General features: G+C 70.4%; 118 protein-coding genes and 2 pseudogenes (2 of these 120 only partly in view). 41 read left to right on the top strand and 79 right to left on the bottom strand.

What is annotated here, in order from left to right; genetic code table 11:
* Positions 1–1205, bottom strand: partial view of a class I SAM-dependent methyltransferase gene (locus P3X83_RS20595; protein ID WP_277306759.1) — the 5' portion only. 10 nt of this gene lie to the left of the window's left edge; the window shows 1205 of its 1215 coding nt (coding positions 1–1205); its start codon is at positions 1203–1205; its stop codon lies beyond the left edge, outside the window.
* Positions 1206–1321: 116 nt separating this feature from the next.
* Between P3X83_RS20595 and rfbC the strand changes: the two genes are divergently transcribed.
* Complete coding sequence (rfbC, locus tag P3X83_RS20590) at positions 1322–1918, top strand: dTDP-4-dehydrorhamnose 3,5-epimerase (RefSeq protein WP_277306758.1); 597 nt, start codon at positions 1322–1324, stop codon at positions 1916–1918.
* Here rfbC and rfbD read toward each other — a convergent pair.
* The 8 genes from rfbD to P3X83_RS20550 form a co-directional block, all read right to left on the bottom strand.
* On the bottom strand, positions 1912–2799 hold the full coding sequence (gene rfbD, locus P3X83_RS20585) for a dTDP-4-dehydrorhamnose reductase (protein ID WP_277306757.1): 888 nt from the start codon (positions 2797–2799) through the stop codon (positions 1912–1914). The genes rfbC and rfbD overlap by 7 nt on opposite strands.
* Positions 2796–3767, bottom strand: coding sequence for a dTDP-glucose 4,6-dehydratase (gene rfbB, locus P3X83_RS20580; RefSeq protein WP_277306756.1), 972 nt, complete (start codon positions 3765–3767; stop codon positions 2796–2798). The genes rfbD and rfbB overlap by 4 nt, the downstream gene beginning before the upstream one ends.
* Positions 3761–4828 carry a glucose-1-phosphate thymidylyltransferase gene (locus tag P3X83_RS20575; protein ID WP_277306755.1) on the bottom strand — a complete coding sequence of 356 codons (1068 nt, stop codon included), beginning with the start codon at positions 4826–4828 and terminating at the stop codon, positions 3761–3763. The genes rfbB and P3X83_RS20575 overlap by 7 nt, the downstream gene beginning before the upstream one ends.
* A 3-nt stretch (positions 4829–4831) precedes the next feature.
* Entirely contained in the window at positions 4832–6292 is a 1461-nt protein-coding gene (locus tag P3X83_RS20570) for a sugar transferase (RefSeq protein WP_277306754.1), read from the bottom strand.
* 348 nt (positions 6293–6640) lie between these two features.
* Positions 6641–6940: a hypothetical protein gene (locus P3X83_RS20565; protein ID WP_277306753.1), complete on the bottom strand. Its 300-nt coding sequence runs from the start codon at positions 6938–6940 to the stop codon at positions 6641–6643.
* A 198-nt stretch (positions 6941–7138) separates the two neighbouring features.
* Positions 7139–7768, bottom strand: coding sequence for a GntR family transcriptional regulator (locus tag P3X83_RS20560; protein ID WP_277306752.1), 630 nt, complete (start codon positions 7766–7768; stop codon positions 7139–7141).
* A complete protein-coding gene (locus tag P3X83_RS20555; RefSeq protein ID WP_277306751.1) occupies positions 7765–8703 on the bottom strand; it encodes a DMT family transporter in 939 nt (312 codons plus the stop codon). Before P3X83_RS20555 ends, P3X83_RS20560 begins: the two co-directional genes overlap by 4 nt.
* 45 nt (positions 8704–8748) lie before the next feature.
* Positions 8749–9066, bottom strand: a complete 318-nt coding sequence (locus P3X83_RS20550) for a hypothetical protein (RefSeq protein WP_277306750.1) — start codon at positions 9064–9066, stop codon at positions 8749–8751.
* Between the two features lie 107 nt (positions 9067–9173).
* Between P3X83_RS20550 and P3X83_RS20545 the strand changes: the two genes are divergently transcribed.
* The 3 genes from P3X83_RS20545 to P3X83_RS20535 all read left to right on the top strand — a co-directional run bounded on the left by P3X83_RS20545 (position 9174) and on the right by P3X83_RS20535 (position 13126).
* A complete protein-coding gene (locus tag P3X83_RS20545) occupies positions 9174–9509 on the top strand; it encodes an MmcQ/YjbR family DNA-binding protein (RefSeq protein WP_277306749.1) in 336 nt (111 codons plus the stop codon).
* Positions 9510–9677: 168 nt separating this feature from the next.
* Positions 9678–12500 carry a nitrate- and nitrite sensing domain-containing protein gene (locus P3X83_RS20540; RefSeq protein ID WP_277306748.1) on the top strand — a complete coding sequence of 941 codons (2823 nt, stop codon included), beginning with the start codon at positions 9678–9680 and terminating at the stop codon, positions 12498–12500.
* A 44-nt stretch (positions 12501–12544) separates the two neighbouring features.
* Positions 12545–13126: a DUF742 domain-containing protein gene (locus P3X83_RS20535; RefSeq protein ID WP_277306747.1), complete on the top strand. Its 582-nt coding sequence runs from the start codon at positions 12545–12547 to the stop codon at positions 13124–13126.
* Positions 13127–13480: 354 nt separating this feature from the next.
* On the opposite strand, the gene P3X83_RS20530 is transcribed toward P3X83_RS20535, so the two are convergent.
* Together P3X83_RS20530 and P3X83_RS20525 are read right to left on the bottom strand one after the other, a co-directional pair.
* Complete coding sequence (locus tag P3X83_RS20530) at positions 13481–14131, bottom strand: GntR family transcriptional regulator (RefSeq protein ID WP_277306746.1); 651 nt, start codon at positions 14129–14131, stop codon at positions 13481–13483.
* A 245-nt stretch (positions 14132–14376) separates the two neighbouring features.
* Complete coding sequence (locus P3X83_RS20525) at positions 14377–15024, bottom strand: response regulator transcription factor (RefSeq protein WP_346742726.1); 648 nt, start codon at positions 15022–15024, stop codon at positions 14377–14379.
* Here P3X83_RS20525 and P3X83_RS20520 point away from each other — a divergent pair.
* The gene (locus P3X83_RS20520) at positions 15007–15282 is read left to right on the top strand and encodes a hypothetical protein (RefSeq protein ID WP_277306821.1); all 276 of its coding nucleotides are present in this window, start codon (positions 15007–15009) and stop codon (positions 15280–15282) included. The genes P3X83_RS20525 and P3X83_RS20520 overlap by 18 nt on opposite strands.
* A 10-nt stretch (positions 15283–15292) precedes the next feature.
* On the opposite strand, the gene P3X83_RS20515 is transcribed toward P3X83_RS20520, so the two are convergent.
* The gene (locus P3X83_RS20515) at positions 15293–15949 is read right to left on the bottom strand and encodes a response regulator transcription factor (protein ID WP_277306745.1); all 657 of its coding nucleotides are present in this window, start codon (positions 15947–15949) and stop codon (positions 15293–15295) included.
* On the bottom strand, positions 15946–16839 hold the full coding sequence (locus tag P3X83_RS20510) for a histidine kinase (RefSeq protein ID WP_277306744.1): 894 nt from the start codon (positions 16837–16839) through the stop codon (positions 15946–15948). Before P3X83_RS20510 ends, P3X83_RS20515 begins: the two co-directional genes overlap by 4 nt.
* A gap of 515 nt (positions 16840–17354) precedes the next feature.
* Here P3X83_RS20510 and P3X83_RS20505 point away from each other — a divergent pair.
* Positions 17355–18038 (top strand): hypothetical protein, encoded by a 684-nt coding sequence (locus P3X83_RS20505; RefSeq protein ID WP_277306743.1) that lies wholly within the window; start codon positions 17355–17357, stop codon positions 18036–18038.
* Between the two features lie 61 nt (positions 18039–18099).
* Here P3X83_RS20505 and P3X83_RS20500 read toward each other — a convergent pair whose 3' ends face one another.
* The gene (locus P3X83_RS20500) at positions 18100–18441 is read right to left on the bottom strand and encodes a hypothetical protein (RefSeq protein WP_277306742.1); all 342 of its coding nucleotides are present in this window, start codon (positions 18439–18441) and stop codon (positions 18100–18102) included.
* A gap of 317 nt (positions 18442–18758) precedes the next feature.
* Here P3X83_RS20500 and P3X83_RS20495 point away from each other — a divergent pair, with 317 nt between their 5' ends.
* On the top strand, positions 18759–19529 hold the full coding sequence (locus P3X83_RS20495) for an NBR1-Ig-like domain-containing protein (protein ID WP_277306741.1): 771 nt from the start codon (positions 18759–18761) through the stop codon (positions 19527–19529).
* A gap of 123 nt (positions 19530–19652) precedes the next feature.
* Here the strand turns inward: P3X83_RS20495 and P3X83_RS20490 are convergent, their stop codons facing one another.
* From P3X83_RS20490 to P3X83_RS20480, 3 genes are read right to left on the bottom strand one after another with little or no spacing between them, the layout of a single operon-like run.
* On the bottom strand, positions 19653–20069 hold the full coding sequence (locus P3X83_RS20490; protein ID WP_277306740.1) for a DNA-binding protein: 417 nt from the start codon (positions 20067–20069) through the stop codon (positions 19653–19655).
* On the bottom strand, positions 20066–20356 hold the full coding sequence (locus tag P3X83_RS20485; RefSeq protein ID WP_277306739.1) for a hypothetical protein: 291 nt from the start codon (positions 20354–20356) through the stop codon (positions 20066–20068). Before P3X83_RS20485 ends, P3X83_RS20490 begins: the two co-directional genes overlap by 4 nt.
* 50 nt (positions 20357–20406) lie before the next feature.
* Positions 20407–21030 carry a hypothetical protein gene (locus tag P3X83_RS20480; protein ID WP_277306737.1) on the bottom strand — a complete coding sequence of 208 codons (624 nt, stop codon included), beginning with the start codon at positions 21028–21030 and terminating at the stop codon, positions 20407–20409.
* A gap of 62 nt (positions 21031–21092) precedes the next feature.
* Here P3X83_RS20480 and P3X83_RS20475 point away from each other — a divergent pair, with 62 nt between their 5' ends.
* Positions 21093–21863 carry a MerR family transcriptional regulator gene (locus P3X83_RS20475; RefSeq protein WP_277306736.1) on the top strand — a complete coding sequence of 257 codons (771 nt, stop codon included), beginning with the start codon at positions 21093–21095 and terminating at the stop codon, positions 21861–21863.
* On the opposite strand, the gene msrA is transcribed toward P3X83_RS20475, so the two are convergent.
* Complete coding sequence (gene msrA / locus P3X83_RS20470) at positions 21794–22462, bottom strand: peptide-methionine (S)-S-oxide reductase MsrA (RefSeq protein ID WP_277306818.1); 669 nt, start codon at positions 22460–22462, stop codon at positions 21794–21796. The two genes, P3X83_RS20475 and msrA, sit on opposite strands and share 70 nt — an antisense overlap.
* 133 nt (positions 22463–22595) lie before the next feature.
* Between msrA and rarD the strand changes: the two genes are divergently transcribed.
* A complete protein-coding gene (gene rarD / locus P3X83_RS20465) occupies positions 22596–23537 on the top strand; it encodes an EamA family transporter RarD (RefSeq protein ID WP_277306735.1) in 942 nt (313 codons plus the stop codon).
* Here the strand turns inward: rarD and P3X83_RS20460 are convergent.
* The 17 genes from P3X83_RS20460 to P3X83_RS20380 all read right to left on the bottom strand — a co-directional run bounded on the left by P3X83_RS20460 (position 23513) and on the right by P3X83_RS20380 (position 42077).
* Positions 23513–24508, bottom strand: a complete 996-nt coding sequence (locus P3X83_RS20460; protein ID WP_277306734.1) for a polyprenyl synthetase family protein — start codon at positions 24506–24508, stop codon at positions 23513–23515. The genes rarD and P3X83_RS20460 overlap by 25 nt on opposite strands.
* Positions 24509–24517: 9 nt before the next feature.
* Positions 24518–26065 (bottom strand): NADH-quinone oxidoreductase subunit NuoN, encoded by a 1548-nt coding sequence (gene nuoN / locus P3X83_RS20455; RefSeq protein ID WP_277306733.1) that lies wholly within the window; start codon positions 26063–26065, stop codon positions 24518–24520.
* Complete coding sequence (locus tag P3X83_RS20450) at positions 26062–27609, bottom strand: NADH-quinone oxidoreductase subunit M (RefSeq protein WP_277306732.1); 1548 nt, start codon at positions 27607–27609, stop codon at positions 26062–26064. Before P3X83_RS20450 ends, nuoN begins: the two co-directional genes overlap by 4 nt.
* Complete coding sequence (nuoL, locus tag P3X83_RS20445; RefSeq protein WP_277306817.1) at positions 27609–29453, bottom strand: NADH-quinone oxidoreductase subunit L; 1845 nt, start codon at positions 29451–29453, stop codon at positions 27609–27611. The genes P3X83_RS20450 and nuoL overlap by 1 nt, the downstream gene beginning before the upstream one ends.
* A 67-nt stretch (positions 29454–29520) precedes the next feature.
* Entirely contained in the window at positions 29521–29817 is a 297-nt protein-coding gene (gene nuoK, locus P3X83_RS20440; protein ID WP_277306731.1) for an NADH-quinone oxidoreductase subunit NuoK, read from the bottom strand.
* A complete protein-coding gene (locus P3X83_RS20435) occupies positions 29814–30581 on the bottom strand; it encodes an NADH-quinone oxidoreductase subunit J (RefSeq protein WP_277306730.1) in 768 nt (255 codons plus the stop codon). The genes nuoK and P3X83_RS20435 overlap by 4 nt, the downstream gene beginning before the upstream one ends.
* A complete protein-coding gene (gene nuoI, locus P3X83_RS20430; RefSeq protein ID WP_277306729.1) occupies positions 30574–31089 on the bottom strand; it encodes an NADH-quinone oxidoreductase subunit NuoI in 516 nt (171 codons plus the stop codon). The genes P3X83_RS20435 and nuoI overlap by 8 nt, the downstream gene beginning before the upstream one ends.
* On the bottom strand, positions 31076–32440 hold the full coding sequence (gene nuoH, locus P3X83_RS20425; RefSeq protein ID WP_277306728.1) for an NADH-quinone oxidoreductase subunit NuoH: 1365 nt from the start codon (positions 32438–32440) through the stop codon (positions 31076–31078). The genes nuoI and nuoH overlap by 14 nt, the downstream gene beginning before the upstream one ends.
* Before the next feature lie 61 nt (positions 32441–32501).
* Entirely contained in the window at positions 32502–34904 is a 2403-nt protein-coding gene (locus P3X83_RS20420; RefSeq protein WP_277306727.1) for an NADH-quinone oxidoreductase subunit G, read from the bottom strand.
* Positions 34901–36187, bottom strand: coding sequence for an NADH-quinone oxidoreductase subunit NuoF (gene nuoF, locus P3X83_RS20415; RefSeq protein WP_277306726.1), 1287 nt, complete (start codon positions 36185–36187; stop codon positions 34901–34903). Before nuoF ends, P3X83_RS20420 begins: the two co-directional genes overlap by 4 nt.
* Positions 36184–36855, bottom strand: coding sequence for an NADH-quinone oxidoreductase subunit NuoE (gene nuoE / locus P3X83_RS20410; RefSeq protein WP_277306725.1), 672 nt, complete (start codon positions 36853–36855; stop codon positions 36184–36186). The genes nuoF and nuoE overlap by 4 nt, the downstream gene beginning before the upstream one ends.
* Positions 36852–38171, bottom strand: coding sequence for an NADH-quinone oxidoreductase subunit D (locus P3X83_RS20405; RefSeq protein WP_277306816.1), 1320 nt, complete (start codon positions 38169–38171; stop codon positions 36852–36854). Before P3X83_RS20405 ends, nuoE begins: the two co-directional genes overlap by 4 nt.
* Before the next feature lie 17 nt (positions 38172–38188).
* Positions 38189–38902 (bottom strand): NADH-quinone oxidoreductase subunit C, encoded by a 714-nt coding sequence (locus P3X83_RS20400; protein ID WP_277306724.1) that lies wholly within the window; start codon positions 38900–38902, stop codon positions 38189–38191.
* Positions 38899–39447 carry an NADH-quinone oxidoreductase subunit B gene (locus P3X83_RS20395; protein WP_277306723.1) on the bottom strand — a complete coding sequence of 183 codons (549 nt, stop codon included), beginning with the start codon at positions 39445–39447 and terminating at the stop codon, positions 38899–38901. The genes P3X83_RS20400 and P3X83_RS20395 overlap by 4 nt, the downstream gene beginning before the upstream one ends.
* A 1-nt stretch (position 39448) precedes the next feature.
* A complete protein-coding gene (locus P3X83_RS20390; RefSeq protein ID WP_277306722.1) occupies positions 39449–39808 on the bottom strand; it encodes an NADH-quinone oxidoreductase subunit A in 360 nt (119 codons plus the stop codon).
* A 133-nt stretch (positions 39809–39941) separates the two neighbouring features.
* Positions 39942–41219, bottom strand: a complete 1278-nt coding sequence (locus P3X83_RS20385; protein WP_277306721.1) for a geranylgeranyl reductase family protein — start codon at positions 41217–41219, stop codon at positions 39942–39944.
* A 123-nt stretch (positions 41220–41342) separates the two neighbouring features.
* The gene (locus tag P3X83_RS20380; protein WP_277306720.1) at positions 41343–42077 is read right to left on the bottom strand and encodes a demethylmenaquinone methyltransferase; all 735 of its coding nucleotides are present in this window, start codon (positions 42075–42077) and stop codon (positions 41343–41345) included.
* A gap of 98 nt (positions 42078–42175) precedes the next feature.
* On the opposite strand from P3X83_RS20380, the gene P3X83_RS20375 reads away from it, so the two are divergent.
* Positions 42176–43462, top strand: a complete 1287-nt coding sequence (locus tag P3X83_RS20375) for a hypothetical protein (protein WP_277306719.1) — start codon at positions 42176–42178, stop codon at positions 43460–43462.
* Here P3X83_RS20375 and P3X83_RS20370 read toward each other — a convergent pair.
* Positions 43359–43580: a hypothetical protein gene (locus P3X83_RS20370; RefSeq protein WP_277306815.1), complete on the bottom strand. Its 222-nt coding sequence runs from the start codon at positions 43578–43580 to the stop codon at positions 43359–43361. The two genes, P3X83_RS20375 and P3X83_RS20370, sit on opposite strands and share 104 nt — an antisense overlap.
* 303 nt (positions 43581–43883) lie before the next feature.
* Here P3X83_RS20370 and P3X83_RS20365 point away from each other — a divergent pair, with 303 nt between their 5' ends.
* A complete protein-coding gene (locus P3X83_RS20365) occupies positions 43884–44123 on the top strand; it encodes a BldC family transcriptional regulator (RefSeq protein WP_111165463.1) in 240 nt (79 codons plus the stop codon).
* Positions 44124–44263: 140 nt separating this feature from the next.
* Here the strand turns inward: P3X83_RS20365 and P3X83_RS20360 are convergent, their stop codons facing one another.
* Positions 44264–44503, bottom strand: coding sequence for a hypothetical protein (locus P3X83_RS20360; RefSeq protein ID WP_277306718.1), 240 nt, complete (start codon positions 44501–44503; stop codon positions 44264–44266).
* A 200-nt stretch (positions 44504–44703) separates the two neighbouring features.
* Here P3X83_RS20360 and P3X83_RS20355 point away from each other — a divergent pair.
* Positions 44704–45186: pseudogene (locus P3X83_RS20355) on the top strand (transposase); the annotation flags it as partial.
* Here the strand turns inward: P3X83_RS20355 and P3X83_RS20350 are convergent.
* Positions 45183–46172 (bottom strand): hypothetical protein, encoded by a 990-nt coding sequence (locus P3X83_RS20350; protein ID WP_277306717.1) that lies wholly within the window; start codon positions 46170–46172, stop codon positions 45183–45185. The pseudogene P3X83_RS20355 and the gene P3X83_RS20350 overlap by 4 nt on opposite strands.
* Positions 46173–46323: 151 nt before the next feature.
* Between P3X83_RS20350 and P3X83_RS20345 the strand changes: the two genes are divergently transcribed.
* Entirely contained in the window at positions 46324–46623 is a 300-nt protein-coding gene (locus P3X83_RS20345; protein ID WP_277306716.1) for a PLD nuclease N-terminal domain-containing protein, read from the top strand.
* A gap of 39 nt (positions 46624–46662) precedes the next feature.
* Here the strand turns inward: P3X83_RS20345 and ccsB are convergent, their stop codons facing one another.
* From ccsB to P3X83_RS20315, 6 genes are all read right to left on the bottom strand, one after another.
* Positions 46663–47631, bottom strand: a complete 969-nt coding sequence (gene ccsB, locus P3X83_RS20340; protein WP_277306715.1) for a c-type cytochrome biogenesis protein CcsB — start codon at positions 47629–47631, stop codon at positions 46663–46665.
* 44 nt (positions 47632–47675) lie between these two features.
* Positions 47676–49319, bottom strand: coding sequence for a cytochrome c biogenesis protein ResB (locus P3X83_RS20335; protein WP_277306714.1), 1644 nt, complete (start codon positions 49317–49319; stop codon positions 47676–47678).
* 13 nt (positions 49320–49332) lie between these two features.
* Positions 49333–50070 carry a cytochrome c biogenesis protein CcdA gene (locus tag P3X83_RS20330; protein WP_277306713.1) on the bottom strand — a complete coding sequence of 246 codons (738 nt, stop codon included), beginning with the start codon at positions 50068–50070 and terminating at the stop codon, positions 49333–49335.
* Entirely contained in the window at positions 50051–50644 is a 594-nt protein-coding gene (locus P3X83_RS20325) for a TlpA disulfide reductase family protein (protein WP_277306712.1), read from the bottom strand. The genes P3X83_RS20330 and P3X83_RS20325 overlap by 20 nt, the downstream gene beginning before the upstream one ends.
* Before the next feature lie 126 nt (positions 50645–50770).
* Positions 50771–51466, bottom strand: a complete 696-nt coding sequence (locus tag P3X83_RS20320) for a histidine phosphatase family protein (RefSeq protein WP_277306711.1) — start codon at positions 51464–51466, stop codon at positions 50771–50773.
* Between the two features lie 99 nt (positions 51467–51565).
* Positions 51566–52507, bottom strand: coding sequence for a LysR family transcriptional regulator (locus P3X83_RS20315; RefSeq protein WP_277306710.1), 942 nt, complete (start codon positions 52505–52507; stop codon positions 51566–51568).
* 73 nt (positions 52508–52580) lie between these two features.
* On the opposite strand from P3X83_RS20315, the gene P3X83_RS20310 reads away from it, so the two are divergent.
* Positions 52581–52724: a hypothetical protein gene (locus P3X83_RS20310; RefSeq protein WP_277306709.1), complete on the top strand. Its 144-nt coding sequence runs from the start codon at positions 52581–52583 to the stop codon at positions 52722–52724.
* Between the two features lie 13 nt (positions 52725–52737).
* Here P3X83_RS20310 and hemL read toward each other — a convergent pair whose 3' ends face one another.
* The 7 genes from hemL to P3X83_RS20275 form a co-directional block, all read right to left on the bottom strand.
* A complete protein-coding gene (gene hemL / locus P3X83_RS20305; RefSeq protein WP_277306708.1) occupies positions 52738–54030 on the bottom strand; it encodes a glutamate-1-semialdehyde 2,1-aminomutase in 1293 nt (430 codons plus the stop codon).
* A gap of 50 nt (positions 54031–54080) precedes the next feature.
* Positions 54081–54722, bottom strand: a complete 642-nt coding sequence (locus tag P3X83_RS20300; RefSeq protein ID WP_277306707.1) for a bifunctional DNA primase/polymerase — start codon at positions 54720–54722, stop codon at positions 54081–54083.
* Positions 54723–54915: 193 nt separating this feature from the next.
* Positions 54916–55905: a porphobilinogen synthase gene (gene hemB, locus P3X83_RS20295; RefSeq protein WP_277306706.1), complete on the bottom strand. Its 990-nt coding sequence runs from the start codon at positions 55903–55905 to the stop codon at positions 54916–54918.
* 63 nt (positions 55906–55968) lie between these two features.
* Complete coding sequence (locus tag P3X83_RS20290) at positions 55969–57567, bottom strand: bifunctional uroporphyrinogen-III C-methyltransferase/uroporphyrinogen-III synthase (protein ID WP_277306705.1); 1599 nt, start codon at positions 57565–57567, stop codon at positions 55969–55971.
* Positions 57564–58484 (bottom strand): hydroxymethylbilane synthase, encoded by a 921-nt coding sequence (gene hemC / locus P3X83_RS20285; protein WP_277306704.1) that lies wholly within the window; start codon positions 58482–58484, stop codon positions 57564–57566. The genes P3X83_RS20290 and hemC overlap by 4 nt, the downstream gene beginning before the upstream one ends.
* Positions 58481–59791 (bottom strand): glutamyl-tRNA reductase, encoded by a 1311-nt coding sequence (locus P3X83_RS20280; RefSeq protein WP_277306703.1) that lies wholly within the window; start codon positions 59789–59791, stop codon positions 58481–58483. Before P3X83_RS20280 ends, hemC begins: the two co-directional genes overlap by 4 nt.
* A complete protein-coding gene (locus tag P3X83_RS20275; protein ID WP_277306814.1) occupies positions 59788–60495 on the bottom strand; it encodes a redox-sensing transcriptional repressor Rex in 708 nt (235 codons plus the stop codon). Before P3X83_RS20275 ends, P3X83_RS20280 begins: the two co-directional genes overlap by 4 nt.
* A 183-nt stretch (positions 60496–60678) precedes the next feature.
* Between P3X83_RS20275 and P3X83_RS20270 the strand changes: the two genes are divergently transcribed.
* Both P3X83_RS20270 and P3X83_RS20265 read left to right on the top strand, forming a co-directional pair.
* Positions 60679–60918, top strand: coding sequence for a glutaredoxin family protein (locus P3X83_RS20270; RefSeq protein WP_277306702.1), 240 nt, complete (start codon positions 60679–60681; stop codon positions 60916–60918).
* Between the two features lie 67 nt (positions 60919–60985).
* Positions 60986–61567: an RDD family protein gene (locus P3X83_RS20265; RefSeq protein WP_277306701.1), complete on the top strand. Its 582-nt coding sequence runs from the start codon at positions 60986–60988 to the stop codon at positions 61565–61567.
* Here the strand turns inward: P3X83_RS20265 and P3X83_RS20260 are convergent.
* Together P3X83_RS20260 and P3X83_RS20255 are read right to left on the bottom strand one after the other, a co-directional pair.
* Positions 61505–62785 carry a hypothetical protein gene (locus tag P3X83_RS20260; RefSeq protein ID WP_277306700.1) on the bottom strand — a complete coding sequence of 427 codons (1281 nt, stop codon included), beginning with the start codon at positions 62783–62785 and terminating at the stop codon, positions 61505–61507. The two genes, P3X83_RS20265 and P3X83_RS20260, sit on opposite strands and share 63 nt — an antisense overlap.
* Positions 62782–63768: a hypothetical protein gene (locus tag P3X83_RS20255; protein ID WP_277306699.1), complete on the bottom strand. Its 987-nt coding sequence runs from the start codon at positions 63766–63768 to the stop codon at positions 62782–62784. Before P3X83_RS20255 ends, P3X83_RS20260 begins: the two co-directional genes overlap by 4 nt.
* Before the next feature lie 478 nt (positions 63769–64246).
* On the opposite strand from P3X83_RS20255, the gene P3X83_RS20250 reads away from it, so the two are divergent.
* Entirely contained in the window at positions 64247–64408 is a 162-nt protein-coding gene (locus tag P3X83_RS20250) for a hypothetical protein (RefSeq protein ID WP_277306698.1), read from the top strand.
* A gap of 113 nt (positions 64409–64521) precedes the next feature.
* Here the strand turns inward: P3X83_RS20250 and P3X83_RS20245 are convergent, their stop codons facing one another.
* From P3X83_RS20245 to P3X83_RS20235, 3 genes are read right to left on the bottom strand one after another with little or no spacing between them, the layout of a single operon-like run.
* A complete protein-coding gene (locus P3X83_RS20245) occupies positions 64522–64905 on the bottom strand; it encodes a VOC family protein (RefSeq protein ID WP_277306697.1) in 384 nt (127 codons plus the stop codon).
* A 19-nt stretch (positions 64906–64924) separates the two neighbouring features.
* Positions 64925–65275 carry a metalloregulator ArsR/SmtB family transcription factor gene (locus P3X83_RS20240; RefSeq protein ID WP_277306696.1) on the bottom strand — a complete coding sequence of 117 codons (351 nt, stop codon included), beginning with the start codon at positions 65273–65275 and terminating at the stop codon, positions 64925–64927.
* Entirely contained in the window at positions 65262–65696 is a 435-nt protein-coding gene (locus P3X83_RS20235; RefSeq protein ID WP_277306695.1) for an SRPBCC domain-containing protein, read from the bottom strand. Before P3X83_RS20235 ends, P3X83_RS20240 begins: the two co-directional genes overlap by 14 nt.
* A 109-nt stretch (positions 65697–65805) precedes the next feature.
* Here P3X83_RS20235 and P3X83_RS20230 point away from each other — a divergent pair, with 109 nt between their 5' ends.
* Entirely contained in the window at positions 65806–66204 is a 399-nt protein-coding gene (locus tag P3X83_RS20230) for a RidA family protein (protein WP_277306694.1), read from the top strand.
* A gap of 228 nt (positions 66205–66432) precedes the next feature.
* On the opposite strand, the gene P3X83_RS20225 is transcribed toward P3X83_RS20230, so the two are convergent.
* Both P3X83_RS20225 and P3X83_RS20220 read right to left on the bottom strand, forming a co-directional pair.
* Positions 66433–67311, bottom strand: a complete 879-nt coding sequence (locus P3X83_RS20225; RefSeq protein ID WP_277306693.1) for a methyltransferase domain-containing protein — start codon at positions 67309–67311, stop codon at positions 66433–66435.
* A 596-nt stretch (positions 67312–67907) separates the two neighbouring features.
* On the bottom strand, positions 67908–69617 hold the full coding sequence (locus tag P3X83_RS20220) for an antibiotic biosynthesis monooxygenase (protein ID WP_277306692.1): 1710 nt from the start codon (positions 69615–69617) through the stop codon (positions 67908–67910).
* A gap of 329 nt (positions 69618–69946) precedes the next feature.
* Here P3X83_RS20220 and P3X83_RS20215 point away from each other — a divergent pair, with 329 nt between their 5' ends.
* The 3 genes from P3X83_RS20215 (at position 69947) to P3X83_RS20205 (ending at position 72544) form a co-directional block, all read left to right on the top strand.
* Complete coding sequence (locus tag P3X83_RS20215) at positions 69947–70555, top strand: sigma-70 family RNA polymerase sigma factor (RefSeq protein ID WP_277306691.1); 609 nt, start codon at positions 69947–69949, stop codon at positions 70553–70555.
* A gap of 250 nt (positions 70556–70805) precedes the next feature.
* Entirely contained in the window at positions 70806–71582 is a 777-nt protein-coding gene (locus P3X83_RS20210) for a DUF5667 domain-containing protein (protein ID WP_277306690.1), read from the top strand.
* A 98-nt stretch (positions 71583–71680) separates the two neighbouring features.
* Positions 71681–72544, top strand: coding sequence for an HAD-IB family hydrolase (locus tag P3X83_RS20205; RefSeq protein WP_277306689.1), 864 nt, complete (start codon positions 71681–71683; stop codon positions 72542–72544).
* Between the two features lie 11 nt (positions 72545–72555).
* Here P3X83_RS20205 and P3X83_RS20200 read toward each other — a convergent pair whose 3' ends face one another.
* The 7 genes from P3X83_RS20200 to P3X83_RS20170 all read right to left on the bottom strand — a co-directional run bounded on the left by P3X83_RS20200 (position 72556) and on the right by P3X83_RS20170 (position 77513).
* Positions 72556–72738 carry a hypothetical protein gene (locus P3X83_RS20200; protein ID WP_277306688.1) on the bottom strand — a complete coding sequence of 61 codons (183 nt, stop codon included), beginning with the start codon at positions 72736–72738 and terminating at the stop codon, positions 72556–72558.
* Between the two features lie 30 nt (positions 72739–72768).
* A complete protein-coding gene (locus tag P3X83_RS20195) occupies positions 72769–73641 on the bottom strand; it encodes a lysophospholipid acyltransferase family protein (protein WP_277306813.1) in 873 nt (290 codons plus the stop codon).
* A 29-nt stretch (positions 73642–73670) separates the two neighbouring features.
* Positions 73671–74708: an NAD-dependent epimerase/dehydratase family protein gene (locus tag P3X83_RS20190; protein ID WP_277306687.1), complete on the bottom strand. Its 1038-nt coding sequence runs from the start codon at positions 74706–74708 to the stop codon at positions 73671–73673.
* Positions 74709–74729: 21 nt separating this feature from the next.
* On the bottom strand, positions 74730–74828 hold the full coding sequence (locus tag P3X83_RS20185; RefSeq protein WP_018654693.1) for an AURKAIP1/COX24 domain-containing protein: 99 nt from the start codon (positions 74826–74828) through the stop codon (positions 74730–74732).
* Positions 74829–75013: 185 nt separating this feature from the next.
* Positions 75014–75217, bottom strand: a complete 204-nt coding sequence (locus P3X83_RS20180; RefSeq protein WP_012887307.1) for a helix-turn-helix domain-containing protein — start codon at positions 75215–75217, stop codon at positions 75014–75016.
* Positions 75218–75539: 322 nt separating this feature from the next.
* Positions 75540–76343 (bottom strand): phosphatase, encoded by an 804-nt coding sequence (locus P3X83_RS20175; RefSeq protein WP_346742725.1) that lies wholly within the window; start codon positions 76341–76343, stop codon positions 75540–75542.
* A 6-nt stretch (positions 76344–76349) separates the two neighbouring features.
* Entirely contained in the window at positions 76350–77513 is a 1164-nt protein-coding gene (locus P3X83_RS20170) for an acetoin utilization protein AcuC (RefSeq protein ID WP_277306686.1), read from the bottom strand.
* Between the two features lie 231 nt (positions 77514–77744).
* Between P3X83_RS20170 and P3X83_RS20165 the strand changes: the two genes are divergently transcribed.
* Both P3X83_RS20165 and P3X83_RS20160 read left to right on the top strand, forming a co-directional pair.
* On the top strand, positions 77745–78890 hold the full coding sequence (locus tag P3X83_RS20165) for a histidine kinase (protein WP_277306685.1): 1146 nt from the start codon (positions 77745–77747) through the stop codon (positions 78888–78890).
* Positions 78887–79546 carry a response regulator transcription factor gene (locus P3X83_RS20160; protein WP_277306684.1) on the top strand — a complete coding sequence of 220 codons (660 nt, stop codon included), beginning with the start codon at positions 78887–78889 and terminating at the stop codon, positions 79544–79546. Before P3X83_RS20165 ends, P3X83_RS20160 begins: the two co-directional genes overlap by 4 nt.
* A gap of 462 nt (positions 79547–80008) precedes the next feature.
* Here the strand turns inward: P3X83_RS20160 and P3X83_RS20155 are convergent, their stop codons facing one another.
* From P3X83_RS20155 to P3X83_RS20130, 6 genes are all read right to left on the bottom strand, one after another.
* On the bottom strand, positions 80009–81688 hold the full coding sequence (locus P3X83_RS20155) for a LuxR C-terminal-related transcriptional regulator (RefSeq protein WP_277306683.1): 1680 nt from the start codon (positions 81686–81688) through the stop codon (positions 80009–80011).
* A gap of 13 nt (positions 81689–81701) precedes the next feature.
* The gene (locus P3X83_RS20150) at positions 81702–82886 is read right to left on the bottom strand and encodes an ABC transporter permease (RefSeq protein WP_277306682.1); all 1185 of its coding nucleotides are present in this window, start codon (positions 82884–82886) and stop codon (positions 81702–81704) included.
* On the bottom strand, positions 82883–83578 hold the full coding sequence (locus P3X83_RS20145; RefSeq protein WP_277306681.1) for an ABC transporter ATP-binding protein: 696 nt from the start codon (positions 83576–83578) through the stop codon (positions 82883–82885). The genes P3X83_RS20150 and P3X83_RS20145 overlap by 4 nt, the downstream gene beginning before the upstream one ends.
* Positions 83575–84990 carry an efflux RND transporter periplasmic adaptor subunit gene (locus P3X83_RS20140; protein WP_277306680.1) on the bottom strand — a complete coding sequence of 472 codons (1416 nt, stop codon included), beginning with the start codon at positions 84988–84990 and terminating at the stop codon, positions 83575–83577. The genes P3X83_RS20145 and P3X83_RS20140 overlap by 4 nt, the downstream gene beginning before the upstream one ends.
* 83 nt (positions 84991–85073) lie before the next feature.
* Positions 85074–85868, bottom strand: coding sequence for a pyrroline-5-carboxylate reductase (gene proC / locus P3X83_RS20135; protein ID WP_277306679.1), 795 nt, complete (start codon positions 85866–85868; stop codon positions 85074–85076).
* Positions 85869–85927: 59 nt separating this feature from the next.
* Complete coding sequence (locus tag P3X83_RS20130) at positions 85928–86848, bottom strand: proline dehydrogenase family protein (protein ID WP_277306678.1); 921 nt, start codon at positions 86846–86848, stop codon at positions 85928–85930.
* Between the two features lie 127 nt (positions 86849–86975).
* On the opposite strand from P3X83_RS20130, the gene P3X83_RS20125 reads away from it, so the two are divergent.
* From P3X83_RS20125 to P3X83_RS20095, 7 genes and pseudogenes are all read left to right on the top strand, one after another.
* Positions 86976–87410, top strand: a complete 435-nt coding sequence (locus P3X83_RS20125) for a hypothetical protein (RefSeq protein WP_277306677.1) — start codon at positions 86976–86978, stop codon at positions 87408–87410.
* A 125-nt stretch (positions 87411–87535) separates the two neighbouring features.
* Positions 87536–89425: a molecular chaperone DnaK gene (gene dnaK / locus P3X83_RS20120; RefSeq protein ID WP_277306676.1), complete on the top strand. Its 1890-nt coding sequence runs from the start codon at positions 87536–87538 to the stop codon at positions 89423–89425.
* 26 nt (positions 89426–89451) lie between these two features.
* Positions 89452–90138 (top strand): nucleotide exchange factor GrpE, encoded by a 687-nt coding sequence (gene grpE / locus P3X83_RS20115; protein ID WP_277306675.1) that lies wholly within the window; start codon positions 89452–89454, stop codon positions 90136–90138.
* A gap of 38 nt (positions 90139–90176) precedes the next feature.
* Positions 90177–91361 (top strand): molecular chaperone DnaJ, encoded by a 1185-nt coding sequence (gene dnaJ, locus P3X83_RS20110; protein WP_277306674.1) that lies wholly within the window; start codon positions 90177–90179, stop codon positions 91359–91361.
* Between the two features lie 4 nt (positions 91362–91365).
* A pseudogene (locus tag P3X83_RS20105) lies at positions 91366–91662 on the top strand (helix-turn-helix transcriptional regulator); the annotation flags it as partial.
* An 80-nt stretch (positions 91663–91742) separates the two neighbouring features.
* On the top strand, positions 91743–94337 hold the full coding sequence (gene clpB / locus P3X83_RS20100; protein ID WP_277306672.1) for an ATP-dependent chaperone ClpB: 2595 nt from the start codon (positions 91743–91745) through the stop codon (positions 94335–94337).
* A gap of 131 nt (positions 94338–94468) precedes the next feature.
* A complete protein-coding gene (locus tag P3X83_RS20095) occupies positions 94469–95206 on the top strand; it encodes a hypothetical protein (protein WP_277306671.1) in 738 nt (245 codons plus the stop codon).
* A 72-nt stretch (positions 95207–95278) separates the two neighbouring features.
* On the opposite strand, the gene P3X83_RS20090 is transcribed toward P3X83_RS20095, so the two are convergent.
* Entirely contained in the window at positions 95279–95809 is a 531-nt protein-coding gene (locus tag P3X83_RS20090; RefSeq protein ID WP_277306670.1) for a hypothetical protein, read from the bottom strand.
* Positions 95810–95980: 171 nt separating this feature from the next.
* Between P3X83_RS20090 and P3X83_RS20085 the strand changes: the two genes are divergently transcribed.
* Complete coding sequence (locus tag P3X83_RS20085; protein ID WP_277306669.1) at positions 95981–96328, top strand: hypothetical protein; 348 nt, start codon at positions 95981–95983, stop codon at positions 96326–96328.
* On the opposite strand, the gene P3X83_RS20080 is transcribed toward P3X83_RS20085, so the two are convergent.
* Both P3X83_RS20080 and P3X83_RS20075 read right to left on the bottom strand, forming a co-directional pair.
* Positions 96285–96845: a TetR family transcriptional regulator gene (locus tag P3X83_RS20080; RefSeq protein WP_277306811.1), complete on the bottom strand. Its 561-nt coding sequence runs from the start codon at positions 96843–96845 to the stop codon at positions 96285–96287. The two genes, P3X83_RS20085 and P3X83_RS20080, sit on opposite strands and share 44 nt — an antisense overlap.
* A 231-nt stretch (positions 96846–97076) precedes the next feature.
* Complete coding sequence (locus P3X83_RS20075; RefSeq protein WP_277306668.1) at positions 97077–98192, bottom strand: CapA family protein; 1116 nt, start codon at positions 98190–98192, stop codon at positions 97077–97079.
* 139 nt (positions 98193–98331) lie between these two features.
* On the opposite strand from P3X83_RS20075, the gene P3X83_RS20070 reads away from it, so the two are divergent.
* From P3X83_RS20070 to P3X83_RS20060, 3 genes are all read left to right on the top strand, one after another.
* On the top strand, positions 98332–98745 hold the full coding sequence (locus P3X83_RS20070) for a Fur family transcriptional regulator (protein WP_277306667.1): 414 nt from the start codon (positions 98332–98334) through the stop codon (positions 98743–98745).
* 55 nt (positions 98746–98800) lie between these two features.
* Positions 98801–100249, top strand: coding sequence for a catalase (locus P3X83_RS20065; protein ID WP_277306666.1), 1449 nt, complete (start codon positions 98801–98803; stop codon positions 100247–100249).
* A gap of 101 nt (positions 100250–100350) precedes the next feature.
* Positions 100351–101010 carry a DUF6082 family protein gene (locus P3X83_RS20060; protein WP_277306665.1) on the top strand — a complete coding sequence of 220 codons (660 nt, stop codon included), beginning with the start codon at positions 100351–100353 and terminating at the stop codon, positions 101008–101010.
* Positions 101011–101091: 81 nt separating this feature from the next.
* Here the strand turns inward: P3X83_RS20060 and P3X83_RS20055 are convergent, their stop codons facing one another.
* Together P3X83_RS20055 and P3X83_RS20050 are read right to left on the bottom strand one after the other, a co-directional pair.
* The gene (locus P3X83_RS20055) at positions 101092–101298 is read right to left on the bottom strand and encodes a DUF397 domain-containing protein (protein WP_277306664.1); all 207 of its coding nucleotides are present in this window, start codon (positions 101296–101298) and stop codon (positions 101092–101094) included.
* A gap of 67 nt (positions 101299–101365) precedes the next feature.
* The gene (locus tag P3X83_RS20050; RefSeq protein WP_277306663.1) at positions 101366–102223 is read right to left on the bottom strand and encodes a helix-turn-helix transcriptional regulator; all 858 of its coding nucleotides are present in this window, start codon (positions 102221–102223) and stop codon (positions 101366–101368) included.
* Positions 102224–102822: 599 nt separating this feature from the next.
* On the opposite strand from P3X83_RS20050, the gene P3X83_RS20045 reads away from it, so the two are divergent.
* The 6 genes from P3X83_RS20045 (at position 102823) to P3X83_RS20020 (ending at position 108481) form a co-directional block, all read left to right on the top strand.
* Positions 102823–103020, top strand: a complete 198-nt coding sequence (locus P3X83_RS20045; RefSeq protein WP_277306662.1) for a hypothetical protein — start codon at positions 102823–102825, stop codon at positions 103018–103020.
* Positions 103021–103081: 61 nt separating this feature from the next.
* Complete coding sequence (locus P3X83_RS20040) at positions 103082–103663, top strand: hypothetical protein (protein WP_277306661.1); 582 nt, start codon at positions 103082–103084, stop codon at positions 103661–103663.
* Between the two features lie 139 nt (positions 103664–103802).
* Complete coding sequence (locus tag P3X83_RS20035) at positions 103803–104396, top strand: HD domain-containing protein (protein ID WP_277306660.1); 594 nt, start codon at positions 103803–103805, stop codon at positions 104394–104396.
* A gap of 55 nt (positions 104397–104451) precedes the next feature.
* Entirely contained in the window at positions 104452–105366 is a 915-nt protein-coding gene (locus tag P3X83_RS20030) for a Rieske (2Fe-2S) protein (RefSeq protein WP_277306659.1), read from the top strand.
* A gap of 26 nt (positions 105367–105392) precedes the next feature.
* On the top strand, positions 105393–107051 hold the full coding sequence (locus tag P3X83_RS20025) for an FAD-dependent oxidoreductase (RefSeq protein ID WP_277306658.1): 1659 nt from the start codon (positions 105393–105395) through the stop codon (positions 107049–107051).
* Positions 107048–108481 carry an ATP-binding protein gene (locus P3X83_RS20020; protein ID WP_277306657.1) on the top strand — a complete coding sequence of 478 codons (1434 nt, stop codon included), beginning with the start codon at positions 107048–107050 and terminating at the stop codon, positions 108479–108481. The genes P3X83_RS20025 and P3X83_RS20020 overlap by 4 nt, the downstream gene beginning before the upstream one ends.
* A 12-nt stretch (positions 108482–108493) precedes the next feature.
* Here P3X83_RS20020 and P3X83_RS20015 read toward each other — a convergent pair whose 3' ends face one another.
* The 3 genes from P3X83_RS20015 to P3X83_RS20005 form a co-directional block, all read right to left on the bottom strand.
* Positions 108494–109249 (bottom strand): sulfite exporter TauE/SafE family protein, encoded by a 756-nt coding sequence (locus P3X83_RS20015; protein WP_277306656.1) that lies wholly within the window; start codon positions 109247–109249, stop codon positions 108494–108496.
* 84 nt (positions 109250–109333) lie between these two features.
* Positions 109334–110326 carry an SPFH domain-containing protein gene (locus P3X83_RS20010; protein WP_277306655.1) on the bottom strand — a complete coding sequence of 331 codons (993 nt, stop codon included), beginning with the start codon at positions 110324–110326 and terminating at the stop codon, positions 109334–109336.
* 115 nt (positions 110327–110441) lie between these two features.
* Complete coding sequence (locus tag P3X83_RS20005) at positions 110442–111239, bottom strand: ABC transporter ATP-binding protein (protein ID WP_277306654.1); 798 nt, start codon at positions 111237–111239, stop codon at positions 110442–110444.
* Between the two features lie 69 nt (positions 111240–111308).
* Here P3X83_RS20005 and P3X83_RS20000 point away from each other — a divergent pair, with 69 nt between their 5' ends.
* Positions 111309–111409: the 5' end (the start) of a hypothetical protein gene (locus P3X83_RS20000; protein ID WP_277306653.1), read on the top strand. 721 nt of this gene lie beyond the right edge of the window; only the first 101 of its 822 coding nucleotides appear in the window; the start codon lies at positions 111309–111311; its stop codon lies off the right edge, out of view.

Genomic DNA, 111409 nt, shown 5'->3' with positions numbered 1-111409 from the left:
ATCTCCAGGTTCGGGATCGGGAAGACCAGCCGGCCGCCCCACTCGTGAACGTAGGAAAGCTGGCGGCTCAGCTCCTCGCGCAGGTTCCACGGGAGGATCAGCACGTAGTCGGGACGGTCCTCGGCGATCTGCTCAGGCGACAGGATCGGGATCCTGGTGCCGGGCGTGAACTTGCCGTGCTTGTAGGGGTTGATGTCCACCGTGTAGGCGAGCAGGTCGGGGCGTATGCCGCAGTGGTTCAGCAGCGTGTTGCCCTTGCCGGGGGCGCCGTAGCCGACGACCTTCTCACCGCGCTCGGCGGCGTCGATGAGGAAGCGCAGCAGGTCACGCCGTACCTTGCCGACCCGCGCCGCGAACTCCGCGTAGCCCGACAGCTCGGTCAGCCCGGCCGCCTTCTCCCTGTCCAGCACGTCCAGTACGGCCTGCGACGGCTCGCCCGCCGCCTCCTCGGGAACCGCGGTCAGCCGGATCGAGCCGCCATGCGTCGGCAGCAGCTCGACGTCCACCAGCGCCAGCCCGCCGCTCGCCAGCGCCCGCTGCGCCGAGGCGACCGTGTAGTACTGGAAGTGCTCGTGGTAGATCGTGTCGTACTGGTTCAGCTCGATCAGCGTGAGCAGGTGCTGCACCTCGATGGACACGATGCCGTCGTCGGCCACCAGCGCGCGCAGGCCCTTGGTGAACCCGACGACGTCGGGGATGTGCGCGTAGACGTTGTTGGCCACGACCACCGAGGCCGGGCCGTGCTCGGCGCGCACCGTCTGGCCCGTCTCCGGGGTCAGGAACGCCGTCCGCGTCGGCACCCCGCGCTCCCTGGCGGCCTGGCCGACGTTCGCCGACGGCTCGATGCCCAGGCAGCGCACCCCGCGCTGGACGACGTGCTGCAGCAGGTAGCCGTCGTTGCTGGCCACCTCCACCACGAACGCGTCGTCGGGCAGGGTCAGGCCGTCCACGAACTTCTTGGCGTGCTCCACCCACGAGGTCGAGTACGAGGAGAAGTACGCGTACTCGGTGAAGGTGTCCTCCGGCGTGATCAGCGGCGGGATCTGCGCCAGCCAGCACTCGGTGCACACCCGGAGGTGGAGCGGGTAGGTCGCCTCCGGACCGTCCAGCTCAGCCGCGGTGAGGATCCGCTCGCATGGCGGCGTCGCACCCAGATCGACGACGGAGGCGAGGCTCACGGAGCCGCACAGTCGGCAGCTTGTCATTGAATATCTCCCTTGTGGCCCTGATGGCCGACAGCTAATTCGCTCGATCCAACGCGGGCGTTACAGCGTCCGTCACCGGACGCGCCGGGCCCGCCCGCCGTGGCATGCTCTGGCCCATGGAACCCCTCACCATCGACGGCGCCTGGTGCCATACGCCGCGCGTCCACGCCGATGATCGCGGCATGTTCATGGAGACCTACTCGGCGTCCGTGCTGCGCGAGGCGGCCGGGCACGGGATGGAACTCGCCCAGGCCAACTGCTCGGTCTCGCGGCGCGGCGTGCTGCGCGGCGTGCACTTCGCCGACGTGCCGCCGGGGCAGGCGAAGTACGTCACCTGCGCCTCGGGGGCCGTTATGGACGTCGTGATCGACCTGCGCACCGGTTCGCCCGGCTTCGGCCGGTGGGAGGCGGTCCGTCTGGACGAGGAGTCCCGGCGGTGCCTCTACATCGGCGAGGGCCTGGGCCACGCGTTCATGGCCCTCTCGGAACGGGCCACCGTGGTCTATCTCTGCTCGCAGGGCTACGCCCCCCAGCGTGAGCACGGCGTCCACCCGCTCGACCCGGATCTCGGGATCGAGTGGCCGGACGGCATCACGCCGCTGCTCTCCGAGAAGGACGCCGCCGCCCCCTCCCTGCGGGAGGCGCTCGACGGTGGCCTGCTTCCCGACTACCAGACCTGCCTCGCCTACTACGACAAGCTGAGGAGTCACTGACCGGACCCACCGACCATCGAGGGCCAGGCGTCACGGAACGCGGCACGCCAGTCGCGCATCGGCGACAGCCCGGCCCTCGCCCACCCCTCGTGCCCGAGCACGCCGAAGGCGGGGCGTCTGGCGGGCAGCGGGAACCGCTCGCTGCCGATCGGCCTGACCCGGTCGGGGTCGGCTCCGAGCGCGGCGAAGATCTCCCTGGCGAAGCCGTGCCAGGTCGTACGGCCCGCGTTGGTGCCGTGGTAGACGCCAGGAGGGGCGTCGGCGCGGGCCAGGCGCACCAGTTGCGCGACCAGGTCGCCGGTCCAGGTGGGCTGGCCGATCTGGTCGTCCACCACCGTCACGTGGTCGCGTTCGGCGGCGAGCCGCATCATGGTGCGCACGAAGTTGCGGCCGTGCGCGCCGTACAGCCAGGCGGTGCGGACCACGTGGTGGCCCTGCGCGAGCGCGGCGCGCTCCCCGGCGAGCTTGCCGCGCCCGTAGGCGTTGACCGGGCTCACCGGGTGCCCCTCCGGGTACGGCTCGCTCGCGGTGCCGTCGAAGACGTAGTCGGTGGAGATCTGGATCAGCCGCGCGCCGTAGTGCGCGCAGACCGCCGCCAGCGACGCCACCGCGTCGCCGTTGACGGCCCGCGCCTCGGCCTCGTGGCCTTCGGCGGCGTCCACCGCGGTCCACCCGGCGCAGTTGACCACCACGTCGGGCTTGTGCTCCTCCACCGCCGCGGCCACGGCCCTGGGGTCGCACACGTCGAGTTCGTCGCGGGCGGGCGCGGCCACCGTCTCGGGCACCGTTTCATACCCTGTTTCATTCATTGGGCCGCCGCGCAGCAGCTCGACCAGGTCGGTGCCGAGCATGCCGTGCCCACCGGTGACCAGCCATCTCATCGTGGGGCCTCCTTCAGCGGCTTCCACCAGGACGGGTTGTCGGCGTACCAGCGCACGGTGGCGGCCAGGCCCTCTTCGAAGCCCACGCGCGGGGCGTAGCCGAGCGCGCGCAGTTTGGCGTCGTCGAGGGAGTAGCGCCGGTCGTGGCCCTTGCGGTCGGGCACCCGTTCCACCATGTCCCACCCGGCGTCGCAGGCGGCCAGCAGGCGTCCGGTCAGCTCGACGTTGGTCAGCTCGGCCGTGCCCGCGATGTGGTAGATCTCACCCGGCTCGCCGCGTTCGGCGACCAGCCGGATGCCGGCGCAGTGGTCCTCGACGTGGATCCAGTCGCGGACGTTGCCGCCGTCGCCGTACAGCGGGACCTTGCGGCCCCGCAGCAGATTGGTGACGAACAGCGGGATGACCTTCTCCGGGTACTGGTTGGGTCCGTAGTTGTTGCCACAGCGGGTGATCGACACCGGCAGCCCGTGCGTGACCGCGTAGGCCCGCGCGATCAGGTCGCCGCCCGCCTTGGCCGCCGAGTACGGCGAGCGCGGCGCGAGCGGCGCGTCCTCGGCCCACGAGCCGGTCTCCACCGACCCGTAGACCTCGTCCGTGGACACCTGGACGACGCGCGGCGTACCGGCGTCCAGGCACGCCTGCATGAGCGTCTGGGTGCCGAGCACGTTGGTCCGCACGAAGTCGGCCGCGCCGTCGATCGAACGGTCCACGTGCGACTCGGCGGCGAAGTTGACCACCACGTCGTGGCCCGGGACGACCTCGGCTAGCAGACCCGCGTCGCAGATATCGCCCAGCACGAACGCGTGCGGGACTCCGTCGAGATTGGCGGGGTTGCCCGCGTAGGTGAGCTTGTCCAGGACCGTGACCGTCACACCGGCGGCGGCGAGCGCCCGCACGTAGTGCGAGCCGATGAACCCGGCGCCGCCGGTGACGAGAACACGCCCTGGAGTACCAGGGACGTTCAGCAACTGATCTGCACCTTGCTGTGGTCGCCGAGCACCAGCCGGTGGGCTCGGGGGGTGGCCGGCGCGCGCGTGACCTCGACGTCGTGACCGATCAGCGACGCCTCGATCCGGCCCACGCCGGAGATGGACGCACGGGGCAGCACGATGGAGTACTCGATCTCGCTGTGACTGATCGAGCAGCCGCCGGCGATCGACGTGAACGGCCCGATGTAGCTGCCGCAGACCCTGGCGCCCGCGCCGACGATCGCGGGGCCGACGATGCGGGATCGCTCCACCACCGCCCCCTCCTCGACGACGACCCGGCCGATCAGTTCGCTCTCGGCGTCCACCGTGCCCTCGACGCGGGTGTCCAGCGACTCCAGGACGAGCCGGTTGACCTCCAGCATGTCGGTGACGTTGCCGGTGTCCTTCCAGTAGCCGGTGACCAGGGTGGACTCGACCCGCTGTCCCGCGTCGATCAGCCACTGGATCGCGTCGGTGATCTCCAGCTCACCCCGCCCGGACGGCTTCAGCTCGGCCACCGCCTCGTGGATCGCGGCGGTGAACAGGTAGACGCCGACCAGCGCCAGATCGCTCTTCGGCTGCCGGGGCTTCTCCTCAAGGCCGATCACCCGGCCCGTGGAGTCCAGTTCGGCCACACCGAACTGGCGCGGGTCGGCGACCGGCGTCAGCATGATCTGCGCGGCGGGCCGATCATGGGCGAACCGGTCCACCAGGCCGTTGATCCCGCCGACGATGAAGTTGTCGCCGAGATACATGACGAAGTCGTCCTCCCCCAGGAAGTCCCGGGCGATCGCGACGGCGTGCGCCAGCCCCAGCGGAGCGCTCTGCCGCAGGTAGGTGACCTGGAGCCCGAAGGCGGAGCCGTCGCCGACCGCCGCCTCGATCTCCGCCTGCGTGTCGCCGACGACGATCCCGGTCTCCCGGATGCCCGCCGCGGCGACCGCTTCGAGCCCGTAGAACAGCACCGGCTTGTTGGCGACCGGCACGAGTTGCTTGGCCGAGGTGTGGGTGATCGGCCGCAGCCGCGTTCCCGCTCCTCCGGCCAGCACCAGAGCTTTCACGGTTCAGTAGGCCCCTTCTCCGCTTATCACCGCGGCCCAGGTCTTCCAGAGGATCTGGAGGTCGAGCACCAGTGACCAGTTCTCGACGTAGCGCAGGTCGAGCCGGACCGATTCCTCCCAGGTGAGGTCGGATCGGCCGCTGACCTGCCACAGGCCGGTCATGCCGGGCTTGACGACCAGGCGACGGCGCACGTCCTCGCCGTACTTCCTGACCTCGTCCGGCAGCGGCGGCCGTGGCCCCACCAGGGACATCTCGCCACGGATCACATTGAGGAGCTGGGGCAGCTCGTCCAGCGAGTAGCGGCGCAGGAACCCTCCCACGCGGGTGATCCGCGGGTCCTTGCGCATCTTGAACAGCACGCCGTCGAACTCGTTGTCGCCGAGCAGGTCGAGCTTGCGGGCCTCGGCGTTGACGACCATGGTGCGGAACTTGAAGACCATGAACTCCTGGCCGTCCTTGCCCACCCTGCCCTGTCGGAACAGTGCGGGTCCGTTGCTGGTGGCGCGGATGATCACCGCGATGGCCAGCATCGGCAGGGCCAGCAGGGTCAGCACCGTGCCGGCGACGACCCGGTCGAAGACGGTCTTCACGATGCGGCGCGCGCCGTCGAACTCCGGATGTTCCAAGTGCAACAGCGGCATCCCGGCCATCGGCCGGATGCTGATCCGCGGTCCCGCGACGTCCATGAGCGCCGGGGCGACGTACAGCTCTGTGCGGGCGTCCTCCAGGCTCCAGGCAAGCCGCCGCAGGGCGGCGCCGTCGAGCTCTGGGCACGCCAGGATGGCCACCGAATCGGCTTCGGCACGTGCCACGGCCTCTGCCACGTTCCCGAAGTCACCCAGCACCCGGACGCCGTCCACGTCCATACCGGTCTCTGCCTGCCCCTCCGGCAAGCAGGCGGCGACGATCTGCATCCCATGGTGCGGTTGCCTGCGGAACTGCATGACCAGGTCGAGCACTGCCTCGCGATGGCCGACGGCCACCATCTGTCGTACGTAATCACCTTGCTTTCGTAAGCGATGTAAGCGCTTGCGCATTCGGTACCGGAAGAACAGCGTCAATACCAACGCGAGCGGGAACATCGCCATCACGAAGCTTCTGGCGATGTTCGTCTGGGTCGCGTAGGCGCCGATCGCCACGGCGGCGGTGAGCGCCAAGCCGCCGTTGAACACAACGCGGAACTCCTCGCTGCCCTCGCCGTGCAAGCGCTTGCGGTAGGCGCCCCCCAGCGCCATCGCCGCAGGCCATGCCAGCGCGAGAGTCAGCCCGAGGAGAGCCTCGGTGCCCGGTACGTAGGCGCCCAGCCAAAGCCGGGTGCCGATCACGATCTCACAGGCGATCACCGCGCACGCCAGATCACCCGCGAGTAGGATCCGGACATAGGATCTCGTCCATATGCTCGGAGCCGTGCGGACAACGTCATCGAGGAGCGCGACACTGCGCTCCTCAACCCCCACCCTCATTCCACCCCACCCTGCTGCCTCTGTCTAAGCAGAAACGAGACGTGCGGCCCGTCCCTCTGGTTGACACATTTCCCTTGATGTATCAGGAGCGGTGGGTACCCAGGGAAATCCTAAAGATCGACCACCTTGAGGGAAATAGGGGTGACTGTCCACATTCGGACGAAAGACAAAGTGGTGTTCTACTTGACGGAACGGTCCAAATAGTGTGGACCGATGACCGAATCGCGGGGACGTCACCGTTGAACGTATCCCGCTTGGATCCAGGGTAAGTCTCGGGTGGATCCAGCCCGGGGCCGGTCCGGGGTTGATTCGGGGTTGATTCGGGGCCGGCTTGGGGCCGGACCGGGGCTAGTCGTATTCGAGATCGGGTAGCGGCGCGGGCGGGTCGGGGCTGCGCCAGACGACGGTGTATCCCTCGCGGGCGGTGGCCACCGCCGATGCGAGACGGTCGAGGTCGAAGTCGGGAAGGTATCGCAGGCGCGTCAGGAACGACGCGTCGGTGGCGGACCTGGGCACGACGCAGCCCTGGCCGTCGCGGTCGAGAAGGGTATAGAGAACGTCGGCGTCGGCGTCGCCCTCGACGCGGACCTCGACGACGTCTTCCCATGCGAGTGCTTCAACGCTGCCGTCAGCGTAGTGACGGGTCACGCCTTCTTCTGTGACGTACACGTAAGAGTCCGGCACTGGGTTGCCGTGCATGGGCGCGATTCTTACGACTCCAGGGGTCCGCGTGCAAGGGAACCGGGCAATAGCAGGGGGCTCGGGCGCGAAGAGCCGGTCAAACAGGCAGTGATCGGGAGTTGGAACGCCCTAAATCGATGGGGAATATGGGGGATTGTTAGGGAATCACGCTTGTTCGGCCCACGAGTGGTCCAGGTGATGCCGCACGGCGGCACGCGCGGCCTCCGGCGGCCCCTCGGCGATGGCGTCGAGCAGATCGCGGTGCTGGGCGACGAGGCCCTCACGGTCGTCGTCGTAGACCCGGCGCAGGCGGACCAGGGCGAGGCGGGTCTCGGCGGCGAGCGTGCCGTACATGCGCTCCAGGCGCGGGCTGCCCACCGCCACGATCAGCGCCTGGTGCAGCGCGATGTGCTCCCCCACGACCAGGCTCCACGACGACCCGGCGGGCAGCCCCGCCATCCGCTCCAGCGCGGCCTCCGCCTCCGCCGCCCGGCGCCCGGCCATGGCCGTGGCCATCAGCTCCTCCAGCGGCCGGCGCACGAACATCAGGTCGGTCAGGTCGTCCGTGGTCACCTCAGGCACGTAGGCGCTGCGGTTGCGCTCGCGGCGGAGCAGGCCCTCGTGTACGAGCAGCGCCAGCGCCTCGCGGACGGTGGGCCGGGCCACGCCGTACACCAGGGCGATCTCCTGCTCGGGCAGCGCGGTGCCCGGCTCGATCTCGCCGGAAAGCACCCGCGCCCGCAGCGCCTCGGCGAGCGCGCTGACGGCTGAGATGGGTCGCAGTGGGATGCTCACACCGACGATTCTGCCCGTTCCCGGATCGGGACGGCTTCCCGGCCGGGTCGTGAGCGGCGTTCCGGCAGGCCGACGATGACCAACGCGACGGCGAGCAGCCCCAGCCCCGCCAGGGACAGGCCCGCCAGCCGTTCGCCGAGCACCAGCACGCCGAGCAGCGCCGCGACGGCGGGCTCGGTGAGGGTCAGCGTGGCGGCGGTGGCCACGGGGGTCGAGCGCAGGCCGATGCCGTATACGAAGCAGGCCAGCGTGGTCGTAGCGCAGCCCAGGTAGACCGCGGTGGCCAGGCCGCCGGACGTGCCGAGCCAGGAGAAGTCGGAGGTCAGCAGCACCGGCAGCAGCACCACGCCGGCGCCGCCGAACATCGCGCCCATCACCACGCCCGAGCGGACGCCGGAGTCGATGGTGCGGGCCGCGATGATCGCGTAGAAGGCGTAGAGCAGGCCGCCGAGCAGGGCGAACAGGATACCGGAGACGACCTGGCCGCCGGCCTCGACGTTGCCGCCGACGATCAGCACCGCGCTGCCCGCCACCGCCGCCGCCGTGGCCGCCGTCCAGCGGGCGGTCGGGCGCGTGCCGTTGATCAGCCAGGACAGGACGCCGGTGAAGACCGGGCCGCTGCCGATCGTCACCACGGTGCCGATGGCCACCCCCGTGCGGGTGACGGCGGCGAAGAACGCGAGCTGGTAGCCCGCCGCCGCGAGGGCGGCGAGCAGCATGGGCACGCGCGCGGGGCCGCGCCTGGTCAGCAGTGTGATCGCGGCCGGGGCGCCGGTGAAGATGGCCAGCAGCACCCCGCCCATCAGCAGGCGGGCGGCGGCGAGAGAGACGGGCTCGACGTCGACGCCGCCGAGCACCGCCAGAGCGCCTGCGGTCCCGGCCGTGCCCCAGAGCACGGACGCGGCGACCACGGCGAGCGGTCCGTTGAGTTTCACCCAACGATTGTCTGACAACCAGACACCGCTCGTCCAATTGATATTTCACCTAGTCAATTCGGGTGCTCCCGATGTCTGGGACCTGACGGGGCTCCGGCGGCACGCGGCGATCGCCGTCGCCCCGCAGTGCACGCAGAACGCGCCGCCACGGCCCACCGCGCAGGTGCAGAACCAGCGCAGCGAGCCCTCGACGACCGTCAGCTCGACGTGGGCCGCGTCGTCGTCCACCTCGGCGCTCACCACCAGTGGCGCGTAACGCACCAACTGCACCGCACCGCCCTGCTCCAGCTCCGCCGCCCCGGCGCGCACCGTCTGCGCCGCCCGGGCGATCTCCGCCTCGACCAAATCCGCGACCGATGGCATGTACGCCCTCCCCCTGCCGCTGCTCACCAACAACAGACGTGCCCCGACTTCGGATGGTTCCGCCCTCACCTGGAAGCCACAAAAGAGAGCTGGTTGAGTATGGATTCATGACAACTGTGGATGATGTCCGGGCCATCGCGCTGTCGCTGCCCGAGACCATGGAGAAGCTCGCCTGGGGCCTGCCGACGTTCCGGGTGCGGAACAAGATCTTCGCCTCGATCGGGGACGACGACGAGGTCATCGGGATCGCGGTGCCGCGCGCCGAACGGGCGCACCTGACCGCCGCCGAACCGGCGAAGTTCTTCATCCGCGCCGGCCACGACGACAACTACGACTGGATGCGGGTGCGGCTCGCGGCGGTGGAGGTGGAGGAATTGCGGGAGTTGCTGACGGAGGCGTGGCGGCTCAAGGCTCCCAAGCGTCTCAGTAGCACTATTGAGTGATTTATCGGCAGATCCGCCTCTAGTGGCACGTGCCATACCGTTGCTAGGGTTTCGCCACTATCAACCCGCATGTCCCGGGGATGCGAGGTCCGCATGGGTGGTCGAAAACGTTCCATCCGGACAAAGATCGCCATACTCCTCGTACTCCCCCTTCTCTCCCTGACCGCCGTGTGGACCTTCGCCGCCGCGTCCACCATGCGCGAAGGGCTCGAACTGCTGCGGATCGGCGACCTGCACGACGAGATCGTCGCCCCCACGCGAGCCCTGATGACCGCCCTGCAGAACGAACGCAGGGGAGCCACCGCCTACCTCGGCGCGTCCGCCGAGGCCGCGCGGCGCGCCGAAGTGGACGGCCAGCGCGCCGCCACCAACACCGCCAGGTCCGACCTGGAACGGCGCGCCACCGCCCCCGGCGTCCAGGACGGCGTCCCCGCCGTGACCCGGCAGCGGCTGCGCGAACTGCTCGTCACCATGGACCGCCTCGCCGAGATCCGCGTCCGGGTGGACACCCGCAACTTCACGCCCCTGCAGACCATCGAGTCCTACAGCACGCTCGTGGACGCCGCGCTGCGCGTCTTCGGCCGGATGCGGGTCTCCACCGACCCCGAACTCACCGACCAGAGCCGGGCCATCACCCTCATGGAGCACGGCAGGGAACTGATGAGCCGCGAGACCGCGCTGCTCAACGGGGCGATGACGGAGAAGAAGATCGACGAGGCCGAGCTGGCCGCGTTCACCACCATGGTCGCCAACCGGCGGCTGCTGCAGGGCATGGCGCTCGACCGGCTCGACGGGGAGTTACGCACGCCGTACGAGGCCTTGCAGAAGTCCCCCGCGTACACGGCCCTGGAGACGCTGGAGAACACCGTCACCACCGGCGTACGGCCCGGCGAACCGCTCCCCGCCCAGTCGGCCGGCTGGATCGCGACCACCACGGCCGTCTCCGCGATGCTCGACCGGCTCGGCGACATCACCGGCCGGGTCAACGGCGACAACGCCTCGGCGCTCACCCTCGGCCTGCTCACCGACCTGATCGTGGCCGGCGGGCTCGGCCTCGTCGCCGTCGCCGCGTCGATCTACGTGTCCGTCCGCTTCTCCAGGGAGTTCGGGGCCGAACTGCGCGGACTGCAGGGCGCGGCGCTCGACCTCGCCCACCACCGCCTCCCCGACGTCGTGGAACGCCTCCGGCGCGGCGAGACCGTCCCCGCCGCCGCTCCTCCGCCCGTCCCCGCCACCGCCACCCGGGAGATCGCCGACGTCGCGGCGGCCTTCGCCTCGGTGGGCAGCACCGCCGTCCAGGCCGCCGTCGGACAGGCCGAACTCCGCAAGGGCATCGCCAAGGTCTTCCTCAACCTGGCCCGGCGCAGCCAGTCGCTGCTGCAGCGCCAGCTCGACAAACTGGAGACCATGGAGAAGCGGGCCACCGACCCCGCGCTGCTGGACGACCTGTTCGTCCTCGACCACATGACCACCCGCATGCGCCGCCACGCCGAAGGCCTCATCATCCTCTCCGGCTCGGCCCCCGGCCGAGGGTGGCGCAACCCGGTCAGCGTGTACGACGTGATCAGGGCGGCGATCGAGGAGGTCGAGGACTACCCGCGGGTCGCCATCGACGCCTCCCCCCAGCCCGCCATCGTCGGCACCGCCGTCACCGACGTCGTCCACCTCGTCGCCGAACTCGTCGAGAACGCCACCATCTTCTCCCCGCCCCACGCCCAGGTCCTGGTCCGAGGCCACACGGCGGCCCGGGGCTACGCCCTGGAGGTAGAGGACCGGGGCCTGGGCCTCACCGCCCCCGAACGGGCCCAGATCAACGACCGCCTCGCCCACCCCCCGGAGTTCGACCTCGCCGACACCGACCGCCTCGGCCTCTTCGTCGTCGGCCGCCTCGCGGCCCGCCACAACATCTCGGTATCCCTACACCAGTCCCCCTACGGCGGAACCACAGCGGTCATCCTCATCCCCTCCCCCCTCCTCGCCGGCCTCCCATCGACAAGCCACGCCCCCCGTTCCGCGTCACCCCCCACTCCACGGATGACCTCCCCAGCCCAACCGACCACCCCCACGCGAACGCCGCCGCCCTTCGCCGTACCCCCCACTCTCCCGGCCCCACAAACAGCACCACAAACGGCGGCACCTCCCACCGCTAACCCGCCCACAGGACCACACGCCAACATCCCTCCCACAGCACCACGCACGGCGGTGCCCTCCGTCGGGGTCACGCCCACAGGGCCACCCGCCGTCGCCCCTCCTGCGCTACCGCCCACCGCGGCGCCTGTCCCCGCCGCCGAACCGCCTGGCACGGTGTCGTCCGTCGCTCCGGGTACCGCCCTGCCCCACCGCACGTCAACGGCCCCCGGCAGCCCGGCAACTCGCCCCCCGATGACATCGGCACACTCGCCGCAACCGGCCACTGGCACCGGGCCGTATCCCCGCCCGCCGGCCGTCCCAATGCCGCCGTCTTACCAGCCGATGAGCCCGCCGCCCCTTGCTCCAGCACCCCCTCCGGCAGCGACCACCGGACCACCACCGTCCGGCCCGGCAGACCGTCCCCGCCTGCCCGGGGCTCTCGACGGCACCACGGGCGCACACCGCGCGCCGTACGCCCCCGACAGCCCGGACCATGGCAACGTGTACTCCACCCGTCCCGTCGTCCGGCCCTCCTCCTGGCCGTCACCGTCCACCCGCCCAGAGAATCCCCCGACGCCCACCGCCCACGTATCCGGGGCGTTCGGCAGTCCATCCTCGGAAGGCACGATGACCCCTCCCAGAAGTCCGCTACCGTCCTCGGGCTCCACCACCGGCAGCGGCCCGCTGCCCAAGCGCGTACGGCAGGCGACTCAGTTCCGTCCGTCCAGCCCGTTGGTGGATGGCCCCGAGGCGTACCCGGAGCCCGTCGAGCCACCCGAGGCTCTGGGTACGGGCTCCGCTGACGTCTTCGCGTCCTTCCGCACGGGGTGGCAACGCGCGGCGGAGGACGATCCGACTTGACTCCTCCCCTCGCCTGCCGGCGGGGGTCTCCTCGGAGGCATCAGATGACCGGACGCCGGTTCGACCAGGAGGCCCCTGTCGTCCGTCCCTACACGATGACCAGGGGCAGGACCCGGCCGACCGGCCCTGACTTCGACCTGATCGCCATCGCGACCGCCGTCCCCGCGGCCTTGATCGGTGGCATCAGGAACGACGCGCATCACACCCCCCGCCCTCCGTGCCCGCCCCCGGCGTCCCCTCACGCCCCGAGCGGCCCAAACGGACGGCAGGCCGCCGCCGCACCCGGCTCGGCCGTATCAGGACCTCATGGGACCGGGGCGGGGCACGAGGCCGTGGCCGAGCCGCGGCCGACGGTCCAGGAGCAGCGCGCTGACCTTCGGGCGAAGGATCGGGCGCATCTGGTCGGGCTGGCGCCGGAGCATCTGCGGGTGCTGGCGGCGTGCCGGGCGCCGGCGTCGGTGGCGGAGATCGCCTCGGAGACCGGGTTCGGGGTGATGGTCACCCGGGTGCTGCTCGGCGACCTGCGCGAGCGTGGCTTGATCACCCTTCGCCCGCCCGCCACGATGGCCCGCCTTCCCCAGGAACCGCTACTCCGCGCGGTCCTCCACGGTCTCCGCGCCCTCTGACCGCCCACACCCGCGATCTCGCCATGCGGGCTTGGTCAGACGGTCACGGTGGGCGTCTTCGGAGGGCGCGAATGTGGGACTGGACGCTGATCAGGCGCTCGTGCGACGGTTTCCAGCCGCGTTCGAGGAGGGCGTTGGCGATCTGTTCGACGTAGTCGCCGATCCGGGTGGGGATGACGTCGCGGCGGACCGGGATGACCCGCCGTCAGCATTCGTGCCGGGTCGAGCAGCCCGGACGTCAGGTTTTCTCGCACGCGCAGCAGGATGCCTGCGCGTCGCGCGCGGGATCGGGGCCGAACGGCGTTCTGTGGAAAACTCCGCCCACGAGCCGCCCGCCCCCTGTGGACGACGGGCTCAGGGGCCGGTCAGGAGGTCCAGGGCGACCTGTCTGCTGCGGCGGATGTGACGGAGGGAGCAGGCGGCGGCCTCGTCGGGGTCGCCCGACGCGATGGCCTCGTACAGTTCGCGGTGTTCCTCCCACTGCCGGCAAGGGTCGGCGACCTGCTGGAACAGCCAGCGCAGGCGGCCTTCGAGCGGCTCCAGGATGTCCGCCAGCAGGCCGTTGCCGGTCATCTCGATCACGTGACGGCGCAGCAGCGCCCCCGCCCTGCCGAGCGCGTCAGGTGCCCCCGCACCCCTGACCCGCTCCACCAGGACGGCCAGCTCCCGCAGCCCCGCCTCGGTCGCACGCGCGGTGGCCTGCCGGGCGGCCAGCGCCTCCAGCGCCTCCCGCACGTCGAACAGTTCCTCGACGTCGCGCCGGGTGAGCCCCTTGACCGCGATGCGCCGGGGCGACAGCGCCTCCACGAATCCCTCGGCGGTCAGCATCCGGATGGCCTCGCGCACCGGGATCCTGGACACGCCGAACTCCTCGGCCAGGTCGCGCTCCACCAGCCGATGCCCGGGCCGGAGAACGCCGGAGATGATCCGGTCGCGCAGGTGGCCGCACACCTGGTCGCGTAGCCGGAGGGTGTCGGTCAGGATGGCCGCACGTTCGATGGTCATGGATCCACGCTTTCCATTTGTCCGCCGTCGCATGATCGCGTCGGACGGCGGTGCCGGGCGGAGGCGCCGACCGGCTCGGGATCGTGGCCGCCGGTTCGCGCGTCGGTCGGGGGGTCGCCCGGAAGTGTCCGCAGGGGCACCAAAGTTACCCTGACCGGCGGCTTCCCGCCCGGCGCTCGCGCGCACCAAGGCGCGCCCGTTCACGGTGGCGCCCGCCAAATGAGTCCGCAGAACCAGCCGGAACGTTACTCGCCGGGCATATCCTCCAGCGCGCTCTCCAGCGGGACCAGCCCGCGCTGCAAACCGAAGATCGCCGCCTGCGTCCGGTCCTGCAGTCCGAGCTTGCGCAGCAGGCTGGATACATGGGACTTCGCGGTCTCCTCGCCCAGCGCGAGCGCGCGGGCGATCTCCCGGTTCGAGCGCCCGCGCGACAGGGCGGTCAGGACCTCGCGCTCCCGAGGCGTCAAAGCCTGTAAGGGATCCCCCTCCCCACGCACCCGGCGCACCAGGAGAGCCGCCACCGACGGGTCCAGAACGCTGCCGCCCTCCGCCGCCGCGCGTACCGCCTCCACCACGCGTCCCACGGGCGCCGTCTTGGGCAGCCACGACAGTGCTCCGCCCCGGACGGCACGCAGCGCCCACTCGTCGTCCACATGGGACGTCAGCACGATCACGGCGGGCCGCACGGCCTCCCCAGCCAGCCGTTCGAGCACGCCCAGGCCGTCCAGCCCGGGCATCAGCATGTCCAGCAGCACCACGTCGGGACGCAGCCGGGCGATGGCCGCGAGCGCCTCCTCGCCGTCGGCGCACTCGCCCGCGACCTCGATGCCCGGTTCGTCCTCCAGCACGTAGCGCAGCCCCTGACGGACCACCTGATGATCGTCGACGATCACCACCCGGATCATTCCGCGTCCCCAACGGGATCGTGGCCCGCACGCTCGTCCCCAGGCCCGGCGCGCGGCTGCGTGCGCCGTGCCGGGCTCGCCGACTGGCCCGACCCGGCCGCCGACGGCAGGTTCCCGCTTCCGCCGCACGCCGCCCCGCTCGGCGGCCTCGCCGTCGCCGTCGCCGCGGGAGCCGTCGCGGGCCTCTACCCGGCCGTCCGCGCGGCCCGCCTGTCCCCCGTGGACGCGCTCAGACCCGGTGGCTGACCGGATCGAACTACTCTTCGCCGGGGCGGATGAGGCCGCTCTCGTAGGCGAAGGCGATGGCCTGGGGACGGTCGCGCAGGCCGAGTTTGTCCAGGGCGCGGCCCAGATGGGTCTTCACCGTGGTCTCGCCCAGGTAGAGGCGGGCCGCGATCTCGGAGTTGGACAGGCCCCGGCCGACCAGGGCGAGCACCTCGGCCTCGCGGACGGTGAGCCGGTCGAGGGCGGGGTGCCGGGGCGGGGCCGAGGGGGCGCGCAGGTATCCGCCGATCACGGACGGGACCACCGCGGGGTCGAGCAGGCCGCGTCCGGCGGCGACCTCGCGCAGCGCCTCCAGCAACTGCTCGGGGGGCGACACCTTGAGCAGGAAGCCCGCGACTCCGGCGCGCAGCGCGCCGTCCACGATGGCCTCCTCGTCGAACGTGGTCAGCACCAGCACCTTGATCCCGGGGTGTGTGGCGGCGATCGCGCGGGCGGCGGCGATGCCGTCGAGGGCGGGCATGCGGGCGTCCATGAGGACCAGGTCGGGTTCGAGGGAGGCGGCCAGCCGTACCGCCGCGTTGCCGTCGGCCGCCTCGCCCACGATCTCCATGTCGGGCTCGTCGGAGATCAGCATGCGCAGGCCCGCCCGGACGATCGCCTCGTCGTCGGCCAGCAGCACCCGGATCATGACATCTCCCCTCCGAGCGGAAACCGCGCGTACACCTCGAAACCGCCCTCGGCGCGGGGGCCGGCGCGCAGCTCGCCGCCGAACATGCCCACGCGTTCGCGCATGCCCACCAGGCCGTGCCCGCCGTACGGCCCCGGCCCGGGCGACGCCGCGCCCCGGCCGTCGTCCACGACCTGGACGCTCACCGCGCCCGGCTCGTACGCCACGGTCACCGTCGCGACCGCCGCCGCCGCGTGGCGCGACACGTTCGTCAGCGCTTCCTGGACGATCCGGAACGCCGACATGTCCACGCCCAGCGGCAGCGCGGCGGGAGTGCCGGACGTCGTGGACGTCACGTCGAGCCCAGCGGAACGCAGCTCCGTCACCAGGTCCTCGACCCTCCGCAGGGACGGCTGCGGCGCCAGCCCGTCGGCGTCGTCGCCGGACCGGTCGGCGGAGCGCAGCAGGCCCACCACGCGGCGCAGCTCGTTGACGGAACGGCGGCCGAGCCTCTCCACCTGCGTCAGCGCCTCGTGCTCGACCGGCCGGTCCGTGAGCCGCCGCCGCACCACCCCGGTCTGCATGGTCATCACGCTGATGGTGTGCGCCACCGCGTCGTGCAGCTCACGCGAGATACGGGCGCGCTCCTCCGCGACCGCCGCCCGCGCCCGCGCCTCCCGCTCGGCGGCCAGCTCCGCGGCGAGCGCGGCGAGCTGGCGGGAGCGCGACTGCTCCCGCCGCAGCAGCGCGCCGAGGCTCCAGGCGGCGCCGACCAGCGCGCCGAAGAAGACGAACTCCCAGACGCCCTCGCCGCCCCAGACCAGGGCGAGCGCCGGGACGACGGCCGCGCAGGCCGCCGCGATCATCGAACGGCGCGGCTCGCTGCGGAACGCGGCGTGCGCCACGAGCACCAGCTCGGATGAGCTGCGCGCCGCCCACCCCTTCCGCGCCGGTCAGCATCGCGTACGGGAACGACAGCATCGCGACGGACATCGCGGTGATCGGGTACCGGGCCGCGAGGGGGAAGCACAGCGCCAGGGCCAGGCTCAGCCCGAGGACGGCGAGCCGGTCGTCGGCCCCGCGCGGGTCGCCGTACATCTCGGCCACCGTCAGGACGGCGAACAGGGCTCCCGCCGCCGCCCCCACGAGCAGCCACCGTCTGGGGGTGAATGGTGCGCCCACACCCGCTCCTCTCATCGCCGGCGCACCGACGTTAACCAAGGAAGCCGGGGTGCGGATCAGACCCGGGGAGGACGGCTCGCCCTCCCGGGTCGTCTCCGGAGAGGACACCTGGGCCGGGCGGGTGACTCGGAATCGCACTTCGGACGGCCCGCTACGCCGATCCGGCGGCCGGGCCCGCGCTCATAGCGTTGGCCCTGCTCAACCGAGACACCTGCGCAACCGAAACATCCGAAAGGAAACCCCCATGGACGCCACGTCCGCCGCCTCCACTCCCCTGCGCCGACTCGCGGGCGGCGCGCTCGTACTCGCCCCCGCGCTGCTGTTCGGCGGCATGCTCACCTCACCGCCGCAGGCGGACGACTCGTCCGAAGGCTACCTGGCGTCGCTGGCCGCCGACTACGGGGTGTCACTGCTGTCCGCGAACCTGTTCCACTACGGGTGGGTGCTCGTCGCGCTGGGCGTCCCCGCGACGCTGACGCTTCTCCGTGGGCCGCGCGGCCGGGGGCTGACCGGCGCCGGGGTGGCGCTGTCCGCCTTCGGCGCGATCCAGATGTCCGGCATGCTGCTGTCCGACTGGTTCACCGGCGCGATGCCGAACGCGGTGCCGCTCGCCGACGCGGCGCGGGTGTTCGACACCGTCACCGCCGATCCGTCGCTCGCCCTGTGGCGGCTCAGCGGCATCCTGTTCGGAGTCGCCATGCTCCCGCTGCTCATGGCCGGGCTCGCCCGCGCCGGGGTGGTCGGCTGGTGGACGGTGCCGGTGATCCTGCTGCCGTTCGTGGCGGCGGCCGTCCTGCCCGCGACGGTGGGGGCCGTGGTCGCCCTGGCGTGCTACTCGCCGTTGGTGCTCGTCGGCGTCCGGCTGCTCGCCCGCTCGCAGGCGGGTGTGATCCGCGCCGAGGAACTGGCCGCCTCGAACCCGGTCTGATCGAAAGCACCGCGGGGGCGGCGCCGGGTGGGCGCCGCCCCCATGCGGCTTGGTTTCGGGACTAGACGCGCCCGCCGTCCTTGATGGAGACGATTGAGGCGGTCTGGAACTTCTTGTGGCCCTTCCCGTCGCCCTTGACGACGGCGGTGTACTTCTTGGTGGTCCAGCCGAGGCTGTACTTGATGTTGAGCTTTCGCTTGGACTTGCACCGGTTGTGCCAGTACACCGTCACAGAGGTGTTGCCGTCCCCCCAGGACCAGGAGAAGCAGCCGGTGACGCCACGGTGGACGCCGGCCGAGGCGGGCGTGGCGCCCACGCCGATGAGGCCGGTGGCGGCGATGGACGCGGCGACGACGACGGCGGCTCGGGTCCGCAGGCTCACCCCACGAGAACTCGTGGACATGCAGATCTCCCCTTTCCGATGTGAGCTGATCCCCAGAGGGCGTCTCCCGCGAACGGCATCACTGATGCCGGCCCCCGCGAACTCGACCGGCGAGCGAGACGATCCCTCTCCGGGGCTGCCGGCAACACTGCCACCGCGACGGTGACCCGCCCAAGCGATCTTTGTCCAAGGTTGCCGGGACGGGTGGATCTGGACATTGGACAAATCCCTCGAATGAGCCCACCTGCGAAGACGTGCGCGGCGGGCTGGTCGGCTAATTTTGGAGGCGCACGGGAGGGGTCGAAGGTGCCGGCGACGTAAGCGGAAGTGGGGTCCTCGTGCAGGGTCAGGATCACGGGAAACGACGAGGCCGCCGGCCGGTTCGCCCCGACCCCGACGAGGGCGCGATCGCCGCCTTCGCCGACCGCCTGCTGCGGCTGAAGGAAGAGGCGGGCAACCCCTCCTACGCCGAGATGTCCGCCGAACTGGGCGCGGCGGCGTCGAAGTCGTCCCTCGCCAGCGCCGCCCAGGGCCGCAGACTGCCGAGTTGGGAGACGACCTGGGAGTTCGTCCGGGTGCTCGCCGTGGATCGCCTGGGCCGCGACCCTGGCCGGGCCGAACGCGAGTGGCGCGAACACTGGGACCACGCGAAGGCCGCCACCACCGAGTCCCCATCCGTGGCTCCGGCGGAGGGCACCGCGTCCCCATCGCCCCGACCGGCCCGCCGGATCGGCCTCCTCATCGGGCTCACGGCGGCCGTCGCCGTGATCGTCCCGTCCTTCCTCTACCTCACCGCCGACCCACCCCCGGCCGAGCCCAAGCCGTCACCGCCCCCGAGCGCGTCCGGCCACGACGACTCCCAGTTCGTGGGCGACATCACCTACCCGGACGGCACCCCGGTCCGCCCCGGCACGACCTTCACCAAGGTCTGGCGCCTCCGCAACACCGGCACCACCACCTGGCACGACCGCCGCCTCACCCGCGTCAACACCTCCGCCTGCCAGGCCCCCGACTGGGTCCCCATCCCCCCGACCACCCCCGGCCGCACGGTCGACATCAAGGCCACCGTCCAAGCCGCCCCCACCCCCGCCACCTGCCGCATCTACTGAAAGATGACCGACCCCCAGGGCCACGAACTCTTCCCCGCCAAACGCCCCGTCTTCCTCGACGTCCAGGTGACCGACCCTTGACCGGGCGGACCTGGAAGCCGGACCATCGGGCCTCGCACGGTCTCAGACAGGGACCACCTGCACTGCTTTTCCGCACAGTCTGCTCATGTCGTCCGCGTCGGACGTCAGAACGACGGCAGGGCGTACCGAGCGCAGGGCTGTGGCCGCGACCACGGCGTCGATGGCGTACTTGTGACCGTGCAGGCGGGCACTCCGAAGAAGTTCGATCGCGCGCGTCGAAATGTCCTCGGTCACCGCCTCGATCTTCAGCCGGGACAGATACCACCTGAGACGATCGCTCTGGACGCGGATGTCCTGCGCCTCGATCGGCGTCATGGCGCTGACCACGACCCGAAAGTCGTTGTCCTGCGCCTCCCGTACGAATGCAGTCACACGTTGATCGGCCTCGCACCACTTCACGAGACCTTCGCAGTTGAGAACGACGGTGCCCGCGCTCAGCCTGCTTCGTGCGCGGGTCATCCGTCCTCCTCCTGGAGTTCGGGCGCCGACCTGACGTGGCGGAACAACTCCGCGGCCTCGTCACGCAGAGACTGTGGAATCGACCCGGAAGCGGCCTCGTTCGCCTGCAGGGCCTCCTCCAGGAGATCCCGCTCGATCTGGCGTTCCACCGCGGCATCGACATAGGCGGAGAACCCGCGGGCCCCGACTCGTTCCCGGACGGCGCGGATGTTGCCCGTCCTCAGAGAGACACTGACCTTGGCGGCCGGGCCGTCTCCCGGGGCGAAGTCTCGCTCTGGCATGCTCACGAGCTCATCTTACTACTCGAAGTAGCAAAGGGTCGCCGAACGGCGAGGGATCACCGACTATGCAGGTACCGCCAGGCCAGGACTCCGTACCAGAGCATGATGGGCAGGTGGAGGGCGTATCCGAGTTGTTCCAGCACCGCCGTCGGCCCGTCGGTGCCGGTCGTCCACGGCAGTGCGGCGGCGACCGCGCCCGAGATCGCGGCGACCACACCGGCGACGCGAAGCCCGGCCGGCATCGGGACGCCGAGCGCCGTGGCGACGGTGGCGGCCACCCACAGCAGCCCGGCCAGGTTGACCATCCACTTGGCGGTCAGCAGCACCGCCGCGGCCACCGTGGCGACGCCCGGGGCGGTGGGGTCGGCGGCCAGCTGGGTCATCGCCAGATTCCCGGCGTCGTGCAGCAGGCCCGCCGTCCCGGCGACGGCCAGCAGTCCACCGGCCAACGCGAAACGCGCGAACATCAGCAGCCCGGCCGAGGTCAGCGCCAGCCACCCCAGCACGTCGAGGGCCAGCTCGATCAGGTGCGGCCCGGTCTGCTCCCCCACAGCGGCCAGCGCGGCGGCGGGATCGGCCGGATTCAGGGTCAACCCCAATGGCACCACGATGGCCGCACCGGCGATCATGGCCACCAACGAGATCAGCAACAGGACACCGGTAAGCCGAGAACTTGTCATGGACGGTGACGGTAGGACCCTGCCGCAGGGAGAGGGTCAAGCCGCCGAGGAGAGGAGCCAGGATGTGGCGGATCGGGCAACTCGCACGCATGGCTGGCGTATCCGAACGAACCCTGCGCCACTACGACAAGATCGGGCTGCTTACTCCCGCCGCGGTAGACCGATCCACCGGCTACCGCCGGTACGGCGTGGCCGAGCTGGCCCGGCTGGAACGCATCCGCGGCCTGCAACGCCTCGGCCTGCCCTTACGCCGGATCGCCGACCTCCTCGACGCTCCCGAGGAACACCTGCGACAGGCCCTCGCCGAGATCGTCACCGGCATTCGGCGTGACATCGCCGCCCTCACGGCCGCCGCCACGTACGCCGAGGACCACCTCGCCACCCCGATGTCGATCCTCCCCCAGCAGACCACCGTGACATCCCGCCGGCTGCGCGTACATCGCCTGTGCTTGGATCACCCATCCGAGCTCGCCGCCCTGTGCCCGGCGCCGCCGGCGACCCTGCTGACCTGGCTGCGCGGGTACCCGGCCGGCGGCTTCACGGCTGCGGTGACCACCGACCACGACGGCGAGCGGCTAACCCTGCCCGCTCGCGCCGTCGTGCGAGCCGTCGTCCCGCCTTCCACGAACGTGATCCGCGCCGGCCAGGACCTCTTCACCTGGCTGCACCGCCACCACTTGGCCGTCACCGGCCCCACCGTGGAAGACCACCTCATCGACGCCGACGGCGCCCAGGCCGTCGTCCTCGAACTCTCCGTACGCCCTCAGACGTCGCCGGACCCAGAGGCCAGCCCCACCGGACACGAGACTCCGGTGCCGCCGATTCCGCAGTAGCCGTTGGGGTTGGCCTTCAGGTATTGCTGGTGGTAGTCCTCGGCGAAGTAGAACGGGCCGGCGGGGGCGATCTCGGTGGTGATGTCGCCGTAGCCGGCGGCGGTGAGGGTGCGTTGGTAGGCGTCGCGGGAGGCGAGGGCGGACTTCTCCTGGGCGGGGCCATGGGTGTAGATGGCGGAGCGGTACTGCGTGCCCACGTCGTTGCCCTGGCGCATGCCCTGGGTGGGGTCGTGGGCCTCCCAGAAGACGCGCAAGAGTTCCTCGTAGCTCACCTTGGCGGGGTCGAACACGACGCGGACGGCCTCGGTGTGGCCGGTGAGGCCGGAACAGACCTCTTCGTAGGTCGGGTTCTCGGTGTGGCCGCCCTGGTAGCCGACGGCGGTGGTGATGACGCCCGGGGTCTGCCAGAAGACGCGCTCGGCGCCCCAGAAACAGCCGAGACCGAAGTCGGCGATCTCGCTGCCCGGCGGGTACGGCGGGGCGAGCGGGGTGTTGAGGACGAGGTGGCGGTCGGGTACGGGGAGCGGGGTGGGACGGCCGGGAAGGGCGTCCTCCGCGGTGACCATGGTCGTCTTGTCTCTGCCGAACAACCAGCCCATCGGGACCTCCTCTGCGTTCATCTCATCCAACTCCGGCGAAGGCCGCGATGTTCCCTGGCGTTAGCGTCGCTAAACCAGTGCCCAAGAACTCCTTATTTGTGCTAAGCCCTGGTAAGGAGCGAAAATTGGTGACATGCCTGAAGAACGGCGCGGAATCCTGTACGGGGTCGCCGCCTACGCCCTCTGGGGGCTCTTCCCCCTCTACTGGCCCCTCCTCCAGCCCGCCGGATCATTGGAGATCCTCGCCCACCGCATGGCCTGGTCACTGGTCATCGTGGCGGGCATCCTCACCGTCCGGCGGCACTGGGCGTGGTTCGGTCCCATGCTCCGCGAGCCGCGCAAGCTCGGCCTGCTCGTCCTGGCCGCCCTGCTGATCACCATCAACTGGGGCACCTACATCTACGCGGTCAACAGCGGCCACGTCGTCGAGGGCGCGCTCGGCTACTTCATCAACCCCCTGGTCAACGTCCTCTTCGGGGTCGTGCTGCTGCGCGAGCGGCTGCGGCGCACGCAGTGGGCCGCCGTCGGGCTCGGCACGCTGGCCGTGCTCGTGCTCACCCTCGACTACGGCCGGCTGCCGTGGATCGCCCTGGTACTGGCCACCACGTTCGGCACCTATGGGCTGGTCAAGAAGACCGCCAAGGTGGGCGCGGCGGAGAGCCTCACCATCGAGTCGCTGGTGCTGGCCGTACCGGCGCTGGGGTACCTGTTCCTGCTGCACGGCCAGGGCGTGGGCACGTTCGGCTCCTTCGGCTGGCAGCACGCGCTGCTGCTGGTCAGCTCGGGGCTGGTCACCGTGATCCCGCTGCTGATGTTCACGGCCGCCGCCATCAGGGTGCCACTGTCCGTGGTCGGGCTGCTGCAGTACATCGCGCCGGTCCTGCAGTTCATGTGCGGGGTGCTGATCGTCAAGGAGACCATGCCGACCAGCCGGTGGGCCGGGTTCGCGATCGTCTGGCTGGCGCTGGCCGTCTTCACCTGGGACGCCCTGAGCCACGCGAGAAGGAACCGGATCGCCGCCGCGCGGTCGCGGGACGAGGCGGCCGTACTTCAGCCTGAGCGGGCCACCACGTAGTCGCACAGCGACATGAACGCCTCCCTGGCCGGGATGTCCGGCAGCTCGGCCAGGTCGGCCCTGGCCCGCTCGGCCCAGCGGTTCAGCTCATCCCTGGCCTGCCGCATCGCCCGGTGGGCGCGCAGCGACTCAAGGGCCTCCGCCACCCGCTCCTCGGGGACCGGGCCGGACAGCAGATCGCGCAGCGGGGCGTCGGCCGGGTCGTCGGAGGCGAGCACGTAGAGGACGGGGAGGGTGCGGATGCCCTCGCGCAGGTCGGTGCCCGGCGTCTTGCCGCTCTCGCCTGAGGAGGCCGCGACGTCGAGCAGGTCGTCGCCGAGCTGCCAGGCGACCCCGATGGCCTCACAGGCCCCGGCCACCCGCTCGACGACCCTCGGCGACGCCCCGGACAGCAGCGCGCCGAACCGGCCGGAGGTGGCGATCAGGGAGCCGGTCTTGTCGGCCAGCACGCGGATGTAGTGGTCGACCGGATCGTCGCCGGGGCGCGGGCCCCTGGTCTCGCGGATCTGCCCCTGCACCAGCCGGGAGAACGTACGGGCCTGGGTGCGGATCAGGTCGTTGCCGAGATCGGCCAGAATGACGGACGCCTGGGCGAACAGATAGTCGCCGGTCAGGATCGCGACCGTGTTGTCCCAGCGGGCGTTGGCCGAGGCCGAGCCCCGGCGCACCCGCGCCTCATCCATCACGTCGTCGTGGTAGAGCGTGGCCAGATGGGTCAGCTCGATCACCACGGCCCCGGGCACCACGCCCGCCGACTCGGCGTTGCCGAACTGCGCGGCCAGCAGCACGAGCGTGGCCCGGAACCGCTTGCCACCGGCCTCGATGAGGTGGCGGGACGCCTCCGTGATGAAGGCGTCCTCGCTCTCGACCGAGGCGCGCAGCAGCTTCTCCACCTCGGCCAGTCCGCCGGCCATCTCCCGTGCCAGCCGTTCGTCGCCAATGGGCAGGTCAACAACGGGTGGCGCGGCCATAAGCTCCCCTTAGTGGATGAACAGTGTCGAGGCGGCGTCCTCCGCCAGCCGGAGCACGGGCTCCGGGTAGATCCCGAGCACTACGGTAGCCGCTGCCGCGATGGCGACCACACCCGCGGTCCCCACACTCGGGATCGCGATCGTGGGGCCGTCGGCGGCCGGCTCGCTGAAGAACATCAGGACGATCACGCGAACGTAGAAGAACGCCGCGATGGCCGAACTGACCACACCGACGATGACCAGTGGCACCGCCCCACCGGCCACGGCCGCCGCGAACACGGCGTACTTGCCGAAGAAGCCAGAGGTCAGCGGGATGCCGGCGAAGGCCAGCAGGAAGAACGCGAACACCCCGGCCAGGGCGGGCGACCGCTTGCCCAGGCCCGCCCAGCGAGACAGGTGCCCGGCCTCGCCGCCGGCGTCGCGGACCATGGTGACGACCGCGAACGCGCCGACCGTGGTGATGCCGTAGACCACCAGGTAGAACAGGATGCCCTTGAGCGACATCGCGTTCTGCTCGGCGGCACCGGTCGCGACCACACCGGTGAGCAGGAACCCGGCGTGCGCGATCGAGGAGTAGGCGAGCATCCGCTTGATGTCGGTCTGGGTGATCGCCAGGATCGCGCCGACGACCATGGTGAGGATCGCGACGCCCCACATCACCGGACGCCAGTCCCAGTCCGCGTTGCCCAGGGCCACCCAGAACACCCGCAGCACCGCGCCGAACGCGGCGACCAGCGTGCCGGAGGCCATCAGCGCGGTGATCGGGGTGGGCGCGCCCTGGTAGACGTCGGGCTTCCACGCCTGGAACGGCGCGGCGCCGATCTTGAAGAGCAGGCCGACGCCGAGCATGCCCATGCCGATCAGCAGCAGCGTGTTCTGGCCGCCGACCGTGCCCAGCGCGGTGTTGATGCCACCGAGGTCGACGGTGCCGGCGTAGCCGTAGACCAGCGCCATGCCGTACAGGAAGAAGGCCGAGGAGAACGCGCCGAGCAGGAAGTACTTGACCGACGCCTCCTGGGACAGGAGACGCCGCCTGCGGGCCAGGCCGCACAGCAGGTACAGCGGCAGCGACATGACCTCAAGGGCCACGAACATGATCAGCAGGTCGCTGGCCGAGGCGAACAGCATCATGCCGCCGACCGCGAACAGCGTGAGGGGGTAGATCTCGGTGTGCGCGCCCCCGGCGGCGATCGACTCCTCTTCCTCCGGGGTGCCCGGTACGGCTGAGGCCGCCGCGACGAACTCGTTGTCGTCGTTGATCAGCATCACGCTGATCAACGCGAGCACCAGGATGACGCCCCAGAAGAACAGCGCCGGGCCGTCCACCGCGATGGCGCCCTCGGCCGACAGCGTGGTCGGCACGCCCTGCAGGACCACCACCAGCACCAGCGCGAAGCCGCCGACCAGCCCGAGCAGGGTGACCGGCATCTGCAGCGACTTACGGAGATAGCGCGGGGCGAGCGCCTCGATCAGCACCCCGATGATGGCCGCGCCGAAGATCAGGAGCAGCGGGCTCAGTTGCCCGTACTCGATCGTCGGTGGCTGAATGGTGTTCAATTGCCCGCACCCTTCTGCTCAGCCTGCTCCGCCACGGGCACGGCGTGCTGCGGATCCTTCATCTGGATGTTCGTCATCGTGCGGTCCACGGCCGGGTTGATCACGTCGATCACCGGCTTGGGGAAGAAGCCGAGCGCGATGATCAGCACCAGCAGCGGGGCGATCACCAGCCGCTCGCGCCCGTTGAGGTCCTTCATCCCGGACACCGACTCGGCGGTCGGGCCGTTCGCCACCCGCTTGTACATCCACAGGATGTAGATCGCGGCCAGCACCACGCCCGAGGTGCCGATGACCGCGTACACGAGGTAGCGCTCATACGTGCCGAGCAGCACCATGAACTCGCTGACGAAGGGTGACAGGCCGGGCAGCGCCAGGCCGGACAGGCCCGCCACCAGGAAGGTGCCGGCCAGCACAGGCGCGACCTTCTGCACCCCGCCGTAGTCGTCGATCCTGGCCGAGCCCCTGCGGTAGATGAGGAATCCGGCGATCAGGAACAGCGCGCCCGTGGAGAACCCGTGGTTGACCATGTAGAGCGTCGCGCCCGCCTGGGCGTTGGAGGTCATCGCGAACACGCCCATGGCGATGAAGCCGAAGTGCGAGATCGAGGTGTAGGCGATCAGGCGCTTCATGTCGGTCTGCCCGATGGCCACGATCGCGCCGTAGACGATGCCGATCACCGCGAGCACCAGCACCAGCGGAGTGAAGAACTTCGCGGCGTCGGGGAACAGCTCCAGGCAGAGGCGCAGCATGCCGTAGGTGCCGACCTTGTCCAGCACGCCGACGAGCAGCACGGCGGCCCCGGCCGGGGCCTGGGCGGCGGCGTCGGGCAGCCAGGTGTGGAACGGCCACAGCGGCGCCTTGATCGCGAACGCGATGAAGAAGCCCAGGAACAGCCACTTCTGCACGGTCGGGTCGGTGACGGCCCCGATCAGCTCGGGGAACATGAAGGTGTTCTTGCCCGCGGTCACGTACAGCGCGATCACGGCGACCAGCATGAGCAGTCCGCCGAACAGCGAATACAGCAGGAACTTGACCGCCGCGTAGGACCGCTGAGCGCCGCCGTACGACCCGATCATGAAATACATCGGGATCAGCATGGCCTCGAAGAACACGTAGAACAGGAAGACGTCGGTCGCCGCGAAGACGCCGATCATCATCGCTTCGAGGACCAGCAGCAGCGAGAAGTACGTCTTCACCGACCGCTTGGGCGGGTTCTCCGCGCCGGTGCCGTCGGCGTCGTGCCAGGAGGCCAGGATCACGATCGGCACCAGTACGGCCGACAGCGCGATCAGCACCAGCGCGATGCCGTCGACTCCGACGCCGAAGCTCACCCCGAACGAGGGGATCCAGGAGTACTTCTGCTGGAAGGCGAAGCCGTTCGCGTCAGGCGCGAACTGGAAGGCCAGCACCAGCGTCAGCGCCAGCACCACCAGCGACACCAGCAGGGCGAGCTGCTTGGCGGCCTTGTCGCTGCCCTTGGGCAGCACGGCCACGCCGAGCGCGCCCAACGCGGGCAGAGCGATCAGTATCGGAAGCCAGGGCATCACAGGTTCCCTACGAGGAGCAGAGCGCCGGCCACCACGGCAGCGCCGAAGAGGATGGACAACGCGTACGAACGAGCGAAGCCGGTCTGTATCTTGCGCAGCCGCCCGGAGGTGCCACCGATCCCCGCGGCCAGCCCGTTGACCAGGCCGTCCACACCGCGGTTGTCGAAGAAGACGGCGAACCTGGTCAGCCACTGGCCGGGCCGCATGAACAGCGCCTCGTTCAGCGCGTCGCCGTAGAGGTCACGGCGGGCGAAGGTGGTGAGGAACGAGCCGCGCGGGGCGGTGACCGGAACGGGCGCCCTGCCGTAGCGCAGCCAGGCGATGGCCGCGCCGACCGCGACCAGGGCCAGCGTGGTGAGGCCGGGCACGGTGTTCCAGTGGAACGCGGGCAGCGTCTCGGGCAGGCCGACGGCCGGGCCGAGGAACTTCATGAACGTGTTGCCGAGGATCAGGTAGCCGCCCAGGAAGATCGACCCGATCGACAGGATGACCAGCGGCACCGTCATCACGGCGGGCGACTCGTGCGGGTGCGCGTCGTCGGCCCAGCGCTTCTGCCCGAAGAAGGTCATGAAGACCATCCGGGACATGTAGAAGCCGGTGAGACCGGCGCCGAGCACGGCCAGCCAGCCGAGGATCTCGTTGTGGTGGACCACCGTCTCGATGATGCCGTCCTTGGTGAAGTATCCGGACAGCAGCGGGAACCCGATGATCGCCAGGTAGCCGATGAAGAAGGTGTAGAAGGTGATCGGCAGGACCTTGCGCAGCCCGCCGTACCTTCGCATGTCCACCTCGTCGTTCATGGCGTGCATGATCGATCCGGCGCCGAGGAACAGGTTGGCCTTGAAGAAGCCGTGCGTGATCAGGTGGGCGATGGCGAAGGCGTAGCCGGCCGGGCCGAAGGCCGCGCCCAGCATCATGTAGCCGATCTGCGACATCGTGGAGCCCGCCAGGCCCTTCTTGATGTCGTCCTTGGCCATACCGATGATCGCACCGGCCAGCAGCGTCACCGTGCCGACGACGGCGGCGACCAGCGCGGCCGTCGAGCCCTCGGGGAAGAACGCCGCACCGGAGCGGACCACCAGGTAGACGCCCGCGGTGACCATGGTCGCCGCGTGGATGAGGGCCGACACCGGGGTCGGGCCCTCCATGGCGTCCAGAAGCCAGGACTGCAGCGGCACCTGGGCCGACTTGCCGCACGCGCCGAGCAGCAGGAGCAGCCCGATCGCGGTGAGCACGCCCTGCTCCGCGCCGCCCGCGGCGGCGAAGACCGGGCCGTAGGCGACCGACCCGAAGGTGGTCCAGATGGTGAAGACGCCGATCGCCAGGCCGAAGTCGCCGACCCGGTTGACGATGAACGCCTTCTGCGCGGCCGTGGCGGCCGACGGCTTGTACTGCCAGAACCCGATCAGCAGGTAGGAGGCGAGACCGACGCCCTCCCAGCCGACGTAGAGGCCGACGTAGTTGTCCGACAGGACCAGCAGGAGCATCGCCGACACGAACAGGTTCAGGTAGGAGAAGAACCGGCGCCGGTCGGGGTCGTGGGACATGTAGCCGATCGAGTAAATGTGGATCAGCGAGCCGACCCCGGTGATCAGCAGGGCGAAGGAGATCGACAGCGGGTCGATCAACAGGCCCATGTCCGCGACGCCGGGGATGAACTCGAAGAGTTCGACGCTCCGGCGCCGCTCCTGCTCGGGCAGGCCGATCATCTCGAAGAAGACGACCACGGCCACCACGAACGACGCCAGCGACATGGCGACGCCGAGCAGATGGCCCCACCGGTCGGTGCGGCGTCCGCCCAGCAGCAGGATCGCGGCTCCGAGCAACGGAAGCGCGATCATCAGCCACGAGGCCCCGATCGCACCTCCGGCATGCTGGAGGATCTCAGCGGGTTCCACTCGCCACCTCTTAGTACTTCAGCAGGTTGGCGTCGTCCACGGACGCGGACCTGCGGGTTCGGAAGATCGTCACGATGATTGACAGGCCCACCACGACCTCGGCCGCGGCCACGACCATCACGAAGAAGGCGATGAGCTGGCCGTCCAGGTTGCCGTGCTGCCTGGCGAAGGTGACGAACGCGAGGTTGCAGGCGTTGAGCATGAGCTCCACGCACATGAAGATCACGATCGCGTTCCGCCGTACCAGCACCCCGACCGCGCCGATGGCGAACAGCAGGGCGGACAGCACGAGGTAGTGCGTCGTCACTTGCTCTCCTCCTCAACCTCGACCGCGTTCCTGATGGCCTCGGCGAGTCTGGCGTCCTCCGGCAGGCGCCCGGCCTGTACGTCGTGGCGGGCGATGATCCGGTTGACCGACAGTTCCGAGACCGTGCCGTCGGGCAGCAACGCCGGCATGTCGTTGGCGTTGTGCCTGGCGTAGACGCCGGGGCCGGGCAGCGGGGTGGGGTGGGGACCGTTGAACCTGGCCCTGGCCAGGTCCTTCTGGGTGGGCTTGGCCTTGACGCGCTCGCGGTGCGCCAGCACCATCGCGGCGAGCGCGGCGGTGATCAGCAGGGCGGAGGCGACCTCGAAGGCGAAGACGTGCCTGGTGAAGATGAGCTGGGCGAGGCCCTGGACGTTCCCGCCGTACTGCTGGGTGACCCCGCCGAGGTTGGTCGGCGGCGCGAAGGCGATGTTGCCCACCGTCAGCCCGAGGAGTGCGGCGAACCCCACGCCCGCCACGATCGCCCAGAAGCGCTGACCCTTGATCGTCTCGACCAGGGAGTCGGTGGAGTCGACGCCCACCAGCATCAGCACGAACAGGAAGAGCATCATGACCGCGCCGGTGTAGACGATGATCTGCACGGCGGCCAGGAACGGCGCCTCCTGCACCGCGTAGAGCACCGCCAGGGAGCCCATCACCACGCCGAGCATCAGCGCGCAGTAGACCGCCTTGCGGCTGAGGACGAGCCCGAGCGCCGCGGTCACCGAAACGACCGCGAGCACCCAGAACGTGATGGTCTCACCCATTGTTACGTCCAAGCCGGTAGTAGTCCTCTTCGGTCTCACCCAGACGCATCGGGTGAGGCGGGGTCTCCATGCCGGGCCCGAGAGGAGCGAGGAGCATCTCCTTGGTGTAGATCAGGCTCTCCCGGCTGGAGTCGGCGAGCTCGTACTCGTTCGTCATGGTGAGCGCGCGAGTCGGGCACGCCTCGATGCACAGGCCGCACAGGATGCACCGCAAATAGTTGATCTGGTAGGTGCGACCGTACCGCTCACCCGGCGAGAACCGGGCCTCTTCGGTGTTGTCCGCGCCTTCCACATAGATCGCGTCCGCCGGGCAGGCCCAGGCGCACAGCTCGCACCCGACGCACTTCTCCAGGCCGTCGGGCCAGCGGTTGAGCTGGTGGCGGCCGTGGAACCGCGGCGCCGTCGGCCGCTTCTCCTCGGGGTACTGCACCGTGACGGGCTTCTTGAACATGTGGTGGAAGGTCACCCCGAAGCCCTTGACGGGGTTGAGAAAATCAGTGAATCCCACTGGAGACCTCCTTGCGGTCCGCGCCGTGGTAGTGCGGCAGGTCCAGCGGCGGCACCGGGAAGCCACCGGCGGTCGGCTCCACTTCGAGCCGCTCGTACTCGGCCTCGGTCTCCGCCGCCTTCTCTTCTCTGCGGCGCTGGAGCACCGTGTCGAAGCGGAAGTACAGCGCCAGGCAGCACACCAGGACGACCGCGGCGATGGTGAACAGCACCGTGCGGTCCGCGTCCTCGACGCGGAAGGCCCGGACCGTGGCGACGAGCATGATCCACGCCAGGTTCAGCGGGATCAGCACCTTCCAGCCGAACGCCATGAGCTGGTCATAGCGGATCCGGGGCATCGAGGCGCGCACCCAGATGAAGGCGGCGAACACCAGCACCAGCTTGATGAAGAACCACAGCAGCGGCCACCAGCCGGTGTTGGCCCCCTCCCAGAGCGAGATGGGCCAGGGCGCGTGCCAGCCGCCGAAGAACAGCGTGATCGACACCGCCGAGACGACGAACACGTTGACGTACTCGCCCATCTGGATCAGTGCGAACTTCAGCGAGGAGCTGTACTCGGTCTGGTAACCGCCGACCAGTTCGCCCTCGCCCTCCGGCAGGTCGAACGGCACGCGGTTGGTCTCGCCCAGCATGGTGATGGCGTAGATCAGGAAGGACGGGATCAGCATCACGACGTACCAGGACGGCATCGGGATGCTCAGCCCGGCTATGTCCCACGTGCCGCCGCTCGCCTGCTTGGCCACGATCTCCGAGGTGGAGAGGGTGCCCGAGAACAGGAAGACGCCGACGAAGGAGAGCCCCATCGCGATCTCGTAGGAGACCACCTGCGCGCTGGAGCGCAGGCCGCCCAGCATCGCGTACGGCGAGCGCGACGACCACCCCGCCAGCACGATCCCGTAGACCGCCACCGAGGACATCGCCAGCACGAACAGCACCGCGATCGGCAGGTCGGTGAGCTGCAGCGGGGTCACCACGCCGAACATTGAGACGTTCGGCCCGAACGGGATGACCGAGAAGGCCATGAACCCCGGGACCACCAGGATGATCGGGGCGATGGCGTAGAGGAACTTGTCCACCGTGCGCGGGTAGAGGTCCTCCTTCAGGCCCATCTTCAGCGCGTCGGCGACGGACTGCAGGAGCCCGAACTTCCCCGCCCGGTTGGGGCCGTACCTGTGCTGCATGCGGGAGATGAGCTTGCGCTCCATCCACACCCCGAACATGACCGACAGCAGCAGGAAGACGAAGATCGCGACCGACTTGATGATCGAGATCCACAAGGGGTCGTGGCCGAAGTCCTCAAGGCCCGACGGCCCGGGTTGGGGAGCCGCGAGCAGCACTCGGGTCGCGTTCACTGGTCCCTCACCGTTCCGCTCACTGCGTGGGGTTCTGTCCTCATCGGTCGCTCACCGCTCCTCATGACGCGCTACCGATCTTGACGATGTCTCCGGCCCCGGCCCGCAGGTCGCGGGTGACCGAGCAGCCGGCGGAGTTCGCCGGCAGCCAGACGACCCGGGCGGGCAGGTCGGCGATCCGCACCGGCAGCCGGACCGAGCCCTGGTCGGTGGTCACCGTGATCTTGGCGCCGTCGGCGACCCCGATCTCGGCCGCGGTCTCGTCGGACACCAGCGCCTCGCTCGCCCGCGCGGTGCCCGCGAGGTACGGCTCGCCGTCCTGCATCCGGCCCGCGTCGAGCAGGTGGTGCCAGGTGGCGAGGACCGCCTCACCGGCCTGCGGCTCGGACACGAACCGGCCGGAGACGCTGGGAGCGGCGCCCCGGGGGCCGCGCCACGCGCCGAGCGAGCCCAGCTCGCGCCGCGCGGCGGCCTCGTCGGGCAGCCCGAGGTGGACGTCCATGTGGTCGGCGATGGCCCCGATGACCTCAAGGTCGCTCATCACGCCGGGGGTCTTGATGGCCGCCTTGAAGGTGCGGCCCCTGCCCTCCCAGTTGACGAACGTGCCCGACTTCTCGGTGGAGGTGGCCACCGGCAGCACCACGTCGGCGCGGTCGGTGACCGCGCTGGCCCGCTGCTCCAGGCTGACGATGAACGGGGTGTTCTCCAGCGCCGCCAGCACCGCGTCCGGGTCGGGCAGGTCGAAGGGGTCGACACCGCCGATCAGCAGCGCGTCGAGCTGCTCGTCGAGCGCGGCGGCCAGGATCTGCGCGGTCGAGCGGCCCGGCGTGTCGGGCAGACTCGCGACGTCCCACGCGCGGGCCACCTCGGCCCGGGCGTCGGCCTCGGCGACCGGCCGCCCTATCGGCAGCAGGTTCGGCAGCGCGCCGGCCTCCAGCGCGCCGCGCTCCCCGGCCCTGCGCGGGATCCAGGCGACGCGGGCGCCGGTACTCTCGCCCAGCCGGGCCAGCGTGGACAGCGCGCCGGGGATGGTCCCCAGCCGCTCGCCCGCCAGCACGATCGCGCCGGGCTTGCGCAGCGCCTCGGCCACCGGGCCGGGCAGCTCGCCGAGGACGTCGGGCTCGGTGCCGGGCACCGCACGCACCAGGGTGCCGCGCAGCTTGGTGAGCCCCGGGCTGGCGAACGGCGCGACCGCGTAGACCGCGAGCCCGCGCTTGCGCACGCCCTTGCGCAGCCGGAGCTGCACGATCGGGGACTCCTCCTCGGGCTCGAAGCCCACCAGCAGGACGGCCGGCGCGCGCTCCAGCTCGGTGTAGGAGACCTCGATGCCCTTGCCCGCCACGGAGTGGGCCAGGAACTGGGCCTCCTCCGCCGAGTGCGGGCGGGAGCGGAAGTCGATGTCGTTGGTGCCCAGCCCGATCCGCGCGAACTTGCTGTAGGCGTAGGCGTCTTCGACGGTGAGCCGTCCGCCGACCAGGACGCCGGTGCGGCCCCTGGCCTGGGCCAGCCCGTTGGCGGCCACGGCCAGCGCCTCCGGCCAGGAGGCGGGGACGAGCATGCCGTCCTCGTCGCGGATCAGCGGGGTGCGCAGGCGGTCGGGCTGCGTGCCGTAGGTGAAGGCCCAGCGGCCCTTGTCGCAGTTCCACTCTTCGTTGACCTGCGGGTCGTCGCCCGCCAGGCGGCGGGTGACCTTGCCGCGGCGGTGGTCGGTGCGCTGGGCGCAGCCGCTGGCGCAGTGCTCGCAGGCGCTCGGCGTGGACACCAGGTCGAACGGCCGTGCGCGGAACCGGTAGGCCGCGCCGGTCAGCGCGCCCACCGGGCAGATCTGCACGGTGTTGCCCGAGTAGTACGACTGGAACGGCTCGCCGTCGGCGGTGCGGACCTGCTCCTTGGCCCCGCGCTCGAAGAAGTCGATCAGCGGGTCGCCCGCGATCTCATCGGAGAACCGGATGCAGCGGGCGCACTGGATGCACCGCTCGCGGTCGAGGAGCACCTCGGTGGACAGCGCGATCGGCTTCTCGAAGGTGCGCTTGTCCTCCTGGAACCGGGTCTCGCCCTGCCCGTTGGACATCGCCTGGTTCTGCAGGGGGCACTCGCCGCCCTTGTCGCAGACCGGGCAGTCCAGCGGGTGGTTCATGAGCAGCATCTCCATGACGCCGCGCTGGGCCTTCTCGGCGACCGGGCTGGTGAGCTGGGTCTGCACCACCATGCCCTCGGTGCACACGATCGTGCAGGAGGCGGCGGGCTTGGGCATGCCCTCGATGGCGACCAGGCACTGACGGCAGGCGCCGACCGGGTCGAGCAGCGGGTGGTCGCAGAACCTGGGGATCTGGATTCCGAGCAGCTCGGCGGCGCGGATCAGCAGGGTGCCCTTGGGCACGCTGATCTGGAAGCCGTCGATGGTGAGGCTGACCAGGTCGACCGGCTGCTCGACCGATCCTCCTGCGGTCGCCTGGATGGTCATGCGTTCCCCCAGACAGTGGACGCGGCGCGATCGAACGGGCAGCCGCCGATCTCGAAGTGCTTGAGGTATTCGTCGCGGAAGTGCTTCACCGACGAGTGGATCGGGCTCGTCGCGCCGTCACCGAGCGCGCAGAACGAGCGGCCGAGGATGTTGTCGGCGATGTCGGTGATGGTGGAGAGGTCCTCCTCGGTGCCCTGGCCCTTCTCCAGCCGCTTGAGCACGTGCTTGAGCCAGTAGGTGCCCTCACGGCACGGCGTGCACTTGCCGCACGACTCGTGCGCGTAGAACTCGGTCCAGCGCAGCACGGAGCGGACCACGCAGGTGGTCTCGTCGAAGATCTGCAGCGCGCGGGTGCCGAGCATGGAGCCCTTGGCGCCGACCGACTCGAAGTCGAGCGGGACGTCGAGGTGCTCGTCGGTGAAGATCGGCGTGGACGACCCGCCCGGGGTCCAGAACTTCAGGCGGTGCCCGGCGCGGATGCCCCCGGCCATGTCGAGCAGTTCGCGCAGGGTGATTCCGAGCGGGGCCTCGTACTGCCCGGGACGGGTGACGTGGCCGCTCAGTGAGAAGATGCCGAAGCCCTTGGACTTCTCGGTGCCCATCCCCGCGAACCAGCCGGCGCCGTTCTCCACGATGCTGGGAACGCTGGCGACCGATTCGACGTTGTTGATGACGGTGGGGCAAGCGTAAAGCCCCGCGACGGCCGGGAAGGGAGGCTTGAGGCGAGGTTGGCCCCGGTAGCCCTCCAGCGAGTCGAGCAGCGCCGTCTCCTCGCCGCAGATGTACGCGCCGGCACCGGTGTGCACGACCAGTTCCAGGTCGAAGCCGGAGCCGAGGATGTCGGTGCCCAGCAGGCCCTTCTCGTACGCCTCCTGTACGGCCGCGCGCAGCCTGCGCACGACGTGCAGCACTTCGCCGCGCACGTAGATGAACGCGTGGTTGGCGCGGATCGCGTAGGAGGTGATGATGACGCCCTCGACCAGCGAGTGCGGGTTCGCCATCATGAGCGGGATGTCCTTGCAGGTGCCCGGCTCCGACTCGTCGGCGTTTACGACGAGGTAGTGCGGCTTGCCGTCGCCCTGCGGGATGAAGCCCCACTTCATGCCGGTGGGGAAGCCCGCGCCGCCTCTGCCGCGCAGTCCGGAGTCCTTGACCGCCTGGATGATGGCGTCGGGCTCCATGGCGAGCGCCTTGCGGGCGGCCGAGTAGTCGCCGTAGCCGCGAAGCGTGAAGGAGTCGGGCTGGTCCCAGTTCGCGGTGAGGACCGGCGTAAGCGTGGTCATGGCGACTCCTCCTTCGGGGGCGCGGTCCAGCCGTTCTCCTTGGCGATGCGCAGGCCCTCAAGGGAGGGTCCGGCCGCCGAGGGGCCGTCGCCGGCCAGGTCGTCGGGGATGCCGGCGAGCACCCGCGAGGCCTCCTTGAACGTGCAGAGCCGCTTCGGGCCGCGGCTCGGCGAGACCGTCTTGCCGTCGCGCAGGTCGTCGACGAGCTGCTTGGCCGAGGCCGGGGTCTGGTTGTCGAAGAACTCCCAGTTGACCATCACCACCGGGGCGAAGTCGCAGGCCGCGTTGCACTCGATGCGCTCAAGGGAGACCTTGCCGTCGGGCGTGGCCTCCTCGTGGCCGATGCCGGCGTGCTCGGTCAGCTCGTCCCAGATCTGGTCGCCGCCCATCACCGCGCACAGCGTGTTGATGCACACGCCGACGTGGTACTCGCCGGCGGGCTTGCGCTTGTACATGGTGTAGAAGGTGGAGACGCCCACCACCTCGGCCTTGGTGAGGCCGAGCAGCTCGGCGCAGAACTCCTGGCCGGTGTCGGAGACGTAGCCCTCCTCCGACTGCACCAGGTGCAGCAGCGGCAGCAGGGCCGACCGGGGCTTCGGATAACGCCCGATGATCTCCTTGGCGTCGCGTTCGAGGCGCTCGCGCACCTCCGGCGAATATCCGCTCATCGGTCAACACCTCCAAGGACCGGGTCGAGCGAGGCCACCGCGGAGATCACGTCGGCGACCATGCCGCCCTCGCACGTCGCCGGAATGGCCTGCAGGTTCGTGAACGACGGGTCGCGGAAGTGGACCCGGAAGGGCCGGGTGCCGCCGTCGCTGACCACGTGCGCGCCCAGCTCGCCGCGCGGCGACTCGATGCCGACGTACGCCTGCCCGGCGGGCACGCGGAAGCCCTCGGTCACCAGCTTGAAGTGGTGGATCAGGGCCTCCATGGAGGTGCCCATGATGTGGGCGATGTGGTCGGGCGAGTTGCCAAACCCGTCGGGGCCGAGCGCGAGCTGCGCGGGCCAGCCGATCTTCTTGTCCTCGATCATCACCGGCTTGCCCTTGAGCTCGGCGCCGGCCAGGCGGTCCACCGCCTGCTGGATGATCTTCAGGGATTCTTCCATCTCGGCCATCCGCACCAGGTAGCGGCCGTAGACGTCGGCGGACTTCTCGACGGGGACGTCGAAGTCGTAGTTCTCGTAGCCGCAGTAGGGCTGCGACTTGCGGAGGTCCCACGGCAGGCCCGCCGAGCGCAGCACCGGGCCGGTGATGCCGAGGGCCATGCAGCCGGTGAGGTCGAGGTAGGCGACGTCCTTGGTGCGGCGCAGGTAGGCCGGGTTCGCGTCGAGGAGCTTGCGCATCTCCTTGATCCGCTTCGGCATGACCTTGAGGAACTCGCCGACCTTGTCCAGCGTGCCCGCCGGAAGGTCGACCGAGACTCCGCCGGGGCGGACGTAGGCCATGTTCATCCGCAGGCCGGTGATGTGCTCGAAGAGGTCGAGCACCATCTCCCGCTCACGCAGGCCGAACAGGAACGGCGTGGTGGCGCCCAGCTCCATGCCGTAGGTGGCGACCGCCATCCAGTGCGAGGAGATCCGGTTGAGCTCCATCATCAGCACCCGGATCACCTCGGCCCGCTCGGGGATCCGGTCGGTGATGCCGAGCAGCTTCTCCACGGCCATGCAGTACGCCGTCTCGTTGAAGATCGGCGACAGGTAGTCCATCCGGGTGACGAACGTGGTGCCCTGCGTCCACGTCCGGAACTCCATGTTCTTCTCGATCCCGGTGTGCAGGTAACCGATGACCGTGCGCGCCTCGATCACCGTCTCGCCGTCGAGGGTCAGCACCAGCCGGAGCACGCCGTGTGTGGAGGGGTGCTGCGGGCCCATGTTGACGACCAGGCGCTCGTCCTCGGCCCCCGCGACCGCGGCGACCAGCTCATCCCAGTCCTGGCCGCTGACGGTGTAGACGCGGCCTTCGGTGGCCTCGTCGTCGATCTTGTCGTAGGCCGTGCTCACGCGTACGACCTCCTCTCGTCGGGCGCGGGGATCTCGGCGCCGCGGTACTCCACGGGAATGCCGCCGAGGGGGTAGTCCTTGCGCTGCGGGTGCCCCTCCCAGTCGTCGGGCATCTCGATCCGTGTCAGCGCGGGATGCCCGTCGAAGACGAGGCCGAAGAAGTCGTAGGTCTCGCGTTCGTGCCAGTCGTGGGTGGGGTAGATCTCCACCGTGGAGGGCACGTGCGGGTCGGCGTCGGGAGCGCTCGCCTCGACGCGCAGCCTGCGGTTGTGCGTGATCGAGCACAGGTGGATGACGGCGTGCAGCTCGGCACCGGTGTCGTGCGGGTAGTGCACGCCCGAGACGCCCAGCGAAAGCTCGAAGCGCAGCGCCGGGTCATCGCGCAGGTGCCGGCAGACCTCGAGCAGATTCTCCCGCTTGACGTGGAAGGTCAGCTCGCCGCGATCCACGACCACCCGCTCGACGGCGCTGCTGAGGTCGCCGCCGAGGGCCCGCTCCAGCTCGTCGGCGATGTCGTCGTAATCGCCGCGCTGGCCGGCCGGGCCGACGGGCCCGCCGTACGGGCGGGGAGTGGAGAGCCGGGGCGCGCGGCGGACGACGAGATTGCCGTAGCCGGAGGTGTCGCCCGTGCCTGACGCGCCGAACATGCCGGTGCGTGCCACCGGTTCCTCGGGTACGCCGGGGAGGTTGTCCGGCGAGTTGTCGGTCACTGTGCCCCCTGATCGATCAGCGGCAGCGAGCGGAGCGCCTGCTCTTCGAGCTCGTCGATCTGCTTGGCGCGGTGCGCGCCGAACTTGGTGTTCTGAATCTTGTCGTGCAGCTTGACGATCGAGTCGATCAGCATCTCGGGCCGGGGCGGGCATCCGGGCAGGTAGATGTCCACCGGCACGATGTGGTCGACGCCCTGCACGATGGCGTAGTTGTTGAACATGCCGCCGCTGGAGGCGCACACGCCCATCGAGATGACCCACTTGGGCTCGGCCATCTGGTCGTAGATCTGCCGCAGCACCGGGGCCATCTTCTGCGATACGCGACCTGCGACGATCATCAGGTCGGCCTGGCGGGGCGTCGCCGACGCCCGCTCCATGCCGAACCGCGCCAGGTCGTGCTGCGGCCCGCCGGTGGACATCAGCTCGATGGCACAGCAGGCCAGGCCGAAGGTGGCCGGCCACACGGAGTTCTTACGGCCCCAGCCGGCCAGTGCCTCGACCGTGCTGAGAAGGAATCCGCTGGGGAGTTTCTCTTCAAGACCCATGTCAGTCCCAATCCAGGCCCTTGCGGCGCCACACGTACGCGTAGGCGACGAGCACGGTGACGATGAACAGCATCATCTCGATCAGCCCGAACACCCCGAGGGCGTCGAAGGCGAGCGCCCACGGGTAGAGGAAGATGATCTCGATGTCGAACACGATGAACAGCATCGCCGTGATCATGTACTTCAGCGGGAAGCGCCCGCCTCCGACCGGCTGGGGCGTCGGTTCGATGCCGCACTCGTAGGCGTCGAGCTTGGCGCGGTTCCAGCGCTTGGGACCCGTGAAGGGCGCGATCGCCACCGAGAAGACGGCAAACCCCGCCGCGAGCACGGCGAGCACCAGGATGGGCAGGTAAAGCTCCATCGCTACGCGTCCTCTCCCATCTCCACGCGTCCCAGCTCCTCACGCGAGGGCGCGCGGTACGTCGTGATGTGTCGTGCAAGTCTAGGCAGCGCGATCATCGGTTTTCGTTCCTGGTACGAAGGCTTCGTGGAGATCATGATGACGGCGCGACCTTCGACAGGGCGTTGATGATGCGGTCGGAGGCGTCTCCACGCCGGTCGGTCAGGTTACCGAGCAGCTTGAAGGCGAACCGCATCAACCGGGGGTGCGGCAGGGCGTGCCTGGTCGCGAAGTTCATCACGCCCGGACGGCCGATCGCCTCGACGAAGGCACGGCCGAGCGTGAAGTAGCCACCATAGGCGTCTTTCAGCACCCCAGGGTATGCCCGGAGCAGACGTTCCCGTTGCGCAGGGGTGGATCGGGGCAGCGCCTGCGCGATCGTGCGCGCGGCGATCTCTCCGGTCTCCATCGCGTAGGCGATGCCCTCGCCGTTGAACGGGTTGATCATCCCGCCGGAGTCGCCGACGAGGACCAGGCCACGCGTGTAGTGGGGCTGGCGGTTGAAGGCCATCGGCAGCGCGGCGCCGCGGACCGGGCCGCGCATGTTCTCGTCGGAGAAGCCCCAGTCGGAGGGCATGTTCGCGACCCAGCGGCGCAGCAGGTCGCGGTAGTCGACGTTCTTGAACCGCTCGCTGGTGTTGAGCAGGCCGAGCCCGACGTTGCTGGTGCCGTCGCCGACGCCGAACACCCAGCCGTAGCCCGGCAGGAGGTCGCGGCCGTCCCACAGCTCCAGCCAGACCTCAAGGTAGTCGTCGTCGTGGCGGGGGCTCTCGTAGTAGGTGCGGACGGCGACGCCGATCGGGCGGTCTTCCCGCTTGTGCAGCCCCATGCCGAGGGCCAGCCGGGCGGAGTTGCCGTCGGCGGCGACGACCAGGCGGGAGCGGTAGGAGACCGGCTCGCCGTCCTTCTTGGCGGTGACGCCGACGATGTGGCCACTGCGGTCGTCGAGGATCGGGCCGGTGACGTTGACGCCCTGCATGAGCCGGGCCCCGCCCCTGACCGCGTTGGCGGCGAGGATCTCGTCGAAGTCTTTACGCACCCTGACCAGGCCGAAGTCGGGATAGGAGGCGAGGTCGGGCCAGTCGAGCTCGAAGCGGCGTCCGCCACCGACGACGCGCAGGCCGCGGTTGCGCACCCAGCCCGGGGCGTCGATGTCGATGCCCATCGCGATCAGTTGCCTGACCGCGCGGGGGGTCAGGCCGTCGCCGCACACCTTCTCGCGGGGGAAGGTGGTCTTCTCCAGCAGCAGCACCTCAAGCCCGGCCTGGGCGAGGTAAAAGGCTGCTGCTGAACCGGCGGGCCCTGCGCCGACGACGATGACGTCGGCGTCGGCTTCAGCGGCGCTGCGTTGTGCGGCGGCTGGCTCGGTCACGGGACCTGTCCTGTCCTACACGCTGGCGGCCTTTAGTGCGGCCTTCGTTCCTTTGTGAACCTCTTCACAAACTTGTCGGCGTGCAGTCTAACGCGTTTTACGCACGAGGTGTCAGCCGGTCCCCTACCGAGTGCCGCCGGGCTTGCGCGCCCGGTGCAGAGCCACGATGCCGAGGGACAGGTTGCGCCAGGCGACCTCGTCCCAGCCGGCCTGCTGGATGAGGCGTGCCAGGGCCGCCTGGTCGTGCCATTCGCGGATGGACTCGGCCAGATATTCGTAGGAATCGTCGTTGGAGCCGATCGCGCGGGCGACCTGAGGCAGCAGCCGCATCACGTACTGGGAGTAGATCAGGTCGAAGGACTTGACCGGCGGGTGGGAGAACTCGCACACCACCAGGCGCCCGCCCGGCTTGGCCACGCGGTTCATCTCGCGCAGCGCCGCCACCGGGTCGTGGACGTTGCGCAGCGCCACCGAGATCGTCACGGCGTCGAAGGTCTCGTCGGCGAACGGCAGGCGCATGGCGTCTCCCGCGACGAAGCTCACACCGCGCACGCCACCGCCCGTGAGCCCCGAGGAACCCCTGCGCCGCACTCCCGTGGTGAGCATCCCCAGCGAGAAGTCGCACGCGATGGCCCGCGCCCCGAGGCCGGTGAAGGTGTCGGTCGAGGTGCCCGTGCCCGCGCCGAGATCGAGGACCAGCTCGCCGGGACCGGCGTCCACCGCCGCGGCGGTGGCCTTACGCCACCACCTGACCTGTCCCATCGAGATCACGTCGTTCACCAGGTCGTAGCGCCGCGCGGTGCGGTCGAACATCGCGGCGACCTCGTGCGGCTGCTTGTCCAACGATGCGCGGGTCATGGCCTCAAGGGTACGGCCTGCGGTGGAACCGAGCGTCCCGCGAGGGTGTCCACGAAAAGTAGCGACGTGATTACGTTGCGTCTGATACCTCTATAAGCGTGCTCGCCCCCACCACAGCGGTCCTCACCGCCTTGACCCTCCTCGCCCCCGCCGTTCCACGGCCCGCCCCGCACGCGCGGGCCGCGGCCAGGGCGGCCCCCGGAGAGGCGGCCCACACCAAGGTCGTCTCGGCCGATCCGGTCGCCCACACCCCGCACGTGCTCGACGGCATCGTCACCGCGTTCGCCCTCGTCGGCCGCACGGTCGTGGTCGGCGGCTCGTTCAGCCGGGTGCGCGAGGCGCGCGGCGGCGCGACCCTGGAACGCGACAACCTGTTCGCCTTCGACGTGGTCACCGGCCGGGTGTCCGAGGCGTTCGCGCCGGTCGCGGACGGCCCGGTCGCCGCGCTCGCCCCGGGCGAGGGCGGCACCGTCTACGCCGGGGGCTCGTTCGGCTCGATCGGCGGACGGCGGGCCGCCGCGCTCGCCAAGCTGCGCGTCACCGACGGCACGACCGTGCCGGAGTTCGATCCACGCGTGTTCGGCGGCGACGTCAGCGCTCTGGTGGCGCACGAGGGCGCGCTATACGCGGGCGGCGACTTCATCCGGGTCGGCCGCACGCCGAGGCCGGCGCTCGCCCGCCTCGATCCGGTGACCGGCGCGCCCGATCCCGGTTTCACCGTCACCCCCGGTGACTCCATCAGCGGCCGGACCAAGGTCATCGCGATGGCCGCCACCGCCGGGAGGCTGGCCGTCGACGGCAGTTTCACCACCCTTGACGGCCTCGACCGCCACCAGCTCGGGCTGATCGACATCAGCGGCGCCACCGCGAAGGTCGCGCCCTGGCGCACCGACGCCTACAAACCGGTCTGCCGCGAGCCGTTTCCCACTTACGTGCGAGGGCTTGATTTCTCACCGCGGGGCGACTACTTCGTCGTGGTCACGACAGGCGGCTACGGCGGAGCGCGGAAACTCTGCGACACCGCCGCGAGATTCGAGACTTTCTCGCGCGGTGACACGATCAAACCCACGTGGGTCAATCACACCGGCGGAGACTCGCTCTATTCGGTCGCGCTCACCGGTGCGGCGATCTACGTCGGGGGTCATCAGCGATGGCTCGACAACCCCCGAGGTCACGACGACGCGGGCGCCGGAGCGGTGTCACGGCCGGGCATCGGCGCGATCCATCCGCGCACGGGTAAGGCGTTGCGCTGGAACCCCACGCGTGATCGTGGAGTCGGCGTCAAGGCTTTTCTTCCCCATCGCGGCGGTCTACTGGTTGGTAGTGATACGACCCGTCTTGGTCGGGAGTATCATGCGCGGGTCGGGATGTTCCCTCTCTCGTGATGCGCGCGCTCACCGCGTCGCGCTGTCTGGAGAGCAGGATGTAGCTCGCCAGTCCGCTCAGCACGAACGAGGCGATCAACAGCACCGGCCAGCTTCGCAGGCCGGTCAGGTAGAGCACACCGAACGCCACGAGGAACAGGCCGATCCGGGAAGCTGTGTAAACGAGTACGGGACGCACAGCGTCGAGGTTACGTCACGCTTCCCGCACACCGCGCAGCGCTTCGCATCGGCCGCGAGCGCTGCTAGTCTTCCCCAACACCGCCTTTCGTAAAGAAACACCCATGAGAGCCCCAAAGAGGCTCTATCATATAACAATCGGGCAGTCGGCCTATAACAACCCGTGATCTTTGCAGAAAAGCACGGATATAACAGGCTTCGCTCGGCACACTGGTTACCTGTCCGCCCGCTGGCAGGAGGCGGGATGCGAGGGGGAGAGATCGTGGAGAGTAGCAGCGAGCGTCTGCTGACACCCGGCGAGGTTGCCGCCCTCTTCCGGGTAGATCCGAAGACGGTGACGCGCTGGGCGGCCGCCGGCCGCATCAGTAGCATTCGCACCCCCGGAGGGCACCGGCGCTTCCGTGAATCGGAAGTGCACGCCCTCCTTCGCGGCGAGGACGTTCTGACGGCCGATCGGCCGAGCGGTGAGTCCCCGCGCGTCTGACGATCAATTCGTCACCACGGTGATCCTGCGCACCCACCAGGAGGCCGCAGGGTCACCGTGCCGGATGGACGGGCTCGGGGGGCCGTTCAGACAGCACCACCAATTCAGTTCAAGCAGCCCAGGAAGCCCAGGAGACGCGGTCAGCGCTCCTGCTCGGCCTTGAAGGCCAGGAACTCACGTTCCAGCTCGTCGTTCTCTTCCTGCCAGCGACGACGCCGCTCCTCACACTCCTCCTCGGTCAGCGACTCGGGCAGCCATCGGTCGTACTCGGGGTCGCCGGGTGACAGATCGACGTAAGCGTTGCCGATCAGGCGACCGTCATCGCTTGCCAGGCTTTGCGGTACGCGCAGGGTCCCGTCCGCGAGCCGGATGACGTTCATCGAATCTCCTTGAGCGTGGAGACCCCCGCCTGCAGGCATGGGGAGAAAGCGCGGCACAGCGCCGCAAATCGAACACTCGCACGAGTCTCCGCCGATCGCGCGATACGATGCCAGGCGTGGCGCAGACCGTGAAGCGGGCCTACGCGGAGTCCTCCGCCATGGTCACCGGGTGGAAACGCGGCGGCGAGTTCGGATTCCTGTCCGAGGTGTCGTCCACCGGAGAGAAGATCCTCAACCCCCGCCACGAACACCATGACCGGCGCAAGCTGGCCAAAGCCCAGCGGGCGCTCGCCCGTAAGGCCAAGGGCGGCGCCAACCGGGCCAAGGCACGCCTCAAGGCCGCCAGGGTGTGCGCGCGGATCGCCGACCGCAGGCGGGATCATCTGCACAAGGTCACCACACGGCTTGTTCGCGACAACCAAGTGATCGCCGTGGAAGACCTTGCCGTGCGCGACATGGTCCGCAACCGCTCGCCGGCCCGCGCCGTCTCCGACGCGTCCTGGCCCGCCGGGCGGGCGGAGAGCTGAAACGCCTGTGGAGCCGGTGTAAGACCTCAAGGGCGCAGACCCGGCAGGCGACCGGCGGTGAAGCAGGAAGCCCAACCCGCGAGGGTTGGAGTTCCCTGGCTTCAGCCGTGGGGAGAAAGTCAAGATCGCGACCTTTCCACGCCTTACATGCCCTAGATTCCGTAGCGCCGGTTGAAGAACAACATGACGTTGAGTGCCATCCGGGTGTCTCCGCCGAGCATGTCCACCAGTGCGGGGCGCTGGCGTGAGGCGATGGCGGCGAAGGCGTCGGCGAAGAACTCCTTGCGGCCCAGGCCGGCCGGCTGCCGGTGGAAGCCGGAGGCGAGCAGTGGCTCGCACGCCTCGTAGAGGGCGACGAACTCGGGACTGTCGGAGACCCAGTCGCCCGGGCGGGAGTCGACGTCGTCGAGTGCGTGACCCACCTCGTGCATCATCACGTCGGGGGTCGGTGACGGCCGGTCGCCCACGACGATCTTGCGGTCGCCGTACGCGCCCGCGCAGATGTCCCAGGTGGCGCGGCCGGACGGCAGGGGCGCGCCGCGCAGGTAGCCCATGTCGTCGAGGTCGGGCACGCCGCCCGGCCCGACGTAGATCCCGTCGAGCCCTTCTGCGAGCAGGGACTTCAGCCGCTCGGGCAGCCGTGCGAGGCTCTCAACGGCCCGTACCGCCTCCGGGGAGGGCGGGCCCTGCCAGGAGTCCCACTGGCGGTGCAGGATCTCCTCAAGCCGCCCACAGTGCCGCAGGCCGTCTCCCACGCCGGGGTGGTCGGGCGCGTTCGGCTGCGCCCGCGGCTGCTCGTCGTCCAGCTCGAAGTCGCGCCAGGTGTACTGCGGCCGGTCGACCACCGAGGCCGCGACCGTGCGCGGCCTGCCCGTGAGGTGCTCCGTCTCGGCGGGGGCCTCGCGGGGCACCTCACGCCGGAAGGGCCCGAACGCGCTCGGGATGTCGTCCATGAACTCGACCGGGACGGCACGCGGCACGCCCCTCGGATCGCCGCGCTCACGCCCGGTCTCCTGACGGTCCCGCGGTCCCTCGCCGCCGCCCTCGCGCACCGACCCACCACGGTACGGCGAGACGTTCGGCCCGCGCTGCCACCAGCGGCTGCCCCGCCGATGCCGCCCCTTCTCGCCCGACTGCGCCATCGCGCCCCTTCGTCATGCCCCACGGTTCGCGCATCCAAGGTACGACGCAGATCTTCGTGCGTCATCCGTTATGTCCGCACAGTTCAGCGGATGCGATTCCGGACCCGGCGCGATGGACGCGGCGGTCTCCAGGATGGCTTACAGTGCGGGCATGCCCATGGTTCTCGGCCTGGCCCTGCTCGCCTTCTGGCTCTACTGCCTCTTCGACGTCATCACGACCCCCGACGAGGAGACCAGGAACCTGCCCAAGTTCCTCTGGGTGATCATCGTGGTGCTGCTGCTCGACATCGGCGGCCTGCTGTGGCTGGTGCTGGGGCGTCCGCGCCCGCAGGCCGCGCACACGCCGGCAGGGGGCGCGGGCGATGCCACGCGCCCTCCGGCTCCTCGCGGGCCCGACGACGACCCCGACTTCCTGAAGGACCTCGACCGTCGCCTGCGCGACGACGACTGACCGGCCGACCGAGGGCCCGGCCGACCGGGCAGCCCGGGGCTAGCCGGGGATATCGGCGTAGGAGTGCAGACCACCGAGGAACATGTTCACACCCACCAGGTTGAACAAGAGTGACGCGAAGGCCACCAGGCCGATGATCACCGCGGCCCGGCCGCGCCATCCGGCCGTCGCGCGGGCGTGCAGGTAGGCCGCGTAGCCCACCCAGGTGATGAAGGCCCAGATCTCCTTGGGGTCCCAGCCCCAGTAGCGGCCCCACGCCTTGTCCGCCCACAGGGCTCCGGCGATCACGGCGAAGGTCCAGATCGGGAAGGCGATGACGACCATCCGGTGCGCGACGCGCTCCAGGTCGGCCTTCGACGGCAGGCGCGAGGCGCGGGCGTCGTTGCGGATCAGGTAGATGATCGACGCGATCCCGCCCACGATGAACAGCCCGCTGGCGATGATGGCGGCGCTCACGTGGATGGCCACCCAGTAGGAGTTCAGCGCGGGCTGCACCGGCCCGGCCTCCACATGCAGGGTGCGCACCGCGAAGCCCAGGGTCAGCGCGGCGGCGAGGCTGACGAACGCGCCGAGGAACGTCAGTTGCGGGAAACGGTGCCGCATCACCAGGAACGCGGTCACCGCGGCCAGGCAGATGGCGACCACGAACTCGTACATGTTCGCCCACGGCCAGCGGTCGACCGCCAGGCCCCTGGTGACCAGGCAGACCAGGTTGGCTGCGCAGCCGAGCCAGGTCAGCGCCAGCGCGATCCCTGCGGCTCGTTCCGGCCATGCGGGGACGGGGCGCTCCGGGGTCTCGGGCGTATCGGCCGGAGGGGCGTCCGGCGATGTGGGCGCCCCGACCGCGGCCAGGGCGGGCTCGCGCACCGCCTGCGGGGCGCGCGCCGCGCGGCGGCCGAACCCCAGGTGCAGCGCGTATCCGATCATGGCGAAGACGTAGAGCACGACGGTCGCCAGCGCGAGCGAGTCGCTCAGCGTGGCGAGACCGGTGTCGACCTCAGCGGGCATGTTCACCTCCGAGTGGTGTGACTTGAAATGGTGGCGCGGGCCGCTCAGCGGGCGTCATCGGAACGCCCCTTCAGCGCGGCGACGATGTCGGCGAACTCGTCGGCGAAGCCGCCGTCGGCGCTCTCCGTGCGGGTCAGGCCGCCCGCCTGGACGAGCTTGCCGCCGTCTTCCCGTTCGGTGACCCTGACCCACACTCGGCGGCGCCGGATCAGCAGGGACAGCACGATGCCGAGCACCGCGCCGACGGAGGAGAGGAGGGCGGGCAGTCTGCCGGGGTCGTAGGCGATCTGCAGCGCCGCCCACTCCTTGACCCCGGTGAAGGTCACCTTGCCGTAGCCGCCCGGGAGGTCCAGGCTCTTGCCCAGCTCGACCGGGTCGGACATCATGACCAGGCGCTTCATCTTCTTCAGCCGCTCCTGGTCGAACAGGTAGACCGACTGCGGCACCCCCGTCCGCAGGCCGAGGTCACCGGCGAAGGCGGTGACCTGGACGATCGGGTTGATCGCACTGGGAAAGGTGGAGTCCCAGGAGCCGTCCTGCAACTGCACGGCGGTCGGCAGGAACCGGATGGCCAGGCCGAGCTGCTCCGGCTTGGCGTCGGGCACCTTGATCGTGCACTCGGAGGCGAAGTTCCTGTTGTTCTGCGGCAGGCACACGACCGGTCCCTCGAACGCGACGTCGCCTTTGCCGTCGGTGACGGTGAAGGTCGGCGCGTAGCCGTGGTCGATCAGATAGGTCTGCGTGCCGTTGACCTCAAGGGGGTGGTTGACCTTGAGGGTGTAGTCGCGCTCGGGGGCCGTGGGCGAGTCGTTGACCTTCAACCGGCCCGTGTAGTCGAGCACCTGGCCGGGACGGTCGCCCGAGATCTGGTAGTCGACCTTGAAGTCGTCGAGCCGGAAGGAGAACGGCTCAAGCGACTCGGCCGAGACCTGGCTGCCCGGGATGTAGCGGTCGTAGGCGGCCACCGTGTTGGCGAAGCCGTTGCCCTCGATGATGATCACGTTGCCGCGGTAGCCGTACAGCGCGCCGACGCCCACCGCGATCAGCAGGCCGACCAGCGAGGTGTGGAAGAGCAGGTTGCCCGCCTCGCGCAGGTAGCCCTTCTCGCCGGCCACCCAGCCGGGGCCGGTGACCACCCGGAAGCGCCTGCGGCGCAGCGTGGCGGCGACCTCCTCGACGGTGGTGGCCGCCTCGGTCTTGGAATCGGTCTCGGCGTCGGTCTCGAAGCTCCCGCTGTGCGGGAGCCGGCTCAGGTTGCGCGGCGCGGCGGGCGGCTCGCGCCGCAGTTCGCGCAGGTAGACCCGGGTGCGCGGGAGGATGCAGCCGACCAGCGAGACGAACAGCAGCAGGTAGATCGCGGCGAACCAGGGCGCCTGGAAGACGTCGAAGAGCCAGAACCGGTCGAGCCACTCGGCCAGGACGGGGTCTTCCTCGAAGTAGCGGGCGACCGCGGCGGGCGACACGCCGGTCTGCGGGAACAGCGAGCCGGGCACCGAGCCGAGCGCGAACAGGAAGAGCAGGATGAGCGCGGTCCGCATGGCGGTGAGCGTGCGCCAGAACCAGCGCAGCCAGCCCAGCACGCCCAGCCCCTTGGCGGCGGGCGGCTTTCCGGCCGGTCGCGCGGTGGTCGCCTCTGTGGCGGATTCGCCCTCGGCGACCCTCGTCGTCGTGTCGTCGGTCGGCTTCATCGAACACCCGTCATCAGATCACCGGCTGGAAGGAGCCGATCCAGCCCTGCATGGTCATCACGAGGTCGCCCCACAGCCCGGTGACCAGCAGGACGCCGACGGCCACCAGCATCCCGCCGCCGATGCGGGTGATGAGGCGCGAGTGGCGGCGCACCGCCGGAAGGGCGTGCAGCACCTTGCGGTAGGCCAGCCCGGCGGCCACGAACGGCACGCCGAGCCCGAGCGCGTAGGCGAAGGCCAGCAGCGCCCCGCGCCCGGCGCTGCCCTGTTCCAGGCCGAGTGTGAGCACCACGGCGAGCGTCGGCCCGATGCAAGGGGTCCAGCCGAGCCCGAACACCACCCCGAGCAGCGGCGCGCCCGCGAGCCCGGCGTTGGGGAGCCGGTGGATGCGCACGTCGCGCTGCAACCCGGGGATCAGCCCCAGGAAGGCCAGGCCCAGCACCACGGTCAGCACGCCGAGCACCCTGGTGATGATCTCGGCGTTGCCCAGCAGCGCCCCGCCGACGCTGCCGGCGAGCGCCCCGCCCGCGACGAACACGGCCGCGAAGCCCAGCACGAACAGCCCGCTGCCGAGCAGCAGCCGCCAGCGCCGGGGGTCTTCCCCGCTCATCCCCGTGACATAGGAGAGGTAGCCGGGGACCAGTGGCAGCACGCACGGCGACAGGAACGACACCAGCCCCGCCGCCAGCGCGATCGGCAGCGCCAGCGCCAGCGAACCAGAGGCGACGGTGTCAGCCAGCCCTTCGTTCATTCCCCACCGTCTTGACCGCGTTGAGCAGATCGGTGTACTTGACCGCGCCGAGCGCGCGGGCCGCGATGCGGCCCTCGCGGTCGATGATCAGCGTGGCGGGGATGGCGGCGGGCGGGACGGTGCCCTGGAAGGCCAGCGCCACCTTGCCCGGCTGGTCGTACAGGCTGGGGTAGCCCGGCTGGTGGTTGCGCTCGAACGCCTTGGCCGCCGCCTTGTCGTCCTTGAACGCGACACCGAGGAACTCGACGCCGTCGGCCTTGGTGGCGGCGGCGACGTCTTTCAGCACCGGCGCCTCGGCGACGCACGGGGCGCACCAGGACGCCCAGAAGTTCAGCACGACGATCTTGCCCCGGTAGGCGGCCAGCGAGATCGGGCCGTCGTCGAGCGAGGTGCCCTCGACCTTCGGGGCGGGCTTGCGCGCGTCGGCCGTGAAGACCGACATCTTTCCGTCGCCCGGGACGAACCGCGTGTCGCCCGTCGAGGGGCCGCCCCCCTGCGAACCGGCGCACCCGGCGACGACCGGGACGAGCGCGAGTGCGAGCACGAGCGCTCGAATCGAGTTCCTGGAGGTCACGGAGGGAGGCTCCTTGCACTACAAGCAGTAGAGCTGTCACTCTACCGGCGGCCCCCGCCGCCCGGCACACCGCCCCGCCGGGGCTCGGAGCCCAAATGATCAAGCGGGTTGATCAGGCAGAACGGGTCATCCGGGGCTGGACAGCCCGGGATCGGTGAACCCGGCGTCGGGCCTGCGGGGCTCCGGGCGGTGCGGATCGACCGCCTGGCGAGTCAGCGCCCCGGCGGGTTCGCTGTAGCCGACGCTGGTCAGCCGGTCGCCGTCGAAGGTGAAGCTGGTCAGGCTGGCCAGCCCGCACTGGCGGCGCCGCGGGTCGTGCCACAGCCTGCGGCCCTCGGCGGCCAGGCGGATGATCCAGATCGGGAGCTGGTGGCTGACCAGCACGGCCTCGTGGCCTCGGGCGGTCTGCCTGGCGGCGTCGATCGCCTCGCGCATCCGGGCCAGCACCTCGGTGTAGCGCTCGCCCCAGGAGGGGCGGAACGGGTTCCAGAAGTGGCGGTAGTGGCGCAGGTTGCGGAAGACCTCGCCGCCGGCCCCGATCGGCACGCCTTGGAACACGTTGATCGCCTCGATCAGGCGGTCGTCGGTGCCGACGGGCAGGCCGAGGGTTTCGGCCAGGGGTGCGGCGGTCTCCTGGGCACGCTCCATGGGCGAACTGACCAGCAGCCGCACATCGCGGTCGGCGACGGCCGCGGCGACCATGTCCGCCATACGCCGCCCGGTGTCCGACAGGTGGTAGCCGGGCAGCCTGCCGTACAGGACGCCCCCGGGGTTGTGCACCTCACCGTGCCGAAGCAGGTGGACGACGGTGGTCTGAGCCATGGTGGGCTCAGCCTACCCATATGCAACACGCGTGACGCCCGTGGGGACCAGTTATGTCACGCTTCACTGGGAGTGTCCGAGAAAGGACATCTGGTCGCCCTAGGCCATGGCCGTTTCCGCAGGGGTTTCGCCCGCCCCCAGCACATACGGCGTGGCGGCCCGCCGCAGCGCCTCGACCGCCGCCCGGATCGCCGGACGGCGAGCCGCGTCGCTCCGCCACAACGCGAAGATCCGCCGCGTCGGCCGGGGCCGCAACGGCACCGCGCACACCCCTTCGGGCAGCGCGCCCCGCCCGAGCCTGGGCACGATCGCACAGCCGTGCCGCGCCGCGACCAGCGCGATCTGCGTGGCGTACTCGTCGGCCATGCAGGTGATGACCGGCTCGACCTCGGCCGAGCGCAGCGTGAACACCAGCCAGTCGTGGCAGATGGTGCCCGGCGAGGAGCTGACCCACTGCTCACCGCAGAGCTGGGCCAGCTTGACCTCGGAGCGCCCGGCCAGCACGTGGTCGGCGGGCAGGATCACATCGACGACGTCGTCGAAGAGCGTGGCGCGGGACAGCCCCTCGGGCATGCCCATGGGCCGGTTGAGCCAGTCTTGGGAGACCGCGAGGTCGATCTCGCCCCGGGTGACCTCGCGGACCTGCCGCTCCGGCTCCCGCTCGAAGAACTGCAGCTCCAGGTCGGGGTGGCGGGAGCGCAGCTCGGTCAGCGCCCCGGGGATCAGCCCGCGCGCGGCGGTGGGGAAGGCGGCCATGGACAGCTTGCCCACGACCGCCCCGCGCAGCGCCTCGAAGTCGGCCTCGGCGGTCTCGACCAGGGCCAGGATGCGCTCGGCGTGCTCGGCCAGCAACCCGGCGGCGTCGGTGAGACGGACTCCGCGCCCGTTGCGTTCGAGCAGCGTGGCGCCGGTCTCCCGCTCCAGCTTGGCGAGCTGCTGGGAGATGGCGGAGGGTGTGACCATCAGTGCCTCGGCCGCCGCGCCCACGGAACCGTAGACGGAGACCGCGTGCAGGGCCTTCAGCCGGTTGAGGTCCAACATGTAAGCAAGTCTAAACTAGCAACCCAAGAAATACTCGCTTGTGCTGAACATTCCTAAGCCGGAAAATAGATGCATGAGAACGCAACAGGCCCCCAAGACCAGCTCCGCCCAGCAGATCTCCTACCTTGAGCAGCTCGCCCGCGCCGAGCGCGAGCGCCGCGCCCGCACCGCCGGCACGCGCGCCCCGCGCCCGGTGAAGGCCGCTCAGGCGAACTGACGCGACGCCGGGGTCACCCGCGCGCGGCGGCCTTGGCCGCCAGCGGAAGAGCGTCGGTGACCCGGCCCACCGCCTCGTCGTCGTGCGCGGCCGACACGAACCACGCCTCGTAGGCCGACGGCGGCAGGTAGACCCCCTGATCCAGCATTGAGTGGAAGAAGGCCCGGTAGGCGGCGGAGTCCTGCCTCCGGGCGGCGGCGAAGTCGGTGACCGGCTCGTCGGTGAAGAAGATCGAGAACAGGTTTCCCGCCCGCTGCAGCCGGTGCGGGACCCCCTCGGCCGTCAGCGCGGCGGACGCCGCCGCGCCGATCGTTCCGGCCACCTCGTCGAGCCGGGCATATACCGCGTCGTCGCACGCGCGCAGGGTGGCCAGCCCGGCCGCGCAGGCCAGCGGGTTACCCGACAGCGTGCCGGCCTGATAGACCGGCCCCTCGGGGGCGAGCCGGTCCATCACCTCGGCCCGCCCGCCGAACCCGGCGGCGGGCAGGCCACCCCCCATGACCTTGCCGAACGTCATCAGATCGGCGTCCACCGGGTCGAGGCCGTACCAGCCGGACCTGGACACGCGGAAACCGGTGAGCACCTCGTCCACGATCAGCAGCGCGCCGTCGGCCGTGCACAGCTCGCGCAGCCGGGCGTTGAAGCCGTCGCTGGGCGGCACGATGCCCATGTTCGCCGGGCACGCTTCGGTGATCACACAGGCGATCTCGGTGTTGGCGAACGCCTCCTCCACCGCCGCGATGTCGTTGTAGGGCAGCACGATCGTGTCGGCGGCCGACGCCCCGGTGACACCGGGGGTGTCCGGCAGCCCGAACGTGGCCACGCCCGAGCCCGCCGCGGCGAGCAGGGCGTCCACATGGCCGTGGTAGCACCCGGCGAACTTCACCACCTTCGCCCGGCCGGTGAAGCCCCTGGCCAGCCGTACGGCCGACATGGTGGCCTCGGTGCCCGAGCTGACCAGGCGCACCTTCTCCACCGGGGCCATCCGGGACACGATCTCCTCGGCCAGTTCGACCTCGCCGGGCGTGACTGCGCCGTAGGAGGTGCTGTGGTCGAGCGCCTCGCGCAGCGCCGACACCACGTCGGGGTGACGGTGCCCGAGGATCATCGGGCCCCACGAGCAGACCAGGTCGACGTAGCGGTTGCCGTCGACATCGGTCAGGTACGGGCCCTGGCCGGAGGCCATGAACCTCGGCGTGCCGCCGACCGCGCCGAACGCGCGGACCGGGGAGTTGACCCCGCCCGGCACCACGGCGCGGGCGCGGTCGAAGAGTTCCTGGGACGTCTTGTCGCTGCTGCTACTCACGACCCCAGATTACGGCGGCACCCTCGTGGGCGCCCCGCCGGTGGGTCGCGTCACTCGCAGGAATCGACCAGCCAGTCGAGGACTCGCAGCGGGTCGGGCAGCGGGCGGCCGTCGGGCGGGCGCAGCCAGGAGACCGGCTGCCCGGTGGGCAGCGTGGACGGCGGAGCCAGCACGTAGCTGTCACGACAGTGCCAGCGCAGCCCCGACATGTCGTCGACGCTCTCCGGGACGCAGTCGAGGTTGCAGGACCACCATTCGTCTTCGTCGTCGGGGTTGCCCCGGGTGGCCACATAAAACAGAACCCGGTCGCCGTTGGCGGCGACCGGGCCGGTGTCGGAGCCGGATGCGTCCATCCGGGTGAGCGCGGCGAGCCCCGAGTCCAGCGGGGCGTCGAACACGTCGAAGACGCGCCCCGTGGGCAGGATCACATTGGCCTCGGGTTCACGCTCCCACCATCGGGTGAGTTGCGCGGCGTCGAGTGTGGCCTGCATCTGCCAGGCCGGGGACAGCGGATGCGCGCCCGGGTCGGGACAGCCCACGCGGTCGCACGAACACGCCCGCGATCCGCTGCGCAGCGGATGCGCCCCGGGGCATACGGCCCAGCCGAGCCCGGCGTATTCCAGCACGGAGCCGATCCGCGAAGTGTGCCGCGCCCGCCGTTTCGCACGCCGGGCGAGTGGTACCCCCACCATCGATTCCTCCGTCCGCGCGCCGGGGCGTGCCGAAGCGACGGAGCCACACGGAAACGGCGGGCTCCGAGCGCCTGGGACACATCCGTTTTCCTTCTTGCACTGTAACGCACGCGTCTCAGACGCCTGGGAGAAACCCCCCGGTTCGCGGTTCACCTCCGCGTAGATCCCTGCCCAGTGTCAGTAAGTGGGAGCGTCACGCCGGGAGGCCGCGGGCCACCTCCGTCGCCCAGTAGGTGAGGATCATGTCGGCCCCGGCGCGCCGGATCGCCGTCAGCGACTCCATGATCACCCGCTCGCGGTCGATCCAGCCGTTGGCCGCCGCCGCCTCGATCATCGCGTACTCGCCGCTGACCTGGTAGGCCGCCACTGGGACGTCCACCGCGTCGCGGATCTGGCGCAGGATGTCGAGGTAGGGCATCGCGGGCTTGACCATCACCGCGTCGGCGCCTTCGGCGAGGTCGAGCCGCACCTCGCGCAGCGCCTCGCCCGCCGAACCGGCCGGGTCCTGCTGGTAGGAGCTGCGGTCGCCGAACTGTGGCGCGCACTCCGCCGCGTCGCGGAACGGCCCGTAGAACCCGGAGGCGTACTTGACCGAATAGGCCAGGATCGGCAGTTGCTCGAAGCCCTCGGCGTCGAGCGCCGCGCGGATCGCGCCCACCTGGCCGTCCATCATCCCGCTCGGCGCGATCATCTGCGAGCCCGCGCGGGCCTGCGCGACCGCCGCCGCCGCGTAACGTTCCAGCGTGGCGTCGTTGTCGACCTCGCCGTCGTCGGTGAGGATGCCGCAGTGCCCGTGGTCGGTGAACTCGTCGAGACAGGTGTCGGTCATCACCACCAGCGCGTCGCCCACCTCGGACAGCACGTCGCCCAGCGCGAGCTGCACGATCCCCTCGGGATCGTCGGCGCCGGAGCCGCGCGCGTCCTTGACGGCGGGCACGCCGAACAGGATCAGCCCGCCGACGCCCGCCTGGGCCGCCTCGTGGGCGGCCTTGCGCACGGAGTCGCGGGTGTGCTGCACGACACCCGGCATCGACCCGACCGGAGCCGGCTCGGCGATGCCCTCCTTGACGAACACCGGCAGGATCAGATCCCCCGGATGCAGCCTGGTGCTGGCCGTCATCCGCCGAAGCGCCGCCGTACGGCGGAGCCTGCGCAGACGCGCGACCGGAAACTCAGCGCTCATCATGCCCTTCCCTATGACGGCTCTGTCCGTAGGGGGAGGTCGTTCACCCGCCGGCGCGGGCCCTCACTTGGCCCGCCGGCGAGCCCCCCGGCGTGTCTGCGACGGCCTGCGCGGCGTCTCCCCGGCCGCCACGGCCGCCTGCCTCTGCTTCGCACCGTACTCCGCCAGCGCCGCCGCGAGGGCGGAAGCCGACGGACGATCGGCCATCACATCGACCCGGAGCCCGAACTCCTCGGCCGTCCGCACGGTCTGCGGCCCGATCGCCGCGATCACCGTGACGTTGTGCGGCTTGCCCGCGATGCCCACCAGGTTGCGCACCGTGGACGACGACGTGAACAGCACCGCGTCGAACCCGCCGCCCTTGATCGCCTCGCGGATCGGCGCGGGCGGCGGGGCCGCGCGCACCGTGCGGTAGGCGGTGACGTCGTCGCACTCCCAGCCCAGCTCGGTCAGCCCCGCGACCAGGCTCTCCGTGGCGATGTCGGCCCTGGGCAGCAGCACGCGGTTGATCGGGTCGAGCATGGAGTCGTAGGGCGGCCACTCGGCGAGCAGCCCCTCCGCCGACTGCTGCCCCGACGGCACCAGGTCGGGCCGCACGCCGAACTCGATCAGCGCGCGGGCGGTGGCCTCGCCCACCGCGGCGACCTTCAGCCCGGCGAAGGCGCGGGCGTCGAGGCCGTACTCCTCGAACTTCTCACGCACCGCCTTGACCGCGTTGGCGCTGGTGAAGGCCACCCACTCGTAGCGGCCGGTGACCAGGCCCTTGATCGCGCGGTCCATCTGCTGCGGGGTGCGGGGCGGCTCGACCGAGATGGTCGGGACCTCCTCCGGCACCGCGCCGTACGAACGGAGCTGCTCCGACAGCCGGCCGGACTGCTCCTTGGTGCGCGGCACCAGCACCCGCCAGCCGAACAGCGGCTTGGTCTCGAACCACGACAGCGTGTCGCGCAGCCGGACGGCGTCGCCAACGACGATCAGCGACGGCTCGTCGATCACCGCGTGCTTGAGGTCGGGGCCGAGCCTGCCCAGCGTGGTGACCACCGTGTTCTGCTCGGTGGTCGTGCCCGCGCCGGTCACCGCCACGGGCGTGCTCTCCGGACGGCCCGCCGCCACCAGCGCCTTACCGATGGCCACCGCCTCGCCGGTGCCGTTGTAGACGACGAGCGTGCCCGCCGTGTCGGCGTGCGCCGACCAGTCGTCCACCTGCTCCGCGTCCACCACCCGGAACTCGGGCCCGGTCGTCGCCGGGATGCCCGCGTAGGCCAGCACCGCCGTCGCGGGCGGCACCCCGGGCACGATCTCGAAATCGACGTCGCCCTTGGCGCAGGCGGCGGCCTCGTCGGTGATCGAGGCGAAGAACATCGGGTCGCCCGGGCACAGCCGGACCACGTTGCGGCCGCCCTTGGCGGCCTGCACCGCGCTGAGCGGCACCGCGCCGCCCGCCGAGACGTCGATCACCTCGACGTCGGGCCTGGCGTGGCGCAGCAGCGCGCCGTGGGCGGACTGGTCCAGCACGACGACATCGGCCTTGCCGAGGAGCGTCGCGCCGCGCAGGGTCAGCAGGTTCTCATCGCCGGGACCGGCGCCGACGAAGGCGACGAAGCCCCCGGGATGCTCGACGAAGGGCGGCGGGGTCGGAGAGGTCGGACTCGCGGAGCTCAATGGGACTGCTCCCCCATCAACGTGCCGGCCCCGTCGGCGACCATGGCGGTCGCGAGGTCGCGACCGAGTTCCATGGCCGCCGGGAGAGGTCCGGCGGTGGACTTACGGATCGCGCGGCGGCCGTCGACGGCGACGACCGTGGCGATCAGGTTCAACGTGTGCCCGTCGGCGACCGCGTACGCGCCCACAGGGGCGGCGCACCCGGCTTCCAGAGTGGCCAGCAACGACCGCTCGGCGGTCACCGCCGCGCGGGTGCCGGGGTCGTCCAGCACGCCGAGCAGCTCGACCAGATCGTCCCTGTCGGCGCGGCACTCCACCGCCAGGGAACCTTGTCCGGGTGCCGGAAGCATCTCCTCGATCTCGAAGATCTGGGCGATCTCCGATTCCCTGCCGAGCCTCGCCAACCCCGCCGTGGCGAGCACGATGGCGTCCAGCTCACCCGAGTGGACCTTGCCGATCCTGGTGTCGGCGTTGCCGCGGATCGGCAGGTATTCGAGGTCGGGGCGGAGCACCCGCAACTGGGCGACGCGCCGGGGCGACCCGGTGCCGACCCTGGCCCCAGGGGGGAGGTCGGCGAGCTTGGCGGACCCGATCAGCGCGTCGCGGTGGTCGGCGCGCGACGGCGTCGCGGCCAGCGCCACCTCGGCGGCGGGCGCGGTCGGCAGGTCCTTGAGCGAGTGGACGGCGAAGTCGATCTCGCCCTCGATCAGCTTGTCGCGCAGCGCGCTGACGAACACGCCGGTGCCGCCGAGCTGGCTGAGCTGCGCCTTGGTGACGTCGCCGAAGGTGGTCACGCCGACCAGCTCGACGGCCCGGCCGGTCAGCTCGGTGAGGCGGTCGGCGGTCATCTGGGACTGCGCCGTGGCCAGCAGGCTCCGCCGGGTGCCCAGGCGCAGCGGCCTCGTGCCGTCGCTCACAGCTCCCCCTCCCCGGGACGCGGCCCGTCGATCCCGGGACGCCGCACGGCCTCGGGAACCTTCGGATCGAGGTTGAACAGCTCCCGCAACGCCTCCGCATAATGATCGCCCGACGATGACGCGGCGAGCTGTTTGACACGCACGGTGGGCTCGTGAAGCAGCTTGTCCACCACCCGGCGGACCGTCTGCGTCACCTCGTCGCGGACCCTGCCCTCGATCTCGGGCACCCGTGAGACCAGGCGCCCCAGCTCGGCCTCCACCACGTCGGCGGCCTTGCTGCGCAGCGCGACGACCGTGGGCGTGACCCTGGCCGCCCGGACCTCTTCGAGGTATCCGGTGACCTCCTCGGCCACGATTCGCCGCGCCGTCTCCACCGTATCGCCCGTCTTGAGTCCCAGGCCGGAGTTCTGCAGCGTTTCCAGGTCCACCAGCGTGACGCCGGGCAGCACCCGCACGCCCGGGTCGATGTCGTGGGGCAGCGCGAGGTCGAGCAGGAACAGCGGGCGCTCGCGGCCGGGGCCGATCATCTCGGGGGTGACCACCAGGGTGCCGCCGCCGGTACAGGAGATCACGATGTCCGCCTCGGCCAGCTCGGCGGGGAGGTCGGACAGGCGCGCGGCCCGGCCGCCGACGGTCTCGGCCAGCCGTTCGGCGCGCTCGTAGGTGCGGTTGGCGACCACGATCGAGGTGACCCCCGCACGGGTCAGTGTCGCCGCCGACAGCGCGCTCATCGAGCCCGCGCCCACCACCAGCGCCCGGCTGCCGGACACCGGCCCGAGGACCTGTTCGGCCAGCCCCAGGCCGACCCCCACCAGCGAGGCGCCCGCGCCGTCTATGCCGGTGTCGGTGTGGACCCGCTTGCCGACCCGCAGCGCGTGCTGGGCCAGGTCGTTCAGCGTGGAGCCCAGGGTGCCCTGCTCCTGTGCCAGCCGGAGCGCCTGGCGGACCTGGCCGAGGATCTGCCCCTCGCCGATCACCATCGACTCAAGGCCGCTGGTCACCGAGAACAGGTGCGACACCGCGCGGTCTTCGTAGTGCACGTACAGGTGCGGGGCCAGGTGCTCTACGGGGACCCCGGCGTGGTCGCCGAGCAGGTCGCTCAGCGAGTTGACCGCCGCGTGGAAACGATCGACGTCGGCGTAGACCTCGACGCGGTTGCACGTGGAGACGACCATGGCCTCGGCCACGGAGCCGTTCCTGTGCACGTCGTGCAGCAGCTTGACCAGCGAGTCGCCGGACACGGACGCACGTTCGAGCAGTGAGACCGGCGCCGTCCGGTGGCTCAACCCCACGGCCAGGACGCTCATGCGCTCGCCCCCTGCTGCAACCCCTCGGGCATCACTGGGCCCCCACTTTCGCGATCCGCCTTCCGCTGTTCGTGGAACGCAAGGATCTGCAGCTCAATGGACAGATCGACTTTCCGCACATCGACGCCCTCGGGCACGGAGAGCACGGTGGGGGCGAAGTTCAGGATGCTGGTGACCCCGACGGCGATCACGCGATCGCACACCTGCTGCGCGGCGCCCGCCGGCGTGGCGATCACCACGATCGACACCCCCCGCCGCTCGATCACGGCCTCAAGCTCGTCGATGTGCTCAACATTCAATCCCGCGATGTGGTCGCCCACGACTTCGGGGTTGGCGTCGAACAGCGCGGCCACCCTGAAGCCGCGCGAGACGAAGCCTCCGTAATTGGCAAGCGCTCGGCCGAGGTTTCCTATTCCGACGATGGCGACGGCCCAGTCCTGGGTCAGGCCCAGTTCACGGGAGATCTGGTAGATCAGGTACTCGACGTCGTAGCCGACTCCGCGTGTGCCGTACGAGCCGAGGTGTGACAGGTCTTTGCGCAGCTTCGCCGAGTTGACCCCCGCGGCCATGGCGAGGTCCTCCGAACTCACGGTGGAAACGCCACGCTCGGCCATCCCGGTCAGCGCCCGCAGGTAGAGCGGCAGCCGGGCGACGGTCGCCTCGGGGATGCCACGTTCGCGGGATTGGGGCGGGCGGCGTATCACGTGCCGGAACTCCAGGGGACGGGCTTCCGGCGGCGGCACTGCCGCGAGCACGGATGCGGTTTGACGACGACGGCGACGGACGACAGGGTGAACAGCGTCTTCCAGGTTAATCCCTTTGTGAACGAATGCACAAAGTGAGAGGCAGCACGTCCGACCACGCCGCGACTCCACTACGGTGACCACATGAGCCACCGGATCACGCTGCTCGGCAAGCCGGGTTGCCATCTCTGCGACGACGCCCGCGAGATCATCGCCCGCGTCGCAGGCGAGCTGGGCGTGCCGTGGGAAGAGCGCGACATCACCCAGTCGGCCGAGGACCAGGAGAAATACTGGGAGATGATCCCGGTCACCTTGATCGACGGCGTGCAGCACGACTTCTGGCGCGTGGACGAATCCCGCCTCCGCACCGCCCTCACCGCCTGACCGGCCAGCCCCCCTCAGTCCCAGCCTGGCCCCCACCTGTCCCGATCCCCTATCCCACCCTCGACCCTTGTGCGGCTGGACGGCGGCCGAACTGGACGAGGCGCTGAGCCGTCTCGGCCCTCCCGCGCAGGCGGCCAGGACCTTCGCCGCACGCGAGACCGCGCCCCCCGCACCGGTCGGCAGGCGCTTCATCGCCTTGTTCATCGACAATCTTCCGCTGATCGGCGTCACGATCGCGCTCCTGGCCCAGGGGGTCACGCGGCTCCTGAACGGCACGGAAGGCGTCATGCTGGCCGCGCCGCCCTGGTTCTACGTGAAGACGGACAGCTCCTGCGTCGCCGTCGGCCCGGTGATCTGCGACAGCGCGGTCTACCAGGAAGCCGGCCTCCTCCACGCCCTAGCGATCGTGGGCCTGGGCCTGCTGGAGTACCTGACCGGCACCACCCCGGGCAAGCGTCTCACCGGCCTGCGCGTGGTCAGCGATTCCGGCCTGCGGCTCCATCCGGTCGCCGCCCTCGCCCGGCGGCTCTGCGTGGTCCTCGGCCCGCTCGCCTGGCTCGACCGGCTGCCCGCCGTCTGGGGAGACTCACGACGGCTCCTCGACCACGTCACCGGCACGCAGGTCGTTCGGGTCGCCCGGGAGGCTTGACGACGGCACAGCGGGCACAGCGCGCAGCCCCGCCCGCCGTCTCAGCCACACGAACGCCCGCAGCGTGGCGAGGGCGACGACGATCTGTACGGCGAGCGGCTCCCACCCCGGCGCGAGCCGCCAGCCGTTCTCCGAAAGCAGCATGATCAGGTTGATCATCCGGTGCGCGATGAAGTTGACGTAGACGATGATGATCACCCCGATCACCTTCGCCCGCCGCCGCCAGAACTGGACCGAGGGGTCCTTCGCCCCCGGAAAGGTGTTCTCGTAGGCGAACAGGTCGTCCCGCACGGACCGGAAGGCCATCCGCATCGACGCGCCGAGAACGTCCCAGAGGGGAAAGGCGGTGAGCGGCACGAAACGCGCCGTCCAGTCGGCGGCGAAGCGGACCAGCCCGCTGGCCGCGTGCCTCTTCAACGGCGTGACGGACCCTCCGGGCCGGCGGAACTCCGGCAGGTCCGGCGGGCTCCAGACCTCACCCGTCTCGCGCTGGATCTCCCCGGCCCGCTCGCGCAGCAGCGCGCGGGCGCGCTCGCGGAACTCGTCGTACCGCTCCTTCGACGCGGGCGCGAGGAGCAGCAGCCGGCGCGGATTCACCGTGCGGACGGCCTCCACGAACTCCCAGAGGGTTCCCGGGGTCGGGTCGAGGACGATGACGACCAGCCGGGCGCGGGACATCAGGCGGCGCACCGGCCTCTGCCAGTCGCCGGTCGGCAGGTAGAGCCGCTGCGCCCCGGCGGGCGGCAGCCCATCGGCGGGGGAACCCACCGCGATGACCCGGCCGAGACGGCGCAGGCACCCGGTCAGGTGCTCCTCCAGGCTGCGCCCCGACATGAAGAGCGACGCGATGTGCGGCAGTGGATACAGCGCCTCCGGTCGCAGCCAGCCGCGTTCGAGATCGGCCCGGTCGTGGTCTTCGCCGAAGGAGCGGAGATAGAGGACGTACGGCTCGCCGTCGGCCGGGGGCGCCGCCGTCCGGGTCAGGCGCCTGCGACCGGCCAGCCGCGCCTTCTGCCCGACGTGCACGATGACCGCGCCGATGAGCATCAGGAAGAAGAGCAGGTTGTAGAGCCACCAGGGCGAGTCGTCGGGCAGCGACCCGATCCCCGCGTAGTAGAAGGCGGTGAGCGTCGTAGCCAGCCCGGCGGCCCAGAACACCCAGCCGGCGAGCAGCATGGCGACGCCGTAGAGCCTGGATCCGTTCCGGGGATCGGTCACGCGGCGTACCGGGACAGCGCCTCGGCCCCCTCTCTGGCGGTGGCGGTGTCCACGGTGGTGAGCAGATCTCGCACCTCTTTGACGCGCTCGGTCGCACGACCGCAGGAGACCTCCTTGAGCTGCCGCAGGCCGGTGACCGCCTGGCCGGCCCCCTCGTCGACCTCTCCGGCCCGGACCAGGCTGCCGGCCAGGCTGAGCTGGTACAACGCGCGGTTGCGGCCGTAGCCGTCGCCACACTGGGCGGAGGCGGCACGGAAGAACGAGGCCGCCGCCTGGTATCGGCCCGCCTCCAGGTAGACCAGCCCCTGGGCGGTGCTCAGCTCGGCCGGGCCGTGGAAGGCCGTCCACGTGGGCGCCGGGCGGCCCCGGTCGGCGCGTTCGTACAGCTTCATCGCCCGCGCCAGCTCGCCCTGGGCGGCGGTGTGGTCGCCCATCTGGGCGAGGGCGCGCGCCTCGCGGGCCGCGATGATCGACAGCAGCATCGGCGAGTCCATGGCCTCCGCCCGCCGCCGCGCGGCCCGCGCCAGGTCGTAGGCGTATCGCGAATGTTCTTCGCGGAGGGCCTGGAGGCTCAGCGACGCCAGGACCACGACCTCAAGGTCGCGGTCTTCGAGCATCCGCGCCGTGGCCAGCGACTCCGCCCAGTAGGAGCGGGCCGCCGGATGGTCGAGATCGTCGAAGCAGTACCACCCGCAGTGCTCCGCCATCTCACCGGCGAGCAGCCGCAGTTTCCTGCCGATCGCGTCGGAATAGGTTCCGGTGTCGATGACCCGGCGGATACGGGCCAGATGCCGGGCGGCCAGTGCTCGGACGTCGCCCCCACCGTGCGCGCTGTCCATGGCGACGAGCGACCCGAGCCCGGCGCGCAACTCCTGAGGATGCGGGGTTCCCACGGGCCCGTTCCACGCGAGGGCGGAGGACGGGACGACCGCCACTCCCGCCGCGACTCCCACGGTGCCCGCCACGAAGGTTCGCCGTTTCACATTCGCATTGTCCCCCGCGGACCCGGTTTCGAACTCAGGCATATCAACTTCACCATTCAGAGATGGTGGAAAACCCAAGTCAACAGGGCTCACCCCGAACATCGCATGCAACACTCGCCACGCGGACGGCCGGGGCGTCGGCGGATCCGGCAGCCGCCAGCGATGATACTGGCGAACCGTTATCCCGGTCGCTTCCCGATCAACCGGGCCGCCTGCGCGAAAGCGGTGATGAACGTCGCGGGACGTGCCCAGCCATGTGCGGCGCACGCCTGCTCGAACGCGGTCTGCTCGGCCAAAGTTCCCACCTCGGAAACGCTTTTGACACTTAGCGTAGCGATCCGAATGCGACCCGGAGGGCATGTCCCGGAACCGGTTGAACGTCCCGGCGAAAGTCCTTCTCCGCGTCCTTCCGCCGCCGATCATCTGCGGTCCCATCAGCACCACCGGACCATATCGCGCGAGTGGAGGAAAACCACAAATGACCGAAATTGGCGATCAGCCGCAACCGACACCGGAAAAGGTGTACGCTCCGCTTTTCGTGTGGGAAGTCGAGTCAGACGATCGCGGCATTTCCGGCGTGACCCGAGATCAAAAGGAGGCCGCGCACGCCGTCGTCACCGTGCTCGAGTGGACGACCTGACCCCGCGGGGCCGGGCGCACCTGCGCGCGCTGGAACAGACCAACCTGGGCCGAGGCCCTCGGACGGCAACTCGCCGCCCTCTCCCGCACGCGCCGCACCTGATGGACGCCGGATCAGCCGGTCTCCGCGAGGAGATGTACGACACCGGCCGGGTTCTTGATCCAGTGGGTTCTGGAATCGAGATTCTCCAGTGGTTCGACCTCGTCACACGGGTGAATGCCGATGCCGGCCAGTTCGCTCGTGGCCGCGTCCAGGTCATCGGTGTGCAGTTGCAGCCACAGGTCGGGACGGCTGTAATTGTCGACGCAGTCGAGCCACAGGGTGTTGGGGCCGAACCGCACCGAATGAGTCCGCGAAACGGTCGGAGCGTAGGAGACGTCGTCTTCTTTGACCTCGAAGCCCAGGGTGTCGCGGTAGAAGGCCACGGTGGCCTCGTACTGCGCCTTCGGGATCTTCATGGCGATGTTCAGACCGGCCGTGAATTCAGGCTTGCTCATTGATGCGTGGCTCCTTGGCTCATGGATTCGTATCGGTGGCGTCGTCCAGTGCGCGTCCGAGCGCGGCCAGCCGGTCGTCCCACCGGTTGGCGAGCCTGGCCAGCCACACCTGGGCCGTGCGAATGGCCGCCGGTTCCAGCCGGTAGGGATGGCGGCGGCCGGTCGGTTCGCCGGAGCTGATCAGGCCCGCTTCGGCGAGCTGGCCGAGGTGCTTGGCGACCGCCTGGCGGCTGACCGGTAACCGCCGCGCCAGATCACTGACGGTCGCGGGCCCCGCACGGGCGAGCTCCTCCAGCAGCGCCCGCCGCGTCGGATCGGTGAGCGCCAGGAACACCGCGACGGCCTGCGCTTCCGAATCAGGCGGCGGCATCGAGGTAGGTCTCCAGATCGACGAGCTCGGTGTCCCATCCCTGGCTGTTTGCCTGGCGGGCAGACCGGGCCACGTCATCGGAGACCTGGGCGAACCCGCTCTCCACGACGCGCAGCCGGGTGCCGTCCGGCACCTGCTCCAGGGTGAAGTCCACCAGCGTCTGGGGTGCGTCCGCCTCCGGCAGACCCTCCATCGCCCACCTGAACGCGAACCGATGCGGTGGATCGACCACCGCGATCGTGGCGACGGACTCGTCGTCGAGGTCGTCCCAACGGAAGAACGCCCGCCCGCCGGGCCGCAGATCTATCTCCGCCACCGAGCCGAACCACCGCGAGAGCCCTTGCGCGGTGGTCAGCGCGGCCCACACCCGCTCGATGGGGTGCCGCAGCACCACCACACGCTCGATCGTGTCCGGAACCATGCCCAACCTCCTTCGCAACCTACAGGTTGCCATCAATCGCAACCTACAGGTTGCGATCGCGCCCCGCAACTCCAGGACGCTCCCATGGGGATCTGACAAGATCACCTATATGACGACGAATCCGCAGATCATCACGCATGACCCGACGGATGGCGTGTATGCCAGCACCAGCGACTACGTTCACGCGGTGGAAGTCCGCGACGCACAGCGCCTGTTGTTCGTCTCCGGAACGATGGGCCTGGACCCAGCGGGCACGCCCGGTGCCACGCTGGACGAACAACTCGACCTCATCTGGGCCAACCTGCGGGCGATCCTGGCGTCGGCCGACATGACCGTGGACAACATCGTCCGGCTCACCAGCTACCTACGCGACGCCTCCTACGCCGAAGCGAACGCGACGGCCCGCGTCCGAGCCTTGGGCAACCGCGCCATCCCCACCACCGCAGTGGTCGCCCAGACCCTCGTCAGCGAATGGCTCGTGGAAATCGAGGTAATCGCCGCCGGCTGACCAGCTCACCCCGCGACTGCCTCCAACATCATCGACGGCCCTGCGGCTACCTGCCCCAAGTGGCCGCCTGAAGGCGCAAGCGTCGCGCGAAGCCCATTGGCCGCGCGCCAGCGGGGCGGTCTCGGCGGAGGCGGTGGCGCCCGGTGGCGCGGTTGTGGGGGGCTTGCCGTACAGACGACCCCACTCGCGCGGCCGCGCAGAGCGCGAGCAGCCCGCGCCCCCGGTCGACTATCCGATCGGTCGTTGCGGGGCGTCCAGCCAAATCCGCTGCCCGTTCGGGGTGACCGTCATCCCGAACCGGTCCCGGTCAGGCTCGCCCCAGGCCATCCACTGAAGGTAGGCGTTCACGACCTCGTCCCACAGCGGCCGATCGCCGACCTGGTGAACCTCGTGGTCGTCAGCGTCAGGGACGTAAATGATCAGTGCCCACCGCGCCGGGACGCCCGGGTCGCTCACCCACGTCAAAAGCCGGTCGGTTTCCTGGTGACTGCCGATGTGCAGACCGGTGAGCGCCGACATCGCCAACGCGGCCCCCGGCGGCGCCTGCGTGATCATGCGGGGGTCGACGCGGGTCCGCGTCTCATGGCTCGGGCCTTGCTCGGCACACGCGACGATGCGCTGCGAGCGCATCATCATGTACTCGGCGAAGCCATCGAACCTGCCTGCCGCCGTGCCGTCCGGCCGGATGGTGAGCCGCACCGCGTGCCCGGCGACGAATCCCGGGTCATAAGGCAGAACGATGACGCCGCCCGGCCGGGTCTGCTCCACCCAGGCGTACGGCACGGTGTGAACGCCGCAGGTGACATGAACTCGATCGAACGGCGCCCGCTCGGGGCAGCCGGTCGCGCCGTCGCCGACGACCACATACGGATGAACGCCCGCGTCTCTGAGGTTCTTCTCGGCGAGTGCGGCGAGCGCGCCGTCTATTTCCATCGAGGTGACATACTGCGCGCCGACGAGATGGGACAGAAGAGCAGCGGTCCAGCCGGTGCCAGTGCCGATCTCCAGTACCCGGTGACCTGGCTGTGGATTCAGGAGATCGAGAAAATCGGTGACGGTGCCGGGAGCGGAATTGGACGAGCTGTAGAGGCCGACCGGCGATCGCATCGATCATGCCGCTGATCAGTACCGCGATGTCATTGCCCATGCACTGTTACTTCTTGCCCGGTTTTTCGTGTTTACCCTGATCGGGCGCTTTATCCTTCTTCGCGGGATCAAGCTTGGGCAGCGGCAAGGGTTTGTCTTCCTTACATTTATGCGAAGCGCTCATCGAGAGCGTACGGCTACGCGAAGGACGGGGCAAGGGTCACCTAAGGGCGCGAGGGACGGTCACGACTCGCTCCCGACTTACCCGCACTCAGCCGACCACAAGAACTGCGGTCGGGGATAAAACTCTCGCCTCATCGACAGACTTGGATTAATCCTCCGAAGACCCTTTTGCGGGATTCTGGATGGTTTCGCAGTTGCTTGATCCAAGTGAACGCCGGGCGGCGCGAGCGTCGGGCGAAGCCCGACATCAAGAAAGACAGTCCGAGCGCGCAGCGAGGCCCAATCGTCGCGCGTTGGCGCGGCGGCCACGCCGAAAGCGGGGGGATCACGCGGACCAGCGGGTGACGGGGGCGCTTGGGCTCCGGCCGCGGCCGGGGACCGGCGTCGGATTGAGGGGCTTGCCGTGCGGACGACCCCGCTCGCGCGCCCGCGCGTTAGATGTAGGCGGTGGGGAGGGGGACGACCTTGGCGGCGTTGACGGAGAGTTCGATGACGTTGGTGGCCAGTACGAGGGACTGGCGTTCGCTTATGAAGTACTGGACGTGGGGCTGGCGCTGGTGCTCCGTGTAGGCCACTTCGTCCCGATAAAGTTCGTAAATGATTCGCTGAAGCGGGGCGGACTTGACCGCGTGGCAGGAGTAGACCAGCGTGTCAGGTTCGCTCTGGCGGACACCTTCCACGGTCTGGTCCGCGAGCCGGTCGAATGCCTCGCCCGAGCCGTCCATCAGAGTGAAGACCGTGAGCAGCCCGTAGATGCTCGGTGACGGCCTACCGCCGCCGCCAGGGGGAGGCGCGGCGCCCGGGATTTCCGCGCCCGCGTAGAAGATGCCGGTGTGCGGCATGCTGTAGTCCTGCTCGGCTTGGCCGTACTCCTGCTCGGGCTGGCCGTACTCCTGCTCGGCGGCCCGGCGTGCCCGCCTGCCGCCCTCCACGCGGGCGTGTGCGCCCGTTTCCGGCCCATGCCTGCCCCGCCCGTGCGCGGAGTCGAAGTCGCCCGTGTGCGTGCCGTACGGCAAGCCGTCCCCCTCGCCCTGCCGCATCCGTGCCCCGTAGTCGTTCTCCGGCTCTCCCGCCCGGTATTCGGCGACGAGGTCGCCGAGCCCGGAACGCCGCCGCCCGCCCGTGTGTCCGGCGCCGGTCGGCGGGCCGCTTCCGGGCATGCCCTGGTCGGTCCCGAAAGACTGGTCGGCCCCGAAGGACTGCTCGGCCGCATAGGGCTGATCGGCGAAGAACTGATCGCCGCGGGACTGACCCCCCTGCCCGCGGATGTCCTCGCGGACGTGGGTGCGGCCCTGCCCGCCCTGTTCCGCCACCGCGCGCCGCCGGCCGGTGTCGCTCTCCCTCGACGTCTGCCCGAAGGACTGCTCGGCGGCTCGTTCCGGGGCGCGCTGGGAGGAAGACCGCTCGGAGCGTCCTCGCTGCTGCTCCACCTGCTTCCGCTCGGTCTCCTCTTCCTCGTACTCGTCGTCGTCCTCGTAAGGCGCGAGCGGCCGGATGAGCACATACCAGATGCCGGCCGCGGCGACGGTGAGGAGCGCGGTCGTGAAGAGCCCGGACGACGTGAACCGCAACGCCCCCACGAGGGCGAGCCCGATCGGCGCGATGACCGCGACGGCCTGCAGATTGTCGGCGTCGTACTCGTCGCCGTTGCGCCAGCGCAGCACGGCGACCACGACGCACCCGACGAGGATGGCGGCCGTGGTCAGGTGACCGATGGCGAGTATGGAGGCGGGGATGAGGGCCCAGTGCTCCGCACCGGGCAGCGTCCGGCCGAACGTTCCCACGTTGCTCACCGGGTCGACGACCATGATCACGACTGCGACGAAGGTGAACGCGCCCGCGAGGAGCCAGGTGGCGAACCTGCCCGGGGTCTTCCGTGCCAGGAGCTGGATCACACCGACCGCCGACCATAGTGGAGCGATCAGTGAACCCGCGATCTGATATAGCCGGAAGGTAGTAGAACCGAATCCGAGGACGTGGCCCACCGCGATCACGCCGAGTGATACGCACAATGCCGCCGTGGTAGCGGTCCAGGCGCCCAGCCACCCGCTCGGCTCTGTGCGCAGGCGCCTGATCAGGGCACCGGTTGCGATGGCGGCGAGGAGAGCACCGGCGAATCCGAGGACGGCGACGACGTTTTCCATGGTGTCTCCAATGCTGCCGGACATTGCCCCCTACCGGTAGCGGTAGCCGGGACTGCGGGAGTCCACTGCACCGTTCCACCACGGTATCCGCCGGTTACGTCATGTCACGACAGTCCCCCCTATGACGTTATGGCCAGGCTTATACCTATGGTCAAAGGGGAACCGGAATCCAGCTAGATGTCCCAAGCACCGCCAAGGTCAGAGCAGAGCGGATTGTGAAATTTCCCCTTTGTTCCTAGGCTTCGAGCAGCCGACCCCCTCCCCCCCAGGGATACCGGATGCCGAATACGTGGCCGTTCGCGGGGCTCCCCCCGCCAGCCCACGCTGGGATGGCGCAGAACGCGCGAACAAGCGAGTTCGCCGTACGTCAGGACGTGGCCGCCCCGGGGGACAATGACCTCCGGGCGCTGGTGCTGCGTGCCAAGACCGGCGACGCCGACGCCTTCGGAACGCTCTATGACCGCTACGTGGACCTCGTCTACCGCTACATCTACTTCCGGGTCGGCTCCCACGCCCTGGCCGAGGACCTCACCAGCGAGACGTTCCTGCGGGCGCTGCGGCGCATCGCGGACTTCACCTGGCAGGGACGCGACTTCGGCGCGTGGCTGGTGACGATCGCCCGCAACCTGATCACCGACCACTTCAAATCGGGGCGTTACCGCATGGAGGTCAGCACCGCCGAGGTGCTGGACATCCCTTTGGACGGTCCACACATCCCGGAGAACGCGGTCGTCACGGCGATGATCAACGAGCGGGTGCTGCGTGCCGTCCGGGAGCTGAAGCCCGAACAGCAGGAGTGCGTGGTGCTGCGCTTCCTGAACGGCATGTCCCTGGCCGAGACCGCGCTCGCGATGAACAAGAAGGCCGGGGCGATCAAGGCACTGCAGTTCCGGGCGATCCGCGCGCTGGCGCGCGCCCTGCGCGCGGACCTGGACTGAGCGTTCGAAGGCCCGAAGGCCGAAAACTCAACAGGCGCCCACCGGCTGTGACACTTCGTGACGAAGCGGGGATCATACGTGGTGGCAGGGGTATCAGCCGCCCGTAACGGGGTGCGGACGGCTACGCGTGATCGGGTAACGGCTCGCTGTGAAACGCCTTGGCAGACGGCAGGTCGTAACCTGGCGCGCCGGCCCGTCGTTAGGCAAGTGACACCGATGGATCATCGCGCGGGGGCGGCAGGGAGCGTTCATGCGTAAGTGGCGACCCCGGTGGTGGCGCCCGTCCACCATCCGGCGTACCCGACACCGCCTGACCGAACGCATGTCGGAGATCGCCTCACGGGAGGACACCGGCCCCCGTCCGGAGTTCCGCTCGCGGCTCCGCGAGGATCTGCTCGCGGTCTACTCCGACGAGCCCGCGCAGCGGGCGAAGGGCGCGGCGGCCCAGGCGGACGTGGTGCGCCGGCCTCCGGCCCGCCGCGCCAGGCGCTACCGGCGCGCGAGCCGGTCGGGCGGGGCGTCCAGGGGGTACTCACGGGTCGGCGTGCTCGCTCAGGTGATCACCGTGGCCACGACCTTCATCCTGGTCGTCACCGGCCTGGTGGCCTACCGCTCGGTGCCCGGAGACACGCTGTACCCGCTCAAGCGGGCGGCGGAGTCCACCATGGTCCGGCTCAGCGCCGACGAGGTGGAACGGGCCGAGCGCAGGCTCGCGGCGGCCGAGGAGCGCGCCTCGGAGGTCGCGACGCTGCTCGGCACCCCCGACCGCGCGGGCCTGGTGGACGACACGATCAACGACATGGAGAAGAGCACCCGGTCGGCGGTCTGCGCGCTCACCCGGGTCAAGCGCAAGGACGCCAAGAAGGAGCCCACGCTGAAGCGGTTCGCCGAGAAACAGCACCGTGTGGTGGACCCGATCATCAAGAAGATGGACGCGCAGACGCAGCGCCAGGCCAGCGGCTACCTGAACTACATCGACGGCCTGGCCGGGCCGGACGCCACCTCGGCGGCGACTTCTACGGACTGATCAGGCCGTACCCGGCGCGCCCAGCCGTAACGGCACGTCATACCCCGCTAACGTGGCGGACCGGTCATCGCCACCCACGACGATTAAGCTGAGAGGTTATGAGGCGGCTACTACGACGGCGGCAGGAGCCCAGAGTCGCGGGCGAGGTGGCCGCGGCCGCCGCCGTGAGCATGCCGGTCGCCGAGCCGGATCCCACCGCGGCGGCGTTCTTCGACGTCGACAACACGATGATGCGCGGGGCGTCCATCTACCACTTCGCCCGCGGGCTCGCCGGGCGTGGCCTGTTCACCACGAAAGACCTGGTGCGCTTCGCGCTGGGCCAGGCCATCTTCCGGGTCCGCGGCAACGAGAACGCCGAGCACATCACCGAGGCCAAGGAGACCGCGCTCGCCTTCGTCGCGGGGCTCAAGGTCGACGACGTGGTCCATCTCGGCGAGGAGATCTACGACGAGGTGATGGCCGACCGGATCTGGGCGGGGACCAGGGCGCTCGCGCAGAGTCACCTCGACGCCGGGCAGCGGGTCTGGCTGGTCACCGCCACGCCGGTGGAGCTGGCCAGCGTGATCGCCCAGCGGCTCGGGCTGACCGGCGCGCTGGGCACCGTCGCCGAGACCGAGAACGGCGTCTACACCGGCAGGCTCGTGGGCGACCTGCTGCACGGCCCGGCCAAGGCAGAGGCGGTGCGCGCGCTGGCCCGCAGGGAGGGCCTCGATCTCGGCCGCTGCTCGGCCTACAGCGACTCGGCCAACGACCTGCCGCTGCTGTCGCTGGTCGGCAACGCCTCGGCCGTCAACCCGGACGGCGAGCTGCGCGAGCACGCCAGGAACAACGGGTGGACCGTCCACGACTACCGCACCGGCAGGAAGGCCACGATGATCGGCCTGCCGATCGCGATGGCGGCGGGCGCGGTCGCGGGCGGCGTCGCGGCGGCGATCGCACTGCGCCGCCACTACCGCTCCTGAGCCCGGCGCCGCTACGGCCGCGCCGGGATCGGCGCGAGCCGGGCGGCGCGGACGGGCTCGCCCAGATCCCGCAACCGCAGGACGATCGCGTCGGCGATCAGCCAGACGGTGAACAGGTGCCCGGCGTCGAGCAGCCACCCGAGCGGCGACCCCGTGTCGGCGGGGACGAGAAGCGAGACCGCCACCATCACCATGGCGGCCCCCTGGGCCTGGTTGAACCGGGCCTAAATGATGGGGAAGGCCGGGCCGCGGCGGAGGCGGAGGTCGTTTAGCTGGTGCTGGATGGTCTCGCGGACGTGGTCGGTGAGGTTGAACACGGTCGCGGGGTCGTCGGCCGCCGACGGGTCGAGCTCGTCGGTTCTGATGGGCTCGCCGAACTCGATCATCCACTTGGACGGCAGCGGGATCAGCCCCAGCGGGCCGAGCCATGGGAAGAACGGGGTGATCGGCAGGTACGGCAGGCCGAAGGCCCGTGCCAGCATCCGCAGGTCGCCGATCTTCGGGTAGATCTCCTCCGCGCCCACGATCGCGCACGGCACGATCGGCACGCCCGCCGTGATCGCCGAGGCGACGAAGCCGCCGCGCCCGAACCGCTGCAGCCGGTAGCGCTCGTGGAACGGCTTGCCCACGCCCTTGAAGCCCTCGGGGAAGACCCCCACCAGCTCGCCCTTGCGCATCAGCCGGTCGGCGTCCTCGCGGCAGGCCAGGGTGTGGCCGGTCTTGCGGGACAGGTGGCCGAGCAGCGGCAGCTCGTAGACGAGGTCGGCGCCCAGGAGCCGCACCGGCCGGTGGGCCTCGTCGTGCAGGGCGACCTGGAGCATCAGCGCGTCGATCGGGACCGTGCCGGAGTGGTTGGCCACGACCAGCGCGCCGCCCTCGGCCGGGACGTTGCCGAGCCCGAGGGTCTCGACCCGGAACCAGTGGCGGTAGAGGGGGCGCAGCAGCTCCAGCAGCACCTTGTCGGTGAGCTCGTGGTCGAACCCGAACTCGTCGACCTCGTACTCGCCGCTGAGCCGCCGCAGCAGGAACTCGACCACGCCGGCGAGCGGGGTGTCCTTGGGCGCGCCGCCGTCGCGGGCGCGGGCGGCGGCGTCGATGGGGATGACGTCGGCGTAGGAGTCGTCGCTCACAGTCCGGTCTCCCGTGCGATCGTGCGGGCCCACTCGCCGAGGCCGCCCGTCAGGTGGCGGGAGCGCAGGAAGTCGTCGAAGGCCGCCGCGGTGGTGAACTTGGGCTTCCAGCCGAGCTCGGCGGGCAGCCGGGTGGTGTCGACGGCGCGGCCGTGACACATCAGCCGGATCTGCTCGGGTGAGAAGTCGACCAGCCCAACCCGTCTGGCCACCTCGCTGAGCAGGCCGAAGGCGGGTGAGGGCACCGGCACCGACGGGCGCCCCGCCCGGCGCACGCACTGCGAGAGCAGCAACACGCCTTCCCCGGCCACGTTGAACGTGCCGGGGTGGTCTTCCATGGCGGTGCGTCGCAGCACCTCCACGCCGTCGTCCTCGTGGACGAACTGCAGGCGGGGGTCGAACCCGAATACGGTCGGCAGCACCGGCTGGCTGAAGTAGCGGGTGAGCGGCGAATCGACCCCCGGCCCCATGAAGTTGGCGAACCGCAGCGTGGTCACGGCGACGTCGGGACGCCGCCGGGCGAACCCGCGCACGTAGCCCTCGATCTCCACCGCGTCCTTGGCGTAACCATGGCTCGGGGGTTCCGGAGGGTCGGCGTCCTCGGTGAAGACGGCGGGGTCGCGCGCGGAGGAGCCGTAGACCGCCGTGGTCGAGCGCACCACGACACGTCGGACCAGCGGGGACCGTTGACAGGCACCGAGCAGCTGCATGGTGCCGATCACGTTGTGTTCCTTCATCTGTGCCCGGCCCGCCTCCCCGGAGGGAGTGCTGACCAGGTTGACATGGACCACCGTGTCGATGTCGGCCGCCGCGATCACCTGGGTGATGTCGGGGCTGCGCAGATCCACCTTGACGTACTCGGTACGGCCGAGCGGCACGCCGCCGAGGGCCAGGCCACCGTCAGACGCCGGTGATGGCGGCGGCACCGTGTCCACACCGATCACGCGGGAGATCTCAGGATCGGCCGCGAGAACGCTCGCCACTCGGGCGCCGATATGTCCGGCGACCCCGGTGACGAGCACGGTACGGGTCATCGGCGCCTCGCAGGTCCGCTGCTACTTCTTGTTACGCCGCTGGATGCGGGTCTTCTTCAGCAGCTTGCGGTGCTTCTTCTTCGCCATGCGCTTGCGGCGCTTCTTGATGACAGAGCCCACGGGACCCCCAGGTCTTGGTAGATGCCGATCCGGTGTGCTGAGCAGCACACCGGGTCAACAGCCTACCGGCGATCCACGGTAGATCGCCCCTGGGGGAGCCCCGGGAGACTGCACTCGCGGCGCGACCCGGCCATCGCCGGATCATGCCGCTACCCGATGAGACGCCGGACCGCCGCCCGGTCGCCTCAGCCCGCCTCGATGTAGGCGTCTCTCAGATAATCGTGAACCGCCTGCTCAGGGACTCGGAATGAGCGGCCGACCCGGATGGCCGGCAGCTCGCCCGAGTGAACGAGCCGGTACACAGTCATCTTGGACACCCGCATGACAGTGGCCACCTCCGCCACCGTCAGGAACTTCACCTCGCTGAGAGGTCTTTCACCTGCACCCATCGGACGCCTCTTCCGCACGTGTATCCGGGTTATCCCCACTGGTGCCATTGCTCACGCACGTGTACTGCCGTCAGCGTAAGGCGGGACCCCGAGTGCGCAAACCCCCTAGTCCATCAGTCTTCGGAGCCCTGTGTCAGCCGAACTGGAGAAAACGCTGGCCAGCAGCCAGGCCACACCCTCGCCGTGCTCTTGGAACGGAACAACTGTCTTCCCATAAGAGTCGCCCACGATCATGAAAAAGTTGGCAAACCAGGTGTGAGGTCCCCGGAATGCAGGCGCGAAAAACTGGTATAAGGAGGGCCGAATTGGGTCGGAACACGACTCACAGGGCTCGCGTGACCCATGAGGCCAGATAGGCCGTCAACGGTGCGTAGTACCTCGGAAGCACATTGTCGTCGAGCGGGACGGTGACCGCGATCTTGTCCTCCGCCTCCCCGAGGAACAGCCCGGGATCGTTGGAGTCGGCGAACGCGACGGTCTGGTACCCCGCCTCCCCCGCCGCGCCCGCCCATCCGTGGTCGGCCACCACGAGATCGGGGTGATCGTCGCCGAGTACGCTCAACATGTGCTCCATGGGGGCCGCGTCGTGGGTGTGGACGAAGCCGCCATGGTCGTCGAGCATCGCCACGCCGTCGAGGTAGCGGATGCGCCTGCTCCTGCGCGAACGGTAGCCGTCGCCCAGGTAGGTCCAGCCCTCGCCGGGGGTGAGCAGCCGCGCGCCGTGCCGTACGGCGAGCCGCGCCAGCGTCAGGTGCACGGTCAGCAGCCCGGTCGGGTGGCCGGTGGCGAACAGCAGCCGCGCCCGGCCGCGCGCGAGGGCGGCCCCGATGCGCGCGCCCATCTCCTCCAGGGCGTCGATGGTGCGGTCCGGGTCGATGGTGTCCTGGCCCACGCGGTGGCGGGGATCCGCGCTCACGCCCGCGGCCTTGGCCATCAGCGCGAGCACGTCGCGGTAGGACCACGTGCCGGAAAAGGTCAGCCCCAACTGGTAGTAAGGGTCGCGGTCGGCCAGCGATCGATAGTGGTCGAGGTTGTTCTCGCGGCTGGTGGCCACGGGCCCCGCGATCCTCGTGGCGATCAGGTGGTCACGTAGTTCGGATCGGGTCGGGGGAATCAGCTCGTCCACAGACACTCACAGCAATAGATCGAGGCCATGTGACGGGAACACCGCGTTCCGGGTCGCCACGATGGCCCGGTCGACAGGGTCGCCTGGATCATAGCCTGCGGAGAAGTCCTGAAATTCCGGGCGTCGGCCGTCGGTCATGGTCAGCGGCGCGGTTTCGCCGGTCCTGGTGCGGACGAACTCGCGCCAGGCGGCCGGGGTCTCGGTGCCCGGGTCGAGCGGGTGACCCGACGCCTCGGCGATCAGGTGGGTCCACGCCCTCGGCACGACCTGGACCAGCTCATAGCCGCCGCCTCCGGTGGCGATCCACCGCCCGCCGGCCGTCTCGTGGGCCAGCCGGTGCAGCGCCTCGTAGGCGGCGCGCTGGCCGTCCACGCTCAGCATCAGGTGGGCCAGCGGGTCGAGCGCGTGGCTGTCGCAGCCGTGCTGGGTGACCAGCACCTCCGGCTCGAACTCGCGCAGCAGCGGCGGCACCACCGCGTGGAAGGCGCGCAGCCAGTCGGAGTCGCCGCAGCCGGCCGGGAGGGCGACGTTGACCGCCGTGCCCCCGGCGCCCGTCTCGTGCGGGAAGCCGGTGCCGGGGAAGAGCGTGCGCGGGCTCTCGTGCAGGCTGATCGTCAGCACCCGGGGGTCGTCGTAGAACATCGCCTGCACGCCGTCGCCGTGGTGGACGTCCACGTCCACGTACGCGACGCGCGTCGCGCCCCGGTCGAGCATCCAGGCGATCGCGAGCGCGGGGTCGTTGTAGACGCAGAAGCCGCTGGCCGCCGACGGCATCGCGTGGTGCAGGCCGCCCGCGACGTTCAGCGCGTGCTCGGCCTCGCCGGTCCACACCGCCCGCGCCGCCGCCAGGCTCGCCCCGGCGATCAGCGCGGAGGCCTCGTGGACGCCAGCGAACGCCGGGTTGTCGGTGGTGCCCAGGCCGACCGACATGTCGGGCCTGCCGGTGCGCGAGACGGCCTTGACCGCCTCGATGTAGGCGCGCCCGTGGACCAGGGCCAGTTCGTCGTCGGTGGCGGGCGCGCAGTTGGCGTGCTCGACCTCGGCGAGCACGCCCAGCTCGCGGGCCAGCGCCATGGTCAGCTCGACGCGCACCGGGGCGAGCGGGTGGTCTGGGCCGAAGTTGTACGACGTGAGCGCGTCATCCCACACGACCCGCACTGACCTGCTCATCCGGCATGCTCCGCTCGACCGTTCAGGCGCCTCTGAACCCGCGCGGCCCCTTCCCCGGCGCGCGGCCCGCTCCTGGAGCCCGACGTTACCGCACGCCGGACAATACGATCTCCGTCTGGTCGCCCGGCCTTCGGCGTACCGGGGCGGGGATGCGTGCCGTACGGTCGAACCATGCGATTCCGGGGCGTTCGACGTGCTTGGCATGCCCTGCGCCGCCCGATGGTCTTCGATGTGACGTTGGTCGCAGTCCTCTGCGCGCTGTCCGTCTACCTGATGGTGCTGGGACTCGCGCTGGACGCCTCGTCGCAGGTGCTGTTCGGCTCGGCCGCCTGGATCGCCGGCTCGCTCGCCCTGCTCACGCGCAGGCGCAGGCCCGTGCTCGTGGCCGCGCTCACCGCCGCGGCCGACGTCTTCACCGCATTCTTCGTCCCGCTCAACGCGGCGGGCGTGCCCACCGTGATCGCGTTCTACTCCCTCGGCCGGTACGGCACCGCCAGGTCCGCGTGGAGCGTCGGGGTGGCGGCGATGTGCGCCGAGGGCTTCGCCATCTGGTACTCCAGGCCCGGCAACCAGCTCGGCAACGCCATACAGCTGCTCTTCGCGGTCGGCACGGGCCTCTTCTTCCGGCAGCGGTCCGAGCTGCGGGCCCGCCGGGAGCAGCACGCCGCCGAGAGCGCGGTGCGCGCCGAGCGGCGGCGCATCGCCCGCGAGCTGCACGACGTGGTGGCGCACCACATCAGCGTGATCAACGTGCTGGTCGGCGCGGGCCGCACCACCATGCGGGCCGACCCGGAGCGGGCCGAGGAGACGCTCGTCACGGCCGAGCGCACCGCCCGGCAGGCGATGGCGGAGATGCGCGACCTGCTGCACGTGCTGCGCGCCGATGACGAACGGGATCCGGAGGACCACTCGGGCGTCGGCGCGGCCGAAGTGCCCACGCTGATCGGCCAGGCCCGGCAGGCGGGCCTACCGGCCGGTCTGGTCGTGGACGGCGAGCCCGCGCCGCTCCCGGCGGCGGTGGACCACGCGGTCTACCGGATCGTCCAGGAGTCGCTCACCAACACCCGCAAGCACGCGCCGGGGGCCCGCGCGAGCGTGCGGCTGACTTACGAGGAGCGCGCGGTGGTGATCGAGGTCCTCGATGACGGCACGCCCTGGAACGACGGCTCACGCGACGCCAGGGACACCAGCGGGGCCGGGTACGGCCTGAACGGCATGGCCGAGCGGGTGGCCCTCTGCGGCGGCCAGTTGCAGACCGGCCCCCGCCCCAGAGGCGGGTTCCGGGTCCACGCCCGCATCCCCCTCCCCCACGCCCCCAAGAGCCCGCGGACGCCCGAACCCCCCTTGCCCGTGTCCCGGACGGAGGCCGATTCTTGATCAACGTGCTGCTCGTGGACGACCAGGCCCTCGTGCGGACCGGGTTCTCCATGATCATCGGGGCGCAGCCCGACATGGCCGTGGCGGGCGAGGCCCCCGACGGCGCGCAGGCCGTGCGGCTCAGCGCCGAGCTGCGTCCCGACGTGGTGCTGATGGACGTCCACATGCCCGGCATGGACGGCGTGACCGCCACCGAGCGGATCACCGCAGCGGGCCACGGCGTGCGCGTCCTCGCCCTCAGCACGTTCGACCTGGACGAGTACGTGGTGGCGATGCTCCGCGCCGGCGCCTCCGGCTTCCTGCCGAAGGACATCTCCCCCGAGGAGCTGACCGAGGGCGTGCGCATCGTCCATCGGGGCGAGTCCGCCGTCGCGCCCCGGCTGCTCACCCGCCTGATCGGGACCTTCGTGCGCGCGTCCCGCCCCACCCCGCTCCCCGCGCCCGGTGTGGCCGACACGCTGACCGACCGCGAGCGCGAGGTCCTGACGCTCATCGGCGGCGGGCGGTCCAACGCCGAGATCGCCGGGGTGCTCGGCGTCTCGCCCTCGACCGTCAAGAACCACGTGACCAGCCTGTTCGCCAAGATCGGGGCGCGTGACCGGGCGCAGGCCGTGATCGTCGCCTACGAGTCCGGGCTGGTGAGCCGGGGGTCCTGAGAGTGGCCGAGGAGCGCCCGCCCGCCGTTCGCCTGCCCTGTTGACGGACGGCGGGCGGGCGCATCGGAATGAAATACCGGTTCAGGTACGCCGCCGCCGCACACCCGCCCGGTGTTCCGCTCCTGCTCGGCGCCGCCGCCGGTGACTTCGCGAACGAGCGAGAGCGGGCCGGTGCGCACCTCGCCGATCTTTCTTTTGCGGGTGTGCGACGGCGCCGTCAACCATGAAGATTCCAAGTTTTCCGGCCGGGGTAAACAGTATGGCCAGCATCGGACAATTACCGGCCGGTTATGGCGTCACTAATATCCGGCCGCCAATCCACGCCGTAAATCCCGGCATGGGCGGCACCCCCGGCGGATGCGGCGTCGCCGGGGACGAGCCGCAGGTCCGGGCCGGTGCCGACGGCGAAAGTAAGCCATCCGGGAAATATCTGACGGCGGGAATGTTGATTCTCTGTGGCGATTACAGCAGCCCCGCCCGTGAGGCGTGGGCGACGGCGGCCGTGCGCGAGGGAAGGCCGAGCCGCACCAGGATGTTGGCGATGTGTCGTTTGACGGTGTGCTCGCTCAGCGCGAGCCGCCGGGCGATCTCCTTGTTGGTCATGCCGAGGGCGACCAGGGCGAGGATCTCGCGCTGCCGGGTGGTGAGCGCGGAGGCGCGGTCGTGGCGCACCCGGGCCAGCAGCCGGACGGCACGGCGCGCGTCGGTGACGCCGCCGAGCCGTACGAGGGTCTCTCGGGCGGCGGCGGCCTCCTCCTCCGCCGTGCCGGGCCGGTCGCGGGCCGTCAGCGCCTCGGCCAGGTCGAGCCGGACCCGGGCCGCGTTGTAGGCGTCTCCGGCCCGCTCGAACAGCAGCGTCGCCCGCCGCAGGGTGGCCACGGCGTGCTCGGTGCCGGTGCTCTCCTGTAGCACGCGCAGCCGCATCAGGCCCGCCGCCCACAGCGCCGACGCGTGCACGGCGTCGGTGCCCACCATGCCGGCCAGCCCGCCCAGTTCCCGCGCGGCGTCCAGCAGCCGTGCGTGCTCGCTCTCCGGGACACCGGCGCTGCGCCGCGCCCCGGCGCGGGCCAGCAGTTCCAGCGCGCGGCAGCGCTCCAGGCTCGCCTGCGCCGGCAGGCCGTCCAGCAGCGCGCGGGCATGGTCGAACGCGCCGCCCGCGTCGCCCTCGTCCAGGCACAGCTCGGCCAGGCCGAGACGGCCGTCGGGGGTCGTGCGCGCGGCGCGGAACAGCTCGCCCGCCTCGGTGCGACGCCCCTGACGGCGGCGCAGCTCGCCGAGCTGGGCCCGCGCCTCGGCCGCGAACAGCGGGCGGATCCCGCTGAGCGCCCGCACCGCGCCGGTCAGCTCCTCCTCCGCCTCCGGCCACCGGCCCTGCCAGAGCAGCGCCGTTCCATAGTGCGTACGGCACCGCGCGAACGGCGAGCCCAGGTCGAGGCGGCGGCAGAGGTCCATCACCCGGCCGGACCACTGCGCGGCCCGCTCCCAGTCTCTGGCCTGCACGCAGCCCTGCACCAGGTAGCAACCGGGCATCCACACCGCGCCGACCTCGTGGGTCTGGCCCGCCAGGGCCACGGCGGCGGCCTCGTCCAGCAGCCGCATCCCCTCGCCGACGTCGCCTCGATCGACCCTGGCCACGCCGGACAGCGCCATCCCCTGAACCTCCAGGTCGGAGGACCCTAGTCCACGGGCGGCGGACACCACCTCCTCGGCCCGCTCGATCGCGGTCTCGCCGTCGCCCCGCTGACGTGCCGCCATGCCCTCGAAGAGGGTGAGCAGCGCGCGCTCACGGCCCCGTGGCGCCCCTTCGAGCAGGCGTCCGGCCCGCCGGAACCAGTCCTGGGCGACGGCGTCCTCACCGCGCAACTGGAGCGCGCCGTTGCCCAGCCACGCGGCCGACCTGGCCGCCCCGACCAGGTCTCCCGCCGCCCGGTAGGCGCGGTAGGCCTGTTCGTACCGCTCGGACACCCGCGCGTCGTCGTCGAGCCACCACGCCGCCTCCGCCGCTCCTTCCGCCGCCTGAGCGCGCTCCCGGTCTCCCACGGCGGCGTCGAGTGCCCCCTCGAACTCCCGCCGTGCCCGTTCCCACATCCCCCGGCTCAACCACCTGCGGCCCTGCCGCAAACGCTCCCGGATCACGGTCACACGCCCAATACTGTCATTCGGCACGGAGAGCGGTTACCGGGTCGAGGCGGGCCGCGCGGCGAGCGGGGGCGACGCCGAAGAACACCCCGACCGCCGCCGACACGCCGAACGCCAGGGCGACCGACCACAGCGTCACCGTGGCGGGCACGGGGGTCAGCACGTCGATCAGCAGCGAGCCGCCCACGCCGATGCCGATGCCGACAACCCCGCCGATGGTGGTCAGCAGCACGGCCTCGATCAGGAACTGCGCAAGCACGTCGCGCTGCCTGGCGCCGAGGGCCTTGCGCAGGCCGATCTCGCCGGTGCGCTCGCGGACGCTCACGAGCATGATGTTGGACACCCCGACCCCGCCCACGAGCAGCGAGATCCCGGCGATCGCGGCCAGCACGCCGGTGAGCATGCCGAGGACGCTGCCGATGGTGCCGAGCAACTGGGTCTGGGTGACGGCGGAGAACTTCTCCCCCGGGTGGAGATCGGTGAGCGCGCCGAGCACCCGCTGCCGCAGCGGCTCGATGGTGTCGGGCCCGGACGCGCCGACGGCGATGCCGTTGATCCTGGCGACGCCCAGCAGCCGCTGGGCGGTGGTGACCGGGATGTGCACCTCCTGGTCGCGGGCCACGCCGAAGGTCGCGCCCACGGTCCGGTAGACGCCGACCACGCGGAACCGCACGCCGGAGATCGTCGCCTGGCGGCCGATCGGATCGACGTCGCCGAACAGGCGGGCGGCCACCTCCGAGCCGAGGACGGCCACGCGCCTCCGGGTGTCGACGTCGGTCTCGGTCAGGTAGCGGCCCTTGGCCAGCGGCCGGTCGAAGATGTTGGGGATGTTCTCGTCGGTGCCGGTGATCGTGACGAACGCCTCGGTGCGCCCGACCCGCATCGTCTCGCCGGAGGCCACCGACACCGTGACCTTGGATGGGTCGCCGACGACCCGCCTGACCTCGGCGGCGTCCCGAAGCCCGAGGCGGCTCTGGGTGGGGAACGCGCCGACGCCGAGCTGGCCAGGCACGACCAGGATGATGTTGCTGCCCAGCCCGGCGATCTCACGCTCCACGGCGTCCTTGGCGCCGGTGCCGATGGCCACCAGGATCACCACGGCCAGCACCCCGATGATCACCCCCAGCATGGTCAGCGAGCTGCGCAGGCGGTTGACCCGCAGCGCGGCCAGCGCCATCAGGAACGCCTCGCGCCCCCTCACGTGGCGTCCCGCTCGATCAGGCCGTCGCGCACGTGGATCCGCCGCCGGGCGCGGCCCGCGACCTCGGGCTCGTGGGTGACCAGCACCACCGCGACGCCGCTCTCGGCGTTGAGCCCGGCCAGGAGGTCCATCACCTCGGCCCCGTTGCGGGTGTCCAGGTTGCCGGTGGGCTCGTCGGCGAGGACCACCTCGGGGTCGCCGACCAGCGCGCGGGCGATGGCGACCCGCTGCTGCTCGCCGCCGGACATCTGGGACGGCCGGTGCGTCAGGCGGTGCCCGAGACCGACGGACTCCAGGGCCTCCCGTGCCCGCCTGCGCCGCGAGGCGGCCCCGACGCCCCGGTAGACCAGCGGGAGCGCCACATTGTCCAGCGCGGAGGTGCGGGCCAGCAGGTGGAACGACTGGAAGACGAACCCGATGGTGCGGTTGCGCAGGTCGGCGAGGCGGGCCTCGGTGAGGGTGGCGACGTCCACGCCGCCGACCCGCAGCGTGCCGGAGGTCGGCCGGTCAAGACAGCCGAGCAGATGCATCAGGGTGGACTTGCCAGAACCGGACGGGCCGACGATGGCGACGAACTCCCCGGCGTCGATGCGCAGGCTCACTCCGCGCAGCGCCTCTACTGACACGCCGTCCGCCTGGTAGGAGCGGCGCAGGTCTTCGCACTCGAAGGCGGGCTCACCGGCGGCGGTCACGGCAGCTTCTGGCCCTGCCGTACGGCGTCGGCGCCCTTGACGACCACGCGCTCGCCGTCGGTGAGGCCCTGCAGCACCTCGACCAGCGCGTCGCCCTGCGCGCCCAGGCGCACCACCCGGCGTTCGGCCACGCCGCCGCGCACCGCCCACACCACGCTCTCGCGCCCGCTGGTCACCACCGCCGAGGCCGGTACGGCCAGCGCCCCCGGCGACTCCTTGACGGTGAGCCTGGCCACCACGCTCATCCCCGGTTTGGGCCTGGGCGCCTTCCTGCCGTCGTCGAACCGGCCCGCGCCGAGCGACAGCCGTACCGGGTAACCCACCCCGCCCGTGGTGCCCGCCACCGGGGTCACCCCGATGCCGGTGACCTTCGCCGTGTAGACGGCGCCGGGGACGGCGTCGAGCTCGATCGTCGCCGGGGTGCCGCGCTCGACGAGCAGCACGTCGGTCTCGTCCACCTCGGCGGAGAGCGTCAGCTCCGAGACGTCGGTGACTGTCAGGAGGGCGTCGCCGGAGGCGACGGGCACGCCGGTCGCGACCACCGAGCCCTCGCCGGGCGGCTGCCCGCCGCCCTGCGGCAACTGGGTGGGGAGCCCGGCGGGCAGGCCGCTCAGCAGGCCGCTCAGCGCGTCGGCGCCGCCGCCGGAGGACCGGCCCAGGGTGATGACCCCGTCGAAGGGGGCCTTGACGGTGAGGCCGTCCACCATCGCCTCAGCCGCCTTGACCGCCGTCCTGGCCTGGGTGCGCGACGCGGCCCGCAGCGAGGCCATGGAGGAGGCCATCGAGGAGGTAAGACCGCCCAGGCCGCTGTTGAGCTGCCCGGTGACCTGCGACAGCACGGCGTTGACCGACCGGTTGAGATCGGCCGTGATGGCGCCGAGCGCGGCGCGCTGCGCCCGGTGCTGCCGTTCGGCCAGGTCGATCGCGCCGAGCAGCCGCTTGCGGGCGGTGGAGTCGCCGACCTTCCTGGCGGCGGCCCTGGCCCGCGCGAAGTCGCGCCGCACGGTGCGGTCGAGACGCGCGAACGCGGAGTCGCCGACGCCGGTCAGGCGCGACGAGGGGGCGGAGAACGCGGCCCGGGGCACGGCGGGCACAGCGGGCGCGGCGGCCAGCCGTTCGGCCTTGCGCGCCTGCGCGAGTTGGTCTCTCGCCTGCGGGGAGCTGATCCGGGCGAGCACCTTGCCCTTCTCCACCGTGTCGCCGTCGCGCACGTAGAGCTTGGCGAGCGTGCCCGAGGTGGGTGCGCGGAGCGTGGCCGTGGCCCGCGCGCCGACGGTGGCCGGAGCCTCGACGACCTCGCTCACCGAGGCGCGGTGCGCCGCGCCGAGCTGGACGCCGGACGGCTCGGCCGAGGTGCAGCCGGTGAGTGCGAGCACGACGAGCAGCGGGGGGATGCCGCGACGGATCGTCACCCGACCAATCGTAGGCTCGGACCCCCTCGCCTCCGCGGTGGACCGGGTGCGAACCCGGTTTCGCGGGCGGACCCGGTTTCGGGTCAGCCCGCGGCGAGCTGCCTGCCGCGGTCGCGGGCGGCCTCGATCGCGGCCAGGAAGGCGGCGCGCACGCTGTGCCGCTCCAGCTCGGCGATGGCGGCGATGGTGGTGCCGCCGGGCGAGGTGACGGCCTCGCGCAGGATCACCGGGTGCTCGCCGGAGTCGCGCAGCATGATCGCCGCGCCCACGATCGACTGGGTGACCATGTCGAGCGCGGCGGCGCGCGGCATGCCGAGCAGGATGCCGGCGTCGACCATGGCCTCGACCAGGTAGAAGAAGTAGGCCGGGCCACTGCCGGACAGCGCGGTCGCGGCGTCCTGCTGCGACTCGGGCAGGCGCAGCACCTTGCCGACCGGCGTGAGCAGGTCTTCGGTGAGCCTGAGGTGGTCTTCCCCGGCGCGCGACCCGGCGGAGATCACGCTCATCGCCTCGTCCACCAGCACGGGGGTGTTGGACATGACCCGCACCACCGGTACGCCCTCGCCGAGGCGGGCCTCGACGAAGGAGGTCGTGATGCCGGCCGCCGCCGAGATCACCAGCGTCCCGGCAGGGACGTGGGGGGCGATCTCGTCGAGGAGCGCCGCCATGTCCTGCGGCTTGACGGCGAGGATGAGGGTATCCGCGTGTTTGGCGGCCTCGGGGTTGGACACGACGCGCACGCCGTACTGGCGGGTCAGGGCCTCGCCGCGCTCGGGGCGGCGGGTGGTGGCCAGCAGCCGGTCGGGCGTGACGCCGGCACGGACCAGGCCGGACAACAGGGCCTCGCCCATCTTGCCGGCGCCGAGAATCGCGATCATGTGCACCTCGCTGTAATGATGTTTCGCCAGCCTATCGACAGCCCGGTAGCCGACCGCCGCTAGGAGCCGGAGACCAGCGAGCGGGCGGCGACGGCCGCCTTGGCGGGGCGCTGGGCCAGGCGTCCGGCCAGGTAGGGGAACCAGCCGGGGCCGTAGGGCACGTGCACGCGGACCGTCGCGCCCAGCCCGGCCATCCGGCGCTGCTCGGCGGGGCGCACGCCGTACCGCATCTGGTACTCCACCTCGCCGGGGGCGCGCTCGTCGCGGACGGCCAGCGCCGCCGCGATGTCGATCAGGCACCGCTGGTGGGTGGCCACGACCGGCCGTCCCCGCGCCGCCATCAGCACCTTCAGGCACCGGACGAAGGACTTGTCGATCTCGTGGGAGCCGAGATACGCCACCGACGCGGGCGCCTCGAACCCGCCCCGGGTCAGCCGCACCCGCGACCCCTCGCCCGCCAGCGACCGGCACTGGGCGAACGACCTGCGCAGATACGCCTGGACCGTGGCGCCGGTGCCCGGATACTCCGCGCGCAGTTCGTCCAGCACGGCATAGCTCGGCTCGATCAGGGAGTGCTCCTCCGCGTCGAGCGTCACGGTCGCCCCCGCCTCGAAGGCGGCGGCGCACAGGCGGGCCGCGTTGCCGGCGGCGAGCCGTTCCGACACCCGCAGTCCCAGCTCCGACAGCCGGACCAGCAGGTCGGCCCCGTCGGCCAGGTCGGCGTCGGCGAGCAGGTCGAGCAGGTCCAGGTGCCCGCGCAGCGCCTCCTCGGCGCTCGCGGCGTCGGGGGCGTCATCTCCGAGATGGGCCAGGCTGACCCGGAAGCCGTCGTCGTCGAGTTCGCGCGCCACGCGGACGGCGTCGCGCGCGGTGTCGCCCGCGACGTGGCGGCGGGCCAGGGCGCGGCCCGGTGGAAAGGACGCGACGGCGCTCTCGGCGCGCGCGCTGCCCGCGAGGGCCCGCAGGACGTGACGCAGCACGGTGTCACCTTCCGATCTCGTTACGGCGAGAGTGGAGGGAGACGCCATCCAGGGTAAAGGCGACGATGGGCGCGCGGCGTGACCTGAACCGCACGTCATGGGAATTCGTCAAAGGGATATGCGGATGATGACGGCGACACTACTGACCGGATGCGTGTTGCTCGCCCTCGGTTGCGGAGCCGAGCAGGGCGCACGCGTCACCGACCAGCCCCCCGTCTCGACCACGCCGGGCGCCCAGGGCACGCCGTCCGCGTCCGGTTCGCCCTCGCCGGTGGTTCCCCAGGGGAATGTGGTGGACCCCCGCGAGGTCCCGTGGATCAGCGCGACCCCCGAGGACGGCGACCGCCTGCGGCTCGTGTGGTGGTCCGGCGTCGAGCCGTGCAACACCCTCGACCGCGTCGACGTCAAGGAGACCGCCACCGAGGTCGAGGTGACCATCTACGAGGGCGCGGCAGAGGGCAAGCAGAACGTGGCCTGCATCGAGATCGCGGTGCAGAAGACGACGACCGTCGAGCTGAAGACGCCCCTGGAGGGGCGGAAGGTGGTGGACGGCGCCAAGTAGACCGGGGCGGGAATGCCGCTGCGCGCACATGAGTTGAGTCGGGTAGGCTCAAGCCAGTTGACAAAGACCCGACCAAACATCAATATGAGTCAAACAGACTCAACTTTGACTACAAGGACGTACTCATGGCACGTGCGGTAGGTATCGACCTTGGGACGACCAACTCCGTCGTCTCGATCCTTGAGGGCGGTGAGCCCACCGTCATCGCGAACGCGCAGGGCTCGCGGACCACGCCGTCCGTGGTCGCGTTCGCCAAGAACGGCGAGGTCCTGGTCGGCGAGGTCGCCAAGCGGCAGGCCGTCACCAACGTCGACCGGACCGTCCGTTCCGTCAAGCGGCACATCGGCACCGACTGGTCGATCGAGATCGACGGCAAGCAGTTCACCGCCCAGCAGATCAGCGCCTTCATCCTGCAGAAGCTGAAGACCGACGCCGAGGCGTACCTGAGCGAGAAGATCACCGACGCGGTGATCACCGTTCCGGCCTACTTCAGCGACGCGCAGCGCCAGGCCACCAAGGAGGCCGGGACGATCGCGGGGCTCAACGTCCTGCGCATCATCAACGAGCCGACCTCCGCCGCCCTGGCGTACGGCCTCGACAAGGACAAGGACCAGACCATCCTGGTCTTCGACCTCGGCGGCGGCACCTTCGACGTCTCCCTGCTCGACGTCGGCCAGGAGGACGGTCACGGCTTCGTCGAGGTCAAGGCCACCAGCGGTGACAACCACCTGGGCGGCGACGACTGGGACCAGCGCGTCGTCGACGAGCTGGTGAACCGGTTCAAGAACGCGCACGGCGTCGACCTCGCCAAGGACAAGATGGCCCTGCAGCGGCTGCGCGAGGCCGCGGAGAAGGCCAAGATCGAGCTGTCCAGCCAGGCCGAGACGACGATCAACCTGCCGTACATCACGGCGTCGGCCGAAGGCCCGCTGCACCTCGACGAGAAGCTCACCCGCGCCGAGTTCCAGCGCCTCACCACCGACCTCCTCGAACGCTGCAAGGGCCCGTTCCAGCAGGTCATCAAGGACGCCGGGATCAAGGTCTCCGACATCGACCACGTGGTCATGGTCGGCGGCTCCACCCGTATGCCGGCCGTGAGCGACCTGGTCAAGGACCTCACCGGCGGCAAGGAGCCCAACAAGGGCGTCAACCCCGACGAGGTCGTGGCGATCGGCGCGGCCCTGCAGGCCGGCGTGCTCAAGGGCGAGGTCAAGGACGTCCTGCTGCTCGACGTGACCCCGCTGTCGCTGGGCATCGAGACCAAGGGCGGCATCTTCACGAAGATCATCGAGCGCAACACCACGATCCCGACCAAGCGCTCCGAGGTGTTCACCACCGCCGAGGACAACCAGCCGTCCGTGGGCATCCAGGTCTACCAGGGCGAGCGCGAGATCGCGGCCTACAACAAGAAGCTGGCCACCTTCGAGCTGACCGGCATCGCCCCCGCGCCGCGCGGCATCCCGCAGATCGAGGTCACCTTCGACATCGACGCCAACGGCATCGTCAACGTCTCGGCGAAGGACCTCGGCACCGGCCGCGCCCAGTCGATGACCATCACCGGCGGCTCGGCCCTGCCCAAGGACGACATCGAGCGCATGATGCGCGAGGCCGAGTCCTACGCGGAGGACGACAAGCAGCGCCGCGAGGAGGCCGAGACGCGCAACAACGCCGACGCGCTCGCCTACCAGACGGAGAAGTTCCTCCGCGAGAACGACGACAAGGTCCCGGACGACGTCAAGACCGAGGTCAACGAGTCGCTCGCCGACCTGAAGAAGGCCCTTGAGGGCACCGACACGGCGACCATCCGCACCGCCGCGGAGAAGCTCGCCACGGTCAGCCAGAAGATGGGCACCGCGATCTACGCCCAGCAGCAGGCGCAGGGCGGCGCAGAAGGCGCCCAGCCCGGTGCCGACGCCACCGGTGCGGCCGGTTCCGCGGGCAAGGCCGACGACGACGTCGTCGAGGCCGAGATCGTCGACGACGACCAGCAGCAGCAGCCCAAGCGGGACCAGTGACGCCGCTGTGGCGAGGGGAGCGATCAGTGAACACGCGTGAGAACGGGCCCGACCAGGAGCCGGTGATCCGCGACAACCGCAAGATCGACCCGGAGACGGGCAAGGTCCGCGAGGCGGGCGCCGAGCAGGCGCCCACGCAGGCTCCGCCGAACGGCGGGGCCGCGGGCGCCGCTCCGGGCGCGGCCGGCGACATCGCCGACGAACTGGCCGAGCGCACGCGCGACCTGCAGCGGCTCCAGGCGGAGTACGCCAACTACCGCAAGCGGGTCGATCGTGACCGGGTCGCGGTCGGCGAGCAGGCCACCGCGGCGGTCGTGTCCGGGCTGCTTCCGGTTCTCGACGACATCGGCAGGGCACGCGACCACGGCGAGCTGACCGGCGGTTTCGCCAAGGTCGCCGAGTCGCTGGAGGCGGCGCTCGGCAAGCTCGGGCTGTCGGCCTTCGGCGTCAAGGGCGACGCGTTCGACCCGATGATCCACGAGGCGCTGATGCACAGCTACTCGCCCGAGGTCACCGAGCCGACCTGCGTCGAGATCCTGCAGCCCGGTTACCGCATGGGCGAGCGCGTGATCCGTCCGGCCCGCGTGGCCGTGGCCGAACCGGCGGAGCCGTCCAGCACGCCAGAGGAGACGCCGGGGGCCGATGGCGGCCCGGCAGAGGCATCAGCCGAGCCGGGGGCGGGCAAGCACGCCTCCGGTCCCGACGACAACTGAACCACCTGACACCCCCTCTAGCGCTAAGGACGACTTAGATGAGCACCAAGGACTACTTGGAGAAGGATTACTACGGCGTCCTTGGTGTGCCGAAGACGGCCACGGCCGAAGAGATCAAGAAGGCCTACCGCAAGCTGGCCAGGAAATACCACCCCGACGCCAACCAGGGCAACACCCAGACCGAGGCCAAGTTCAAGGAGGTCTCGGAGGCGTACGACATCCTGTCCGACACCAAGCGCCGCAAGGAGTACGACGAGGCGCGAGCGCTGTTCGGATCGGGTGGCCTGGGCGGCTACCAGGGGGGTCCCGGCGGGCAGCGCGGCGGCTTCCCGTTCGACTTCGGCGACCTGTTCGGCGGAACGCAGTCCACGGGCGGCGGTACCGGCGAGCGGATCGGGGACATCTTCGGCGGCCTGTTCAACCGGGGCGGCGGGCGGGGCACCACGGCCACCACCCGCCCCCGGCGGGGCCAGGACATCGAGTCCGAGGTCACTCTGTCGTTCACCGAGGCGGCCGAGGGGGCCACGGTGTCGCTGCGGCTCACCAGCTCGTCCGCCTGCACCGCGTGCTCCGGCACCGGCGCCAAGGCGGGCACCACCCCGCGCGTCTGCCCGACGTGCGAGGGCACCGGCGCGGCGAGCCGCAACCTGGGGAACTTCGCCTTCTCCGAGCCCTGCCGCGACTGCCGTGGCAGGGGCCTGCTCGTGGACGACCCCTGCCCGGTGTGCGAGGGCAGCGGCCGGGGCAAGAGCACCCGCACCATCCAGGCCCGCATTCCCGCGGGCGTCGGCGACGCCCAGCGCATCCGGCTCAAGGCCAAGGGCGCTCCCGGCGAGAACGGCGGGCCGGCGGGCGATCTCTACGTCCAGATCCACGTGAAGGCGCACCCGGTGTTCGGCCGGTCGGGCGAGAACCTGACCATCACCGTCCCCGTGACCTTCGCGGAGGCGGCGCTGGGCGCGGAGATCAAGGTGCCGACCCTCAAGGGCATGCCGGTCACCGTCCGCATCCCCGAGGGCACGCCCAACGGGCGCACCTTCCGGGTGCGCGGGCGCGGCGTCGCCCGCAAGGACGGCACCAAGGGCGACATGCTCGTGACGGTCGAGGTCGCGGTCCCGCAACGCCTCGACGAGAAGGCACGCGACCTGCTCACCGAGTTCCGCAACGCCACCACCGAAGCAGACCCGCGTGCCGAGCTGATCGAGCTGGCCAGAAGCGAGTGATCCGATGGATGGCGACTTCTTCCACCTGTCCGACGAGACACCGGTCTACGTGATCTCGGTGGCCGCCCAGCTCTCCGGGCTGCACCCGCAGACCCTGCGCCAGTACGACCGTCTGGGCCTCGTCAGCCCCGGCCGTACGGCCGGGCGCGGCCGCCTGTACTCCACGCGCGACATCCTGATGCTCCGCGAGGTCCAGCGGCTCTCCCAGGAGGAGGGCATCAACCTCGCGGGGATCAAGCGGATCCTGCAGCTGGAGAACGACAACATCCGGATGCGCGCCGAGGTGGAGCGCCTCCGGGCGGAAGTGTCCATGATCCGGGCGCTGATCCGCTACGAGCTGCCACCCGCGTGATCTGAACGCTTTGCCAGGGGGATCTACATATGGACTACAAGCTCACCCAGAAGAGCCAGGAGGCGGTCTCCACCTCCATCCGCAGGGCGGCGGCGGAGGGCAACCCAGAGGTCGCCCCCGCGCACCTGTTCACCGCACTGCTCGCGCAGACCGGCGGCACCGCCGTACCGCTGCTCGAAGCCGTCGGCGCCGACTGGAAGAAGCTGCGCGCCACCGCCGAGGAGCAGTTGGAGGCCCTCCCCAAGGCCCAGGGCGCCACGGTCAGCGCGCCGAGCAGCTCCCGCCAGCTCCTGGTGGTGATCAACACCGCGGCGGCGCGCGCCCGGCAACTTGAAGACGAATACGTCTCCACCGAGCACCTGCTGGTCGGCCTGGCCGCCGACGGCGGGCCGATCGCCGAGCTGCTGAAGGCGCAGGGAGCGACCCCTGCCGCGCTGCTCGACGCGTTCGAGAAGGTGCGCGGCCACGCCCGGGTGACCAGCGAGACCCCCGAAGACACCTACCAGGCGCTGGAGAAGTACGGCGTCGACCTGACCGAGCGGGCCAGGGCCGGCCGCCTCGACCCGGTGATCGGGCGCGACTCCGAGATCCGCAGGGTCGTCCAGGTGCTCTCCAGGCGCACCAAGAACAACCCGGTGCTGATCGGCGAGCCCGGCGTCGGCAAGACCGCCGTCGTCGAGGGCCTGGCCCAGCGCATCGTGGCCGGCGACGTGCCGGAGAGCCTGCGCAACAAGCGGCTGATCTCGCTCGACCTCAGCGCCATGGTCGCGGGCGCGAAGTACCGCGGCGAGTTCGAGGAGCGGCTCAAGGCCGTGCTCGGCGAGATCAAGCAGAGCGACGGCCAGATCGTCACCTTCATCGACGAGCTGCACACCATGGTCGGCGCGGGCGCGGCCGAGGGCGCCATGGACGCCGGCAACATGCTCAAGCCGATGCTGGCCAGGGGCGAGCTGCGCATGATCGGCGCGACCACCCTCGACGAGTACCGCGAGCGCATCGAGAAGGACCCGGCGCTGGAGCGGCGCTTCCAGCAGGTCTACGTGGGCGAGCCGACCGCCGAGGACACCATCGCCATCCTGCGCGGGCTCAAGGGCCGCTACGAGGCCCACCACCAGGTGCAAATCGCCGACAGCGCGCTGGTCGCCGCCGCCACCCTCTCCGACCGCTACATCACCGCGAGGTTCCTCCCCGACAAGGCCATCGACCTGGTCGACGAGGCCGCGTCCCGGCTGCGCATGGAGATCGACTCCCGGCCCGTCGAGATCGACGAGCTGCAGCGCGCCGTGGACCGCATGAAGATGGAGGAGATGGCGCTCGCCAAGGAGACCGACGAGGCGGGCCTGGCGCGGCTGGAGAAGGTCCGCAAGGACCTCGCCGACCGGCAGGAGGAGCTCAACGCCCTGGTCGGGCGCTGGGAGCGGGAGAAGGCCGGCCTCAACCGGGTCGGCGACCTGAAGAAGCAGCTCGACGAGGCGCGCGGCGGAGCCGAGCGGGCCCAGCGCGACGGCGACTTCGAGGCCGCGTCCCGAATGATGTACGCCGAGGTGCCCCGGCTGGAGAAGGAGCTGGAAGAGGCCCAGGCGCAGGCCCAACCGGAAGACGCCATGGTCAAGGAGGAGGTCGGGGCCGACGACATCGCCCAGGTGATCTCGTCCTGGACCGGCATCCCCGCCGGGCGGCTCCTGGAGGGCGAGACGGCCAAGCTGCTGCGCATGGAAGACGAGCTGGGCAGGCGCCTGATCGGGCAGCGGCAGGCCGTCCAGGCGGTGTCCGACGCGGTGCGCAGGGCCAGGGCCGGCATCTCCGACCCCGACCGGCCCACCGGTTCGTTCCTGTTCCTCGGGCCCACCGGCGTGGGCAAGACCGAGCTGGCCAAGGCGCTCGCGGAGTTCCTGTTCGACGACGAGCGGGCGATGACCCGGATCGACATGAGCGAGTACTCCGAGAAGCACGCGGTGGCCCGGCTGGTCGGCGCGCCGCCCGGCTACATCGGCTACGAGGAGGGCGGGCAGCTCACCGAGGCGGTGCGGCGCAGGCCGTACACGGTGGTGCTGCTGGACGAGGTGGAGAAGGCGCACGCGGAGGTCTTCGACATCCTGCTCCAGGTGCTCGACGACGGGCGGCTCACCGACGGGCAGGGCCGTACGGTCGACTTCCGCAACACGATCCTGATCCTGACCTCCAACATCGGCTCGCAGTACCTGGTGGATCCGAAGCTGGAGAACGGCGCCAAGCGCGACGCCGTGATGACCGCGGTGCGCGCCTCGTTCAAGCCCGAGTTCCTCAACCGCCTCGACGACGTCATCCTGTTCGACGCCCTCGGCTCCGAGGAGCTGACCCGCATCGTCGACCTCCAGGCCGCCCGCCTGGCCCGGCGGCTGGCCGACCGCAGGCTGACGCTCACCGTCACCCCGGCGGCGCGCGACTGGCTGGCGCTCACCGGCTACGACCCCATGTACGGCGCGCGCCCGCTGCGCCGTCTGGTGCAGTCGGCGATCGGCGACAAGCTCGCCAAGAAGGTGCTGTCCGGCGAGATCCAGGACGGCGACGAGATCCTGGTCGATCAGGACGAGGCGACCGACTCGCTGTCCATCGAGGCCAGGCGGCTGCCCGCCACCCAGTGAGCCCCGCCACCCGGTAAGCCCCGCCCTCCAGTAAGCACTTCCCCACCTTTGGGCTAAGGCCCCCTGGTCGCGTCCGGCGCTTCGGTAGCTTCGGCCATCGTTGTCGACCGAACACGATCAGGGGGACGTGTATGTCGAACGCACGAAGATTCCGGTGTGTGCTGGCCGTGTCCACGCTGGCGGCCGGGCTGACCTGCGCGGCCATCGTGCCCGCCGTCGCCGCCCGGTGCGGCGGCACGCTGCCGCGGCTGCCCGCCGTGGACGCGGTGACCGGGGTCAAGACGTCCTGCGAGCGCGGGTCCGGCATTCCGCTCGTGGACACCGTCGGCTCGGTCAACCCCGCCTACGCGCGCTACGCCGTCAAGCGGGTCGCCGGGGTGACCGGGCTGGCGCCCGCCACTCCGGCCACCGGCATCGCCGACCCGGGCGGCGCGCTCGCGGCCGTGGGCGGGCTCGGGCTGCCGGGGCTGCCCCTGCCGTCCTCGGAGCGTCCGCGGAGCAACGTGGCGTCGACCCTCCCGGTGCTGCCGGACCTGCCGGCCGGGCTGCCCGTGACGGGGTCCGGCAACGGCGGGTCGTCCGGCTCGTCGGCGCGGGGCTCGCTGCTGCCGAAGCTGCCGGTGGGGTCGGGCCTGCCCGGCCTGCCCGGCACGAGCGGGCCGCTGGACGTCGTCCAGACGGCCTCGGGGCTCACCGGGGTCGTCGGGCAAACCGCCGGGTCCGGTGGCGAGCGGCGTCCGCACCGCGAGAGCGGGCACGGCAGCGGACACGGTAACGGGCACGGTGACACGGGCAGGACGCTGCCGCTGCCGCTCGATGTGACCGGCCTGCCGGTCGCCGGCCTGGTGGGCGGGATCGGCGCCAAGTGACGCCGGCCGGGGAGGGGGTCGCCGCCGCGGCCCCCTCTTCGTGTGCTCTCTCCTGGCCGGGAGCGTTCCCGGTCAGGAGATCAGGGCGTCGAGTTCGTCTTCCGGCAGGCCGAGGTCGACGCGGATCCGGTAGCGGGCGCGTAGCAGGGCGGTGCGCTCGCCGGTGCCGTCGGGGCTGGCCAGCGCGCCCTCGGTGGCCCACTCGTGGGCGGCGCGCAGCTCGCCGTACGCGGTGAGCGTCTCGGCGATGTTGAGACACGTCGCCGGGGTCGCCTCGCCCTCTGCGCGGATGGCCGCGATCATCTCGTGCGCCTCGGCGGGGCGGTCGAGCTCGAAGAGCGTGTCGGCGATCCCGGCACGGGGATCGACGCTCACCTCCCCGCCGTCCTCCACCGCGCGCTGGAAGCACTCCAGTGCCCTGGCGGGCTGGCCCGCCTGCCGCCATTCCTCCGCCGCCAGCACGAGGATCGCCGCCCGGGAGACGTCGCCGGACTCGTAACCCGTCGCGAGGTCGTCGAGCCGCCTGGCCAGCGGGGCGTGGTCGTCGGCCAGCAGCCCCTGTTCCAGGAGCCGATCAAGGTGCTCACGAGTCACATGCGCCACAGCGAGAGACTACAGACCGGCGCTCTGTTTTGCCGGGACATTAGCCGCTGTTCCGCGGGTCCGGCGGAGCCCGACGCCCTTCGGTAACGGACGGCACATAATTCGCTACGCTGCGCGTGTCACAGGCGACACCCGGGCATCTACCAAGTGCCCACGTCCCGGGAGGTCGCGATGAGCGTGTCGAACCAGACGGCCTTCGCGATGTCGTGCGCGCTGCTGCTCTCCGCGATCGTGCCGGGCGCCGCCGGTTATCTCACCGGCAGGCTGGAGGCGCTGGAGGCGGCACGGCGCGACCTCGCCGCACTGGAGCAAGGCCTGCGCACGGAGAGCCTGCGGGGGGCGCAGGGCCTGCGCGGCCAGGGCAGGCCACCGGTGTGCCGGCTGTCGGCGCGCGGACGGCCCGCGCCGCGCCGCGACGACCCGCCGGGGTCGCCGGGCTCCTCGCCCGGCCCGCCGGGATCGCCGCGCGGCGGCCTCACCCGCGCCGAGGCGGCAGGTGGCTGGACAGGTATCCCCTGACCAGCGACTTCGCCTCGGCCACGTACTGCGGGGCGCCCTGCGGGTCGAGCCGGAAGGCCAGCTTGAGCACCGCGTCACCGGCCTCGATCGCGACCAGCATGGAGCGGTCGAGCTCCTCGCTGTCGGCCAGGCCGAACTCGGCGAGCAGCAGGCCGCGCAGGCGACCGGCGATCACCGTGTTGCTGTCGGCCACGGTGTCGAGCAGGTTCATCTCGATCACGTCGGCGAAGTGCAGGGACCGGAACCCGGTGACCCCCCGGTGCATCTCGACGTACTCGTCGATGATCGCGTCGACCGCGTCCCACCAGCCGCCGAACTCCTCGGAGAGGAACCGGCGGCCGACGCGCGAGGCGAACAGTTCGACGTTGCGGCGGGTCACCGCTTGGGCGATGGCCCGCTTGTCGGGGAAGAACTGGTAGATCGAACCGATCGCGACCCCGGCGCGTTCGGCGATGCGGGTGGTGGACAGCGCCTCGTAGCCGATCTCGTCTAGCAGTTCGGCGCAGGCGTCGAGCATGCGCTCCACGCGGCGGGCGCTGCGGCGCTGGGCGGGCCTGCGGCGCAGGGGGGTGGGCTCCATGCCGAGGTCGGCTTCTTCGACGGGCAAGGTGGACACGTTCCCATCTTGCCCGCCCGGCCCGTGGTCGTTCAGGTTAACCGAGGTTTTGCTCACGCTGAGTGGCGTGACGAGCCGGTACGGCGACCGCCGTCCGCCCGGCATGTCAGCCGATGTCAGCAGAGCGGGTGATCAGCGGCCGGTCGGCTTCGCGGTCAGCCCTGTGCAGGAGCGCAGCCCCCGCCACTCACTCACCGCCTGGCCGCGCGCGGCCCCCGTGAGCGGCACCGGAACGCCGCCGTTGATGCGGGCGGGGGTCCACTGGTCCTTGAGCACCTTGCGGCCGTTGATGGTCAGCGTCAGCACGCCCGTCTTGCCGGTCTCCGGACCGGAGTTGTAGAAGACGAAGTTGCCCATGCCGTAGCTGACGTAGGCGTTCTTGAGGTACCCGGAGCCGAGCAGGATGTGCGCGTGCCCGCCGACGACCACGTCGGCGCCGGCCGCCACCAGCTTCGGGGCGAGCGAACGCTGCGCCGGGTTCGGGCACTTCTCCAGCTCGGTGCCCCAGTGCAGGTGCACGATCACCGTGTCGGAGTTCTTCCGCGCCGCCCGCACGGCCTGGATCAGCCGCCGCTCGTTCTTCGCCGAGGCCAGGCCGCCCTGGTCGGGCGTGGCCGTCCAGGACTGGATGAACTCCGAGTCGAGCACCTGGGTGGCGCCGATGATCGCCACGCGATTGCCGTTCACGGTCTTGCGGAACGGCTTGTACGCCTCGGCCTCGTCCTTGCCGATCCCGACGACCGGGAAGCGCGCCTTGCGGGCCGCCGCCAGCGAGTCGGTCAGGCCGCTCTGCATGAAGTCCATGCCGTGGTTGTTGGCCATCGAGGCGACGTCCACGCCGGCGGCCCGGAGCGCGGTGAACGCGGTGGGCGGCGCGCGGAAGGCGTACTGCTTGCCGGGGGCGCGGCTGCCGCCCGTGGTGATCGCCGTCTCCAGGTTGACCATCGTCAGGTCGGCCCGCTTCAGCACCGAGGCGATCGGCCCCATCGCGGTCTTGGCGTTGGCGTCGAGCCTGCCGCGCAGCACTCCCTCGAAGTGGACGTCACCGCCGAAGGAGATCGTGTACGGCCGACGCTCCGGCTTCTTGCTCTCCTTCGCCATCGGCGTGGGGTCCGCGGGCGTGCTGGAAGCGGCGCCGTCGGGCCCGGTGCCGCCCGCCGAGCACGCGACCGCCAGCAGGGCGGACGCCGTGGCCGCGACGAGGACAGGGAGACGGCGGGAGAACGGGGGAAGGGGGTACCTCTTCATTGCTAACCGAGCATGCCACCTCTTACCGACATGCGGCACTAATCAGTCAGGGCGACTTCAATCACACCAGCCGGACATACCTAGACTGGGATGACTCCAAGACTTGAAGCATTCAGGTTTAGGACATAGGGTGACAGACATGGGCGATGCCGACCGACTGCGTGACGCGGGGCTGCGGGTCACCGCAGCCCGCCTGGCGATCATGCAGACCGTCCGCGAGGGCGACCACCTTGATGTGGACGCGATCCACCAGCGTGTGCACGAACGCGTCGGACGGGTCTCCCTTCAGGCCGTCTATGACTCGTTGGCCGCGCTGCACAGCGCCGGGCTGGTTCGCAAGATCGAGCCCATGGGCAGTCCCGCCCGATACGAGGGACGGGTGGGCGACAACCACCACCACCTCGTATGCCGCAGGTGCGGAACGGTGACCGACGTCGATTGCGTGGTCGGACAGGCGCCATGCCTAGACCCCGTGGACGCCGCCGGCTATCTGGTCGACGAAGCAGACGTCACTTTTTGGGGCATTTGCCCTACTTGTCGCGCTGGTACATAAGCGGAGTCCCTGGCGTAAGCCGTACTCCATCAAAGACGATCCGGAGGAACGTGCCATGAGCAACCGGCCCATCTCCACGACGGATTCGGGTATTCCCGCCCCGAGCGACGAGCACTCGCTCTCCGTCGGGCCGAATGGCCCCCTTCTGCTGCAGGACCACTACCTGATCCAGAAGATGGCCCACTTCAACCGGGAGCGGGTCCCCGAGCGTGTCGTGCACGCCAAGGGCGGCGGCGCCTACGGCAAGCTGCAGATCACCGAGGACGTGAGCCAGTACACCAAGGCGAGCCTGTTCCAGAAGGGCAAGGAGACCGACCTCTTCCTGCGCTTCTCCACGGTCGCCGGTGAGCTGGGCAGCGCCGACACCGCACGTGACCCGCGCGGCTTCGCCATCAAGTTCTATACCGACCAGGGCAACTACGACATCGTCGGCAACAACACGCCGATCTTCTTCATCCGCGACCCGCAGAAGTTCTCGGACTTCATCCACAGCCAGAAGCGCCGCGCGGACAACCACCTGCACGACAACAACATGCAGTGGGACTTCTGGACCCTCTCGCCCGAGTCGGCGCACCAGGTCACCTTCCTGATGACCGACCGCGGCACCCCGCGCACCTGGCGGAACATGCACGGCTTCGGGTCGCACACGTTCCTCTGGTACAACGCCGGCGGCGAGAAGTTCTGGGTGAAGTACCACTTCAAGACCGAGCAGGGCATCGAGAACTTCACCGACGCCGAGGCCAAGGCCCTCGTCGTCCAGGACCCCGACTACCACATCCGCGACCTGCACACCGCGATCGCCCGCGGCGACCACCCGTCCTGGACGGTCAACGTGCAGATCATGCCCTTCGAGGCGGCGGCGGACTACCGGTTCAACCCGTTCGACCTGACCAAGGTGTGGCCGCACGCGGACTACCCCGAGATCACGATCGGCCGGTTCACCCTGAACCGCAACCCGGAGAACTACTTCGCCGAGGTCGAGCAGTCCGGTTTCGAGCCCAGCAACCTGGTGCCCGGCATCGGCGCGTCCCCGGACAAGATGCTCCAGGGCCGCCTGTTCTCGTACCCCGACACCCACCGCTACCGGATCGGCGCGAACTACCAGCAGCTCCCGGTGAACGCGCCCAAGTCCCCGGTGCACAGCTACAACCGCGACGGCGCGATGCGCTTCGCCAACGGCGGCGACCCCGTCTACGCGCCCAACTCCCTCAACGGCCCGGCCGCCGACCCGTCCCTGTACGCGGGTGAGGACTACCACCTGACCGGCGAGATCGTCCGCAGTGCCTACGCCAAGCACGCGGAGGACGACGACTACGGCCAGCCCCGCGCCCTGTGGGAGAACGTCCTCTCCGACACCGACCGCGCCCACCTCGTGAGCAACATCGTCGGCCACGCCTCCGCCCCGGAGGTCACCACCGACACGAAGAAGCGCGTAGTCGAATACTGGACCAACATCCACAAGGACCTCGGCCAGGGCGTCGCCCAGGGCCTCGGCCTCGCCTGACCACCCAGAGCCGGGAAGAACCCGGAAACGGAGAAGGCCGGTACTGTCACGGCGAGCTGCGAGAGGCTCGTCCGTGACCAAAGGGCCGGGGCGGTGCGCGAATGCCGCCCCGGCCGCCGGCCGGAAAGACGAGCCGAGTCCGGCCAGAGCGGGGTCCGCTATTGCGGCTAACCCGGCCCCTTTCCGGACCGGCCGCACCCCTTGAGGAAAGGCATCAGAGGTCGAACTCACCTTCCTTGACGCCGGCCAACCGCGCCACCCGCAAAGAGGCCGAGCGCGGCTATCACGCCCAAATTCTCTCCATGGCCTTGAACGACCCGGTGTATCTGCGGTGCTGGGGCTCTCTCGACCTCTCACGCTCGGACGAGGAGACCCGCCGGCATCTCTACCTGAACCTGATCCTGTCCTACTGGGAGATGCTCTACGAGCTGGGCGAAATGCCGGACGACGTGCTGCGGGAGTACATCCGGGCCGACTTCCTCGCCACGCGCCCCGGCTATCTCTTCTGGGAGCAGACCAGGAGGCACCGCATGGACGCGGTGAAGAGCAAACGGATGCGCCGGTTCTACGAGATCATGAACTCGGAGTTTCAGAACGCCCGGCTACCCCCTCCGGTCCGCGAGGAGACATCGGAGAAGTCACCGGAGACCGGCGAGATACGTGAGCGACTGGTCACGGCCGAGCTGGGGGCGGCCGGAGTGGTGGGTGTCTGGGCGCTGTGGCGCAGGGTGACCCGGCGGGGCTTTCACGCCGAGGGGTGACGCGATTTTCGGGATTGGCGGTCTGGGGACCCGCCGAACGTGCGGCGACCCTACGGGAGGCCGCCGCAGTGTCCCTGTCGGCTACAGGTCGAACTCACCGTCCTTGACGCCGCCAACAAAAGCGTCCCATTCGCTGCTGGTGAATATGAGGACCGGCCCACGCGGCGCCTTGCTGTCGCGGACGCCGACGTTTCCAGCCTGAAGCCGGGCGACCTCAACGCAATTACCATTGGCAGCGCTTCGCTCGCTCTTCTTCCAGGCGGCGCCGGAGAGGTCGATTTCTTCCATTATTTCTCCCTTTACGGGAAGCGTCATCGATTCCCGCTGCGGTGGCGGCACACAGTCGCCTGGCCGCCTATTTCCAACGTTCGATTCTCTTCTCAATGAGCTCGCGAGAAGCGTCGACGCCGGCCGCCTCCGTCCGGAGATGGTCGAAGGCGATCTCGTATCCGTAGACCAGTCCTTCGTCCTCTACGAAGCGTGCGCTGTAGAGCGATTCCAGGTAGACCACGTCGTGGAATTCCGGGAAGCGCAGGTGAAAGAAGGAGCTGGTGTTCACCGGGTGACCGGCGTCGAGCGGGAGGATCTGCACGCGGATGTTCGGCATGCGCGACACCTCGATCAGGCGCTCCAGTTGGCGCCGCATCACCGATACCGCGCCGAACCGCCGCAGCAGCACTGATTCGTCCAGCACAACCCACAGGACGAGTGGTTCTTCCGCCCTGAGGATCAGTTGCTGCCGCGCCATCCGGGCTTCGATCCGGGTCCGGACCTCCCCCGGCGGGATTCGCGTGATCGGTTGTGTCGCCCGGATCACTTCGTAGGCGTACTCCTCCGTCTGGAGAAGCCCTGGCACGATCTGAGGTTCCCAGTTGCGTGCGAAGACCGCGTCCGCCTCCAGCCCGAGCAGCGTTGTCAGCTCGTCGGGCAGTGAATCCGAGAAGTCCTCCCACCATCCTTTTCTCGCGGCGTCCCGGAGCAGGCCGAGCAACTCGTGCTGTTTCGCCTCGTCCGCTCCGTACAGCGACGTCAGGGCCTGGACATCGGCCCTTCGCGGCATCGTCTTGGCGGTCTCCATCCGGCTGACCTTCGAAGCGGACCAGCTAAGCCGCTCCGCGACCTGGTCGCCCGTCATGCCGGCGTTTTCCCGCAGCCGACGGAGCTCCTGACCGAGCCTGCGCCGGCGGACGGTCGGACTGCCACGCTCGGGCACCGCCCGGACCCCCTTGTCGCAATGCAGTCTTATGACTACACAGTGTGGTAGAACCCCATCGTGTGAAGAGTTCCGACACTTATCGTACCTGCAAGTTGCACGACACGGTGCACACGCCGCCTTAAGTTTCTCCCCGTGGATACCGGTACGAAGGTTGCCACAAGCCCAACTCCGGGTAGACCTTTGTTCACACACCGTGCCACGCGCAGGCCACCTGGACCCTCGACCGCGCACACCCGAGGCGGATGCCAAATGCAACTTGCATGAGAACATGCACCGCATTGATCGCAGCATTTGTAAAGTTTATTGCTTTTTAACTTGCTAGAGCACTTGCGGAGCTGGTATGCGCGGGGGGACTATCGGGTCATAGGGGGCGATCCCCGCTCACACGATCACTGGCAGAGAGCGACTCAGCACGGCCCGTACGCTGACGCGTGTCCGGGAGGGCGCGCACACGGAAAAACCGGGTCGGCGGCCACCGACCCGGTCAAGTCCACAAGAGCTTCGTATCGAGTCCACGAAGGAAGCGTCCTATGTACTCACAAGGTACCAAGGGAGTAGCTCTAATCAAGTCCTGGGTTCTGGATCTCATCGACAGGGTGGATCGCGAGATCTGCATGGAGGAGGACGAGTTCGCCCACCGGATCGGGTGGACCGTCATCAAGGGCGGCTTCGGGCAGCGCCGGTATCGGGATCCGCGGTTCGACCAGCTCAAGGCCGACCGGCTGCGCGCCCTTCACGGTGTCGAGGAGGACGGACGGGAGGAGCGGGAGGTGCCGGGCAATGTGGCGGCGTGACCCGCGGAATCAGAGGAACCCGAGGAACAATCCGTATCCGGCGCGGGGGGTGATGCCCGCGGTGGGGCGGGGTCGGCCGGTGGTGTCGCTGTGGCGGTGGCGGACCGAGATCGGGCTGCTGGTGCTGGGCGCGGTGGTGGTCGCGGTGACCGTGGCCGCCGTGACGAACGGGAGTTGGTGGGCCTTCGCCGTCCTCTCCGGGGCGGTGTCGGTGCCGGCCGCGACGCGTTCGGGGCGGGGGTGGGTTGTGGCGCACTTCTGGTGCGTGTTCTCGCGGCACCGGATCCAGGCGGTGTGCCTGGAGACGACGATGCACACGACGAGAGGGCGGATCCCGCTGGTGCTGTGGATCACCCCGACCCCTACCGGTGAGCGGGCGCTGATCCTGACCAGGGCGGGCATCTGCGCCGAGGACTTCGAGGCGTTCGCCGGGGAGCTGGAGGCGGCCTGCTTCGCCCGCCGGGTGCGGGTCGCGCGGCACCGGCGGCGGGCCAACCTGGTCTCCGTGGAGATCGTCCGCAGGGACGACGCCCTGCCACGTGACATCGCCGGAAATCGGTGGGTGCGCGTGCCTTCCTCGCGTGAGATGGAGGAGCCCCCTGATACCCGAGCGGCCACGCTGCTTCTCCCCCAGGCCGGCTGACCGTCGCGCCGGCCGGGAAGCCCCGGAGGGCCACTCTCCGGGGCTTCCCCAGCGAGATTCGGTGACCGTGAGCACAACGTTCGCCGTCGGGGCGGCGAACTCCGCCACCGGTTGATCAACGTCCCACTAGGCTGGACGCGTGAGTGACGCGCGGCTGCATGCACAGATCGACTTCCTCATCGAGATCGACAAGCTGAAGCGAGTGATCCGGCGCAACACGCTGATGGACGGATCACGACGCGAGAACGACGCCGAACACTCCTGGTATCTGGGCATGCTGGCGATGACCCTGGCCGAGTACGCCCCGCCGGAGACCGACCTCGCCCGCGTGGTGGCCATGCTGCTGGTCCACGACATCGTGGAGATCGACGCGGGCGACACCTTCATCTATGACGACTCCCTGGCCGCCGGCCAGGCCGAACGCGAGCGCGCCGCCGCCGAGCGGATCTTCGGGCTGCTGCCAGAGGACCAGGCGGCCCCGCTCCGCGAGCTGTGGGACGAGTTCGAGGAGCGCCGCACGCCGGAGGCCCGGTTCGCCAAGGCGCTCGACCGGATCGCCCCGATGATCGCCAACCACCGCACCGAGGGCGGCACATGGCCGCTCTACAAGGTCACCCAGGCCCAGGTGATGGAGAAGGTGAAGATCATCGAGGAGGGCGCTCCGGAGCTCGGCGCCTACGCCGCCCGGCTCGTAGAGCAGTCGGTACGCCAAGGCCACCTGGCCCCCTCCTAGCCGGTGTTCGCCCCCCGATGTCCGGGTAGGTGAGTCACACGGAAAGGGGGCAATCGTGGAGGAGACTGTCCAAAAGGGGGCCCGCTACCAGAGGGGAATGCTGCCCAAGGTCGATCTCACCGGCCGGCTTGAGCGCTCGACCGCCCTCGACCGCCCGATCAGGGCGCTGTCCAGGGCGATCAGGGAAAAGCTCGGCAAAGGCGTTCTCCGCGACCTGCTGCACGGGGTGCCGACCGGCGCGCCCGCGCATCCGCCGATGGCCACGGTCACCCTCGGGTGCTGGGTGGCCACCGCCGTCCTGGACGCCACCGGCGCCGACCCCCGCGCCGCCCGCACCGTGCTGGCCACCGGCCTGGCCGGGGCAGCGCCCGCCGCCGCGGCGGGCATCACCGACTGGTCGGTCCTGCACATCGAGCAGCAGCGGGTCGGCTTCGCCCACGCGCTGGCCAACATCGGGGCCGTGACGCTGTACAGCGGCTCCCTGGCCCTGCGACTGGCGGGCCGCGAGCGCGCCGGCAGGCTGCTGGCCTACGCGGGACTCGGCGCGGCGAGCCTCGGCGGCGTCCTGGGGGGCCACCTCGCCTACCGGCAGGCCGCGGGCGCCAACCACGCCGAGCAGGTCACCCACCTGGTGCCGCTCGGCTGGCACAACCTGTGCGAGCTGAAGGACCTGCCGGAGGGCCGCCCGGTGGCCCGCCGCCTCGGCTACATCGACCTGTTCGTGCTGCGCACCGGCGAGAACGTCACCATCCTCGCCGACCACTGCAGCCACCTCGCCGGGCCCCTGCACCAGGGCCGCCTGGTCAGCGAGGACGGCACGACGTGCGTGGTCTGCCCCTGGCACGGCAGCACGTTCCGGCTCTCCGACGGCAAGGTGGTGCACGGCCCGGCCACCGCGCCTCAGCCCGCGTTCCAGACCCGCATCCGGCGTGACGGGGTCATCCAGGTGCGTCCCGCCCAGCACGGTTAGTCCCTTTTCCTGATTACAGTATTACCATGGCTAACCCGGCGATCATCACCGTTGACGACGATCCTGCCGTTTCCCGGGCAGTGGCCCGCGACGTGCGCCGCCGTTACGGTGACCGCTACCGCGTGGTCCGTGCCGACTCCGGCGAAGCCGCGATGGACGCGCTGCGCGAGATCAAACTGAGAGGCGAGCAGGTCGCGGTCATGCTCGCCGACTATCGGATGCCGCACATGAACGGCATCCAGTTCCTCGAAGCCGCGATGGACCTGTTCCCCATGGCCCGCCGCGTGCTGCTGACCGCCTACGCCGACACCGACGCCGCCATCGACGCGATCAACATCGTCGACGTGGACCACTACCTGCTCAAGCCGTGGAACCCGCCGGAGGAAAAGCTCTACCCCGTCGTGGACGGCCTGCTCGACGCCTGGCTCTCCTCCCCCGAGGCCGCGGCCGACGAGGTGCGAGTGGTCGGGCACCGCTGGTCCGCGCCCTCCTTCAAGATCCGCGACTTCCTGGCCCGCAACCTGGTCCCCTACCGCTGGCTGCTGGCCGACGAGCCCGAAGGCGAGCGGCTGCTGTCGGCCGCCGGGCTCGGCACCGACTCCGTCCCCGTGGTGATCACCCCGGACGGCAAGTCGCTGGCCGCGCCGTCGGTCACCGAACTGGCCGCGCGGATCGGCCTCAGCACCACCCCCGCCGCCGACTTCTACGACCTGGTCGTGATCGGCGCCGGACCGGCCGGGCTGGGCGCGGCCGTCTACGGCGCCTCCGAGGGGCTGCGCACCGTGCTGGTCGAGCAGCGCGCCACCGGTGGCCAGGCCGGGCAGAGCAGCCGCATCGAGAACTACCTGGGCTTCCCCGACGGCGTCTCCGGCGCCCAGCTCACCGAGCGGGCCAGGCGGCAGGCGCTGAAGTTCGGCGCCGAGCTGATCACCACCTGCGAGGCGATCGGGCTGGAAAGCGGCGGGTCCAGCCGGGTGCTGCGCTTCTCCGACGGCACGTCGATCACCACGCACACCGTCGTCCTGGCCACCGGGGTGTCGTATCGCATGCTCACCGCCCCCGGGCTGGCCGAGCTGACCGGCCGCGGCGTGTTCTACGGCTCCGCCGCCACCGAGGCCCCGAGCTGCGCCGACAGCGAGGTCTACATCGTCGGCGGGGCCAACTCGGCGGGCCAGGCCGCGGTTTACTTCTCCCGCTACGCCAGCCGTGTCCACATCCTCATCCGGGGCGGCGACCTGCGGCGCGGCATGTCGCAGTACCTGGTCGAGCAGATCGAGGCCATCGACGCCATCGAGGTGCACACGTGCACCGAGGTCGTCGCGGGTGAGGGCGGGGAGCACCTGGAACGGCTGGTCCTGCGCGACGCCACCACCGGCGAGAAGCGAACCGTCGAGACCTCTTGGCTTTTCGTCTTCATCGGCGCCGAGCCGCGCACCGACTGGCTCGACGGGGCCGTCCAGCGCGACGATCGCGGCTTCGTGATCACCGGGCCCGACCTGCTCGCCGACGGCCGGCGTCCCGTTGGCTGGACCCTCCCGCGCGCCCCCTACCACCTGGAGAGCAGCATGCCCGGCGTGTTCGCGGCCGGAGACGTGCGCGCGACCTCGGTCAAGCGCGTCGCCTCGGCGGTCGGCGAGGGCGCGATGGCGGTGTCGCTGATCCACCGCTACCTGGAGGCCCAATGACCGCCACCGACCGCCTCACTCCCGACGAGCTGCGGCGGCTGTTCCTGTTCGAGTCGCTGGACGACGCCCAGCTCGCGCACCTGGCCGAGCACGGCCGGGTCGAGCGGTGCGCGGCGGGCACCCCGGTATACACCGAGGGCGACCCCGCCACCTGCTTCTATGTGCTGCTGAGCGGCACCATCGCGCTCCGCCGCCGGATCAGGGGCGACGACGTCGAGGTCAGCCGCACCGACCAGCCCGGCGTGTACGGCGGAGCCACCCAGGCGTACATCGGCGACAAGATCGACCAGATCTACATGAACGGCCTGCACGCGATCACCGACTGCGAGCTGTTCACCCTGCCGGCCGACATCATCGGAGACGCCGTCCGCACCTGGTTCCCGATGGCGATGCACCTGCTGGAGGGCCTGTTCTTCGGGATGCGGGCCAGCCAGACGATCGTCGGCGAGCGGGAGCGCCTGCTCGCCCTCGGCTCGCTGTCGGCCGGGCTCACGCACGAGCTGAACAACCCGGCCGCCGCCGCCGTCCGCGCCACCTCGACGCTGCGCGACCGGGTCGCCAAGATGCGGCACAAGCTGGCCCTGATCGCGGACGGCAGGCTCGACGGCAGCCGCCTGCACGATCTCGTCGAGCTCCAGGAGGCCGCGGTCAAGAGCGCCGCCTCCGCGCCGCCGCTGAGCGCCCTCGCGGCCTCCGACGCCGAGGACGTCCTCGCCGACTGGCTCGACGAGCACGACATCGCCGGCTCCTGGGAGGCCGCGCCGACCCTCGTGGCCGGGGGCATCGACACCGAGTGGCTGGAGAAGGTCGAGGCGGCCGTCGGCGAGGAGAACCTGGCGTCGGCGGTGGGGTGGATCACCTACACCATCGACACCGAGATGCTGATGGGCGAGATCGACGACGCGGTGACCCGGATCTCCGGCCTGGTCGCGGCGGCCAAGCAGTACTCCCAGCTCGACCGTTCCCCGCACCAGACGGTGGACGTCCACGACCTGCTGGACGCCACGCTCGCGATGATGCAGGCCAAGATCCCGCCGGGGGTCCGCACGGTCAAGGAGTACGACCGCACGGTGCCGAAGGTCCCCGCCTACGCCGCCGAGCTGAACCAGGTGTGGACCAACCTGATCGACAACGCGGTGGGCGCGATGGGCGAACAGGGCACGCTCACCCTGCGCACCTCCTGCGACGACGGCGACATGGTGGCGGTGGAGGTGGGCGACACCGGCCCCGGTGTCCCGCCGGAGATCCGGCCCCGGATCTTCGAGCCGTTCTTCACCACCAAGCCGGTGGGTGAGGGCACCGGCCTCGGGCTCGACATCTCCTACCGGATCGTGGTCAACAAGCACCACGGCGACATCCGGGTGCGGTCGGAGCCCGGCGACACGCGGTTCACCGTCCTGCTGCCGCTGCACCCCGGCGACCAGCCGTGACCAGCCCGGCGATCAGCCGGTGACCAGCTTGACGATGGCGACCACACCGACGACCACGATGACCCCGCGCAGCACGGCGGCCGGGAGCCGTCTGCCGACCCGCGCCCCCAGGTAACCGCCGATCATGGAGCCCAGCGCCACCATCAGCACCGCCCACCAGTCCAGCGGCGCGACGAACACGAACAGCACCGCCGCGGCCGAGTTCACCAGCAGCGACAGCACGTTCTTGGCCGCGTTGACCCGCTGCAGGTCCTCGTCCAGGAAGGTGCCGAGCAGGCCGATCAGCACCACCCCCTGGGCCGCGCCGAAGTAGCCGCCGTACATGCCCGCGCCCAGCACGCCGAGCCACAGCCACGGCCCGCCGTGCGGGTGCGGGTTCGCCCTGCGGGCCGCCAGCCTGCGGTTCAGCCACGGCTGGGCGACGACCAGCACCAGCGCCAAGCCGATCAGCACCGGGACGATGACCTTGAAGGCGGTCTCCGGCAGGTTCAGCAGCAGCAGCCCGCCCGCCACGGACCCGGCGACCGAGGCCACGCCGAGGCGGGTCAGCCGTCCGCGCTGGCCCTTCAGCTCCTCGCGGTAGCCGAGCACGCCGGTCACGCCGCCGGGCACCAGGCCCACGTTGTTGGAGACGTTGGCCACGATCGGCGGGTAGCCGAAGGCCAGCAGGGTGGGGAACGTGATCAGCGACCCCGACCCCACGACCGCGTTGATGCTCCCGGCTGCGATTCCGGCCGCGAGCACCGCGACCGCCTCCCACGGCGTCAAAACCCCACCTTTCGCAGCACGTCCGCCCCGATGCCCGATGGTAGGCGCGCGGGTCGCGGGAGCTGCGGCCGGGTGGGCCGGGAGCTAGGCGAGGCCGTCCGGATAAGCCCTGTCGGCGTCGGTCGCACGGCGGGACGCCCGGGGCTTCCGGCGCGGCTCGCGTTCGTCCCGCTCCTCCTCGAACGGCCCGAAGAAGCCGCCCTGGCCGGACAGCACGTGCCCCATCTCCGAGGGCACGATCCACACCTTGTTGGCGTCGCCCTTGGCGATCTCCGGCAGCGTCTGCAGGTACTGGTAGGCCAGCAGCGCCTGGTCGGGCTTGCCGTCGTGGATGGCCTTGAAGACCATCGCGATCGCCTCGGCCTGCCCCTTGGCCCGCATCGAGGCCGCCTCCGCCTCGGCCTGCGCGCGCAGCACCACGGCCTCGGCCTCGCCGCGCGCCCGCAGCACCGCCGCCTGGTGCTCGCCCTCGGCGGTCAGGATCGCGGCCTGCTTCCTCCCCTCGGCCTCCCGCACCGACGACTGCGAGTCGCGGTCGACCCGCGTGCGCTTCTCCATCGACTCCTGGATGGAGGCGGGCGGGTCGATGGACTTCAGCTCGATCCGGTTGACCTTGATGCCCCAGCGGCCCGCCGACTCCTGCAGCGCCGCGCGCAGCTCCCCGCCGATCCGCTCGCGGGCGCCGAGGGTCTGGTCGAGATCCATCGCGCCGACCATGTTGCGCAGCGTCAGCACGGTGAGCTGCTCCATGGCCGCGAGCACCCCCGCCACCTCGTAGGTCGCCGCCTTGGCGTCCGTCACCTGGTAGTACACGACGGTGTCGACCGAGACGACCAGACTGTCCGCGGTGCTCACCGGCTGCGGCGGGAACGCCACCACCTGCTCGCGCAGGTCCACGAGATTGCGGATCCGGTCGATGAACGGCACGACCAGGCTGAGCCCCGGCTGGAGGGTGCGATGGTAGCGCCCCAGCCGCTCGACGATGCCGGCCGTGGCCTGAGGGATGATCCTTATCGTGCGGACCAGCGCGAACCCGGCGATGGCCAGCACGACGACACCCGCGATCAGCAGCTCCATTGCGGCCCCTTTGTCAATCATCGGTGCATGACGAAGCTGGCCGAAATGCTATGGGTTATCGCTTTACTCATACATGAGGCGCGCTAAACAACCCACGGATCGGGGTGCCGATCGATCAGTACGCGGGCCGGGCTCGGGCGTACCAGCGGCCGTCGGGGGCCTGCTCCAGCCCCAGCGGCACGCCGAACGTCTTCGAGAGGTTCTCCGCCGTCATCACCACCTCGATCGGCCCCTGGGCCACCACGGAGCCGTGGCGGAGCAGCAGCGCGTGCGTGAAGCCCGCCGGGACCTCCTCCACGTGGTGGGTGACCAGCACCATGGTCGGCGCCTTGGAGTCGAGGGCCAGCCCGGAAAGCCGGCGCACCAGATCCTCCCTGGCGCTGATGTCGAGCCCGGCGGCCGGCTCGTCGAGCAGCAGCAGCTCCGGATCGGGCATCAGCGCGCGGGCGATCTGGGTGCGCTTGCGCTCACCCTCGGACAGCGTGTTGAACCTCCGCCGGATGAGGTGGGCGCAGCCGAGCTGGTCGATCAGCTCCACCGCGCGGGTGACGTCGTGCGAGTCGTACTCCTCGCTCCAGCGGCCGAGCACCGCGTACGACGCGGTGAGGACCAGGTCGATGACCTTCTCCTGCGGCGGGATGCGCTCGGTCAGGGCCGAACTGGCCATGCCGATCCTGGTGCGCAGCTCCTGCAGGTCGGTACGGCCGACCTGCTCGCCCAAAATGTCGACGACGCCCTCGGTCGGGAACAGCATCGCCCCCGCCACCTGCAGCAGCGTCGTCTTGCCCGCGCCGTTTGGCCCGATCACGACCCAGCGCTCGTCCTCGCCGACGGCCCAGTCGATGCCTCTCAGCAGGGCGGCGCCGTCCCTGCGGACGGCGACATCCCGAAGGTGCAGCACCTGACCGCCCATCCCCGATCACTCCCTCATCGTGTCGCTCGTCTAAAACCTATTGCAGAGGCACCGCTTATCGTGGGTCGGGTGCACCTGGATTCATCGCACCGGGACTCGCCGGCATCGGCCGCGCTCGTCTGCTGGGGGAACGCCTGGCTCGCCGGCCACATAGGCCTGGACGAGGCGGT

Source organism: Spongiactinospora sp. TRM90649 (assembly GCF_029382225.1).
Classification (GTDB): domain Bacteria; phylum Actinomycetota; class Actinomycetes; order Streptosporangiales; family Streptosporangiaceae; genus Spongiactinospora.
The sequence above is the reverse complement of the archived record's forward strand: the minus strand, read 5'-3'. Positions and strand labels throughout refer to the sequence as shown.

Excerpts from the sequence above, each read along its gene's own strand:
- rfbC (WP_277306758.1), top strand. The coding sequence starts at position 1,322 with ATGGAACCCCTCACCATCGACGGCGCCTGGTGCCATACGCCGCGCGTC.
- rfbD (WP_277306757.1), bottom strand. The coding sequence starts at position 2,799 with ATGAGATGGCTGGTCACCGGTGGGCACGGCATGCTCGGCACCGACCTG.
- P3X83_RS20570 (WP_277306754.1), bottom strand. The coding sequence starts at position 6,292 with ATGAGGGTGGGGGTTGAGGAGCGCAGTGTCGCGCTCCTCGATGACGTT.
- P3X83_RS20550 (WP_277306750.1), bottom strand. The coding sequence starts at position 9,066 with ATGCCATCGGTCGCGGATTTGGTCGAGGCGGAGATCGCCCGGGCGGCG.
- P3X83_RS20545 (WP_277306749.1), top strand. The coding sequence starts at position 9,174 with ATGACAACTGTGGATGATGTCCGGGCCATCGCGCTGTCGCTGCCCGAG.
- P3X83_RS20535 (WP_277306747.1), top strand. The coding sequence starts at position 12,545 with ATGACCGGACGCCGGTTCGACCAGGAGGCCCCTGTCGTCCGTCCCTAC.
- P3X83_RS20530 (WP_277306746.1), bottom strand. The coding sequence starts at position 14,131 with ATGACCATCGAACGTGCGGCCATCCTGACCGACACCCTCCGGCTACGC.
- P3X83_RS20520 (WP_277306821.1), top strand. The coding sequence starts at position 15,007 with ATGATCGTCGACGATCACCACCCGGATCATTCCGCGTCCCCAACGGGA.
- P3X83_RS20515 (WP_277306745.1), bottom strand. The coding sequence starts at position 15,949 with ATGATCCGGGTGCTGCTGGCCGACGACGAGGCGATCGTCCGGGCGGGC.
- P3X83_RS20505 (WP_277306743.1), top strand. The coding sequence starts at position 17,355 with ATGGACGCCACGTCCGCCGCCTCCACTCCCCTGCGCCGACTCGCGGGC.
- P3X83_RS20500 (WP_277306742.1), bottom strand. The coding sequence starts at position 18,441 with ATGTCCACGAGTTCTCGTGGGGTGAGCCTGCGGACCCGAGCCGCCGTC.
- P3X83_RS20490 (WP_277306740.1), bottom strand. The coding sequence starts at position 20,069 with ATGACCCGCGCACGAAGCAGGCTGAGCGCGGGCACCGTCGTTCTCAAC.
- P3X83_RS20480 (WP_277306737.1), bottom strand. The coding sequence starts at position 21,030 with ATGACAAGTTCTCGGCTTACCGGTGTCCTGTTGCTGATCTCGTTGGTG.
- P3X83_RS20475 (WP_277306736.1), top strand. The coding sequence starts at position 21,093 with ATGTGGCGGATCGGGCAACTCGCACGCATGGCTGGCGTATCCGAACGA.
- msrA (WP_277306818.1), bottom strand. The coding sequence starts at position 22,462 with ATGGGCTGGTTGTTCGGCAGAGACAAGACGACCATGGTCACCGCGGAG.
- rarD (WP_277306735.1), top strand. The coding sequence starts at position 22,596 with ATGCCTGAAGAACGGCGCGGAATCCTGTACGGGGTCGCCGCCTACGCC.
- P3X83_RS20460 (WP_277306734.1), bottom strand. The coding sequence starts at position 24,508 with ATGGCCGCGCCACCCGTTGTTGACCTGCCCATTGGCGACGAACGGCTG.
- P3X83_RS20450 (WP_277306732.1), bottom strand. The coding sequence starts at position 27,609 with ATGCCCTGGCTTCCGATACTGATCGCTCTGCCCGCGTTGGGCGCGCTC.
- nuoL (WP_277306817.1), bottom strand. The coding sequence starts at position 29,453 with ATGATCGCGCTTCCGTTGCTCGGAGCCGCGATCCTGCTGCTGGGCGGA.
- P3X83_RS20435 (WP_277306730.1), bottom strand. The coding sequence starts at position 30,581 with ATGGGTGAGACCATCACGTTCTGGGTGCTCGCGGTCGTTTCGGTGACC.
- P3X83_RS20420 (WP_277306727.1), bottom strand. The coding sequence starts at position 34,904 with ATGACCATCCAGGCGACCGCAGGAGGATCGGTCGAGCAGCCGGTCGAC.
- nuoF (WP_277306726.1), bottom strand. The coding sequence starts at position 36,187 with ATGACCACGCTTACGCCGGTCCTCACCGCGAACTGGGACCAGCCCGAC.
- nuoE (WP_277306725.1), bottom strand. The coding sequence starts at position 36,855 with ATGAGCGGATATTCGCCGGAGGTGCGCGAGCGCCTCGAACGCGACGCC.
- P3X83_RS20395 (WP_277306723.1), bottom strand. The coding sequence starts at position 39,447 with ATGGGTCTTGAAGAGAAACTCCCCAGCGGATTCCTTCTCAGCACGGTC.
- P3X83_RS20390 (WP_277306722.1), bottom strand. The coding sequence starts at position 39,808 with ATGGAGCTTTACCTGCCCATCCTGGTGCTCGCCGTGCTCGCGGCGGGG.
- P3X83_RS20380 (WP_277306720.1), bottom strand. The coding sequence starts at position 42,077 with ATGACCCGCGCATCGTTGGACAAGCAGCCGCACGAGGTCGCCGCGATG.
- P3X83_RS20365 (WP_111165463.1), top strand. The coding sequence starts at position 43,884 with ATGCGAGGGGGAGAGATCGTGGAGAGTAGCAGCGAGCGTCTGCTGACA.
- P3X83_RS20360 (WP_277306718.1), bottom strand. The coding sequence starts at position 44,503 with ATGAACGTCATCCGGCTCGCGGACGGGACCCTGCGCGTACCGCAAAGC.
- P3X83_RS20350 (WP_277306717.1), bottom strand. The coding sequence starts at position 46,172 with ATGGCGCAGTCGGGCGAGAAGGGGCGGCATCGGCGGGGCAGCCGCTGG.
- P3X83_RS20345 (WP_277306716.1), top strand. The coding sequence starts at position 46,324 with ATGCCCATGGTTCTCGGCCTGGCCCTGCTCGCCTTCTGGCTCTACTGC.
- ccsB (WP_277306715.1), bottom strand. The coding sequence starts at position 47,631 with ATGCCCGCTGAGGTCGACACCGGTCTCGCCACGCTGAGCGACTCGCTC.
- P3X83_RS20335 (WP_277306714.1), bottom strand. The coding sequence starts at position 49,319 with ATGAAGCCGACCGACGACACGACGACGAGGGTCGCCGAGGGCGAATCC.
- P3X83_RS20330 (WP_277306713.1), bottom strand. The coding sequence starts at position 50,070 with ATGAACGAAGGGCTGGCTGACACCGTCGCCTCTGGTTCGCTGGCGCTG.
- P3X83_RS20320 (WP_277306711.1), bottom strand. The coding sequence starts at position 51,466 with ATGGCTCAGACCACCGTCGTCCACCTGCTTCGGCACGGTGAGGTGCAC.
- P3X83_RS20315 (WP_277306710.1), bottom strand. The coding sequence starts at position 52,507 with ATGTTGGACCTCAACCGGCTGAAGGCCCTGCACGCGGTCTCCGTCTAC.
- P3X83_RS20310 (WP_277306709.1), top strand. The coding sequence starts at position 52,581 with ATGAGAACGCAACAGGCCCCCAAGACCAGCTCCGCCCAGCAGATCTCC.
- P3X83_RS20300 (WP_277306707.1), bottom strand. The coding sequence starts at position 54,722 with ATGGTGGGGGTACCACTCGCCCGGCGTGCGAAACGGCGGGCGCGGCAC.
- hemB (WP_277306706.1), bottom strand. The coding sequence starts at position 55,905 with ATGAGCGCTGAGTTTCCGGTCGCGCGTCTGCGCAGGCTCCGCCGTACG.
- P3X83_RS20280 (WP_277306703.1), bottom strand. The coding sequence starts at position 59,791 with ATGAGCGTCCTGGCCGTGGGGTTGAGCCACCGGACGGCGCCGGTCTCA.
- P3X83_RS20270 (WP_277306702.1), top strand. The coding sequence starts at position 60,679 with ATGAGCCACCGGATCACGCTGCTCGGCAAGCCGGGTTGCCATCTCTGC.
- P3X83_RS20250 (WP_277306698.1), top strand. The coding sequence starts at position 64,247 with ATGACCGAAATTGGCGATCAGCCGCAACCGACACCGGAAAAGGTGTAC.
- P3X83_RS20245 (WP_277306697.1), bottom strand. The coding sequence starts at position 64,905 with ATGAGCAAGCCTGAATTCACGGCCGGTCTGAACATCGCCATGAAGATC.
- P3X83_RS20240 (WP_277306696.1), bottom strand. The coding sequence starts at position 65,275 with ATGCCGCCGCCTGATTCGGAAGCGCAGGCCGTCGCGGTGTTCCTGGCG.
- P3X83_RS20235 (WP_277306695.1), bottom strand. The coding sequence starts at position 65,696 with ATGGTTCCGGACACGATCGAGCGTGTGGTGGTGCTGCGGCACCCCATC.
- P3X83_RS20230 (WP_277306694.1), top strand. The coding sequence starts at position 65,806 with ATGACGACGAATCCGCAGATCATCACGCATGACCCGACGGATGGCGTG.
- P3X83_RS20225 (WP_277306693.1), bottom strand. The coding sequence starts at position 67,311 with ATGCGATCGCCGGTCGGCCTCTACAGCTCGTCCAATTCCGCTCCCGGC.
- P3X83_RS20220 (WP_277306692.1), bottom strand. The coding sequence starts at position 69,617 with ATGGAAAACGTCGTCGCCGTCCTCGGATTCGCCGGTGCTCTCCTCGCC.
- P3X83_RS20215 (WP_277306691.1), top strand. The coding sequence starts at position 69,947 with ATGGCGCAGAACGCGCGAACAAGCGAGTTCGCCGTACGTCAGGACGTG.
- P3X83_RS20210 (WP_277306690.1), top strand. The coding sequence starts at position 70,806 with ATGCGTAAGTGGCGACCCCGGTGGTGGCGCCCGTCCACCATCCGGCGT.
- P3X83_RS20205 (WP_277306689.1), top strand. The coding sequence starts at position 71,681 with ATGAGGCGGCTACTACGACGGCGGCAGGAGCCCAGAGTCGCGGGCGAG.
- P3X83_RS20200 (WP_277306688.1), bottom strand. The coding sequence starts at position 72,738 with ATGGTGATGGTGGCGGTCTCGCTTCTCGTCCCCGCCGACACGGGGTCG.
- P3X83_RS20190 (WP_277306687.1), bottom strand. The coding sequence starts at position 74,708 with ATGACCCGTACCGTGCTCGTCACCGGGGTCGCCGGACATATCGGCGCC.
- P3X83_RS20180 (WP_012887307.1), bottom strand. The coding sequence starts at position 75,217 with ATGGGTGCAGGTGAAAGACCTCTCAGCGAGGTGAAGTTCCTGACGGTG.
- P3X83_RS20170 (WP_277306686.1), bottom strand. The coding sequence starts at position 77,513 with ATGAGCAGGTCAGTGCGGGTCGTGTGGGATGACGCGCTCACGTCGTAC.
- proC (WP_277306679.1), bottom strand. The coding sequence starts at position 85,868 with ATGATCGCGATTCTCGGCGCCGGCAAGATGGGCGAGGCCCTGTTGTCC.
- P3X83_RS20125 (WP_277306677.1), top strand. The coding sequence starts at position 86,976 with ATGACGGCGACACTACTGACCGGATGCGTGTTGCTCGCCCTCGGTTGC.
- dnaK (WP_277306676.1), top strand. The coding sequence starts at position 87,536 with ATGGCACGTGCGGTAGGTATCGACCTTGGGACGACCAACTCCGTCGTC.
- dnaJ (WP_277306674.1), top strand. The coding sequence starts at position 90,177 with ATGAGCACCAAGGACTACTTGGAGAAGGATTACTACGGCGTCCTTGGT.
- clpB (WP_277306672.1), top strand. The coding sequence starts at position 91,743 with ATGGACTACAAGCTCACCCAGAAGAGCCAGGAGGCGGTCTCCACCTCC.
- P3X83_RS20095 (WP_277306671.1), top strand. The coding sequence starts at position 94,469 with ATGTCGAACGCACGAAGATTCCGGTGTGTGCTGGCCGTGTCCACGCTG.
- P3X83_RS20085 (WP_277306669.1), top strand. The coding sequence starts at position 95,981 with ATGAGCGTGTCGAACCAGACGGCCTTCGCGATGTCGTGCGCGCTGCTG.
- P3X83_RS20080 (WP_277306811.1), bottom strand. The coding sequence starts at position 96,845 with ATGCTCGACGCCTGCGCCGAACTGCTAGACGAGATCGGCTACGAGGCG.
- P3X83_RS20075 (WP_277306668.1), bottom strand. The coding sequence starts at position 98,192 with ATGAAGAGGTACCCCCTTCCCCCGTTCTCCCGCCGTCTCCCTGTCCTC.
- P3X83_RS20070 (WP_277306667.1), top strand. The coding sequence starts at position 98,332 with ATGGGCGATGCCGACCGACTGCGTGACGCGGGGCTGCGGGTCACCGCA.
- P3X83_RS20065 (WP_277306666.1), top strand. The coding sequence starts at position 98,801 with ATGAGCAACCGGCCCATCTCCACGACGGATTCGGGTATTCCCGCCCCG.
- P3X83_RS20060 (WP_277306665.1), top strand. The coding sequence starts at position 100,351 with ATGCCGCCCCGGCCGCCGGCCGGAAAGACGAGCCGAGTCCGGCCAGAG.
- P3X83_RS20055 (WP_277306664.1), bottom strand. The coding sequence starts at position 101,298 with ATGGAAGAAATCGACCTCTCCGGCGCCGCCTGGAAGAAGAGCGAGCGA.
- P3X83_RS20025 (WP_277306658.1), top strand. The coding sequence starts at position 105,393 with ATGGCTAACCCGGCGATCATCACCGTTGACGACGATCCTGCCGTTTCC.
- P3X83_RS20020 (WP_277306657.1), top strand. The coding sequence starts at position 107,048 with ATGACCGCCACCGACCGCCTCACTCCCGACGAGCTGCGGCGGCTGTTC.
- P3X83_RS20010 (WP_277306655.1), bottom strand. The coding sequence starts at position 110,326 with ATGGAGCTGCTGATCGCGGGTGTCGTCGTGCTGGCCATCGCCGGGTTC.
- P3X83_RS20005 (WP_277306654.1), bottom strand. The coding sequence starts at position 111,239 with ATGGGCGGTCAGGTGCTGCACCTTCGGGATGTCGCCGTCCGCAGGGAC.